Origin of the sequence: Muricoccus roseus (assembly GCF_900141905.1) — a bacterium.
GTDB classification, from domain to species: domain Bacteria; phylum Pseudomonadota; class Alphaproteobacteria; order Acetobacterales; family Acetobacteraceae; genus Roseomonas; species Roseomonas rosea.
This window is the reverse complement of record NZ_FQZF01000017.1, coordinates 1-109,954: the sequence shown is the minus strand read 5'-3', so window position 1 is coordinate 109,954 and position 109,954 is coordinate 1. Positions and strand designations below refer to the sequence as shown.

The following is a 109,954-nucleotide window of genomic DNA, read 5'->3' as shown; positions in this document are numbered from 1 at the left end:
GTTTCGATCCGCGCATCCATCAGCAGGAAGACGCGCCGAAGGGTGGGGCGGCCGCGGAGATAGTCGAACATCAGCCCCTGCCAGTCGGCCTTCACCGCCTTGCTGGCCTGGGCGAAGCCGTAGCCGGGCATGTCCACGATAGTGAGCGGGTGCTCCGTCCCCTCCCCGGCCGCGAAGAAGTTGAGCTGCCGCGTCCGGCCCGGCGTGTGGGAGACGCGGGCCAGCGCATTCTGCCCGGCGATGGCGTTGATGAGGGAGGACTTGCCGACATTGGAGCGGCCGCAGAAGGCCACCTCTGGCGCGGAGGCCGGGGGAAGGCCCTCCAGCTTCTGGGCCGCGAAGAAGAAGTTGACGGGGCGCGCGAAGAGAAGGCGCCCGGCCTCAAGCCGCCGGGCCTCCTCCTCCTGCTCGGGCGTCATCCCCGGTGCCCCGTCCTTCATGGCCGTCACGTCTTGGCCGCGGCCTTGCCGACGCGCTGCTCCGCCCGCTCATGCCGCGTGATGTAGTACTGCTGGGCCACAGAGAGCAGGTTGTTCCAGGACCAGTAGATCACCAGCCCGGCCGGGAAGCTGGCCAGCATGAAGGTGAAGATGATCGGCATGAAGCCGAACAGCTTCGCCTGGATCGGGTCCGGCGGCGTGGGGTTCAGCTTGAACTGAACATACATTGTGATGCCCATGATGATCGCCCAGGCCGGCATGTGCAGGAACAGGGGCGGATCCCAAGGGATCAGGCCGAAGAGGTTGAACAGGTTCGTCGGGTCGGGCGCCGAGAGGTCGCGGATCCAGCCGTAGAAGGGCGCGTGCCGCATCTCGATGGTGACGAAGAGTACCTTGTAGAGCGCGAAGAAGACCGGGATCTGCAGCAGGATGGGCAGGCAGCCCGAGGCGGGGTTGATCTTCTCCGCCTTGTACAGCGCCATCATCTCCTGCTGCATCTTGGCAGGGTCGTCCTTGTTGCGCTCCTTCAGCTCCTGCATCTTCGGGCCCAGCACCTTCATGCGGGCCATGGACTTGTAGGACTTGCTGGCCAGCGGGAAGAACAGGACCTTCAGCGCCACGGTGAAGATCAGGATCGCCACGCCGAAGTTGCCGACGAGCTTGAACAGCCAGTCGAGCGCGTAGAAGAACGGCTTGGTCAGGAAGTAGAACCAGCCGAAGTCGATGGCCTTGTCGAAATCGGTGATGCCGAGGTTCGAGGCATAGGCATCCAGCAGATGCACCTCCTTCGCGCCGGCGAAGAGCCGGGTGGCGAAGCCCGCAGTGGCGCCGGGGGCGGCGGAGACCGGGGCGGCGGGCGCGAAGTCCACCTGCCAGCGATCCTGGCCGTTCTCGCTCACGTGGCGGAAGGCCGCGCGGTCACGGGCGGACTGGTCGACGGGCGCGATGGCCGCCAGCCAGTACTTGTCGGTGAAGCCGGCCCAGCCGCCGGTCCCTTCCTGCTCCAGCGCCGGGCCGCCGTTGCGCCGGCCGGCCTCGGTCTTGGCGTCGGCATACTTCGTCTCACGCAGGCGGCCGTCGAGCACGCCGACGAAGCCCTCATGCAGGATGTAGTAGCCGGCCACCTGCGGCGTGTGCTCGCGGCGCACCCGGGCCCAAGGCAGCACCTGCACCGCCTCGCTGCCCGTGTTCACCACGCGCTGGTCGGCGGTGACCATGAAGTTCGGGTCCAGCGAAAGCGCGATCTCGAAGCGCTGCCCCGTCCCGTTCTCCCAGCGCAGCGTGACGGGGTTGTTCGGCGTGAGCCGGCCGCCTTCGGCGGTCCACTCGGTGTTCGCATCCGGCACGCGGGTGCGGCCATCGGCGGCGGTCCAGCCCCATTGCGCGAAATAGGGAGCGTTGTCCTCGCGCGGGGCGAGGATGCGGACATTCGGGCTGCCGGGCTGGATGGTCTCCCGATAGTCCCGCAGCACCAGGTCGTCGATCCGGGCGCCGCGGAGGTTCACGCTGCCCTGCACGCGCGCGCTCTCGATGGGAAGGCGCGGGGCGGGGGTGGTGGGCGCGCCTTCATTCGGGCCGGTGCTGGCGACGCCGGCTGGGTTCAGCGCCGTGTTGGCCTGCGGCAGCGGGACCGAGCTGGTCTGGGACTGCTGGACGTTCTGCGCCGCCTGGCGCTGCGCCTCCCGGGACGGGCGGTTCCACACGTCGAAGAGCAGCAGGATGCCGATCGAGATCGCGATCGCGGCAAGGAGTCGCTTGTTGTCCATCAGGTCCGGCGCTCAGCGCTGTGTCGGGGCGGGTACGGGGTCGTAGCCGCCCGGGTTCCAGGGATGGCAGCGGAGGATGCGGCGGGCGGCGAGCGCGCTGCCGCGCAGCGCCCCGTGCTCGCTCAGGGCCTCGATCGCATAGGCGCTGCAATGGGGATGGAAACGGCAATGCGCCCCGATGAAGGGGCGCAGGGTGAACTGGTAGGCGCGTATGCCCAGCTTCAGGGCTTCGGCGGTGGCGCTCACGGGCCCACGCCCGCCTGCTTCAGTGCCCCCCGCAGGTCACCCTGCAGCTGCGTGAAGGGGCGGCTGCGGGTCTCGTCCCGGCCGATCAGCACGATGTCCCAGCCTTCCGGCGGGGCGTTGCCCAGCACCAGGCGCGCGGCCTCACGCAGCCGCCGCTTGGTGCGGTTGCGCACCACCGCGTTGCCCACCTTCTTTGTCACGGTGAAGCCCAGGCGCATCGGCCCGCCCGTCTCCGACAGGGCCTGGATCACCAGCCCCGGCCGGGCGGCGCGCTTGCCGCGCTGCGCGGCGCGCAGGAAGTCGCGCCGCTTCTTCATCCGGGGCAGTTTCATGCTGCGGACCAGAGGTGGGGGCGCGGTAGAAGGTCGCGCCCCACTGGGTGACCTAGGCCGAGAGCTTCTTACGGCCCTTGGCGCGGCGGTTGGCGATCACCTTGCGGCCGCCGACGGTTTCCATGCGGGTACGGAAGCCGTGCCGGCGCTTCCGGACGAGCTTGGAGGGCTGATAAGTACGCTTCACGGCAAGGCGCTCCGTTCAGGTGCAGGCCGCCCGGCAGGGACGGGTCGGCGTTGAGTGGTCTGGCCCGGACAGCCCGGCCGCCCGGACCTGGCCCAAAGTTCGGGCGCAGACGCAGGCAGCCGCGGCGGGACGCCCGGCGCGGGTGGCGCTGTATAGAAAGGCGGTCCCATCCGCGTCAACCGAAGCCTCGATGGAGCCCTGCCCCCTACCCTTCCCGCGGAACCGCGTTATGCGTGGCGCGGGTCAACCGGCCGGAAGGGAGAGCATGCCTGAAACCGACATCGCCGTGATTGGCGCCGGCGCCGCCGGGCGGGGCCTGGCCTCGCTGGCCGTGGCGCTCGGCCTGCGCGTCACCCTGTTCGAGCGGGGTCCCATGGGGGGCGAGGCGCCGGATCCCGAGCTGATCCAGGCTGCCCTGCGGGCAGCCGGCGCCAGGGCCGCCCTGGCCCGGAGCGCAGCCCGCATGGGAATTGGCAGCGGCGATGTGCCGGTGGACTGGCTCGCCCTCCGCACCCATCTGGCGGCGGCCGACGCCGATGCCGCCCCGGATTCGACGGCGGCCCGCTTCGAGGCCATGGGCGTGGAGCTGGTACGGGCCACGGGCCGTTTCTCCGCTCCGGACGCCGTGGCTGCGGCCGGCCAGGAATGGCGCTTCCGCCGCGCCCTGGTCGCGACCGGCGCCGCCCCCGTCATCCCGTCGCTGGAGGGGCTGGAGACCGTTCCCTACCTGACTGAGGAGACGATCCATGCGCTGGAGGAGCGCCCAGACCACCTCCTGATCCTGGGCGGCGGCGGCTTCGGGCTGGAAATGGCCCAAGCCTTTGCCCGGCTCGGGACCCGGGCGACCGTCATCGAGGCCACCCGCATCGCGCCCGGCGCGGATCCCGTGCTGGCGGAGGGGCTCGCACGCGCCTTGCGGCGGGATGGCGTGGTTCTGATGGAGGGGCGGGAACCGGCCCGGGCCGAGCGGCGGGAGGGAGGCGTCTCGCTTCTCCTGGCCGATGGCACGCGGGTGGAAGGGTCGCATCTCCTCCTTGCTCTCGGGCGTGCCCCGCGCCTGGCAGGGTTGGACCTCGTCACCGCCGGCCTGCCCGGGCCGGGCCTGGTCGTGGACGAATCGCTCCGCGTGGAGGGCAGCCGGCGGATCTGGGCGGCCGGCGGGGTGATCGGGCATGCAGGCGCCTCCGATCTCGGCGCCCTCGCCCGCAGCATGCTTTTCCGCGTTCCCGGCATGCCCGCGACTCCGGCGCCGCTGCGCGCCATCCGGACGGAACCCGCCCTGGTGGAGCTGGGTGCGCCTGACCAGGTGGAGGCGGCGGAGACCCTTCGCTGGCCCCTGGCTGACACCACCCGCGCCTCCGCCGAGGGGATCGAGGAAGGGCTTGTTACCCTCTCCGTGGATCGGCGTGGGCGCCTGGTCGGCGCCGGGCTCCTCGCGCCCGGCGGATTGGAAATGGCGGGCATGCTCTCCCTGGCACTGGGGCGCCCGGTCGCCGAGTTGGCGGCAGCGAGCCTGCCCCAGCCCACCCTGTCAGCCGCCATCGCCCGGGCCGCGCTGGAGCACCGGGCGCCAAGCCTGACCAACCCCGGGATCCGCTGGCTGGCGGGGATTGCGAAGCGCCTGCCCTGAGCGTCTCCTCCCCCAGCCAGAACCGGAAGCTTGCGCATGACCCAGTCCCTGAAGGGCCGCACCGCCCTCGTCACCGGCTCCACCAGCGGGATCGGCCTCGCCATCGCCCTCGCCTTCGCACGCGAGGGCGCGCGGGTGATGCTGAACGGCTTCGGAACCCCGGAGGCCATCGCTGCCGCCCGCTCGGAGGTCGCATCCATCCAGGGCGGCGAGGCGCCCTATTCCGACGCTGACCTTTCCAATCCCGCGGCCGTGCGCCAGATGTGCGCCGATGCCGCGGCGGCCATGGGCCAGGTGGACATTCTGGTGAACAACGCCGGGATCCAGTTCGTCAGCCCGGTGGAGGAGTTCCCGGAGGAGAAGTGGGACGCGATCCTCGCGATCAATCTCTCCTCGAACTTCCACGCCATCAAGGCCGTGCTGCCCACGATGCGGGAGCGGGGCTGGGGGCGGATCATCAATGTCGCCTCAGCTCACGGGCTCGTCGCCTCGCCCTTCAAGTCGGCCTATGTCACGGCCAAGCACGGCGTGGTCGGTCTGACCAAGACCGTCGCCATCGAGGTCGCCCGCACGCCCATCACCTGCAACGCCATCTGCCCCGGCTTCGTCCGCACGCCGCTGGCCGAGGCCCAGGTGGCGCCGCTTGCGCAGAAGCACGGCGTCTCCGAGGAGGTGGCCCTGACCGACCTCCTGCTGGAGAAGCAGCCGAGCAAGCGTTGGGTGGAGGTCGAGGAGGTGGCCGGCATGGCCGTCTATCTCTGCGGGCCGAACAGCGGGGCCGTGAACGGCGCGGCCCTTTCGGTCGACGGCGGCTGGACTGCCTCCTGAGGCCCCTGGCATGACCGGCGAGGAGGAGGCGGGCTCGGAGGGCGTGCCGCCGATCGAGGGCATGCCCGCCGCCCCGGCGGTCGCCGGGCGTGCCGCGCCCTGCCGGATCAACCTGGCCCTGCAAGGCGGCGGCACGCATGGCGCCTTCACCTGGGGCGTGCTCCTGCGGCTGCTGGAGGAGGAGTCCATCGAGGTCGCCGCCATCTCCGGCACCTCGGCGGGTGCCATCAACGGCGCGGCCTTCGTCCAGGGCATGGCCGAGGGCGGGCGGGCCGGGGCGGCGGCGCTGCTGGACCGGCTGTGGACCGCCATCGGCACGCGCTACGCCTTCAGCCCCTTGCGGAACAGCCCGCTGAAGGAGCTGCTCTGGGGCCCCGACCTCAGCCGCGGCTTCGCCTGGCAGGCCTTCGACGCGATGACCCGGCTCTTCTCGCCCTATCAGCTCAATCCCTTTCCGCTGGACATGAACCCGCTGCGCCGGGTGCTGGAGGAGGTGCTGGACCTCGGCACCCTCTGCGGCGGCGGGCCCGCGCCGCAGCTCTTCGTCACCGCCACCAATGTCCGCACGGGCAAGCCGCGCGTCTTCACCCGACACGAGCTGACGCGCGAGACCCTGCTCGCCTCCGCCTGCCTGCCCAATGTCTTCCGCGCCATCGAGATCGACGGGGAGGCCTATTGGGATGGTGGGTTCCTGGGGAATCCGGCGCTCTGGCCGCTCTACGAGCATCCCGGCAACCCGCCGGACATCGTGCTGGTCGGGATCAACCCGATCTCCCGCCCGGACATTCCGCAGACCGTGCAGGACATCAACACGCGGGTGAATGAGATCGGCTTCAACGCCTCGCTCATGTACGAGATGAGGGCCATCGAGTTCGTGCAGCGCCTCGTGGACCAGGGCGTGCTGCAACCGCCCCGGTACCAGCGGCTTTTCGTCCATCTCGTCGAGGATGAGGAACGGATGCGGCGCCTCGGAATATCCACCAAATACAACGGGGACCGTGACTTTCTTCGCGGCTTGCGCGAGGACGGCTACGCCGCCGCGGAAGCCTGGCTGGGCGAGAACCGCGAGGCGCTCGGCCGCCGGGACAGCGTGGACCTGCGCGCTCGTTTTCTTTGATGCCGTCCAGAAGTTGGAATAGGGGACAGCCGATGCGCCTCTACGTGTTTCTCGACCGGCTCCGCGCGCCCTTTGGCTATGCGGGCAAGTTCTTTATCGTTGCCTTCGTTGCGACCCATATCCCCCTGATTTCGGTACTCCTTCTGCTGCTGAGGGACCGCCCGGCCGATTGGCAGCTCCTGGCCGTGTTGCTGGGGGCGACGCTTCTCGGCACGGGCCTGGCCCTGATGGGCATCCGGGCCCTGCTGCAGCCCGTCCGGCAGACCACCGAGGCACTGCAGACCTATGCGCGGGAGGAGGCGCTGCCCGCCCTGCCGGTGCACCACCGGGACTTGGCCGGCCGGATGATGGCCGCCACGCAGGAAACCCTGGCCGCGCTCGACACGGCCCTCCTGGCCGCGCGGGGCGCGCGGCAGGAGGCGCTGGACAGCGCGCGGCGGCGCGAACGTGCCCTGGCGGAGGTGACGCATGAGCTGCGCACGCCGCTGAACGCCGTGCTGGGCTTCGCGGAGCTGCTGCAGATGCAGCCCCACGGACCGCTCGGCCACGAGAGCTACAACGCCTTCGCCAACGACATCGCGGAGGGCGGTCAGCACATGCTCTCCCTCATCGAGGACGTGCAGCATTTCGCCGCTCTGCGAGAGGGCAAGCAGCAGCTGGAGCGGCAGCGGGTGGAACTGGCGCCCCTGGCCCAGCGCGCCGCAAGGCTGCTGCGCGCGGAGGCGGCCAGCCGGGAGATGACGCTGGACCAGCGGGTTCCGCCGGGGCTGGTGGCCATGGGCGACCCGCGGGCCCTGCTGCAGATCCTGCTCAATCTCCTCAGCAATGCGGTGAAGTATGCCGGTCCGGGCCAGCTCGCCGAGGTGACGGCCTTTCCGGAGGGCGGGATGATCGTGGTCCGCGTTTCCGACACCGGGCGCGGCATGACCGAGGCGGAGCTGACCGTGGCGCTCGAGCCCTTCGGCCGGGTGGGCGGCAGCGCCGAACGGGGTACCGGCCTGGGCCTGCCCCTGGTCCGCGCGCTGGTGGAGCTGCACGGCGGCACCTTCGTGATGGAGAGCGCGCCGGGTCGCGGCACCACCTCCCGCTTCACCCTGCCCCTCGCCCCGAAGGGCTGAGCTCAGGCGGGGGGCCGGGCCTGGCCGTGGGCCGGGGCGGCCGTGTCCACCCGCACCACGACGGACATGCCGGGGGCCAGGGCATCGGCCAGGGGTTGGCCAGGGTCGATCGCGATGCGGACCGGTAGGCGCTGGGCGACCTTGGTGAAGTTGCCGGTCGCGTTGTCTGCCCGGATGACGCTGAACTCGGAGCCGGTGGCTGGAGAGAAACGCTCGATCCGGCCGGTCAGCTCCGCGCCGCGCAGGGCGTCCACCCGGAACTGCACGGGCTGGCCCACCGCCATTCCGGGGATCTGCGTCTCCTTGTAGTTGGCCACCACCCAGCGGAGCGGCGGCACCACCGAGGTGATCTGCGTGCCCGCCGTCACATACTGGCCGAGCCGCGCCCCCACTTCGCCCAGCCGGCCGTCGCGGGGCGCCAGGATCCGGGTGTTCTGCACGTCGATCTCGGCCAGATGAACGGCCGCCTCCGCCCCCTGCACCGCGGCCTCCAGCCCGGCGCGGGTGGCCAGCGTCTCGGCGAGGGACTGCTCCGCGACGCTCTCGGAGGCGCGGGTCTGCGCGAGGCCAGCCTCGGCCTGGCGCAGGGTGGCGTGCACCGCATCGCTCTGGGCGCGGGACTGGATATTGGCGGCCACCAGCGGCTCGATGCGCCGGACATCGGCCCGCGCCTTGGTCAGCACGGCCTCGGCATTCTCCACCTGGGCCTGGGCGACCTCGACCTGGGCTTCCTTGGTCCGGCGCTGGACCTCGAGATTGGACAGCGATGCCCGGCTGGCGGCCAGCTGCGCCCGCGCCTGCGCCAGCCGCTGCTGGTAGATCCGGTCGTCGATCCGGGCGAGCAGGTCACCCTGCTTCACCTCGGCATAGTCCTGCACGCGGATGTCGACGATGTAGCCGGCCACCTGCGGGCTGACGACGGTGACGAGGCCGCGGACATAGGCGTCGTCCGTGGTCTGCACCGTGGAGGTGAAGGGCGGCAGCCGCCAGGAGAAAAGGACGAGGAGGACGCCCGCGACCCCGAGGAGGAGGGCGGGAATGGTGGCCCGCGAACGGGCGAGCTTGAAGAGAGGCATGGGGTCCTGCGTGCGGGGTCAGGCCGCGGCGCCGGGCGCCTGGGCGGCGCGCCGGCCCAGCCAGGCGGCGAATTGGTGGAGGAGGAGGCCGAGAAGGCAGAGGGCCGCGACGACGGCCACCACGAGGAAAAGGTCGTTATAGGCGAGCACCGTGGCCTCGCGGGTCGCCACCTGCCCGAGCAGCACAGAGCCCTCGGCGTTCCGGAGCGCGGGGTCGCCGAGCACCCGGGCATAGGAGGCGCCGTACTGGGCGATGCGCTGCGCCACCAGCGGATCGCCGAGGGTGAGGTTCTCGACGATCTGGTTGGAGTGGAACTTCTCCCGGACGGTCACCAGCGTGCCGAGCATCGCCGCGCCGAGCAGTCCGCCGAGATTCTGCGAAGCCAGGAAGACGGCGAAGAAGCTTGTCAGGTATTGCACGCCGGAGCGGAGCGTGTGGGCGAAGCTCCAGCCCGTGGCCGCGGGCAGGAAGATGGCGCCGCCGAAGGCGACCAGCGCCTGCGGCAGCAGGACATCCTGCGGCCGGGTCAGGCTGGTGCCGCGGCTCTCCAGCCAGGCGCCGACCGCGATGAGGGCGAGCGCCACCGCATGGATCGCCGGCCGGTTCTCCGGGCGGTTGACGAAGGCCACGCCGATGAAGCCGGCCAGCGTCGCCGCCAGGATCACCAGGAACATGCCGGTCATGTTCTCGTTCAGCAGGCCCAGATTCTGGAAGAAGCCGATCGTCCCCGTCGTCTGCTCCGAGAGGACGAAGCGGGCGACGAACATGGATCCCCCGAAGAGGATCATGTCCGTGGAGGAGAGCCAGTGCAGGTTGATGATCGGCCGCTCCCGGTTCAGCTCGATCGCGACGAGCAGCGCCAGGGCACCGAGGCCCCCGGCCAGGCAGGTGCCGAGCCAAGGGGCCTCGAACCACCAGTACCAGCGGCCCAGGCTGAGAACGATCGCGATCAGTCCCAGCCCGACCACCAGCAGCGGAAGGCTGACCGCATCCACGAGGTCGAAGGCCTGGGCGCGGGGCGGCGGCGTGATCGGGAGGAGATAGACCCAGGCCAGCGAGAGCACCGCCATGGCCAGCTCCAGCGTGTTGAGCTGGCCCCAAAGCCCGATCTCCAGCAGGCCGGGCGAGACCAGCCGAGCGATCGGCACCGCGATCTGCGCCCCGATCAGCCCGAGCGCGATCCCGACCGTCAGCTTCATCCGCTGCGGCAGCAGCTCGATCATGTAGAGGATCGCCAGTGTGTTCAGCGGCGCCCCGGCGAAGCCCGCGACCGCCCGCAGGACCACCGCCGAGCGCAGGTCGCTGACCAGGAGATGCGCGAGCGAGACGGCCAGGAAGAGCATCAGCCCCAGCTTCGCGAAGAGCCGCAGCCCGAACTGGGTGCGCAGCTTGAAAAGCAGGAGCGAGGCCGTGATGCTCGTGGAGGCATAGGCCGCCGTGAGCCAAGCCGCCTCGTTGGTGGTTGCGCCGAAGGCGGACTGGACGGCCTGGATGTTGGCGGCGAAGAGGTTGTTCCCGAGCCCCTGGGTGAGGCCGAAGGTCAGCGAGGCCAGGCCGTAGACCAGGAGACGGCCAGGACCGGCTTGCGGCGCCGGCTCGGCCGGCGGCGCTTCCGGGCTGGGGGCCGTGTTGTCGCTCACGCACTGGCCTCCTCACCGCGGCGCCCGCCCGGGGACGGCAGCGAAGGAACGGCTTCGAGCCCCTCCAGCTTCGCCGCCACCGCATGAAGGACGCGCAGCGCCGTCTCGAGGTCCTGACGCGGGATGTCGCCCAGCACCCGCTGGCGAAGGGCCTCGGAAACGGCCTCGACCGACGCCACGACGGGCTGCGCCGCCTCGGTGAGGGCGATCCGGTTCGCGCGCGCATTGCCCTGCACCGGCCCGCGGCGGATCAGCCCCTGGGCCTCCAGCGAGTCCAGGAGGCGCACCAGCGTCGGATGCTCCACCGAGAGATGGGCGGCCAGGTCCCGCTGCATGGCGCTGCCGCCTTCCTGCGAGAGGATCATCAGGGCCCGCGCGCGGCCGAGGGTCTGGCCGCTGTCGCGCAGCTCCGCATCCCAACGCGTGCGCCAGCGCTGCGTCACCCGGCGGAGGGCCGTGACAAACTGGGCGTTGAGGGTCATCACCGAGGCTTTCTCGTAGCAAGCTAACATTAGCAAGCTACATAAGGCGTCGGTGGCGGAGTTCAAGAGATGCTGGACCGCCCTTCGGCGGCCCAGCCTGGCGGATCAGGAAAGCTGCAAAGTCAGTGCCTTGAGGTACACGCTTTCAGGTAGCATCGGATGAATGGGATGGTCCGGACCAGCTCCCGTGATGGCCAGGATCCGCGCATCCCGCCGTGCTCGCTGCAGCCCCGCAAGCACCGTGTCGGTGAACTCGCCGGAGGGCACATGGTGGCTGCAGGAGGCGATGAAGAGAATGCCGCCGGGCACCACCAGTCCCGCCGCCAGCCGTGCGAGGCGCGAATAGGCGCGGATGGCCTGGGGAATGTCCTTGCGGGACTTGGCGAAGGCCGGCGGGTCCACCACCACCACACCGAAGCGTGCCCCTTCCCTCCCCATGCGCTCCAGCGCCTCCATCGCCTCGCCGCGCACGGCCTCCACCCGGTCCTCCAGCCCGTTGCGGCGGGCGGTCTCCATCGCGGTTGCCAGGGCGTGCTCGGAGCGGTCGAGCAAGGTCACGCGCGCGGCCCCGGCGGCCGCGGCCTGCAGGCCGAAGCCGCCGGTGTGGCAGAAGGCGTCCAGCACCGTCTCCCCGCGCGCGAGATTGGCTACCCGCGCCCGGTTCTCGCGCTGGTCGAAGAACCAGCCCGTCTTCTGTCCTCCGAGCGGATCGACGGAGAAGGAAACCCCTCCCTCCTCCACCGTGCCGGTTGGGTCCGAGCCATGCAGGAGCAGCGTGGCTTCGGGCAGCCCCTCCAGGCCACGGACCGAAGCCTCGTTCCGCGCCACCACGGCGCGCGGCGCGATGAGGGCGTTCAGCGCGCGAAGGATGGCCGGCGTCGCGGCCTCCATCCCGGCCGTATTCGCCTGGAGCGCGATCAGGTCTCCGTACCGGTCGAGGATGAGGCCCGGCAGGCCGTCGGCCTCCGCATGGGCCAGGCGATAATGCGGCGTGGGGAAGAGACGGCGGCGGAGCGCCAGCGCCTCCGCGAGGCGCGCCTGCCAAAAGGCATCGTCGATCACCGCTTCCGGATCGCGGGAGAGGCGCCGGGCCGCGATGAGCGAATGCGGGTTGAAATGATGAACCCCATGGCGGACGCCGTCATCCCCCTCTACCCGCACGGCGCAACCGGGCGGCAGGGCACGCGCGGCAGGGGTCATCGCCACCTCGTTGGAGAAGATCCAGGGATGGCCCGCCTTGGCCCGCCGGTCGCGGCCGGGAAGGAGACGGAGAAGGGGCAGATCAGACATGACGTGCGGCATAGGCCGGAATGCGGCCGCGCGCACGGGGTGGGCCTGTTCTGGGGTGTCGGTCTGTCCCCGGGAAGAGGAAGAAGGAATTCTTCCTCTTCCCGGACCCGTCGAAGGCAGTGCCTTCGACCCATCATCTTTTTCTTCGAGTTTGGAATCGCTCGGCTGACGGTGCGCCTGAGGTCTAGGACCTCAGGCGACTGCAAACGCAGGAAAGCCGCCCTTCAACCAGGGACCCCTTCGATCCGGGGTATCCACGGCAGTCAGATGGGGTTCCAAGGGCCTCAGGCCCTTGGCGGGTGGAGGGCGGAGCCCTCCGAGCAAATCCCAGCAGTGTCCAGGGAGTATCAGCCCCTGCCCCGGGCGGGCTCCCGGATGGCGAGCAGGATGCCGGCCAGCGTGAGCACCAGCGCCGCCCCCTGGCGTATCCCGAGCGGCTCCCCGAGCAGCAGCGCGCCGGAGATGACGCCGATCACGGGCGTCACCAGCGTGCCGATCGCGGCCACCCCGGCGGGCAGGGCGGCCAGCGCCGCGAACCAGGCGAGGTAGCAGAGGCAGAGCGGGATGGCCGCCATGTAGAGGAAGGCGGCCCAGCCGCGCATGGAGACGGCGCCGGCGTCGAAATGTTCCAGGAAGGGAGAGGCGATGGCGAGGGGCAGACAGCCCAGCCCCACCTGCCAGGCCACCGAGGCCAGTGGGTTCAGCCCCACGGGGTTCCGCTTGAACCAGACCGTGCCCAGGGCGAAGAGGATGGCGCCGGAGAGGATCATCGCCACCCCCGGCATCTTGCCCCAGTCCAGCGACGTGCCACCGGAGGTGACGAGGATGGCGACGCCGCCCATGCCGAGCAGGAGCGCCAGCAAGCGGCGGGCCGAGGGCTTCTCTCCCAGCACGGGCCAGGCCGCCAGCGCGGTCCAGGCGGGCATGGTGTAGCAGATCATCGCCCCCTCCCCTGCGCCCAGATAGAGAAGCCCCATGGTCGCGAGCCCCATCCAGGCCGTGACGTTGAGGAGCGAGGCGGCGACCAGCGGGCCCCATCGGCCCGGGGGAACGGCGAGCGGCACGCCACGGAGGGCGGCGAAGCCCGCCAGGGCCAGGGCCGCCAGCAGCCCGGCCAGGCCGCGGGCGGCCATCGGCGGCATCTCGGCGAGCAGCGCCTTGAGCACGGGCCAGTTGAGCCCCCAGCCCATGGCCGTGACCGCGAGGCAGAGCAGGCCGAAGCCCTGGCTCGGTGCCTCCCGGGCCGCGCCGGCCTGGGAAGCCTCAGTCGAGATAGTCCGGCTCCTCGCGCGACAGGATCCGCTTCACGCTCTCCAGATGCAGCCGCGCGCTCTCGGAATCCCCGGCGCGCATCTGGGCATAGGTGCGCTCCGCCACGTCCTTCGGCACCGGCTTCAACGGGCGCCCGGTGGAGAAGGCCAGGCGCTGCACCTCGGCCGCGCGCTCGAGGTAGTAGAGGTCGTCCCAGGCCTCGGCGATGGAAGGACCGACCACCATCACTCCGTGGTTCTTGAGGAAACCGATATCGGCGCCCTCCATCACCGCGGCGATGCGGTCGCCTTCGGCGGTGTCCAGCGCCAAGCCGTTATAGGCCTCGTCCACCGCGGTGCGGCCGTAGAACTTCAGGGCGGTCTGCCCGGCCCATACCAGCGGCGGGCCCTCCAACATCGAGAGTGCCGTCGCGTTCGGCATGTGCGTGTGGAAGGCGGCGGTGGCGCGGGGGTGGCGCAGGTGCAGGCGCGCATGGATGTAGAAGGCGGTGGCCTCCGGCGTGCCCTCCCCCGCCAGGACATGGCCCTCGAAGTCACAGATCAGCAGGCGCGAGGCGGTGATCTCCCCGAAGGCCCAGCCATAGGGATTCACGAGCATCAGGTCCGGCCGGCCCGGCACCAGGGCGGAGAGGTGGTTGCAGATGCCCTCCTGCAGGCCCAGCCGCGCGGCCATGCGGAAGCAGGCGGCGAGGTCCACGCGCGTCTGCCGGATCTCCGGCGTGTCGAGGTAGCTGTTGCGAAGCAGCTTGGGGGCGGAGGGGAGCGCATGCGCCATGGCGGGTTCCGGTCAGCGGGGGCTGCGCAAACTCGCGCCGACGACGGCCGACTGCAAGGCGTCCCGCGCGTGTCATCGCTCCGGCGGCCCTTGCTCCGCGCGGGCGGGCGCCGCATTCATCCGAACCGAATCACGTCGGAGCGAGCCGCCATGACCGGAACCAATCAGCGCATCGATTCCCGCCGGCTCTGGGACACGCTGATGGCGATGGCCGAGATAGGCGCCACGCCCAAAGGCGGGGTCAAGCGGCTGACGCTGACCGAGGTGGACCGGGCCGGCCGTGACCAGTTCAGCCAGTGGTGCCAGGCCGTGGGGCTGACCGTCCGGGTGGATTCCATGGGCAACATGTTCGCCCGCCGCCCCGGCCGGGACCCGAGCCGCAAGCCCGTCCTCTTCGGCAGCCATCTCGACAGCCAGCCGACCGGCGGCAAGTTCGACGGCGCGCTGGGCGTGATCGCGGGGCTGGAGGTCATGCGCACCCTGCACGACCTGAACATCGAGACCGAGGCGCCACTCGAGCTCATCAACTGGACCGATGAGGAGGGCAGCCGCTTCGGCCATTCCCTCATGGGCAGCGGCGTGTGGTCCGGTGTCTATGAGCAGGAGGCGACCTACGACTTGCGTGACCTGGAGGGGGTCTCGGTGCTCGAGGCGCTGGAGGGCATCGGCTATCGCGGCGAGCATCCCGCCCGCCCCTTCGAGGCGGATTCCTATTTCGAGCTGCATATCGAGCAGGGCCCGATCCTGGAGCGGGAGGGCAAGCGCATCGGCATCGTCACCGGCGGCCAGGCCCAGGTCTGGTACGATGCGGTGCTGACGGGGCAGGACGCGCATGCCGGCACCACTCCGCCCTCCACACGGCGCGACGCGCTGGTAGGCGCCGCGCGAATCGTCACCCTCGTGGACGAGATGATGCGCGCCCGGGGCGAGGATGGGCGGGGGACCGTGGGGCGGCTTCAGGTCTTCCCCAATTCCTGCAATGTGGTGCCGGGCGAGGTGCGCTTCTCCGTCGAGTTCCGGCATCCCTCAGGGGAAGAGATCGAGGCCCTCGCCGCCGGTTTCCCGGCGCGCGCGCAGGAGATGGCGCGGGAGGTCGGGCTTTCGCTGGAGCTGCGCGAGTTGTTCCGCATCCCCGCCCAGCCCTTCGACCCGGAATGCGTCGCCCTGGTGCGAGACGCCGCCGCCCGGCTCGGCCTCCCGGCGCGCGAGATCATCTCGGGCGCGGGGCATGACGCCGTCTATGTGGCGCGCCGGATCCCGACCGCGATGATCTTCACGCCCTGCAAGGACGGTCTCTCGCACAACGAGGCGGAGAGCATCCTCCCGGAGGAGGCCGCCGACGGGTGCCAGGTGCTGTTCGAGGCCGTTCTCGCCCGGGCCAACCGGCCCGGCTGACCGGCCCGGCTGGCCGACGCCGGAGGGGCCCCCGGTACCCTCAGCGCGCGACGAGTTCCCCCGCCGGCACCGCACGGCCGAAGAGCCAGCCCTGCATCACCGTGCAGCCCTCGGCGACGAGGGCCTCGCGCTGCGCCTCGGTCTCCACCCCCTCGGCCAGGAGGGGGATCTCCATGCCGCGTGCCAGGGTGGCCACGGCGCGGAGGATGGCACGCTCCCGCGCCCCGCCCGGCAGGCCAGCGACGATGGAACGGTCGAGCTTCACCTGGTCCACCGGCAGGCGCAGCAGATGCGCCAGGGCCGAGCTGCCGCCGCCGAAATCATCGAGCGAGAGCCGCACGCCATCGGCGATCAGCTCGTGCAGCACGGGGGCGATGGCGTCGATATCCCGCGCGGCCACGTCCTCGGGGATCTCGACCTCCAGCGCCTCGGGCGCGACGCCGTGGCGGGCGAGGCTGGCCTGGACACGGGCCGGGAACTCGATGTCGCGCAGCGTGGCCGGGGAGATGTTCACGCCGACGACCTCCGGCCCGGTCCCGGCCTTCATCCAGGCGGCCTTCTGGCGCAGCGCCTCCTCCAGCACCCAGGCATCGATGGCGGGCATCAGCCCAACCATCTCGGCCTCCGGCAGGAACTCGGCCGGGGAGATCGGGCCACCGGGGCCGCCGGGCCAGCGGAGCAGGGCCTCAGCGCCGCGCAAACTCCCGGTCCGGGCATCCACCTGTGGCTGCCAGGCAAGTTCGAAGCTGCCGGCCGCCACGGCCGCCATCAGCTTCTCGCGCAGCGCCAGCCGGCGCGCCACCCGCTCCCCCAGCACCGGGTCATAGGCGGTGACGGTGCCGTTGCCCTGCCGCTTGGCCTGGGCCAAGGCCAGGGCCGCGGCGCGATGCAGAGCATCCGCGTCCCGCGCGTCATCGGGAAGATGCGCATGGCCGATGGCGGCCCGCAGCGGCGCCGGGCCGCCGCCCAGGTCGAAGGGCGCGGCCAAGGCGCGCTGCATGCGCCCCGCCATCGCGCCCGCCGCCTGGGGGGTCCGCAGCCCGCCCGCGATCACCGCGAATTCGTCGCCCCCGAGGCGGAAGGCGGCGTCACCGGGGCGGAGTTGCTCGCACAGGCGCCGTGCCGCCTCGCGCAGCATCGAATCACCCGCCTGCTGGCCGAGCGAATCATTCACCGCGCGCACCCCGGCCAGGTCGACGAGCAGGACCGAGCCGCCATCGGGATGGGCGGCCAGCTCGGCCAGGGCCTGCTGGAAGCGAAAGCGGTTGGGCAGACCGGTGAGCGGGTCGTGCCACGCGAAATGCACGGCCTGGGCCTGCGCCGCGTGCAGCCGCGTGACGTCGAGCAGCATCAGGATGGCCTGGTTGCCGCCGCGCTCCCCGGGCAGCCAGGGCGAGGCGGTGACGATCAAGCGCCGTTCGGCGGCGCCGTCCCGCGACGGCAGGACGCCTTCCACCTCGCGCCCGGTCGGCAGGCCGAAGGGACCCTCGCCGGGCTGGCCGAGTTGCTGAAGGCCGCTTTCCATCAGGGTCGCCGGGAGCCGGCCGCCGAAGAAATCCAGGAGCCGCTGATTGGCCGCCAGGCTGCGCCCCTCGTGATCCAGGTGCCAGATGGCGGCGGGCACGCTGTCATGAATGGCGCGGGCGCGCATGTCCCTGGCCCGCGTCCCCGTGACATCCAGGGCGAAGCGCGCGACCTCCCCGCCGGAGAGGCGGCGCTTGCTCACCTGCAGCACGCGGCCATCCGGCAGGGCACGGTCATATTCGGTGCGGGAATCGTCCTCGTGCTCGGCGATCTGCTGGGCGATGGCAGCGGGATCCCGGCCATGGGCGGCCAGCAGGTCATCGAGCTTCGCCCCGGGGGGCACCGGCCGGGGGTCGATGCCCGGCAGGTCAAAGGCCGGGCTGCGGTCCAGCAGGGTGCGGTCCCGCGCGAAGGCGGCGTAGCGGACGGCGGTCCGGTCGACCGCCTCGCGCAGCAGGGCGGCGCGGCGAAGGCGTGGCCAGGAGCGATAGAGGACGCTCAGCAGTCCGGCGACGAGCAGCAGCAGCAGCCCGGCCGTGGCGGGGGCGGCCATGGCCGGCGGTGCCAGGAGGGCCAGTGCCGCCGCGGCCAGCGCCACGGCGAGAAGGCTGGATACGCCCAATGCGACCCCCCGACGGAGGCGGCGCATCGGAGCCTCTTCCGGAGGCATGAAGGATCGATTCCTGTCCGCTATCAGGATGCAATTTGCCAATTTGGTGACACCAAAGAGACAGCTGCATCCGCCGTCTCAGTTTATGGCAGGTTTCTCGTGTGCCGGCACGCGGAATTATGCACGCCCGCCGGCCGGAAGGCCCCGCCCCGCCCGCGCCGCAGGGTTGGCATCTTGCCGGGCCGCCTCTATAGCGGCGCGCAACGCGACTGGGACGCCCCGCCTCGCCGCTGCGCAGCCGGCGGGCGACGCCATGCCCGGCACTGCCGCGGGAGACACCCTTCACTTGGCCACCCTGGAACCCGACCGGCAACCCGCCACTCCGGAGCGCAGCCCCGCTCTGGTGGCGCAGGATGCGATCCTTGCCCGCCCCGCCACGCCCATCCGCCGTATGGCGGATGCAATCCGCGCCCTGGCGATCGATGGCGTCGAAGCGGCGAAATCCGGCCATCCCGGCATGCCCATGGGCATGGCCGACGCGGCGGCCGTCCTCTTCACCCGCTTCCTGAAGCATGACGCGGCCGACCCCCGCTGGCCGGACCGTGACCGCTTCGTGCTCAGCGCGGGCCATGGCTCCATGCTGCTCTATGCGTGGCTGCACCTGTCCGGCCATGCGGGAATGGGCGTGGAGGAGCTGAAGCGCTTCCGCCAGCTCCACTCCCCGGCCGCCGGCCACCCGGAGGTGGGCGAGCATCCCGGCATCGAGACGACCACGGGCCCGCTGGGCCAGGGCATCTCCACCGCGGTCGGCATGGCCATGGCCGAGCGGCACCTGGCGGCGCGCTTCGGCAAGAGCCTGGTGGACCACCGCACCTGGGTGATCGCCTCCGACGGCGACCTGCAGGAGGGGATCTCCCACGAGGCGGCCTCGCTGGCCGGGCATTTCGGCCTGGGCAAACTGACGGTCCTCTGGGACGACAACCACATCTCCATTGACGGCGACACGTCCCTTTCCGTCTCCGAGGACACGCTGGCGCGCTTCAAGGCCTATGGCTGGGCCGTGCGGCGCGTGGACGGGCACGACCACGAGGCGCTCGCGGCCGCTCTGAACGCCGCCACCAAGTCCCGCCGGCCGACGCTGATCGCCTGCCGCACCATCATCGGCTTCTCCGCGCCGAAGAAGGCGGGCACCGCCGGCAGCCATGGCGCCCCGCTGGGCCCCGAGGAGGCCGCAGCGGCGAAGGCGGCACTGGGCTGGGAGGCCGGCCCCTTCGAGGTGCCGGACGACATCCGCGAAGCCTGGGAGACCGCGGGCAAGCGTGGCGGGGGCACGCGCCGCTCCTGGCTGAAGCGGCTGGCCAAGCACCCGCAGCGCGCCGATTTCGAGCGCGCCATGGCCGGCAAGCTGCCCGAGCGCTGGGACGCCGCCATCGGCGAGTGGAAGGCCAAGGCCGTGGCCGAGAAGCCCAAGCTCGCCACCCGGGTGGCCTCGCAGAAGGCGCTGGAGGCGTTGGTGCCGGCCGTGCCCGAGATGATCGGCGGCTCCGCCGACCTCACCGGCTCGAACAACACCAACGTGAAGGGCATCCCGGCCCTTTCCGCCGAGAACTGGGGCGGGCGCTTCGTCCATTGGGGCATCCGCGAGCACGGCATGGCCGCGGCCATGAACGGCATGGCGCTGCATGGGGGCATCATCCCCTATTCCGGCACCTTCCTCGTCTTCAGCGACTACATGCGCCCGGCCATCCGCCTCGCGGCCCTGATGCGGCAGCGGGTGGTGCATGTGCTGACCCATGACAGCATCGGCCTGGGCGAGGACGGCCCGACCCACCAGCCCGTCGAGACGCTGGCGGCGCTGCGCGTCATCCCCAATCTGCATGTCTTCCGCCCGGCCGACGTGATCGAGACGGCGGAGGCCTGGGAGCTGGCGGTCAAGCGGGCGGACGGGCCGACCGTGCTCGCCCTCTCGCGCCAGAACCTGCCGACGGTGCGGAGCGATGCGGGCGAGAACCGCACGGCGCGCGGCGGCTACGTGCTGGCCGAGGCCTCGGGCGACCGCAAGGCGACGCTGATCGCCACCGGCTCCGAGGTGGAGATCGCGCTCGCGGCCCGCGACGCGCTGGAGCAGGCGGGCATCCCGACGGCGGTGGTCTCCCTGCCCTGCTGGGAGCTCTTCGCGCTGCAGGACCCGTCCTATCACGATGCGGTGCTCGGCTCCGCCCTGCGAGTGGGAATCGAGGCGGCGCTGGAGTTCGGGTGGTCGCGCTGGCTCGGTCCCGATGGCATCTTCATCGGCATGCAGGGATTCGGCGCCAGCGCGCCGGCCGGCGATCTTTACAGGCATTTCGGCATCACCGCGGATGCGGTGGTGGCGGCGGTAAAGCGCCGCGTGAACTGATCCAAGGAGAGGGATGGATATGGCGGTCAAGGTTGCGATCAACGGCTTCGGGCGCATCGGCCGCCTGGTGCTTCGGGCGGCCCTCGAGAGCGGGCGCGACGATGTCGAGTTCACGCATATCAACGACCTCGGCTCGGTCGAGGCGAATGCGCATCTGTTCCGCTATGACAGCGTCCATGGCCGCTTCCCCGGCGAGGTCCGCGTCGAGGGCGACACGATGGTCATCTCGGCCAACGGGCGCACCTACAAGCCGATCAAGGTGACGGCCGAGCGCGACCCGACCAAGCTCCAGTGGGCCGGCGTGGACGTCGCCGCCGAGTGCACCGGCATCTTCACCAGCACCGAGAAGGCCTCGCTGCTGCTGCAGTCCGGCGCGCGCAAGGTGCTGGTCTCCGCCCCCGTGACCTGGGGCGAGGCTTATGCGGACGCTTCCGCCCAGGCCACCATCGTCTATGGCGTGAACCACAAGACGCTGAAGCCCGAGCACAAGATCGTCTCCAACGCCTCCTGCACCACCAACTGCCTGGCGCCCATCGCCAAGGTGCTGCACGAGAAGTTCGGCATCCTGCGCGGCTACATGGTCACCATCCACGCCTATACCGGTGACCAGAACACGGTGGACACGCTGCACAAGGACCTGCACCGCGCCCGCGCCGCCGCGGTTTCCGCCATCCCGACCTCGACGGGCGCGGCCAAGGCCGTCGGCCTCGTGCTGCCGGAGCTGAAGGGCAAGCTGGACGGCACCGCCATCCGCATCCCCACCCCGAACGTCTCCCTCGTCAGCCTGGACTTCGTGCCCGCGAAGACCGAGGGCCTGACCAAGGAGGCGATTAACGCGGCGATGAAGGAAGCCTCCGAGAGCCCCGACCTGAAGGGCATCCTCGGCTACAACACCGAGCCGCTCGTCTCCATCGACTTCAACCACGACTCCCACTCCTCCACCTTCGACGCGACGCAGACGCAGGTGGTCGATGGCGGGCTGGTCCGCGTGATGTCCTGGTACGACAACGAGTGGGGCTTCTCGAACCGCATGAGCGACACCGCCGCCCTGCTCGGCTCGCTCTGAGACACTGATCGGGGGCGCTTCGGCGCCCCCTTTCCCTTTCAGCACTTCCTGAGCACCCCGGGGAACACGACCGATGGCCTCCTTCCGCACCCTCGACGACCTCGACGCCAAGGGGAAGCGCGTGCTGCTGCGCGCCGACCTGAACGTGCCGGTGCGTGACGGCGCCATCACCGACCGCACCCGGATCGAGCGCCTGGTGCCCACGATCAAGGAACTGTCGGAAAAGGGCGCGAAGGTGGTCGTGCTCTCCCATTTCGACCGTCCGAAGGGCAAGCGCGTGTCCGAGATGTCGCTGCGCCCGCTGGCCGAGGCGCTTTCCTCCATCCTCGGCAAGCCCGTGGCCTTCGCCGATGACTGCATCGGGCCGGAGGCCGAGGCCGCGGTCGCGAAGCTGCAGGACGGCGACGTGCTGCTGCTGGAGAACACGCGCTACCATGCCGGCGAGGAGAAGAACGACCCGGCGCTCTCCGCCGCGATGGCCAAGCTCGGCGACGCCTATGTGAACGATGCCTTCTCCGCCGCTCACCGCGCCCATTCCTCCACCGAGGGCGTGGCCCGCCTTCTTCCCGCCTATGCCGGCCGGCTGATGCAGGCCGAGCTGGAGGCGCTGGAGGCCGCGCTCGGCACCCCTTCCCGCCCCGTGGTCGCGATCGTCGGCGGCGCCAAGGTCTCCACCAAGCTCGACCTGCTCGGCAACCTGTCGCGGAAGGTGGACGTGCTGGTGATCGGCGGCGCCATGGCCAACACCTTCCTCGCCGCCCAGGGGCATGACATGGGCCGGTCGCTCCAGGAGGCGGAGATGCACCCGACCGCCCTGCGGATCCTCGACGAGGCCAAGGCGGCAAATTGCGAGATCGTCCTGCCGCGGGACCTCGTGGTGGCGGCCGAGTTCAAGGCGCATCCGGCGACCCGCACGGTGACGGTGGATGCGGTGCCCTCCGACATGATGGCGCTGGATGTGGGCCCGGAAACGGTGGGCCTGATCGAGAACCGGCTGCGCCAGGCCTCCACCCTCGTGTGGAACGGCCCGCTCGGCGCCTTCGAGACGCCGCCCTTCGATGCCGCGACCGTGGCGGTGGCGCAGAGCGTCGCGGGCCTCACCCAGTCCGCCGGGCTGAAGTCCATCGGCGGCGGCGGCGACACGGTGGCGGCCCTGCGCCATGCAGGCGTGGCCGAGCGCATGACCTATGTCTCCTCGGCCGGTGGCGCCTTCCTGGAGTGGCTGGAGGGCAAGACCCTGCCAGGCGTCGCGGCGCTCCAGCAGGGCTGAGGCGCCCGACCATCTCTCTTGCATGACCGACTCCCTGGGCAGCCGGAACACCGCCCGGGGCGTCATTCTGATGCTGCTGGGCGTGCTGCTCTTCGCGGCGAACGACACGCTCGGCAAATGGCTGGTCGGCGCCTATGCGGTCGGCCAGCTTCTTCTCTTCCGCAGCGCGGTCGGGCTGCTCGTCCTCCTTCCCTCGCTATGGCGCTCCCGCGCGGCCGTGCTGAGGGTGAGGCAGCCCGGGCTCCAGGCGCTGCGCGCCGGCCTCTCGGCGGTGGAGGCGACGCTCTTCTTCGTCTCGCTGTCCCTCCTGCCCCTGGCGGAGGTGATCACCTTCTACATGGCCTCGCCGATCTTCGTGACAGCCCTGTCCCCCCTCCTCCTCCGCGAGCGTGTGGGGTGGCGGCGCTGGACGGCGGTCGGGGTCGGCTTCCTCGGCGTGGTGCTGGCGGTGAACCCGCAGGGCAGCCTTTCGCTCGCGGCGCTGGTGCCCGTGGCGGGCAGCCTGGGCTACGCGCTCTTCGTGATCGCCACGCGACGCCTGGCGGGCACGCCGGCGCCGGTCCTGCTGGGCTGGCAGTTCCTGGTCGCCATGCTGCTGGGGCTGGTGCTGGTGTCGCAGCAGTCCTGGGTCGCGCCCGGTCCGCTCGAAACCGTGCTGCTGATCGTGCTCGGCCTCGGGTCGCTCGCCGGCAATGTGTGCGTGACGCACTCGCTCCGCCTCGCCCCGGCCTCCACCGTCATGCCGCTGCACTACACGCTGATCCCCTGGGGGATCCTCTTCGGCTACCTCTTCTTCGGCGAGATGCTGACGCTGCGGAGCCTGGTCGGCGCGGCGATCATCGTTGGCGCCGGCCTCTTCATCCTCTGGCGGGAGCAGGCGCTGGCGCGGCTCGTGCCGGGGTAGAGGAAGGGCGTCAGGCGGAAGGCGGCGCAGGCTCGGGCGCGCGAACGCCGGCGCCGGCCTGCGTGACCAGCCGTGCCGCCGCGCCGGAAGGCAGCACGGGGTCATGGGTGCAGAGGATGGTCACCTCGTCGCCATGCTCCCGCGCCAGGGCGCGCAGCATCCGCCGGCTCTGCAGCCGGGCCTCCCGGTTCACCTGCATGACATTGGCATAGGCCGCAGCCAGCGGGGGCATCCGCATCGGCGGTTCCAGCTCCGAATGCATGAACACAGTGTCGCCCGCATGGAGGACCCAGCCCTGCGGCGTTTCGAGCGCGACCCCGCAATGCCCGGCCGTGTGGCCCGGCAAGGGGACGAGGAAGATGGAGGGTGGCAGCCCCTCCAGCCCACGGATGGTGGGCAGGCCGAACCACATCGGGCCGGGCAGGCTGTATTCCTCCATCGGATGCGCCAGCTGGGCCGGGCGGTAGCGGCCGCGCGCGATCGCCCCCGCCCGCCGGCGGGAGGCGGCCAGTTCCACGGCATGCACATGCACCGTGGCCCAGGGGAAGTCGGTCAACCCGCCCGCATGGTCGAAGTCGAGATGGGTCATGACGATGTGGCGCACGTCCCGCGGGTCCAGGCCGAGCTGGCGGATGCGAGAGATGGCGGTTTCATCCGCCTCCAGATGCACCCGGTCCGCGAGGTAGAAGGCCGTGTTCAGGCGGGGCACGGGCTGGTTCACATCCTCCAGCCCGAAGCCCGTGTCGATGAGCACCAGCCCGGCCTCGGTTTCCGCCAGCAGGCAGCGGCAGGCGAGATGGGCCGGGCCGAAGCCCCGGGTCTCCCCGTCCCAGAGCCGGCCCCCGAAGGGCCGCATGGAGCCGCACTCGATCGAATGGATACGCATCCCGGCTCAACGCGGGGCCGGCGCGCCGGTTTGTCGTTCCGGAACAAGGAACCGGGTGGCGGGGCGGTTATTTGCGAACAATTTGCATTCTTGAATCGGCGGAGCCGCGGTAAAGGGAGCTCCCCTTACCGGAGATCGTTATGGGCCTGTTCACACGCCGTTTCCTCGCCGCCGGCTTCCTCGCCTTGCCCTTCTCCGCCCCCGCTCTCGCCCAGGGGGAGCTGGCCATCATCGCGCAGCGCCCCGGCTCGGCGGAGCAGGAGCCCTTCGCCCGCTTCACGCGGGAGACGGGCATCCGGCTGCATTTCGTCCCCAATGCCGGCAATGCCGCCGTCACGGCGCTGGGCGCCAGCCCGCGTGGGGCGGGGGACGTGATGCTGGGCACGGATGCCAGCGCGCTCGCGCAGCTGGAGGCCGCCGGCGTGTTCGAGCCCTATGCTTCCGCCGCCACGGCGCGGGTGCCCGCGCATCTGCGCCATCCTGCGAATCTCTGGACGGGCGTCTCGGCTCGCGCCCGCATCCTCGTGGTGCGCAAGGACGACGGGGCCGCGCCCGCCACCCTCGCCGAACTGGCCGAGCCGCGCTTCCGCGGGCGGGTCTGCCCCACCGCCCCCACCGCCTACAACCTTTCCGTCACGGCCCGCATGGTCGGGCAGCTCGGCGAGGAGGGCGCGCTGCGCTGGGCGAAGGGGGTGGCCGCCAACTTCGCCCCGGATGTCCCGCTGGCTTCCGATTTCACCCAGATCCAGCAAGTGGCTGCCGGGCGCTGCGCGGTGGCGATCAGCAACCACTACTATCTCCTCCGCCTCGGCGCTCCTTCGGCCAAGCCGGAGGAGCGTGAAGCGGCGGCGCGCCTTCGGGTGGCTTGGCCGGACCAGGCCGCCGGACAGCCCGGCGCCATGCTGAACGTCACCGCCATCGGTCTGCTCAAGGGGGCCCCGAATCGCGAGAACGCGATCCGCTTCATCGACTTCATGATGACCGAACAGGCCCAGGCGGAGTTCGGCGGCGGCATCTTCTACGCGACGCTGCCGGGCGCCCCGGTGCCGCCGGCCGTGCGGGCCCTGGGCGAGCCGCGCTTCGACACGGCGCCGGTGGCGGGCTACGGCGCGCATCGCGAGGCCGCCATGCGGATCCTCCGCGAGGCCGCCTGGCCCATGCCCGCAAGGCGCTGAGCCGCGTAGGGGCCGGGCTTCGGCCCGGCCCGGGGCTCAGTAGCCCTTGCTGGGGTCCACCCGGTTCGGCATGGGGCGGCCGTCCCGCAGGGCGCGGAGGTTGTCGAACAGGATGTCGAGCGTGCGGTCGTTGTACCGCTCGCGATCATCGGCCGAGACATGCGGCGTGACGATCATCCCGGGCGTGCGCCACAGGCGGTGATCGGCGGGGAGCGGCTCCGGCACAGCCACATCGGTAACACATCCGCCGAGATGACCGGAATCGAGTGCGTCGCAGACCGCGTCCTGATCCCAGACGGCGCCGCGGGCGATGTTCACGAGCCGCGCGCCCCGGGGCAGAAGCCCGATCCGCTCGCGCGAGAGCAGGTTGCGGGTCCGATCCGTCAGCGGGCAGGCGAGGACGAGGAAATCGGCCGTCGGTAGCAGCGCGTCCAGCGCCTCGTTGGGATGGGTCTCGTCGCAATCGGGATGCGGCTCGCTCCCGTGGCGCACGCCGACCACGGTCATGCCGAACTGCTTCGCCCGCCGGGCGACGCCGCCGCCGAGCGAGCCCAGCCCGACGATCACCACACGCCGCCCGGCCAGGGTGGAGGCGAAGAGCGGCTTCCATTCCCCGCGCCGCTGCTGGTCGGCGAAGGCGGGCATATGCGTCTGCAGCATCAGAAGCGCCATGATGGCGAACTCGCCGGCCTTTTCGGCATGGGTTCCGCGGTTGTTCAGCAGAGCGACGGAATCGGGCAGCCAATCGAAGGGCGCGGCGCTGTCCACGCCCGCGGAGGTGCAGGCGATGACCTTCAGCTTTGGCGCGACGCCGGGGAGCGCACCCACCGGGAAGCGCTGGCGCAGCGGCCGTACCCAGGTCAGCAGCACCTCGGCTTCCGGCAGGGCGGCGGCGAAACCCGGATCGTCGCTGGCGAAGGAGACCTGAAGCCCCGCCATGTCCGGGCTGCGTGCGATGGCGGCGCGCCACTGGGCCTCCGTGATGGAGAATTCCGGGTCGTTAGCGGGATTCTGGACATGGATGCGCATATCCCGGCTTTCGCATGCGCCGCCCGGGGCGTGAAGGCCCCGGGGCAACGCCACTGCCCAGCCCGCGTTGCCCCGCCATGGCCCCAACCCAGCTTCAGGAGGCCTCCCGGCTCGTCGGGGAGGATCTCGCCTTCCAGCGGCGCGTCTGGCGCTTCCAGCGGATCGGCTGGGGCGCCATGGCGCTGGTCGTCCTGCTCGGCATGGCCGGGGTGTTCGGCGGCGGGCCGCTGGCCCAGGCCAGCGCACGCAGCGCGGATGGCGCCATCGAGGCCGAATGGGAATGGATCGAACGCATCGGGCGGGACAGCCAGCTCCGCATCCGCGGCCTCGCCCCGCATCGCGGCCCGTTGGAGCTGCGCCTGGAAGGCGGGCTGGCCGGGCCGGTGGAGATCTCCGGTATCGAGCCGCAACCGGCGGGCGAGTCACGCGCGCCCGGCCGCATCTGGCTGCGTTTCGATCCGCCGCCCGAGGGCGAGCGGGCGGAGATCCTGCTGAAGCTCCGCTCCAGCCGGCCGGGGATCGTCAGCGGGCAGCTCGCCATCGGCGAGGCCGCCATTCCCCTGCGCCTGGTCGTGCTGCCGTAATGGAAAGCGTCCTCCGCGCCGTCGCGATCTATGTCGCCCTCACGCTGCTCTTCCGGATCACCGGCCGGCGCAGCATGAGCCACATCACGACCTTCGACTTCGTCCTGCTGCTCGTGGTCGGCGAGGCCACCCAGCAATCCCTTCTCGGCGAGGACTTCTCCCTCACCAACGGCCTGCTCGTCATCGCGACGCTGCTCGGCCTGGACGTGGCCATGCGCTGGCTGAAGGCGCGCCATCGCCCGGCCGACCGAATCCTTGAGGGGCTGCCCACCATCCTCGTGGTGGATGGCCAACCCCTGCAGGACCGCATGCGGGAGGCGAGGATCTGCGAGGACGAGATCCTGCAGAGCGCGCGCGAGAACCAGGGCCTGACCCGGATGGAGGAGATCCGACTGGCCGTGTTGGAGGTGAGCGGGACCATCGCCATCATCCCGCGCCGCCCGGAATAGCGCGGCGCCCGGCCTCAGTGCCTGCGCTGGTAGAAGGGCTGGGTTCCTGCCAGCAGCAGGGCGCGGTCGGTCGCGAAGAAATCCGCGTAATGGAGGATCCAGGCTTCCGGGTTGGTGCCGTGGAAGGGCTGGTTATGCGCGTGGGTCGCGACCGTGTGGACCACCCGGTGCGGAAAGCCCATCTCCCGCAGCAGCATCGCGCCCGGCACGCCATGCGGCAGTTCGCGCGAGAGTGGCGAGCCGCGCACCGTCCCGTCCTGGCGCACATACATCAGCGGCTTGTCCACGTCGTGGAGCATGAGGATGGCGCCGAGGATGTCGGGCTCCACCGCGACGCCCCAATCCGCCCCCGCACGCGCCGCGAGGTCCAGCCCGGCGCGGGTGACATGGTTCACATGGTCCATCAGCCGGTGGTCCGGCGCGAGGGTGGAATAGGGCATCTCCTCCAGCGTCGCGAAGGGGCTGGAGGTCCAGGCGCTCACCCAGGCGGTGACCACCATCTCCGCCATGGACGGGGAGAGCCGCTCCAGCCCGGCGAGCCAGTCGCGCACGGCGCGGCGCTGGGCCGAACTGCCCTCGTTGCGGGTGATGCCGGTGACCATGGCGACCTCTTTCTTCTCAGGGACCGAGGGGGTTCCACGGCCGGCGCAGCGCGTCCAGCCCCCCTACACCCTTGCGGCAGCCCCGCCGAGCAGGGCCTGCACCAGCCGAAGGCGGGGCGAGGCCCGGCCCCAGACCAGCCCCATGCGGCGCGCCGGCGCGTCGGGCAGCGGCAGCCTGGCCAACGAGAGCCCCTCCGGCCAGGGCGGCGCCCAGTCCGGCACGAGCGACACGCCGAGGCCGCGGTCCACCAGGACTGCAATGGCGTCCAGCGTGACCAGTTCCACGCCCTCGCGCGGGCGGATGCGGCGTTGGCGGAGATAGGCGCCGGCCAGCTTGCCGCCCCAGGAGGCGGAATCGTAGCGGATGAAGGGCTCGGCCGAGAGCACCGCCAGGGGATCGGCGCCGGCGAGCCGCCGTGGGACGAGGACGATCAGCGGCTCCTCCCGCAGGGCCGTCCACCCGCAGGTCTTCGGGATCTCAAAGGGGGGCTGCACGATCAGCGCGGCATCGAGCGCACCGTCCGCCACCCGCCCGTACAACTCCTCCGACCGGCCGGGCACGATGCGGGTCTCGATGCGGGGGTGACGGTCGCGCAGCGACATCATCAGGTCGGGCAGCAGGCCGGTGATGGCGGTCGGCACGGCGCCCAGGCGCAGCTCGCCCGCCAATGCATCCTCGGTCGCGAGGGCGGCGAGGTCCCGCAGGCCGTCCAGGAGAGCCGGCGCACGCTGAGCGATCCGCGCCCCGGCCCCGGTCGGCACCAGGCTCCGCCCGGCCCGCGCGAGGAGTGGCGCGCCGATCTCCGCCTCCAGCGCGCGCAGGCGCTGCGCCACGCCGGCCGGGGTCAGGTTCAGCCGCCTGGCGGCCCCCGCCACCGACCCATTCTCGACGACGGCGAGGAAGGTCTCGAGGAAGCGCGTGTCCATTCGATACAAAACCTATCGTCTGAACGTTCAATTCTCAAGATTATGTTTCCCTGCGCCGGGCGTATTCTCCTGGCCCAACGGCCGGCGCCCAAATGCCCGGCCTGCCATTCGGGAGTGACGCGGGTGCGACCAGTGCTGATGCGGAGCAAGCTGTTCGTGCCCGGCTCACGGCCGGAACTCTTCGCCAAGGCCGCGGCCTCCGCCGCGGATGCGCTGTCCTTCGACCTGGAGGACGCGGTGGCGCCGAACCGCAAGGACGAGGCGCGGGACATGCTCGCAGCCTTCCTGCGCGGCGGGGATCACGGCGGCAAGGTCATCGTCATCCGCGTGAACGGCATCGACACGCCGCATTTCGAGCGGGACATCGCGGCGGTCGCCCTGCCGGGCACACATATGATCAACCTGCCGATGATCCGCGACGCGGCAGAGGTGGCGGCCGCCGCTGACGTGCTGGAGCGCGCGGAGCGCGCGAATGGCGTCGCCGAGCCTATCGGCATCCTCTGCAACATCGAGACGCCGCGCGCCCTGCGGCTGGCCCATGAGATCGCGGGGGCGCATCCGCGCGCCTGCGGTTTGCAGATCGGCTATGCCGACCTTCTCGAACCCTATGGCTTCGACCGCATGGACCCCGCGATGCTGGCCCATCTGCGGATGGAGATCCGCCTCGCGGCCGCCGAGCACAACCAGCCCGCCTATGACGGCGCCTTCGCCAAGGTGGACCAGCCCGACGCCTACCGGGCCGAGGCCGAGGCCGCGCGCCGCATGGGCTTCGCGGGCAAGAGCTGCATCCACCCCAGCCAGATCGCCATGGCGAACCAGGCCTTCCAGCCGAGCCCGGCCGAGATCGCCCGCGCGAAGCGGGTGGTCGAGGTCGCGCGCGAGCGGATCGCCTCGGGCACCGGCGCCTTCCTTGTCGATGGCAGCATGGTGGATGCGCCCTTCGTCGCGGGCGCCGAGGCGGTGCTGGCGCTGGCGCGCAAGCTCGGCCTGCCCGGCGCTGAATGACGGACGCGGAATGAACACGGCAAAAGCGGAGGAACGCATGAACGGGATCACGAGACGCGCGCTGGGGGCAGCGGCCCTCGCCGTGCCGACGGTGGCGCGCGCGCAGGGCGGTGCGGCCGGCGGGTTGGGCGGATGGCCCTCCCGCCCCGTGCGCGTCATCGTCCCCTTCCCGCCCGGCGGCAGCAACGACGCGGTCGCGCGGCCGCTCGCCGAGCACCTGCAGGCCAAGTTCGGCCAGCCCTTCGTGGTGGAGAACCGCCCTGGCGCCGGCAGCACGATCGGCTCGGCGGAGGTGGTGCGCAGCCCTGCCGATGGGCTGACGCTGATGGTCACCTCCTCCACCTTCGCGACCAGCGCGGCGACCCAGCGGACGCCCTATGACGCGAGCGGGGATTTTGAGGCGGTGGCGATGCTCGCCGCCGCGCCGCTGGTGGTTCTCGCCGCGCCGGGCTTCGCGCCCAACACGCTCGCTGAGCTCGTGGCCTATCTCCGGGCCAATCCGGGCAAGGTGGATTACGGCTCGGCCGGGCCGGGCAGCATCAACCATCTCTCGGCCGAACTCTTCGCGCAGAAGGCGGGCGGGCTGCAGATGCAGCACGTGCCCTATCGCGGCATGGGACCGGCCACGACGGATCTCGCGGCGGGTACCATCCAGCTCATCTTCACCACCCTGCCCTCGGCGGGCGGCATCATCAGCGGCAACCGCGTGAAGGTGATCGGCTGGACCGGCGAGAACCCGCCGGCCAAGGGCCCGAAGGCCCCGACCCCGAAGGAGAGCGGCCTGCCCGATTACGCCGCGAGCATCTGGTGGGGCCTGCTCGCCCGGCGCGGGACGCCGCCGGCGATCCGCGAGGCGCTGAACGCTGCCGCGAACGAGGCCCTCTCGGGCGGCCGGCTCGCGACCTATCTGGAGGGCGAGGGCGCCACACCCACTCCCCTTTCCGCCGCCGAGGGCGACGCCTTCCTGCAACGTGACCTCAGCCAGTGGAAGCAGGTCGCCTCCACCGCGAACATCCGGATCGAATGAGCAACGCCGACAACACGCCCCGCCTTCGCCGCCGTGAATTCGACCCGGCGGCGAAGGGTGCATTGGACGGGGTACGGGTCATCGACCTCTCGCGCCTCGTCGCCGGCAACCTGCTGACCAAGGTTCTGGCCGACCACGGCGCCGAGGTGGTGAAGGTGGAGCCACCGGAAGGCGACACCCTGCGCGCCTGGAAGGTGGAGGGCATCTCCACCGCCTGGAAGACCTGGTGCCGCAACAAGAAGAGCGTGTGCCTGAACCTGAAGTCGCCCGAGGGCCAGGAGGCGGTGCGCCGCCTGGCACGGGACGCGGCGATGCTGGTGGAGAGCTTCCGCCCCGGCGTGCTGGAGGCGATGGGGCTGAGCCCCGAGGCGCTGCTGGCCATCAACCCGAAGCTGGTCATCATCCGCGTCTCGGGCTGGGGCCAGACAGGCCCCTACCGGCACAAGCCCGGCTTCGGCACGCTGGTGGAGGGGTATTCCGGCTTCGCCGCCGTCAATGGCTTCGCGGACCGCGAGCCGGTGCTGCCGCCGATGTTCATGGGCGACGCCTATGCCGGCCTCTACGGCGCCTCCGCCGCCATGATCGCGCTGCGGGCCGCAGAGGGCACGTATGGGCGCGGGCAGGTGGTGGACCTCTCCCTGTTCGACCCGATCTTCTCCGTGATGGAGCCGCAGATCGCCAACTGGCGCCTCACCGGCCGGCGCAAGCCGCGCACGGGCAGCCGCAGCACCAACACCGCCCCCAGGAATGCCTACCGCACCCGGGATGACGGCTGGGTCTGCCTTTCCTCCTCCACCCAGGGGATGACGGCGAAGCTCCTGGCCTCGATCGGCCGGCCGGAGCTGCTGCAGGACGAGCGCTATGCCACCAATGCCGCGCGGCTGCAGAACTGGGAGTCGCTCGACGCGATCATCGGCGGCTTCGTGGCCGAGCGGAGCATGGCCGAGAACCTGGCCCATTTCGACGCGGCGGGCGTCACCATCGGCCCGATCATGGACGCCCCCGCCCTGGAGAGGGACGCCTATGTGGCCGAGCATGAGAGCCTGATCGAGGTTCCGGATGCCGAAATGGGCTGGCTGCCGATGCACGGGGAGGTGCCGCGTCTTTCCGGCACCCCCGGCATCCTCGCCCGCCCCGCCCCTGGTCTTGGCGAGCATAATGACGACATCCTCGGTCCGGTCCTGGGCGCGGAGGAGCTGTCGCGGCTTCGCGCGGCGGGTGTCGTGCACGGATAGCCCCGCGTTGTCGCCGGGCTGGATGGAGGCAGGCGATGACGCGACGGATAGTTCTGCTGGGTTTGGGGGCCCTCCTCCTGGCGGGCCGCGCGCCGGCCCGGGCGCAGGGCGGCCCCCGTCGGATCCGCGGCCGGATCGAAGGCCTGGCGGACCGCCTGCTGACGGTGACGACCCGCGAGGGGCAGACCGTGGCGATCCGCCTTTCGGAAGGCGTCGGGGTTTCGGCCTTGCGCCGGTTGGAGCTGTCGGCCATTGCCCCCGGAACCTTCATCGGCACCGCCGCCGAGCCTGGGCCGGATGGCGTGTGGCGCGCGATGGAGGTGCTGGTTTTCCCCGAGGCGATGCGCGGCACGGGCGAAGGGCATTACGCCTGGGACCTGACGCCCAGCTCCTCCATGACGAATGCCACGGTGGATTCGGCGGTGCAGGGCAATGACGGGCGCAGCCTCACCCTCACCGCGCGCGGCCAGACGGTGAAGGTGCTCGTCCCGCCCGAGGTGCCGGTGGTGACGCCCATCCCGGCCGCGATGGAGGATCTGAGGCCCGGCGCGCAGGTCTTCCTCTCCGCGAGGCCCGGCCCGGACGGGGTCCTCACCGCCACCCGCGTGACGGTCGCGCGGGACGGCGTGGTGCCCCCGATGTGAGCGAGGCCGCCATCACCTCCCCCGCCCGCCCGCGCCGGCCGCGCCGGGAGGGGCCGCCGCCGCCGAAGCCCGGGCCTTGGCCCTGGCTCGACCGTGGCGGTCGCTTCTCCCCGTTCAAGGCGGCGGTGCTGCTGGGCTGCTTCCTGCCCCTGCTCCGCCTGGCTTGGCTCTGGGCGGCGGACGGGCTCGGGCCGGAGCCGCTGACCTTGGCCACCCATGAGACCGGCGACTGGTGCGTCCGGTTCCTGCTGATCAGCCTCGCCGTCACGCCGGCGCGCTGGGCGCTGGACTGGCCGAAGGCGATGCAGCTGCGCCGGATGCTGGGGCTGGCGGCGCTGGGTTACGGCCTCGTGCACCTCGCGCTCTATGTGGGGAACGAGCACCTCCGGCTCTGGCACGTGCTGCTGGAGATCGTGAAGCGGCCCTATCTCTCCACCGGCTTCACGGCGCTGATTGGGCTGGCGGTGCTGGGCTGGACCTCCACCGATGGGGCCCTGCGGCGGCTGGGGCGCGAGTGGAAGTCGCTCCACCGGCTGGTCTATCCCCTGACGGCGCTCGGCATCCTGCATTTCTACATGCAATCGAAGATCAACGTCTCCGAGCCGGTGCTGATGAGCGGCCTCTTCCTCTGGCTGATGCTCTGGCGGCTGGTGCCTGCGCGGTGGCGGAGCGTGCCCTGGGCCCTGGTGCCGGTCGCGCTGCTCGCGGCCGCCGGCGCGGCGGGGCTCGAATATCTCTGGTACGCCCTGGCCACGAACCTGCCCGCGACCGCGATCTTCCAGGCGAATTTCGACCTGGAGTTCGAGATCCGCCCGGCTGTCTGGGTCCTTCTCGCCGGGCTCGCCTTCGCCACCCTTGCGGGGCTGTGCTGGGGCATCCGGGAGGTGTTCGCGGGACGATCCGCGCTGCCCCCGCCGCCCGCCCTTCACGAATAGCTCCGGTGCGGGGGCGGGCTCAGTCCCTGAAACGGGCGGTCAGGAGCCGGCGGCGGGCGCAGCCGCCGTTGGCGGCGTGGCCTCGGCGCGGGTCTCGGGCAGGCGGCCCTCCGCGTTCCGCGCCCCCTCGGGACGGGCGGGGGCGCTGGGCGCCGCGGCAGCCGCCGGGCGGACCGGCGCCTCGCGCGCCTCGGCGGTTTCGGTGGGCGGCGCGGCCTGGGCGCTGGCCTGCCGCACCTCATCCACCTTCGGAAGGCAGCGGACGGTCCCGGGATTGGCGCGGGCCTGGGTGGCCACCGTGCCGATGGGACAGGCGATCTGCCGATGGGTGGGAGGCGGAAGATCCGCATGCCAGCCCGCGACATCCGGCGCCGCGCCGCCTCCGCCGCCACGCGCCATGCCGGCGCCGTCGCAACGGCCGGGACGGCCACGCACCGGCCTGCCCCCGTTGGGGCAAAGCCAGCGGTTGATGGCCGCGCGGTCCATCACCGTGATGCTCTGGCCGCTGGTCATGACCGGCCTGGTGTCCAGAAGGGGGGCCACCGACCGGGGCCCCGGCGTGACCTGGAAGAAGCGGCGCTCCTGCGCCTGGGCCTCCCCCGGATGGGCGGACAATCCCGCCAACAGCGCGCCAGCGCCCAACCCGATGAATCGACCGGTACGGATCATGCCCGGCAGATGGTGCCGCGCCGCGCCGTCTCCAACCCTTGAAGAAACCTTTCCCGCCCACCCCGCCTGCGCTTGACGTGCATGGCTCGCCGCGCGAAGCCCGGCATCCCCGCGCATCCCGGAGGAGACGGAATGAACCTCGATCCGAAGATCAAGACGGCGCTCGAAGGCGTCTCCACCGCGACCCTGACGACGGTCCTGCTCAAGAAGGGCCTGCGGAACGTCTGGATGCGCGGCACCAAGCCGATCCGCGAGGGCCAGCCCCGCATCGTCGGCCGGGCCTTCACTCTCCGCTTCGTTCCCGCCCGCGAGGACCTGGCGACCCCGGAAAGCTGGTCCTCGCCCATCTCCACCCGCGCCGCCATCGAGGCGATGCCGGAGGGCTGCATCGCCGTGGTCGATTCCATGGGGGTGCAGGACGCCGGCATCTTCGGGGACATCCTCTGCCAGCGCATGCAGAAGAAGGGCGTGGCCGCGCTGATCACCGATGGGGTGGTGCGGGACATCGCGGGCGTGCTGGGCACGAACCTGCCGGTCTGGTGCAACGGCGCGGCGGCCCCGCCCTCGGTCGCCGGCCTCACCTTCGTGGCCTGGGACCAGCCGATCGGCTGCGGCGGCGTGGCCGTGTTCCCGGGCGATGTGGTGGTGGTGGACCAGGATGGCGCGGTGCTGATCCCGCAGGCCCTGCTGGAGGCCGTGGTCGAGGCCGCGGTGGAGCAGGAGCGCCAGGAAACCTGGATCATGGGCGAGGTGGAGCGCGGTGCGTCCCTGCCCGGCCTCTATCCCCCCAATGCCGAGAACAAGGCCCGCTACGAGGCCTGGAAGAAGGAGCAGCAGTCGTGACCGACCTGACGCAGGCCAAGGGCGTCTATGTCATCGCCCCCACGGCCTTCCATGACGATGGCCGGGTAGACGAAGCCTCCAACGACCGGCTGACCGACTTCTTCGTCGAGAGCGGCGCGACCGGCATCACCGTGCTCGGCCAGATGGGCGAGGCCCCGAAGCTGGATCAGGAGGAGGGGATCGCCATCGCCTCCCGCATGATCAAGCGGGCGGGCATCCCCATCATCGTCGGCGTCTCCGCCCCGGGCTTCGCGGCCATGAAGTCCCTCACGGCCGCCGTGATGGATGCGGGCGCGGCGGGCGTGATGATCGCGCCGCCGAACACGCTGCGCACCGACGACCAGATCGTGAACTACTACGCCCAGGCGGTGGAGGCGATCGGGCCGGACGTGCCCTTCGTGATCCAGGACTATCCGCTGACCTTCACCGTCGTGATGACGCCCGCCGTGATCCGGCGGATCGTCCAGGCGCATGCCTCCTGCGTGATGCTGAAGCATGAGGACTGGCCCGGCCTTGAGAAGATCAGCGCGCTGCGCGGCTTCGAGAAGGACGGCTCGATGAAGCGCATCTCCATCCTCTGCGGGAATGGCGGCCTCTTCCTCGACTTCGAGTGCGAGCGCGGGGCCGATGGCGCCATGACGGGCTATGCCTTCCCCGACATGCTGGCGGACGTCGTCCGGCTGCAGGCCGAGGGCAAGCGGGACGAGGCGCATGACCTGTTCGACGCGCATCTGCCGCTGGTCCGCTACGAGCAGCAGCAGGGCGTCGGCCTGGCCGTGCGGAAGTATGTGCTGAAGCGCCGCGGCGTGCTGGCCAGCGACGCGCAGCGCCGGCCGGGCGCGGGGCTGACCGCCACGGCGAAGGCCGAGGTGGACTACCTGCTCTCCCGCGTGGCGCGTTTCGACAAGCGCGCGGATCTCGCGACGGCCAGCCGGGCCGCCTGAAAGATTCATGGCCAAGGGAAGAGGCCCCGCCTCTCCCGGCCTGCTTCCGCTGGGGAGCCTCCGGGCTCTCCAGCCCCGGCCTCGGGTGGCCAAGGCCAACGCACTCGCATTGCGGGTTCCGATGAAAACCCGTCCGGCCCCCGGCGTTTCAGTTCCTGCTGCAACGGCCAAGCGCAGGAGGCTGGCGATGGCTGACAAAGGGAAGAGCGCCTACCAGGAGCATGCCGGCAACATGCCGGATGCCGGCAACAGCAAGGGTGGCGGCAACAGCAAGCCGGGCGGCGACCCGGCTGACATCGTCGGGAATGCGCGGCTGAGAGGGGAGGACCCCTCCCCCGACAACCGGAAGCGCGGTCAGACCAGCCAGGCGGATGGGTCCTCGCCCGGGCGCCACTAAGCCGCCCCACGCCTTCCAGCGCCCTCCCCCGCTTCAGCCGAGGATTCCAGAATGGCCAATGCAGCGAAGCTCGCCGCGGGCGAGATCCAGGACCACATGCCCGTCACCGGCAGCGACGGCCAGCCCTTCGGGACCGTCGACAGTGTCCAGGGCGAATTCATCAAGCTCACGAAGAGCGATCCGGCCTCAGGCGGCAGGCATCGCTACCTTCCCCTGACCACCGTGGCGGGGCTCGATGGCGGCGTGGTGCGGCTTTCCATGCCGGCGGAGCAGGCGAAAGAGGCCTGCATCGACGAAGCGGAAATGCAGCAGCGCCTCTCCCTGGATCCTGACGCGAAGACGGCGCTCGGCCAGCCCCAGGATGGGCCGCATGGCAGCCGCGCAAAGGCCCATGGAGGCCCGAAAGGGGAGCGGGAACACGGGACCAGCGGTCAGGCCTCGGGTCCGCCGGGCCAAACCTCCTACGGCATCGACCGGCCGGCCTGAGGGCCATCGACCGGGCCGTCCGGTGGCGGAAACTCCCTCGGGCGGTGCCGGTGAACCCGCCTCGGCGTCCTGATCCCACGACGCCGGAGCAGGGGCGCGACGAGCAAAACAGGGGCGGTCAGGAGAGGCAGAATGCCGAGCCAGGCCGCCACGCCCCGGGGGGTGAGCCAGGCACTGCCTGCGGCAAGGCCCATCGCAGCCGCGTTCAGCAGGACGGCTCCGATCCACCAGCGGCGGACGAGTGCCTCCCGCGCCTCCGCGGCGCCGGGTGGATCGGGATGGATCGTGTAGGGGCGGCCGTCCCGCCCTACCTCATAGAGGCGGCCCGGATCGGGCGAGAACCCGGCGGCAGCCAAGGCAAGGCTCAGCGCCGGATGATGACGAAGCCCGGCATGCCGGCGCGACCGGCGCGCCGCATGCGCCACCAGAGCGACACGAAGCCGACCAGCCCGGCCAGGATGGCCACCGGGATGAGGAGCCCCAGGAGCAGCGCGGCCGAGGCCGCGAGCACGAGGCCGCCGGCAACCGCCGTGGCGAGGACCGCGACGCCCCCGAGGCGCAGGAGCGCACGGTCCAGCCAGGAGCCACCGCGCAGCGGGCGCGGCGGTTCGCGGAACTCCCCCTCCGGGGTCATGTCGAGAACCGGGGGCCGGTGCGGATCCTGGATCATGGGGTGGCATGTCGCCCCGCCCGGCCCCGGCTTCAAGGGGGAGGGCCGCGGCGCTATTGGGGGGCCATGACGCTGCCCCGCCTCACCTCCCTCGACGAGCTGCATCCCGGCGACCGCTACGAGCTGGGCCGGCTGACCCTGTCCCTGGACGAGATCCGCGATTTCGCGAGCCGCTACGACCCGCAGCCCTTCCACCTGGATGAGGACGCCGCCCAGGATTCGATCTTCGGGACGGTGGTGGCGGCGGGGCTGCATACCCTTTCCGCCTGCTTCGGCATGCTGATGGCCAGCCCGCTTCTGAAGGACATCAGCCTAGCCGGTTCCGCCATGGATGTGCGCTGGCCCGCCGCCTTGCGGCCCGGCGAGGAGGTGGCCGTCGCGGTGGAGGTGGTCGAGGTGAGGCCCTCCCGCGCCAGGCGGGACCGCGGCTCCGCCCGGCTGCGCTATGTGGCGACCCGGGTAGCGGATGGGGTGATCGTGCTGGATGCGACGGGGCTGCACCATCTGAGGCGTTAAGGCCGCCCCGGGTACCGCCGCCTACCCCGCCAGAAGTCGGAAGCCGGAAACGCAAACGGCGCGGGCGATCACCTCGCCCGCGCCGTCGCACATCGTCCCTCGGCCGGGGGCGAACTGGATGGTCCGCCCCCGGCCCGCAGGATCAGGCCGAAGCCTTCATGATCTCGTCCGCCACGTTGCGCGGCACCGGATCGTAGTGATGGAACTGCATGGAGAAGGAGGCGCGCCCCTTCGTCATGCCGCGCAGGTTGGAGATGTAGCCGAACATCTCCTTCAGGGGCACGTGGGCCCGGATGATGACCGAGGTCGAGGCCATGTCCTGGCTCTGGATCACGCCGCGGCGGCGGTTCAGGTCGCCCACGACGTCGCCCACATGGTCGGCGGGGGTGGTGACCTCCACGTCCATGATCGGCTCCAGGATGACCGGGCCGGCCTTCTTCATGCCCTCACGGAAGCAGGCCTTGGCGGCGATTTCGAACGCCAGGGCGCTCGAGTCGACGTCATGGTACTTGCCGTCCACCAGGCTGTACTTGAAGTCCACCGTCGGGAAGCCGGCGAGCACGCCCGTGTCGGCCTGCACCTTGATGCCCTTCTCGACGGCCGGGATGTACTCCTTCGGCACCGAGCCGCCGGCGGTGGCGTTCACGAACTCGATGCCCGTGTTCCGCTCCTTCGGCTCGAAGACGACCTTCACCTCGGCGTACTGGCCCGAGCCACCCGACTGCTTCTTGTGGGTGTAGGTCTCGGTGTGCGGCTTGGTGATCGTCTCGCGATAGGCCACCTGCGGCGCGCCGATATTGGCGTCCACGCCGTATTCGCGCTTCAGGCGGTCGATGATGATCTCGAGATGCAGCTCGCCCATGCCGGACAGGATGGTCTGGCCGGTTTCCTGGTCGGTCTTCAGGCGCAGCGAGGGGTCCTCGCCGGCCAGCTTCTGCAGGCCGAGCGTCATCTTCTCGACGCCCTCCTTGGTCTTCGGCTCCACCGAGATGTCGATCACGGGCACCGGGAAGGCCATCCGCTCGAGCACCACCGCGTCGGAGGCATCGGCCAGGGTGTCACCCGTGCCGGTGTCCTTCAGGCCCACGAAGGCGGCGATGTCGCCGGCCGTCACCTCCTTGATCTCCTCGCGCTTGTCGGCATGCATCTGGAACATGCGGCCGACGCGCTCCTTGTGGCCCTTGGTCGTGTTCAGGACCTGGTCGCCGGTCTTGAGCACGCCGCGGTACACGCGGACGAAGGTGAGGTTGCCGTACTTGTCGTTGATGATCTTGAAGGCGAGGCCGGCGAAGGGCGCGTTCTCGTCGGCGGGGATGACGCGGCGCTCGGCCGTCTCGTCCTCGCCCTCCTCCGGGGCCACCTTGATGCCCTCGATGTCCACCGGGGACGGCAGGTAGTCGATCACGCCGTCGAGCAGGGGCTGCACGCCCTTGTTCTTGAAGGCGGAGCCGCAGAAGACCGGGCGGAAGGTGCCGTCGATCGTGCCGCGCTTGATGCAGCGCTTCAGGGTCGCGACGTCCACGTCACCCTTGTCGAAATACTCCTCCATCGCCGCGTCATCGACCGAGAGCGCGGTGTCGAGGAGGATCTGGCGGTACTCGGCGGCCTTGTCCTTCAGGTCGTCCGGGATCGGGGCCTCGTGGTACTTGGCGCCGAGCTCGTCGCCTTCCCAGATCAGGGCCTTCATCTCGACCAGATCGACGATGCCCTTGAGGGTATCCTCGATCCCGATCGGCAGCTGGAGGGTGACCCAGTTGATGCCGAGCTTCTCGGTCAGGGTCGCGGCGGCGCGGTAGAAGTCGGCGCCCGTGCGGTCCAGCTTGTTGATGAAGATGATGCGCGGGACGTTGTAGCGGTCCGCGAGGCGCCAGTTCGTCTCGGACTGCGGCTGCACGCCGGCCACGCCCTCGATGATGAACACCGCGCCGTCGAGCACGCGCAGCGAGCGGTTCACCTCGATGTTGAAGTCGATGTGGCCCGGGGTGTCGATGACGTTGATGCGGTGGTCCTTCCACTCGGCCGTCACGGCCGCGGAAGTGATCGTGATGCCGCGCTCACGCTCCTGGTCCATGTAGTCGGTGGTGGTGTTGCCCTCATGGACCTCACCGATCTTATGGGACTTGCCGGTATAGTAGAGGATGCGCTCGGTCGTCGTCGTCTTGCCCGCGTCGATATGGGCGGTGATGCCGATGTTCCGGATACGCTCGAGAGGGGTGCGCGCCACTTGGGCCTCCGTCGGACGCGGCCCCCTGTCGGAAGTCCGCGCGTTTATTTCTGCGGCTAGGCCGCGAAAGGGTCTGCGGCAGCGCCACAGGTGGGTTTGCGGCAACGCCGCGGGTTCCGGCGGCCTGGCCGGGGAGCTTCCCCGGCCGCACCGCCCTGTTGCCGCACGGCGAGGCAAACCGGATGCGGGTTCGCGGGCCACCGGCGATCCTGTCGCCCCGCCCGCTTCCGTACCGGCCTGCCTGGTGCCGCCGGGCGCCGCTGCCGCGCCCCTGCTGCGGGCGCACACATGCTCTGCCGGACGGCATTTTGCAAGCATTCCCCGCGCAGGGGCCCCTGCGCGGGGCGCGGGTGTGACGCTTCGTTTCCAATCCGTGCTTGGAATCCGGCGTCGCCGGGGTGCTAGCCTGGCCCCATGATTTCGGCCGGCCACATCGCCGCGGTGCGCTTCGGCCTGGGGCCGCGCCCCGACCAGCCCCCTGTCGCCGGCGGGCCCGAGGAGGCGCGGGCCGCTCTCCTGGCGCAGCTCGCCGCCCCGCCGGACCAGGCCATGCCGCCTCGCGACTGGGAGCAGGAGCCGAGCGTGGCGGATGGTCTGGCCATCCAGCAGCTGGACACGCGGAACCCGCTGCCGCCCGGCACGCCGAATCGCCGCGTCGCCTTCTATACTGCGGAGGCGGAGGCCTACTTCGCCCGGCTGATCGGCACGCCCACCCCTTTCCGCGAGCGGCTGGTGGCCTTCTGGGCGAACCATTTCACGGTTAGCCGCCGGGAAGGCGCGGTCTTCGTCCTGGCCGGCGACTATCTCCGCAGCGCGATCCGCCCGCATGTGACCGGCCCTTTCGCGGGGCTGCTGAAGGCCGCCATCCGGCACCCGGCCATGCTGCTCTACCTCAACCAGAACTCCTCCGTCGGGCCCGACAGCGCCTTCGGCCGCAGGAGCCGGCGGGGGCTGAACGAGAATCTCGGGCGGGAGATCCTAGAGCTGCACACCCTTTCCCCCGAGGCCGGCTACAGCCAAGAGGACGTGACCGAGTTTTCCCGCCTCCTCACCGGGCTGGGCGTGGAGCAGGCGCGCGACCCGCGCGGCACCGTCTTCCGTGCCGCCAACCACCAGCCCGGGGAGAAGACGGTCCTCGGCAAGACCTTCCCGCCCGGGGAGGACTCGATCGACGCGGCGCTGGAATGGCTGGCATCCCACCCCGCCACCCACCGGCACCTCGCCCGCAAGCTCGCGCGCCATTTCGTCGCCGACGATCCGCCGCCCGAGGCAGTCGAGCGGCTCCATGGCGTGCTGCGGGATACCGGGGGCGACCTCGGCGCGGTGTCACGGGAGCTGGTCTCCATCCCCGAGGCATGGGACCCGCCGCTGGGCAAGCTGCGCGCCCCCTTCGACCTCGTCCTCGCCGCGTTCCGGGCGATGGGCGCCGGGCCGGAGCGGGCCGAGATGGCCGTGAACAGCCTGAACCCGCTCGGCCAGCCGCTCTGGTCGCCCATCGGGCCCAATGGCTGGCCGGACAGGGCGGCGGACTGGATCCATGCGGAAGGGATGATGCTGCGGATCGACCGCATGCACATGATCAGCGGCGTCTTCTCCCGGCGCGACGCGCGGGAGGCGCTCGACCTCACTCTCGGCCCCCTCGCCTCTGAGCCGACGCGGCTCGCGGTGATGCGCGCCGCCTCGAACCGCGAAGCCCTGACCCTTCTCCTCGGCAGCCCCGAGTTCCAGCGGCGATGAGCGGACATCTCCCCCGCATCGGCCGGCGCGGCCTGCTCCTCGGCCTCTCCGCCCTGGCGACGCTCGGCCGCTCGCGGCTCGCCCTCGGCGCCGGACCAGAGGGTGATTCGCGGCTTGTCGTCGTGCTGCTGCGCGGCGCGATGGACGGGATGGCGGCGGTGCAGCCCTACGGCGACCCGGAGCTGGTGGGGCTGCGCGGCCCCCTCGCCCTGCCGGAACCGGGCCAGGAAGGCGGCGTCCTCGACCTCGGCGGCTTCTTCGGCCTGCATCCCCGCCTGCCGAAGCTGCATGCGATGTTCGGCGGGGGCGAGCTGATGCCGATCCATGCCGCCTGCGGGCCCACCCGCTCCCGCAGCCATTTCGAGGCGCAGGACCTGATGGAGAGCGGCGCCGAGCAGCGCCTGGCCTCGGGCTGGCTGAACCGCGCCCTGGCCGGCCTGCCCGGCCATGAGGAAGGGGCAAATCGCCCGGGCTTCGCCATCGGCGCGGACCTTCCGCTGATCCTGCGCGGGGCGGAGCCGGTCGGCATGTATGCGCCCGCCCGGCCGGACCGCCCCTCACCTGATCTCTATGCGCGTCTCCTGGAGCTCAACCATGCCGATCCGCTGACCGGCCCGGCCGTGGCGGAGGGGCTGCGCGCCCGCGGCTTTACGGCGGGCGTGGTTCCCCCGCCGGAGCAGCGCGGCGGCTTCGTGGAGCTGGCCGCCGCCGCCGGGCGCCTGATGGCGGCGCCGGGCGGCCCCAGGGTGGCGGCGCTGGAGATCGGCGGCTGGGACACGCACAACGCGCAGCAGAATCGCCTGCGCTCGGTCCTCGCCCAGCTGGATGACGGGCTAGATGCCCTCCGCCTGCGGCTGGGCCCGGCCTGGGGGCGCACGGCAGTGCTGGTGATGACGGAGTTCGGCCGCACCGCGCGGGTGAACGGGAATGACGGCACGGACCATGGAACGGCCGGCGCGGCCTTCCTGCTGGGCGGTGCGGTGGCTGGCGGGCGCGTGCTGGCCGATTGGCCCGGCCTGGCCGAGGGGCGCCTGCATGAGAAGCGGGACCTGGCCCCGACCCTGGATCTGCGCGCCGTGGCCAAGGGGCTGCTGCGCGATCATCTGGGACTGCCCGAGGCCGCCGTGGCGGCCGCCTTTCCCGGCAGCGGGTCCATCGAGGCAAAGACGGGGCTGCTCCGCGCCTGAGGGCCACGGCCGCCCTCCCCGGCGGGGTGCCGGGGGTATCAGGACTCAGTCGTCGCGGTGCACCCGCTCCATGCGCTCATGGCGCTCCTGGGCCTCGATGGAGAGGGTGGCGATGGGCCGGGCCTCAAGCCGGCGCAGGCCGATCGGCTCGCCGGTTTCCTCGCAATAGCCGTAAGTACCGTTGTCCACCCGCTCCAGCGCCTGGTCGATCTTGCTGATCAGCTTGCGGGCCCGGTCGCGGGTCCGGAGCTCCAGGGCGCGATCGGTCTCGACGCTGGCCCGGTCGGTCAGGTCGGCCTCCACGATGCCGCCCTGGCCCATGGAGGACAGGGTCTCGCCCGCCTCCCGCAGCAGGTCCTGGCGCCACCGCAGCAGCTTCTGCCGGAAATAGGCGAGCTGCCGGGGGTTCATGAAGGCTTCGTCGTCCGAAGGCTTGTAGTCCGGCGGCAAGGTGATGAGCATGGCTTACATCCCGATGGCCTGGCCCGACCCCCCGGTCCCCCCGGCCGGTCAGGCAGCCGCGTATAGCGACGCCGCCGGGCGCAAAACAAGGGGAACTCCCTCGGCAAGCGTCTCCGAAAGGCGGCTCTTCATCTTGGTGCAACCATTATGCCACGCCGGGCTAGCTCGACTCGCGCCCGGAGGGCGATGCCGGCCAGCGCATCGGCCAGCACCGGATCAGCGGGCGACTCGCCCTCGGCCAGATCCGCGAGGCGGGCCAGGGCCTCCGGATCGGCGCGGCCGCGCAGCATCCCGGCCTGGAGGGCGGCGAGTTCCTTGAGCAGCTCCCGCGCGCGGGCGGCCCCGCGCCGGTCCCGCCCGGCGGCATCCTCGGCCTCCTGCAGAGCCATCAGCCCGACCGGGGCGGCGGCCGCCAGCCCGGCCGCCTCCGCGGCTTCGGGGGTCATCCCGGCGGGCAGGCGGAAGCCGCCCCCTGCCCGCCCGGCCGCCCGTGCCGCCGGCGCCGCCGGCGCGCGGGTGATGCCGCCCACGCCACTCATGCCTGCCATTGCCGCCTCCTTCCTCCACCACCTGTCCTGGTGCCCGATCCTGCCGCGGCATGGGCCGGAAACGCCCCCTGCCCGGCAGGCCTTGCCGCCCCCTCCCCCTCCCGCCCTGGCATGGCCGTTGCGCTGGGGAAGGCCGTTGGTGGAGGTCACATTGCCCCAGACCGGTTTCCGAAGCGCGAAGGCTGCGGCGTTCCTGGGCGCCACCCTGCTCTGCCTCCTCCTCTGGACGGGGGCGGCGGCGGCGCAGGTGCGGATCAAGGACATCGCCGATATCGAGGGCGTGCGGGACAACCAGCTCGTCGGCTACGGGCTGGTGGTGGGCCTGCCCGGCACGGGCGACCGGCTGCGCTCGGCCATCTTCACCCGCCAGTCCCTGGTCGGGATGCTGGAGCGGCTGGGCGTGAACACGCGCGACCAGGAGCGCCAGCTCGACACGCGCAACGTCGCGGCGGTCATGGTCACGGCTAACCTTCCCGCCTTCGCCCGGCCAGGCAGCCGGGTGGACATCGCGGTCTCCTCGCTCGGCGACGCCTCGAACCTCACCGGCGGCACCCTGCTCGTCACGCCGCTGCTCGGGGCGGATGGCGAGGTCTATGCGGTGGCGCAGGGCGCGGTCGCCACGGGCGCGATCGGCGCGCGCGGCCAGGCCGCCTCCATCCAGCGCGGCGTGCCCACCTCGGCGCGGATCGCCTCCGGCGCCGTGGTGGAGCGCGAGCTGCCCTTCGAGCTGGGCGGGCGCGACCGGGTTCGCCTCTCTCTCCGCAACCCCGACCTGACCACGGCGCAGCGCATGGCCACCGTCATCAACCGCGCCATCGGCGCGGGCAGCGCGACGGCGACCGACCCGCGCACCGTCGTGCTGATGACCGCCGGCCGCGACATCGCGCGCCTCCTGACCGATATCGAGCAGCTCCGCGTGGAGCCGGACCAAGCCGCCCGCGTCATCATCGAGGAAGCCTCGGGCACCATCGTGATGGGCGCGAATGTGCGCGTCTCCACCGTCGCCATCGCCCAGGGCAACCTGACCATCCGCGTCACCGAGGCGCCGCAGGTCAGCCAGCCCGGGCCGCTCTCCGGCGGGCAGACCGTGGTCGTGCCGCGCACCGGCATCGATGTGGATGACGGGCGCGAGCGGCGCCTCGGCATCCTGCCGCGTTCCGTCACGCTGGAGGAGCTGGTCCGCGGGCTCAACTCCCTCGGCGTCGGGCCGCGGGATCTGATCACCATCCTGCAATCCATCAAGGCCGCCGGCGCGCTGCAGGCCGAGCTGGAGGTGCGGTGATGGACCGCCTTTCCGCCCCCGGCGGCGCCCCGAACCAGACCGCCAGCCACGCCGCGAACCATGCCGCCAACCATGCCGCGCTGGCCCGCGTCGCGCGCCGCTTCGAGGCCCAGGCCCTCGGCGCGCTGCTGAAGCCCGTCTTCGGAGAGGCGCCAAAAGGGCTCCTCTCCGGAGGCGCGGCCGAGGCGCAGTGGCGGCCGATGCTGGTGGAGAACTATGCCCGCTCCTGGTCCGACCGGGGCGGTGTGGGCATCGCCGATGCGGTGTTCCGCGAAATGCTGCGCATGCAATCCGCCGCGCAGGGACAGGCCAATCCGGAAGGAACGACGCCATGAGCCAGGTTCCGATGATCCATGCCCTCCTCAATGCCGGGCAGCGGCTTGCGGAGGCGCTGCGGGAGGAGAACGAGGCGCTCGCGCGGCTCGACCTCTCCCGCGCCGCGACCCTCGCCACCGTCAAGGTGCAGGCCTCCGATGCCTTCGCCGCCGCCTATGGCGCCGCCACCCGCACCGGAAGCAGCGCCCAGGGTGAGCTTCGCAGCGCGGCGGAGAAGCTGGCCCTGCGGCTGAGCGACCTGTCCGACGAGAACCGGCGCCTGCTCGAGCGTGCCATCAGCCTGCAATCCCGCGTGATCGAGACCATCGCCGGGGCCGCGCTGCCGGCGAGCCGCCCGGCCACCTATGGCGGGATGGGCCAGCGCGCCATGCCGCGCCAGACGCCGGCCCTGGCGCTCGCCGCGCGGGCCTGACACGGCGCGGTGCCGTCGCCCCCCAATCCTGCTGGCGCGCATCGGCCTGCCGGCGCGCCCCGGCCTTCTGGCGCGCCCCGGCCTTCTGGCGCGCCCCGGCCTTCTGGCGCGCATCGCGCCGCTGGGGCATAGCTCGTGCCGGATGGAATGCGCCACCGACACCGCGGAAGACGCGACGAAGGCCTGGGCCGCGCTGCTGGCGCGGCGCGCCGGGCATGGCGGCTCGCTGCCCGGCCATCCGCTCGGCGCGCTGTTCGGCCCGGTGCTCGCGGGCGGTGCGGGCGAGGATGGCTGCATGGTGATCGGCCGCCTGGCACAGACGCTCGACGGGCGCATCGCGACCTCCGGGGGTTCGAGCCAGTGGATCGGCGGGCGGGGCGATATCCTGCACACCCATCGCCTGCGCGCGCTCTGCGATGCCGTCCTGGTCGGCGCCGGCACGGTGGAACAGGACGATCCGCGCCTGACCACGCGGGAGGTGGAGGGCGCGAGCCCCGTGCGCGTGGTGCTCGACCCGCGGCGCCGGCTTCCCGTCTCCCACCGCGTCTTCTCCGATGGCGGGCCGCCCACCTTGCTCGCCTGCCTGGAGGAGCATGCCGACGGCACGCATCACGGCGCGGCCGAGCTGCTGCCCCTGCCACGGGAGGGCTCGGGCGCCGATCTCACCGCCTTGCTGCGCGCGCTGCATGGGCGGGGCCTGTCCCGCCTCTTCGTCGAAGGGGGTGGGGTGACGGTGTCCGCCTTCCTGGCGGCCGGGCTGCTGGACCGGCTGCATGTCACCATCGCGCCCGTGATCCTCGGCTCGGGCCGCGCCGCCTTCACCCTGCCGGAAGCCACGCGCATCGCGGATGGGCTTCGCTTCGAATGGACATCCTATCCGCTCGAGGGCGGCGACATCCTGCTCGACATCCCGCTGCGCCGCACGCGGCCGCGCGTCTGCGAGGGCGCATGACCCCTTCCCTCACCGCCACCGCCTTCTGGACGACCGGGCCGGGCCAGGGCGCCATCCATGGCGAGACGCTGCGCGCGCCGGGGTCGGGCGAGGTGCTGGTGCGCAGCCTGGCCAGCGGCGTCAGCCGGGGGACCGAACGGCTGGTCTTCCATGGCGGCGTGCCGGAGGGGGAATGGGCGCGCATGCGCGCGCCGCTGCAAGCCGGCGACTTCCCGTTTCCCGTCAAATACGGTTACGCGGCGGTCGGCATCGTGGAGGACGGGCCGGAGGAATGGATCGGCCGCCGCGTCTTTTGCCTGCACCCGCATCAGGACCTTTTCGTCGCGCCGCTCTCGCTCTGCACCCCCGTGCCGGACCGGGTGCCGGAATGGCGTGCCGTGCTGGCCGCGAATATGGAAACCGCGCTGAACGTGATCTGGGACGCGCAGCCCCTGGCCGGCGAGCGCGGGCTGGTGATCGGCGCGGGCGTCGTCGGGCTTCTCTGCGCCTGGCTCCTCTCCCGCTTCCCCGCCGTGGAGATGGTGCTGGCCGACCCCGATCCGCAGCGCGCCGCGGTGGCGCAGCGGCTCGGGCTGCGGCTGGTCCCGCCGGAGGAGGCGCCGGCGAACCGCGACCTGATCATCCACGCCTCCGGCAATCCGGAAGGGCTCCGCACCGCGCTGCGCTGCGCCGGCTTCGAGGCGCGCATCCTCGAGGCCTCCTGGTTCGGCGCGGCCGAATGTTCCCTGCCGCTCGGAGAGGCCTTTCACGCCAACCGCGTGACCTTGCGCTCCACCCAGGTCGGTCAGATCGCCGGGCCGATGCGCGGGCGGCGGACGCATGGGGAGCGGATGGCGCTCGCCCTTTCCCTGCTCGCCGACCCGGCGCTCGATGCGCTCTGTGGGCCGATGGTGCCCTTCCGCGACCTGCCGCGCGCCATGCCCGACCTTCTCGGCCCGCCGGCCGAGGGCCGCTCCGCGCCGCTCTGCCCCGTCGTCACCTATGACAGCGAAGAATGAGACCGCCATGTACAGCCTGACCGTCGCCGATCACGTCATGATCGCGCATTCCTTCCGCGGCGAGGCCTTCGGCCCCGCCCAGCGCGTGCATGGCGCCACCTTCGTGGTGGAGGCCGAGTTCCGCGCGCCGCGGCTGGACGACGCCAACCTGCTGGTGGACATCGCCGCCGCCCGGGTGGAGCTGCGCCGCATCCTGGACAGCTTCGACTACAGCAACCTGGACACGCTGCCCGCCTTCACCGGCCAAAATACCACGACGGAGTTCCTCTGCTTCCATGTCCATGGCCTGCTCTGCGGCGCACTGGCCGAGGGCAAGCTGGGGGCCGGAGGGAAGGATGTGGTGAGCGTGAAGGTGCTGCTGCGGGAAAGCCCGCTCGCCTGGGCCGCCTATGAGGCCGAGGTGCCGAAGCGGACCGCCGCCGCGTGAGGATCGCCTTCGCCCTGCCCGCGCCGCTGGATGCGATCAGCGGCGGCTACAATTACGACCGCCGTATCCTGCACGGTCTGCGCGAACTGGGGCATGTGGTGCGCGTGGAGGAGATGGCCGGCCGCCATCCCCTGCCGGACGAGGCCGCCGAGGCCGCCGCGCGTTCGGTGGTGGGGCGCCTGGCCGAAGGCGAGGTTCTTGTGGTGGACGGACTGGGCTTGCCCGCCTTCGCCGGGTTGCCCGCCACCGCCCGTGCGGTTGGCCTAATTCATCACCCCACCGCGCTGGAGACAGGCTTCCCCGCAGCGGATCGCGAGGCGCTGCTCCAGCGGGAGCGGGCGCTTTTCCCGGCCATGGCGCGCCTCATCACCACCTCCCGCCTCACGGCGGAGCGGTTGTCAGCCGAGTTCGCGGTCGCCCCCTCGCGCATCGGAACGGTGGAGCCGGGCACGGAGGAGGCGGCGCGCGCTGCCGGTTCGGGCGGGCCGGGCTGCTCTATCCTGGCCGTCGGCACCCTCGTGCCGCGCAAGGGATACGACGTGCTGCTCCGGGCTCTGGCGCGGCTGACCGATATCGAATGGACCCTCACCATCGTCGGCGCGCCGCGCGACCCCGTGCACGCAGCCGGCCTTAAGGCGCTCGCCGAGGAGCTGGGCATCGCACAGCGCGTGACCTTCGCCGGCGAGGTGGAGGGCGAGGCGCTGGAGGCGCTCTACGCGCGCGCCGACCTCTTTGCCTCCGCCTCCCACTGGGAGGGGTATGGCATGGCCGTCGCGGAGGCCCTCGCTCGCGGATTGCCGCTCGCGGTCACCTCGGGCGGCGCTCTGGCCGATCTCGCGCCGCGCGACGCGGCCGTGATCTGCGCGCCGGGTGACGCCAACAGCCTCTCCCGCGCCATGCGCCGGCCGATCTATGATCCTGGGCTGCGGCAGGCCATGGCGGATGCCGCCTGGCGCGCCGGGCAGGCCCTGCCCCGCTGGACGGACCGCGCCGCCGCCTTCGCGCGCGAGATCGAGGCGGCCTTCGCATGACCGAGACCTTCGATGCCGACTGGCTGGAACTGCGCGAACCGCCGGATGCTCGCGCGCGCAACTTCGTCCTGGCCCAGGCGCTCGCCGCCGCGCTCCCGGCGCGCCCGCGCCTCCTGGATCTCGGCGCCGGCACCGGCAGCCTGTTCCGCTGGCTCGCGCCCATCCTGAACCGGCCCCAGGCCTGGACGCTGGTGGATGCGGACGTCACGCTGATCGAATTCGCTTTCGACACCATCGCGATGCGCGCGACCGCCGTGGGCTTCGAGGTTTCCGCGCCCAACAAGCGGACGCTGCTGGTGCACACCCCGTCCGGCGCCTGGCGCGTGGAAGGGCTGGTGCTGGACCTCGCCGATGCGCCCGACGGCCTTCCGCTCTCCCGCGCCGATGGCGTGGTGTGCACGGCGCTGTGCGATCTCGTCTCGCGCGGCTGGGTGGCGCGCATGGCGGCGGAGCTGCGCCTGCCCTTCTACTCCGCCCTGAATGTGGAGGGCGACGCGCGCTTCCTGCCGCCGCATCCCGCGGACGGGTTGGTGGCGCGCGGCTTCCGGCGCGACCAGATCCGGGACAAGGGCTTCGGCGGGCCTGCCCTCGGCGGCGGCGCCACGCGCGCGATGGCTTCCGCCTTCCGTACGCATGGTTTCCGCGTGACGACGGCTCCCTCGCCATGGCGGATCGGCGCGGCGGAGACGCGCATGTTGTCCGACCTCGCGCGGGGCCATACGGAGGCGGCGATGCGCCAGGCGCCGCGCGCGGGGGGCACGATCTCCTCCTGGTCCGCCACCCGCGCCGCGCAGGCACGGCGCGGGCGGCTGCGGGCGGTGGTCGGGCATTCCGACCTCCTGGCCCTCCCGCCCCGCCGGAGCCGCTAGGCGCATGCTGCGCCTCGGCTGCATCGCCATCGACGCGGCAGCGGCGCTGGAGTTCGGCGCGCTGCTCGCGAATGAAGGAGTCGCCACGGCTCTGGTCAGCGACCTCCAGCCCGGCACCATACCGCGGGCCGAGGCGGTGCTGGCCTTGCTGCCGGAGGAGGCAGGCGTGGCGGAGGCCCTGGCGGCCTGCGAGGCGCTGCTCGCCGCTGGCGCCGCACGCATCCTTCTCCTGACGGGCGCCCGGTTCGACGACCCTCTGACCGGCCCCATGGGGGATGCGTTGCTGCGGCGGCTGCAGGCGGGGTTCGCCCTGGCCGTGCCGGGCTTTCCCTCTCGCGGGCGCAGCACCTATCTCGGCCATCTCTTCCTCGGCACCGCCCTGGCGGGTGGCGAGCCGAGCCTGCCGCGCCGGCTCGCCGCGTGGGCCGATGCGCCTGTCGGGCTGATTCCATTCGCCATGGTCGAAAAGGGCACGGGGAGGATCCGCCGCGAGATGTCGCGCCTCGCCGAAGCAGGGCGACGCTATGGGCTGGCCGATGCGGTGACCGATGCGCATCTCGGCGCCCTGGCGGAAGCCGCCGCGTCCCAGGCCTTCGTCATCGGCGGCGCGGGTCTTGGGCTCTCCTTTCCCACGGCCCTGCGGAGCGCGGGCATCCTGGCGGCGGCGGAGCCGGAGAGTTGGCCGGAGCCCCGGGGAAGCTGGGCGGTGATCGCGGCGAGCGATGCGCGGGCGACGCTGGCTCAGATCGGCTTTGCGCGCCTGCATGGGCCCGTGCTGGACCTCAGCTCCGCTGCCGAGGTGACCGAGGCCCTGGACCATGCGACCGCTCTTCTGTCGGAAGAGCATCCGCTGATCATCAGTGCCACGCCGGAATTTGCCCGGGACGCGGCCGCGGGACCGGCGCTCGCGGACCTCGCTTCGGAACTGGCCCGGCGCGGCGTGGGGCGGCTGCTGGTGGCGGGGGAGGCCCTGTTCGGCCCCGTGCTGCGCCAGCTCGGCACCACGGCCCTGCGGATCGGGCCGGAGGCGGCGCAGGCGACGCCCTGGTGCGTGGCCGGGGAGACGGGGCTGCAGATCGCCTTCAAGCCAGATGACGTCGGGGGGCGCGACATCCTGCTCCGGGCCTTCCTGCCCATCTGAACAAAAAAAGGGGGCGCCAAGGCGCCCCCTTCTTCGTCACGCAGCGGCGTTCAGGTCGCGTCGCTGTTGTTCGTCGTCACGTTGTCCATCTCCGTCGCGGCCTCGTTGGCGGCAACGGCGGCGGCCTCGGCCTTCTTGCGGGCGCGAGTGATGGCACCCTTCTTGGCGGCCTCGCTGCGGCCCGACGTCGCGGCGCTCTTGCGGGCGCCGGTGGTGCGGGTCGCGGCAGCGCGCGTGGCGGCCGGCGCCTTGCGGGCGACGGTCGTCTTCGCGGCCCCGCGGGTCGTGGTCTTCGCCGCGCCGCGCGTGCTGGTCTTGGCGGCGGTGGCGCGCTTCGGAGCGGCCGCCTTGCGGGCCGTCGTCGCGGTGGTGCGCTTCGCGGCGGCGGTGGTGCGCTTCGCGGCCGGGCGGCGGGCCGTCGCGGTCTTCGCGGCGGTCTTGGCCGTGGTGGCGCGCTTGGCGGTCGCCGTGCTGCGGCGGGCCGGGGCGGCCTTCTTGGCGGCGGCGGGCTTGCGGGCCGTCGTCGTCCGGGTCGTCGCGGTCTTGCGGGCGGTCGCCGTCTTGCTCGCGGCGGTCTTGCGGGCAGGAGCCTTCTTCGCCGCGGTCGTCTTGCGGGCGGTGGTCGCCTTGCTCGCGGCAGTCTTGCGGGCCGGAGCCTTCTTCGCCGCAGCGGCGGTGGTCTTCTTCGCGGCAGGCTTCTTGGCCGCGGTCGCCTTCGTGGCCTTGGCGGCCGGCTTGGCGCGGCCGGCGGTGCTCGCCTTACGCGTGCCGGTGCTGCGGCGCGAGGTGCTCATGGCCATCGCGGCCGCGCGGGGGGTCGTCTCTTCGCTCACGTGCTGGGATCTCCTGATGGTTGATGCCGAGTGGGTCACGTCTTGGTCCATTGGGACCCGCCGACGCGCCCACCGGGGAGGGAGGCGTCACAGGGTCTGCATCCGCTGCACGGGGAGAAGGGCCGGCCGCGCCGAGCCGTGACGGGCCTCGCGCTCCCGAAGGGGTTCGTCTCCGAAGCCCGCCTCGTCCTCTCTCGTCCGGTTCGCGAAACCCATGATCTGGATTCCAGGAACCTTCCATCCGCACTGCGTTGCGCCGATCACCCTCCGTCCGCTCGCTGCGTCGCCATCATGCCGGGTGCATCGGACTGCACAGGTGCTTGACAGCATCGCGCGCGAATCGCGTGGGACGGTTCATGCGCGTCTCACGCTATCTGCACGCGCATCCGGCTTGTCAACGAAAAGACTTCATGCACGCGCAGATTTTCGCGTGCATCCGAATCGACGCACTGCGCGTTGCGCGCCGTCACCTTCCGTGACGCATCGCGCGAGGTGTCGCCGCGGTGGAAGCGCGCGCTGCGCGCTCCACCGCAGCTCGCTTCGTCAGGTGCGCTTGCTCATCGGCGGCACCGCGCGCTGCACGGCCCCGGTGTAGTGCGAGAGCGGGCGGATCAGGCGGTTGTCCGCCGCCTGCTCGATGACATGCGCGGCCCAGCCGGTGATGCGGGCGGCGACGAAGATGGGCGTGAAGAGCGGGATGTCAAAGCCCATCAGGTGGTAGGCGGGCCCTGCCGGGAAATCGAGGTTCGGGTGAATGTTCTTCTTCGCCAGCATCTCGGCGGCGAGCAGGCGGGACATCTCCATCCAGCGCCGGTCGCCCACCACCTCCGCCATCTTCTCGGCATATTTGGTCATCGTCGGGACGCGGCTGTCGCCGTTCTTGTAGACCCGGTGACCGAAGCCCATGACCAGCGCGCGGTGGTCGAAGCGGGACTGGAGCCACTCCACCGCCCGGCCCGGCTCACCGATCTCGGAGAGCATGTGCATCACGGCCTCGTTGGCGCCGCCATGCAGCGGCCCCTTCAGGGCCGCGATGCCGCCCACCACCGCCCCGTGCAGGTCGGCGCCCGTGGAGGTGATGGTGCGCGCGGTGAAGGTCGAGGCGTTGAAGCCATGCTCGGCGTAAAGGGTAAGGGAAACGTCAAAGGCCTTGACCACTTCCGGCTGAGGAACGCGGCCGAAGACCAGGTGGAAGAAGTTGTCGGCGAAAGGCAGGGAGGGGTCCGGGGAGATCGGTTCCAGCCCCTTCGAGGCGCGGTGGGCGGCCGCGATGGCGGTCGGGATCTTGGCGAGAAGACGCATCGCCTTCCGCCGCGTCGCGGGCTCGGAGGTGTCGGCCGTCTCGGGGTCCTCCATGCCCATGAAGGAGACGGCGGTGCGGATCGCGTCCATCGGATGCGCGTCGCGCGGGAAGGACCTGATCACGTCCAGCAGGGCCGGGGTGAGCGCCCGCTGGCCGGATTCCTCGCGCTGGAAGTCCGCGAGCTGCGTCGCATTGGGCAGCTCCCCGTTCCAGAGGAGATAGGCGACCTCCTCGAACGAGCAGTTCTCGGCCAGGTCCTGCACGGGGTAGCCGCGATAGGTCAGGCTGTTCGTCTCCGGCATCACCTTGGAGACGGCGGACACGTCGGCGATGACGCCGACAAGGCCCTTGCGGATATCGGGCTGGGTTTCGCTCATGGGGTGTTCCTCCGTTGCATGTCGCGGGGCGGGCCGGCGGGCCCCTGCCCTGTCGCGCGCCTCGGCGCGTGTGCGCCGCCGGCCCCTGGACCGGCGGCGCGGGATGCGATCAGAAGATGCCGGGCTTGCCCTGGGCCAGCCGGCCATCCGGCAGCCGCACCGTGAGCTGGTCGAGCTCGCCCGCCCCGAGCGAGGCCAGGTTCTCGGCGGCCGCGATGAAGCGGTCCGCCTCGGCCGCGTCGATGATCCCCTCGGTCAGGATGCGGAACTTGCGGATGTAGTCCGCGCGCCCGAAGGGCTTCGCCCCGAGCGGGTGGGCATTGGCCACCGCGAGCTCGTCGGTCAGCACCGTGCCGTCCTTCAGCGTGATCTCGACCCGGCCGCCGAAGGCCAGCTCGTTCGGGTCGCGGGAGTGGTAGCGGCGCGTCCACTCCGGGTCCTCCCGCGTCTCCATCTTGTGCCAGAGGCGGACGGTGTCCGGGCGGGTGGCGCGCTCGGGGGCGTAGCTGTCCACATGGTGCCAGCGCCCGTCCTGCAGGGCGACGGTGAAGATGTACATGATGGAGTGGTCCAGCGTCTCGCGGCTGGCCTTCGGGTCCATCTTCTGCGGGTCGTTCGCGCCCGTGCCGATGACGTAGTGGGTGTGGTGCGAGGTATGAAGAAGGATCTTCTCGACCTGCTCGAGGTCCTTGATCCTCTCCCGCATCCGGAAGGCCAGATCGATCAGCGCCTGGGACTGGTACTCGGCCGAGTGCTCCTTCGTGTAGCTGTCGAGGATGGCCCGCTTGCCCTCCCCCGGCCCGGGCAGCGGCACCTGGTAGTAGACGGGCTCGTAGACGTCGCCCTGGTAGCGATGGGTGCGCCCGGCCAGCACCCAGGCGATGACGGAATCCTCGCCCTCATAGATCGGGCTCGGCGCGCCCTCGCCGCGCATCGCGCGGTCCACCGCCTCGACCGCGAGCTTGCCGGCATGGGCGGGGGCGAAGGCCTTCCAGGAGGAGATCTCGCCCTTGCGGCTCTGGCGGAAGGTGATGCTCACATGCAGCGCCTGCTGCACCGCCTGGAAGATGGTCGCCTGGTCCAGCCCGAGCAGCGTGCCAATGCCGGCCGCGGCGGCGGGGCAGAGATGGGCGATGTGGTCCACCTTGTGCTCATGCAGGCAAATCGCGCGGACGAGGTCGATATGAATCTCGTAGCCCGTGGCGAGGCCGCGCAGCAGCTCGGCGCCGCTCTTCCCCATGGTCTGCGCCACCGCGAGGACGGGCGGGATGTTGTCGCCGGGATGGGAGTAGTCGGCGGCGAGGAAGGTGTCGTGCATGTCCAGCTCGCGCACCGCCGTGCCATTCGCCCAAGCCGCCCATTCCGGCGAGAAGCGCTTCGAGGGGTCGAGGCCGAAGACGGTGGCGCCCCCCTGGCGCGCATGGCCGAGGGCCATCTGGCGCGCGGAGGTGGGGGCGGAGCGGTTGATGGCGGCGATGGCCACGGCGGCGTTGTCGATCACGCGGTTGATGATCATCGCCTGGGTGTCCTCCGGCACCGCCACGGCATCGGCGGCGACGCCGGCGATCTTCCAGGCAAGCTGGTCCTCGCGCTTCAGCAGGGCCTTGGACGGATAGACCTTCACATCGTGCAGTTGCACTGGCGTTGCTCCCCTTGGGCTCTTGGCACCGCGGTTCTGCACCCGGATCGGGTGATCGTCCAATCCGATTGACGTGGCCGCGCGATAGCGTTTCCGTATCTCCCCATGGATTTCCGCCTCGTGCGACGGCTCGGCCATTTCCTCGCTGTCGCGGAGGAAGGGCATTTCGGCCGCGCGGCCGCCCGGCTCGGCCTCTCGCAGCCACCGCTGACCGCGCAGATCCAGGCGCTGGAGCGGGAGCTGGGCGTGCGCCTGCTCGAACGCGGCGGGCGCGGCACCCGGCCGACGCGGGCGGGCGAGGCCCTGCTGCCGCTCGCGCGGCGCCTGGCCGAGGATGCGGGCGCGCTGGAGGCGCTGGCGCGCGAGCTGCGCGCCGGGCGCCATGCGCCGGTCGCCATCGCCTGCGTCACCTCCGCTCTCTTCGATGAACTGCCGCCGCTCGTTCGCGCCATCTCCGCCGCGCGGCCGGAGGCAGCGGTCTCGGTGCGCGAGATGGACACGGCGGATGCGCTGGAGGCGCTGCGGCGCGGTGAGGTGGACATCGCCCTGCTGCGCGACGACCGCGCGCGTCCGCCCATCCGCATCCGCCCCCTGGGCGACGACCACCTGATGGTCGCGCTGCCGGAAGGCCATCCGCTGCTGCGCGCGCCCGATCCCCTCCCCCTCGCCCTGCTGGCGGACGAGCCGATGCTGCTCCTGCCGCGCGCCATCTCGCCGACCTATGCCGATGCGATGGTGGCCGCCTGCCGCGAGGCCGGCTTCGCGCCGCGCGCGGTGCGGGAGGTCGGCTCGGCCATGGCGCAGCTCGGCTTCGTCGCGGCCGGTCTGGGTGTCGCGCTCGTCTCCTCCGGCATGTCGCGGCTGCACCCGCCGGGCGTCGCCTTCCGCGCGCTCGCCGGGCCGATCCGCGCCGTGGGCGTCGCGCTCGCCTGGAACGCGGAGCGGGAAGGTGAGGCCGCCGCCCTCGCGCTTTCTCTCGTCGAACAGCTCTTCCCCCGGCGTGGCGGGATACCCGCGCCGGACGATCTGCCCTAACCTCCGCCAACCCGCAGCACAGCCCGGAACACCGCATGAGCCAGCCCTTCGATCGCGTCATCCTTGGCGACCTCGTCCTGCAGGACCGCGTGCTGGAGGGCGGCTATGTCGCCGTGCGCGGCGAGACCATCGCCGCGATCGGCCAGGGCGCGCCGCCGCCGGCCGCCGCCACCGAGGATCATTCGGGCCGGCTGATCTTCCCCGGCCTGGTGGATGGCCACATGCACACCGCCAGCTCCATCGGCTGGCCGGGGATCGAGGGCGCGACCACCTCGGCCGCCGCCGGCGGCGTGACCACCTGCGTGGACATGCCCTATGACATTCCCCTGCCCGTCACGGATGCGGCCATCCTGAAGGACAAGGTGGAGTGGCTCCACCGGCTGGCCCATGTGGATGTCGCGCTCTACGGCACCATCAAGAAGGATGGGGGCGTGGATGCCATCGCCGGGCTGGCCGAGGCCGGCGCCTGCTCCTTCAAATTCTCCACCTATGAGTACGACGCGGTGCGCTTCCCCCGGATCGACCCGGGGCTGATGCGCGAGGCTTTCGCCGAGATCGCCAAGACCAACCTCATGGTCGCGGTCCATAACGAGGACCAGGAGCTGGTGATGAAGCTGACGGCCGAGGCGAAGGCCGCCGGGCACACCGACCCCATCTGGCACTGCCGCACCCGCCCGCCGCTCGCCGAGAACCTGGCGAACCTCGCCATCTTCGAGATCGGGCTGGAGACCGGGGCACATGTGCACATCGCCCATTCCTCCCTGGCCCGCGGCTTCGACATCGCGGAGGATTTCCGGGCGGCCGGCGCCCGCTCCTCCGGCGAGGCCTGCCTTCACTACTTCTGCATGACCGAGGAGGACATCGTCCGCCTGGAGGGCTTCGGCAAGTGCAACCCGCCCTTCCGCACCAAGGAGGAGGTGGAGCGCATGTGGGCCTCCCTGCTGCTCGGCAAGGTCGCCTACATCTCCACCGACCATGCCCCCTGGCAGCGCGAGCGGAAGATCTACAAGGGCGACATCTTCGCCCTCGGCGCCGGGCTGACGGGCATGCAGAGCTTCGCGCCGGTGATGTTCACGCTGCTGGAGGAGCGCGGCCTGCCCCTCACCCTCATGGCGAAGTACTGCGCGGCCGAGCCCGCCCGCTATCACGGGCTTGATCCGAAGAAGGGCAGCATCGCCGTCGGCTCGGATGCCGACCTGCTGGTGATGGAGCGCGGCGACTACACCTTCGACGAGGCGAAGATCATCGACCGGCCGGAGTTCCAGCACTCCGCCTATCATGGCCGCGCCCTCCGCGGGCGCGTCGCCGCCACCTATCTGCGTGGCGAGATGATCTGGGACGGCGAGACGGTGCTGGCCCGCCCCGGCCAGGGCCGCTTCGTGCCGCGCCAGCACAACCGCGCGGTGGGTCTGGGATGAGGCAGCGCCCGCCGCTCTCGCCGGTCGTCCTTGCGGGCTTCATCATCCTGCTCGGTGTGGCGCTGTTCATCGCCTTCGTCCTCAACCAGGGCGGGCTGGGCCTCGCCCATGTTCTGGCGGGGCTGATCGTCGCGGTGGTGGGCGGGCTCTTCGCCATGATGAAGGGGCGGCGGTGAACCGGCCGCTGCTGGTCGCGGTGCCCGCCGCGCTGCTGGGCTTTGGCGGATGGGTGTGGCTCACGGGGCCGGGCACCTCCGTGCCGAATGCGCTGCTGGCACTCGCCTGCGCCATTCTTCTGGGCCGCGCGGGCTGGTGGCTCGCGGCACGGCGGGATGCGCCGGAGGAAGCACGGACTCCCGAGGCATCGCCATTTCCGGCTCCGGGTCCCGGCGCCCGGCACCCGCCGGAGAGATCCAAGTGAAGGGCGGCCTTCCCGGAATCGTACCCTTGCTCGGCGGCGTGCTGCTCGGGGCGCTGCTCGCCTGGGGATGGTTCACGACGGAGGGGATGCCGGGGCCAGCCTCCTCCCCGGCGGGCGGCATTCCGCGCCCGACTGTCTGCTTCACGCCTGGCGGCGCGTGCACGGACCGCATCGTGGATGCCATCGGCGCGGCACGGCGCGAGGTGCTGGTGCAGGCCTATTCCTTCACCTCTCCCCCGATTGCCGAAGCACTGGAGGCCGCGGGCCGGCGCGGCGTTCGCGTGCGGATCGTGGTGGACGACAGCCAGCTCACCGAGCGCTACTCGATGGCCGATGAGGCCGCCCGTGCCGGGCTCGAGGTCTGGGTGGATGATCCCTCGGGCATCGCGCACAACAAGGTCATGGTGATCGACGGCAGCGTGGTGATCACCGGCTCCTTCAACTTCAGCCGCTCCGCGCAGGAGCGGAACGTGGAGAACCTGCTGCTGCTCCGCGACCAGGATCTGGCCGCGCAATATGCGGCGAACTGGGAGAGGCGGCGCGCGGTGAGCGAGCCCTATGCCCAGGCGGCCCACCCGCCCGCCGCCAATGACAACGAGCGTGACCAGCGCAAGCGCTCCAATGCCCGCTACGGGCTGTTCTGAGCCGCACACATATATAGTGTGCGCGACACATCCCCTCCGGCCTCAACCAGGACTCATCGCATGGCCCGCCGCCTGACCGTCGCCGCCGCCCAGCTCGGCCCCATCCAGAAGGCGGAGGGCCGCGACGTCGCGGTGGGCCGCATGGTCCGGCTGATGGAGCGGGCCCACCAGCGCGGCGTTGAGGTGGTCGTCTTCCCGGAACTGGCCCTCACCACCTTCTTCCCCCGCTGGTACGAGGAAGACCGCGCCGCGGCCGACAACTGGTTCGAGGCGGCGCTCCCCTCCAACGAGACGGCCCCGCTCTTCGAGGCCGCGCGCAAGTACGGCATCGCCTTCCACCTGGGCTATGCGGAGAAGACGCCGGAGGGCCGGCACTTCAACACCGCCGTCTTCGTGCATCCCTCGGGCGAGATCGTGCTCAAGTACCGCAAGGTGCATCTCCCCGGGCATGCCGAATACGACCCGGTGCGGAAGGTGCAGCACCTGGAGAAGCGGTATTTCGAGGTGGGCGACCTCGGCTTCCCCGTCGTGCGTGCCCCCGTGGGCGGCGCGGGCCCGGTGAATGTCGGCATGCTCATCTGCAACGACCGCCGCTGGCCCGAGGCCTGGCGCGTGCTCGGCCTGCAGAGCGTGGAGCTGGTCATGCTCGGCTACAACACGCCCAGCCTGAACATGGATAACCGCGGCTTCGAGGCGCACCACCTCCGCGTGCTTCACTCGCATCTCTCGATCCAGGCGGGCTGCTACCAGAACGCCACCTTCGGCGTCGCCGCCGCCAAGGCGGGGGTGGAGGACGGGCATGAGCTGTTCGGCCACTCGATCATCGTGAACCCGCAGGGCGAGATCATGGCCCAGGCCACCTCCTGGGACGACGAGCTGATCACCGCCGATTGCGACCTGGAGATGTGCCGCCTGGGGCGGGAGACCATCTTCAACTTCGCCGCCCACCGGCGCGTGGAAGCCTATGCCCGGATCACCGCCCAGACCGGGGCGCAGCCCCCCGCCGAGTGGCAGCCCAGGGGCGCCTGACAACCGCGGGCGGGCGCGGGGCGTTGCAGGGGTGGAGGTATCCCATGCACCGCATCGCGCTCGCCCTTGCCATTCTCGCCACCCCCGCCGCCCTGGCGCCCGCCATGGCCGCCAGCCCCGCCCAGCGTGAGGCCGCGCGGCAGGTGGAGCAGGACCAGAACCAGGACCGGGTCGCCGACGTGGCGCGCGACCTGCGCACCGGCGGCGCGGGTGCCCCCGCGCTGGTGGACGACATGAACCGTCAGCGCCCGACCATGACGCCGGACCGCGCCGACACGCGCACGGTCAGCCCCTCCGCCACCGGTGCCACCGGGATCCCGCTGCTCAGCGACAACCCGCAGCGCTGACGTGCCACGGCGGGGCCATCGCCCCGCCGCAACAGCGACGCGGCCGGCGCGTTCTTTCCTCCATGGAACGGCTCCCCCTGAGCCGGCGCGCCGGAGGAACCCATGCGACGCCAAGCCCTGCTCTCCGCCACCCTGGCCCTGCTTGCCCTCGGCACGGCTCCGTCCCCCGCGCCCGCGCAGGAGATCAACCAGCTCCTGGACCAGGCCCTGCGGCAGTTCGGCGGCAATAACGACGAGGCCCGCCGCCGCGCGGAGGAGGACGACCGGCGCCGGCGCGAGGAAGTCCGCCGCGATCGCGAGGATGAGGGGCGTTGGAGCGATGACCGCGGACGCCGCCGCTCCGAGAGCGAGCGGCAGGAGTTCGAGCGGCGCCGCGAGGCCTGGGAGCGCGACCGCGAGCGCCGGGGCGAACGCATCTCGCCCGAGGAACGTGCCCGCTTCGGTCGCGACCGGGAGGAGTTCCACCGCGACCGGCAGCTCACCGAGCGCCAGCGCCAGCTGGAGGATCAGCAGCGCCGGATCGTGGAGGAGCGCCGCCGCATCGAGGACGAGCGTCGGCGCTGAGGGGCAACCATGGCGCGCGGCACACGTTCTCGCGGCAGGAGATCATCAACATGCCTCGCGCCTTTGCCGCCCTCGCCTTTGCAGGCCTCGCCCTGGCCGCCGTGCCGCAGGCCCATGCGGCGGACGGGATCTTCGGAGACCTGTTCTCGCGCTTCAGCCGCACCGAGGCGCCGACGCCCGCCGCGGCGCCGGAGGCGCGCGACCGCGACCGTGAGGCCCGCAACCTCCGGCGTGAGTACTGGGAGCGCGAGCGGGCCCGCCTGTCGTCCCAGGCCAGCCTGTCCCGCGACGTGTCGAACCGGACCGTGGCCGCGCGCTGAGAGAGGCGCGCGAGCGATGGCGGGCCCGGCCGGGAACGGCCGGGCCCGCTTTCGTTCAGGAGACAGCCAGGAGCGCCTGGGCCGCCACTGCCGCGCAGGGCTCGATGACGGGAACGCCGAGCGCCTCCTCGAGTAAGGCGCGGTGCCCGGCCATGCCCGCGCAGCCGAGAACCACCGCCCCGCTCCCCGCCTCCACCAGGCGCCGCCCAGCGGCAAGAAGCGCCGCGCGCGGCGCCTCGGAATCCGTGAGTGCGGACATGGGCAGGTTCAGGGCTTCCGTCGCAGCCATGCGGGATTCGGCGCCCAGGGCGAGAAGCACCCGGCGCTGGCGCGCCTTGCTGGCCTCCACGAAGGCGATCACGCCGAACCGGTCCGCCCGGCCCAGCGCGGCCAGAACGGCGGCCCGGAAGGGGCCGAGCACCGGCCGGTCGGTCACCTCCCGCACCGCGTCCACCCCCGGATCGGAGACGCAGGCGATCACATAGGCGTCGGCGGGCTCGGCCTGCACCAGCTCGCAGAGCGGGAGAGCCACGGAGTACCAGTCCCGCCAGCTCGCGATGGCCGGCGGCCCGTCCGCCAGGGCAAGGGTATCGAACCGCGCCAGGCCCGGCCGCGCATAGGGAGCAACGGCGGCGGCGATGCCGGCCGTGCAGGCGGCATCGCGGTTCGGGTTGATCACGAGGATGCGGCGTTCCATTTGCCGATGGTGGCCACCGCCCCTGGCCGGGGCAAGCCCGCCGGCGCTTGCCGCCGCCCGTTCCAGGGCTCATATTGCAACGCAACAAAGTCTGGCGGGGCACGTTCGGAACCCGTCCCGGGAGGACTGATTCGATGCCCACCCAGCAAGGCTCTCCAGAAGCCGGCACCATTTGGCGCCCCGATGCATCGAAGGCCACCGAGGCCCCAGAGCAGCCCTCCATGATGACCGCCATCCGGCGGGGAATCGCGAATCGCTGCCCGGTATGCGGCCAGGGTCGGGTCTTTCAGGGGTTTCTGCGGGTGGTGCCGGAATGCGAGGTCTGCCACGCGCCGCTCGGGGTGCTGCGGGCCGACGATGCGCCCCCCTACATCGTCATCTTCCTGGTCGGCCACCTGTTGATCCCGCCGATCTTCTGGATCGAGAGGGCCTATGAGCCGCCCATGTGGCTGCACATGACCGTATGGCTCCCGCTTTTCGCCATCTTGTGCACGCTCATGCTCCGCCCCGTGAAGGGCGGGGTGGTCGGCTGGATGATGCGGCTCGGCTTCGCTGACCAGGACCATCCGAATCACGGCCCCTTGCCACCCGGCCCCTCCCGCGATGCGTGATGCCGCCCTGGCCGATTCCGCGGTGACGACGCGCGATATCGTGCGGATCGAGCTGCCCGACCACGCTCCCCTGCCCTCCCGCTTCGCGGAGGCGGACCGGCAGCAGGCCGTCGCGGACCTCCTCGCGGGCAACTGCTTCACTCCGCAAGACCTGCCGCCAGGCCCCTATGTGCTGCATCTGGAGCTGCGCGACGGCCGGTTGCTGCTCGATGTCCGCGACGCCGGAAACACGCCGCTCCATGCCTATCTGCTCGCGCTCGGCCCCTTCCGGAGGTTGATCAAGGACTACCAGATGGTCATCGAGGGGCATGAGCAGGCGGTGACCGAAGGGGCCGCCGATGCCCGGATCCAGGCCATCGACATGGGCCGCCGCGGCTTGCACAACGAGGCCGCCGAGCTGCTGCGCGAACGCATGAAAGGCCGCGTCGCCCTCGATTTCGAGACGGCGCGGCGGCTCTTCACCCTCGTCTGCGCCCTGCACCAACGGATCTGAGCCCCAAGGCGGACTGATGAAGATCGACGGCAAGCCCTTCCGCAGCGTCTGGCTGGATGCTGACGGCTACTCCATCCGCATCTTCGACCAGACGAAGCTGCCCTGGGCGGTGGAGGAGCTGGTCCTCTCCGACGAGGAGCAGGTCGCCCATGCCATCCGCTCCATGCAGGTGCGCGGCGCGCCGCTGATCGGGGCGGTCGGGGCCTATGGGCTCGCCATGGCGCTGCGCCGCGACCCCTCCATCGAGAATCTCGAGCGGATGGCGGCCATGCTGAACGAGACCCGCCCCACGGCGGTGAACCTGAAATGGGCGCTGGACCGCATCTGTGCCGCCGTCCGCAACCACCCCCCGGAGCGCCGGGCCGACGCCGCCTATGCCGAGGCGGCCGCCATCTGCGACGACGATGTCGAGACCAACCGCCGCATCGGCCAGCACGGGCTGGAGCTGCTGCAGGAGATCGCCGCGCGCAAGCCGGCCGGCGAGCCGGTCCGCGTCCTCACCCACTGCAATGCGGGCTGGATCGCGACCGTTGATTTCGGCACCGCCCTCTCGCCCATCTACCAGGCCCATGACCTCGGGCTGGATGTGCATGTCTGGGTGGACGAGACCCGCCCGCGCAACCAGGGCGCGGCGCTCACCGCCTGGGAGCTGGGCGCGCATGGCGTGCCGCACACCCTCGTCGCCGACAATGCCGGCGGGCATCTGATGCAGCGCGGCCTTGTGGACATCGTGCTCGTCGGCACGGACCGCGTGACGCGCCAGGGCGACGTCGCCAACAAGATCGGCACCTATCTCAAGGCGCTTGCGGCGCGGGACAACAATGTTCCCTTCTGGGTCGCGCTCCCGCACTCCACGCTGGATATGAAGGTGCGCGACGGGCTTTCCGAAATCCCGATCGAGGAGCGCTCCGGCACCGAAGTGACCGATGCCACCGGCCGCCTGCCGGATGGCAGCGTGGTCACCGTCCGCGTTGCCGCGGAGGGCACTCCGGCCGCCAACCCCGCCTTCGACGTGACGCCGGCGCGGCTGGTGACGGGGCTAATCACGGAGCGCGGCCGCTGCGAGGCCAGCGAAGCCGGGCTGGCGGGGCTCTATCCCGAGAAGGCGTGACACCCTTTGCGGGGGAGCTGGCCTAGTCAGTCAGGCTTCGCAGGTTGAGGGCTCCGCCCTGGCCCGCCAAGGGCTGAGGCCCTTGGAACCCCGTCTGACTGCCGTGGATACTCTCGATCAGTGGGGTCCCTGGTTGGCGGGGGCCTGTTCCTGCCTTTGCAGTCGCCTCGGGCCATCGACCCGAGGCGCACCGTCAGCCCCGTAATTCCAAACATCTAAAAGAAGATGATGGTGAGGGGGCCGGGGAGAGGAAGAATTCCTTCTTCCTCTCCCCGGGACAATCCTGCGGGGTGAGTCTCTTCAGCGCGTCAGATCGAGCGCGCGGGCGAGAAGGCGCGGCGCTCCAGCATGGCGAGGCCGGTGACGATCACAGTGCCCGACAGGGCGGCCCCGAGGGCGGCATAGGTCGGGAGGGCGTCGGAGGACATGCCCCCGAGCACGGTGCCGACGATCGCGAGGATGAGGACGAGGCCCGAGGCGATGAGGGCGAGGGCGATACGGTCCATGGCGGATGCTCCGGCCCGCGCGTGAGGACACGTTGTGGCGGGCGACTTGGCTAGGGAACGCCCTCTCCTTGGCAGAGCCGCGACGAGATCGTGGCGGGATCTGGGCAAGTCCCCCTCGCCGCGCCATGGCTCACATGCAATCGTCGCGGCCCTGCCGAATCCGCCCAGAGGATCCCCGCATGCGCCGCCTCCTTCTTGCCGCCGCCCTGGCCGCCTTCCCGGCTGCTTCCATCCCCGCCCTGGCCCAGGGCGGCCCGCCGCTGCGGACCGCCGTGGACGGAACCTTTGCCCCGCATGCCTTTCCGCGGCTCGAAGGTGGCGTCCAGGGCTTCAACGTGGATCTGTTCCGCGAGGTCGCGCGCCGCATGGGCCGGGAGATCACCATCGACAGCGCCTCCTTCTCGGGCCTCGTTCCCGCCCTGAACGCGGGGCGGTACGATTTCCTCGCCGCCCCCGTCACCGTGACGCGGGAGCGGGCGGAATCCATGCTCTTCGCCGAGGGCTATCTCTATACCGAGTTCCAGTTCGGCATCCGCCGCGGCAATGCTCCGATCCGCAGCCTGGACGACCTCCGGGGCAAGGTCATCGCGGTGAACAAGGGCAGCGCCTACGATGCCTGGGCCCAGGCGAATGCGGAGCGGCTGGGCTTCACCTTCCAGACCTATGACACCAACCCCGACGCCGTGCAGGCCGTGGTCTCCAACCGGGCCTATGCCGTGCTGGCCGGGAACACGGTGGTGAAATATGCCGCCAGCCAGCAGCGCAACCTGGTGCCGGACTTCGCCATCCGCGAGACGCGCGCGCATTGGGCCGCTCCCTTCCGCCGGGACAACGAGGCCCTGCGGAACGAGGTAGAGAACGTGCTGGAATGCATGAAGAAGGACGGCTTCGTCGCCCGGCTTTCGGAGAAGTGGTTCGGCGCCGTTCCGGCCGCGGATGATGCCGAGAACACCGTCTTCCCCGGCTACGGGGTGCCCGGCCTGCCCGGCCACGATTCGACGCCGCATGAGCCGCGCTGCAGCTGACGGCGCCTAGCCTGAAATGGGGGGCCTGGACGGATTCGCCATCACCTTCCTGAATGGGAAGGTGATGGCGGAGTGGCTGCCGAAGATCGTGGAGGGTTTCGCCCTCACGGTCGCGCTGGCGGCGCTCATCGTGGTGGCGGGGCTCGCGCTCGGCCTGGGGCTGGCCGTGCTGCGGGCTTTCGGGCTGCGCGTGCTGAACTGGGCCATCATCTTCTTCGTGGACCTGTTCCGCGCCCTCCCTCCGCTGGTAATCATCGTCCTCCTCTATTTCGGGCTGCCGGGGATGGGCATCTCCCTCTCCGGCTTCTGGGCAACCTGGCTTTCGCTCACCCTCGTGCTGGCGGCCTTCTCGGAGGAGATCTTCTGGGCCGGCATCACCGCGACGCCGCGGGGGCAGTGGGATGCCGGAAAGGCGCTCGGCCTGCGTTTCCTGCCCATCCTGTTCCGGATCGTCCTGCCCCAGGCGGTCCGCATGGTGGTGCCGCCGCTCACCAACCGAACCATCGCCATCACCAAGGGCACGGCCCTCGCCTCGGTGGTGGGCGTGGCGGAAATCCTGGGCGCGGCCCAGTCGGCGATGGCCTTCTCCGGCAATCCCTCGCCGCTGACGCTCGGCGCCATCGCCTATGCCCTTCTCTTCCTGCCCGTGGTCGGGGCGGGGCGCTGGATCGAGCGCCGCGTCGCGATCCCGGGGCGCTGAGGAGCGGACCGTGCTCGAGGACTTCGTCGACTCCTTCCTGAACCTGGACATCGTGCTGCGCGCGATGCCGATCCTCTGGCGCGGGCTGGTGCAGACACTTCTGCTCGCGGCCATCGTCGTGCCGCTGGGCCTTGCCCATGGCATGGCCATCGCCCTCCTCTCCCGCGCCCGCAGCCGCTGGGTCCGCTGGCCGCTCGCCGTCTGGACGGACACCTTCCGGGCCCTGCCCCCGCTGGTGCTGCTGATCTTCCTCTATGCGGGCCTGCCCTTCCTCGGCGTGGATCTCGGCCCCTGGGGCGCGGTGGCACTCGCCTTCTTCCTGAACACCGGCTCCTATTACGGCGAGGTGCTGCGCGCCGGGCTCGACAGCGTGCCGCCCGGACAGATGGAGGCCGCGCGCGCGCTCGGCCTTCGTCCCTCGCTCGCGCTCTGGCTCGTCGTCATCCCGCAGGCCGTGCGGAACGTGCTGCCCGATCTCGTCTCCAACACGCTGGAGGTGGTGAAGCTCACCTCCATCGCCTCGGTCGTCGCCCTGCCGGAACTGCTGTTCCAGGCGCGGCAGGCGCAGAGCGTGACCTACAATGCCTCCCCGATCGTCGCGGCCGCGCTGGCCTATTTCATCATTCTCTGGCCGGTGGTGCGGCTGCTGTCGCGCCTGGAGAACCGGGCGGTGGCTTCGGGGCGGGGCTGAGCGGCAGCAGGGCCCCGGCCACCTCCTCCATCCGGTCAAAGAGGAAATCCGGGCGGCGCGAGGCCAACAGGTCGCGCGTCGCATAGCCCCAGGCCACGGCTCCCGCGGCGATACCAGCCTCGCGCGCCGCCTCGATGTCCCGCACCTCGTCGCCAAGGGCGATCGCCGCCTCCGCCGGTGCGCCGGCCCGCCGAAGCACCCGCCGCAGCCGCCGCGCCTTGTCGAAGAGCGAGGCGCCGCATTCCATCAGGGCGATCCGTCGGCAAAGAGCCGGGCCGAGGATCCGCCGCACGTTCTCCTCGGCATTGGAGGTGACGATGGAGAGGGTAGCGCCGCGATCCGCCAGCGCCTCCAGCATCCCGGCGCTGCCGGGGAAGAGCGGGATCGACCCGGCTTCCGCCGCCATGCGTCGCCGCATGTCGCGCGCGATCCCGGGCAGCTTCCAAAAGGGCAGGCCGAGGCTGCGGATGATGGCGCGGTTGTCCAGCCCGCGCAGGGCCTCCACCCCCGCCTCGTCCAGGCGGCGGTAGCCATGCCGTTCCGCGCCTTCGATCAGGGCGCGCGTGGTCCAGGCAGCGCTGTCGGCCAACGTGCCGTCGAAATCCAGGATGATGAAGCGGTAGATCACGCTGTGGTCCCGTTCCGGAGCCCTTCCTGCCGGGTCCAAGCCTTGGCGATCACCCATCGGCCGGGACGAAGGCGAAGACCCCCGCCGGCTTCGCCGCGCCGCCGGTCGCGTCGCCGAAGTCCGGCACGGGGTACTCCGCCAGCAGCCGAAGCCGCGAGCGTGGCAGGGCGCGCCGCCCGGGGTCCCCGACCAGCACCGCGATGCCCGCGCCGAGGCAGCGGTCGAGGAAGGTCGTAACCGCGGCGGCCAGGCCGGCCTCGTAGAAAAGGTCGCCCACCGCGACAAGATCCACAGGCGGTGCGTCGCCCGCCGTCAGGTCCTCCGCGACCGGCGTGATGCGGACGCGGTTCAGCGCCGCGTTCAGTTGGAGGGCCGCGATGGCATAGGGATCCACATCGGCCGCCAGGACATCACGCGCGCCGGCCCTGGCGGCGGCGATGCCGACGATGCCCGAACCCGCGCCGAGATCGAGCACCCTTCGGCCGGCGACCACCGCAGGATGGTCGAGCAGGAAACACGCGAGGGCGAGGCCCCCGGCCCAATGATGCGCCCAGTATGGCGCTCCGAAAGCCTCATCCATCCTGTCGAGCCGCCCGAGCCCGCTCCTCGGCCCGGCTTTGTGCAGGCGGATCTCGGGGATGGAGGGAACCGGCAGCACGGGAAGGTTCGCCCTGATGAAGGCCTCCGCCTCCGGATGCATGCTTCCGCCTCCTCCTTCCGCCCGGCCATGCGCGGCGGCGGCCCTGTCCTGGCCGAATCAGTGCGATGCCGCTGCCCGCGGCGCAACCGGGCGATCTCCTCCCGCTGCACCACGGCTTGACGGCTGCCGGGCCGGATGCTGTCCCTTCCGCCAGGAAACGGTGCGCCTTTCCCGGCGCGCCAGGAAAGGAACACCGATGCTCCGACGCGCCCTCATGGGAGCGGCCTGCGCCCTGGCCCTCTCTCCCCTGCCCCTCCAGGCCCAGGAGGCCTGGCCCAGCCGCTCCATCCGCATGATCGTGCCCTTTGCCGCGGGTGGCACCACGGACCTGATCGGGCGTCTGGTCGGCGCCGAGATGTCCAAGCGCCTGGGCCAGCCGATCGTGGTGGATAACCGCGCGGGCGCGGGCGGCAATATCGGCGCGGAGGCCTGCGCCAAGGCCGCGCCGGACGGCTACACGATCTGCATGGGCACGATCAGCAGCCATGCGATCAACCCGTCGATCTACCCGCGCATCCCCTTCGACAACCTGCGTGACTTCGCGCCCATCGCTCTGCTGGGCAGCCAGCCGAACATGCTGGTCGTCGCGAACAACATCCCGGCCCGCACGGTGCCGGAGCTGGTGGCGCTTATGAAGGCGCGCCCGGGCCAGATTAACTACGGCTCCTCCGGCGTCGGCACCTCCATCCACCTGGCGGGCGAGCTGTTCACGCAGCTGACCGGCACCGAGGCGGTGCATGTGCCCTATCGCGGCAGCGGGCAGATCATGACCGACATGCTGGCCGGCACCCTGCCCATGGCCTTCGACAACTTCTCCTCCGGCTGGCCGCATGCGCGGGAGGGGCGCATCCGCGCCATCGGCGTGGGCAGCCTCCAGCGCGTGCCCCAGGCGCCGGACGTGCCGACGATCGCCGAGAGCCTGCCGGGCTTCGAAAGCGTCTCCTGGCACGGCATCTTCGCCCCCGCCGCCACGCCCGCCCCGATCGTGGAGCGGCTGAACCGCGAGGCGCTCGCCGCGCTGGCGAGCCCGGATGTGAAGGCGCGCTATGAGGAGCTGGGCATCACGGCCGGCGCCTTCTCGCCCGCTCAGTTCCGCGACTTCGTCGCCGAGCAGACCAAGCGCTGGGGCGAGGTGGCCCGCCGCGCGAATATCCGGGTCGAGTAGGCCCGGAGGTGAAAGGGGGCCGCGCTCGCGGCCCCCCGGCCCGCCCCGCGATGCAGGGGCGGGCCGCTCTCCCTTCGGGGATCAGCGCTGGCGCCAGGGCAGCCCGCTCGCTTTCCAGCCGGCCATGCGGCCCCGATGCCCCTCAGCGTCCACCGGGCCCTCGAAACCGTCCGCGACGTTGAAGGCATGCGGGAAGCCCGCGGCCTGCGCCGCCTGGGCCGCCGCGAGGGAGCGCGCCCCGGAGCGGCAGAGGAAGTAGATCTTGCTCAGCGGCGTGGCGCCCGCCCGCCGGAGCCCCTCCACGAAGGCGCCGTTCACCTGCATGGACGGATAGAGCTGCCACGGGATCAGCACGGGCTGCTTGCCCGCCTCCGACAGGTCGGGGATTCCGACGAAGTTCCATTCCGCATCCGTCCGCACGTCCACGAGGAGGGAATCGGGATCGGCCTGGAGGGCCGCGTAGCTGTCCTGGGGAGAGATGTCCTCGACGGGCATCGGCGGGTCCTCGGCTTATGGTTCCGGCAGATTGGGTCCGCCGGGCAGGGGTGCCAAGGGCAGGGCGACGAAATCCCCGGCGCGGCCGGTACCCCGGCCCTGGCGCGCGGCTTGCTAGACCTCCCGCGGTAACGCGGCGCGGGGGGCGCCGGGCGGGCCGGCCCCGGCGGGGCTTGGCCGACGGAAAGGCAAGGCCGGTATGGGCGGGTTCGAGAGACCCTTCGTGGAGATCGACGACGTCTCCATGCGCTATGGCGGCGCGGAGGGCACGCTGGCGCTCCGCCACACCTCCATGCGGATCGCCAAGGGGGAGTTCGTCGCCGTGGTCGGGCCCTCGGGCTGCGGCAAGTCCACGCTGATGCGCCTGGTCACGGGCCTCTGGCCCTGCTCGGCCGGCAGCGTGATCGTCGCGGGGAAGGAGGTGGATGGCCCCCTCTCCATCGCCGGCATGGCCTTCCAGGCGCCCACCATGCTGCCCTGGCGCACCATCCTCGAGAACGTGATGCTGCCGCTGGAGGTGGTGGAGCCCCACCGGCGCCGCCTGCGGGCGGAGCGCGCGATGTATGAGGAGAAGGCGCGCAAGCTCCTCGCGCTGGTCGGGCTGAAGGGCTTCGAGCACAAGACGCCGCACCAGCTTTCCGGCGGCATGCAGCAGCGCGCCAGCCTCTGCCGGGCCCTGATCCACGATCCGCAGCTGCTGATGCTGGACGAGCCCTTCGGCGCGCTCGACGTCTTCACGCGCGAGGATCTGTGGGTGGAGCTGCAGGGGGTGTGCAACATTCTCAAGCCGACGGTCATCCTCGTCACCCACGACTTGAAGGAGGCGGTGTTCCTCGCGGACCGCGTGCTGATCATGTCCGCCCGCCCCGGCCGGATCATCGCGGAGCGCAGCGTCCCCTTCGAGCGGCCGCGCAGCCTCGACCTCACCTACACCCAGCCGTTCCAGGAGCTGGTCCATGACCTGCGCGAGCATATCAGCGCGGCGCGCCGGGGCGAGGAGGTGACGCTCCCCGCCAGCGCCGAGGAGGCCACCCATGCCGTTTGACGACCGCGCCCCCTCGGCGCCCGCCGCGCCCACGGCCGCGCAGCGCCGCATCGATGCCCTGGCGGCCGCCGCGCGTCGCCGCCGCCGCCTTCAGGCCGCGCTGCCCTGGCTCATCATCATCGGCACCTTCCTGCTCTGGGAGGTAATCTGCCGGGCCTTCGCCATCCCCCAGTTCATCCTGCCCGCGCCCTCCGCCATCGCGCAGAGTATGGTGAAGTGGTGGCTGCCGCTGCTGGACAATTCCTGGCAGACGCTGATGACCACGCTGATCGGCTTCGCCCTGGCCATCGTCTTCGGGCTGCTGCTGGGGGTGGCCATCGGCTCCTCCACCCTGCTCTATCACGGGCTCTACCCGCTGCTGATCGCCTTTAACTCGGTGCCGAAGGTGGCGGTGGTGCCCATCCTGGTGATCTGGTTCGGCATCGGCACGGTGCCCGCCGTCATCACCGCCTTCCTCATCAGCTTCTTCCCCATCGTGGTGAACGTGGCCACCGGCATCGCCACGGTGGAGCCGGAGCTGCGGGACGTGCTGCGCGCCCTCGGCGCTCGGCCGACCGACATCATCCGCAAGGTCGGCCTGCCCAGGGCCATGCCTTACTTCTTCGCCTCGCTGAAAATCGCGATCACCGTCGCCTTCGTCGGCTCCATCATCGCGGAGACGGTGGCGGCGAATAAGGGCATCGGCCACCTGATGATGCTCGCCTCGTCGCGCTTCGACGTGCCGCTCGTCTTCGCCGGGCTCATCATCACGGGCGTGATGGGCGTGGTGATGTATGTGGTGGCCGTCGCCATCGAGAACCGGACCACCGGCTGGGCGATGCGGGGGCAGGATTCCGGCCAGGTCTCGGTCGCGGGGGTCTGAACGGGCGGCGGGTTTTCGGCCCGGGGGTGCCGTGATACGGCTTCGGCACGGCATCCCCACCCGCAGCGGCCCCCGGCCGCCCCGGCAAATCTGGGGAGGGCCAGGGGAGTAGAACGGCCGGATGTTCATCGCGATCCGCGACATGTCGGTGCATGTGCAGGTGCAAGGGCCGCCCGGCGCCCCCCCCGTGCTGATGATGCACAGCCTCGGGACCGGGCTGCATGTCTGGGATCCGCAGGCCGATATCCTCTCCCGCACCCACCGGGTGATCCGTTTCGACCTGCGCGGGCACGGGCTGACGGGTGTGGTCCCGGGGGAAGCCACCATGGCGGACCTTGCCGAGGACGCCTTCGCGGTGATGGACGCGCTGGGCATTCCCGCGGCGCATCTCGCCGGCATCTCGATCGGCGGGCGCATTGCCATGGAGATGGCCGCCGCCCAGCCGGGCCGGGTGCTCTCCCTCTTCCTGCTCGACACCGCCCTGGAATTCCCGCCGCCCTCCAACTGGCAGGCGCGGATCGAGGCCGTGGGCGCGGGCGGCATGGCGGCCGTGGTGGATGGGGTGATGGCGCGCTGGGTGGTGGACCAGTCCTCCCCCTCCTCCCGCGCCCTCCGGTCGATGCTGCTGACGACGCCAGCCCAGGGCTATGCCGCCGCCTGCGCCGCGCTGCGCGACGCGCGGGCCGCCCCGCTGCAGGGCAGGCTCCAGTGCCGCGCCCGGGTGGTGGTGGGCGAGTTGGACCAGGCCTCGCCGGTTTCCGCCGCCGCGGCCATCCAGGAGGCCATCCCGGGCAGCACGCTCACGGTGCTCCCCGGCGTCTCCCATATCCCGACCTTTGAGGCCGCCGAGGCGATCACGGAGGCGCTGCAAGAGCATCTCGCCTCGCCGCCCGTCGGCGATGCCCATGCCGCCGGGATGGCGGTCCGCAAGGCCGTGCTGGGGGAGGCGCATGTCGCCCGCGCCCAGGCGAATGTCACCGCGCTCGATGCGCCCTTCCAGGACTACATCACCCGCAATGTCTGGGGGCAGATCTGGACCCGCCCGGGCCTGCCGCGCCACACGCGCTCCCTCCTCACCCTCGCCGTCACCGCGGCCCTGGCGCGGGAGGGGGAGTTCGGCCTGCATGTGCGCGCCACGCGCAACACGGGCGTGACGCCGGAGGAGATCGCGGAGGTGCTGCTGCAGGTCGGCGCCTATGCCGGCGTGCCCGTGGCTAACCATGCGCTGAAGATCGCCAAGGACATCCTGGCGCAGATGGAGGACGCCCGATGAGCGAGCCGATGAGCGAGGCCGTGCACGGCTATCGCCGCCCGGACCCGGCGACCCAGCCGCCGCTGAATTCCCCCAGCTATGGCAGCACCCGGGCGCGCCACCCGCAGCAGCCGCTGCTGGAGCTGCCGCACACGCTGACGGAGACGAGCAGCCCGGTTTTCACCCGCGCGCGCTATCCCGAGATTACGGATCTCAGCGTGCTGGAGAACGGCCGCGGCCATGCCATGGGCGAGCGCATCATCGTGGCCGGCCGCGTGATGGACGAGGATGGCCGCCCCATCCGCCAAGCCATGGTCGAGGTCTGGCAGGCCAATGCCGCCGGCCGCTACAACCATGAGGGCGATACGCATGATGCCCCGCTGGACCCGAACTTCCGGGGCATGGGCCGCGTCTTCACGGATGACGAGGGCTGGTACCGCTACGTCACCATCCGCCCCGGCGCCTATCCCTGGCGCAACCACCAGAATGCCTGGCGGCCGAACCACATCCACTACAGCCTGTTCGGCGCGGGCTTCGCGCAGCGCATGATCACCCAGATGTACTTCCCCGGCGACCCGCTGCTGCCGCTGGACCCCATCTTCAACACGGTGGCGGACGAGGCGGCGCGCAACCGCCTGGTCTCCCGCTTCGACCTCGACATCACCCAGCCCGAATGGGCGCTGGGCTACCGCTTCGACATCGTGCTGCGCGGGCGCGAGGCCACGCCGATGGAGGATGGCCACCATGGCTGAAGCCACGCCGGAACTCGCCCCCTCCGCCGCCCTCGCCGCCTCCGCCCACCAGACCGCAGGCCCCTACTGGCACCTGGTGGACTTTCCGGAATGGGCGGACACGACCCGCCACTTCGCCGATGCCCTGCCCGAGGGCGCGGAGCGGATCACGCTCACCGGCACCATTACGGATGGCACCGGCGCGCGCGTGACGGATGCGATGGTGGAGATCTGGCACGCCGACCCCGCGGGCCGCTACCCGGACCAGCATGGCGACCCGACCGCCTTCCAGGGCTATGGCCGCTGCGCCACCGACAAGGAGGGGCGCTTCCGCTTCGTCACCCTCAAGCCCGGCCCGGTTCCGGTCGGCCCCCATGCCGGCGGCAACGCGATGCAGGCGCCCCATGTGGCGCTGGCCGTCTTCGCGCGCGGCCTGCTGCAGCATCTCTGCACGCGCCTGTATTTCGAGGGCGAGGCGCTGAACGCCACGGACCCCGTGCTGAAGGCGGTGCCCGAGGCGCGGCGGGGAACCATGATCGCGAAGCCCGCCGGCAACGGCACCTGGACCCTCGACCTCCGCCTTCAGGGCGAGGGCGAGACCGTCTGGATGGCGGTCTAGCATGGCGGTCAATCCGGCGGACGGCGCCGTCTGGGGCGTCCTCTACGGCACGGATTCCATGCGCGGCGCCGTCGGGGAGATGGCCCTTCTCCAGCGCATGCTCGACGTGGAGGCGGCCCTCGCCCGCGCGCAGGCGCGGCTCGGCATCGTGCCGGAGGCCGCGGCGCGCGCCATCACGGAGGCAGCAAGGGCTGATCGGCTCGACCTGCCGAAGCTCGCCGCCGCCACGCGCAACACGGGCTATCCTGTGGTGGGGCTGGTGAAGCAGCTCGGCGCGCTGGCGGGTGAGGAGGCGGCGCGCTGGACCCATTGGGGCGCGACGACCCAGGACGTCCTCGACACGGCGCTAGTCCTCGCGCTGCGCGACGCCTTCGCGCTGATCCGCACCGATCTCGACGCGACCATCGCCGCGCTCGCCGCGCGCGCACGAGAGCACCGGGGCACGGTGATGGCCGGGCGCACCCACCTCCAGCACGCCCTGCCCGTCACCTTCGGGTACAAATGCGCCGTCTGGCTCGCCCCCCTCCTCCATGCGCGGGAGACACTGGAGGCCTTGCTGCCGCGCCTGCTGCGCGTGCAGTTCGGCGGCGCGGTGGGCACCCTCGCCTCCCTGGGCGAGCAGGGACCGGCGGTTGCCGATGGCCTGGCGCGGGAGCTGGACCTGGCCGTGCCCGAGATCCCCTGGCATGTCGCGCGCGACACCGTGACCGAGGCGGTCTGCTGGTGCGGCATCCTCTGCGGCACGCTCTCGAAGATGGCGACGGATGTGATGCTGCTGATGCAGACTGAGGTGGCCGAGGTGTTCGAGCCGCATGAGGCCGGGCGCGGCGGCTCCTCCACCATGCCGCAGAAGCGCAACCCCATCGCCTGCGAATACGTCCTCGCCCAGAGCCGCGGCGTCCACGCGCTGGTGCCTCAGGTGATGTCCGCCATGGCGCTGGACCACGAGCGCGGCACGGGGCCGTGGCAGGCCGAGCCGCTGGCCATCCCCCAGGCCCTGCTGCTGACCCATGGCGCGCTCGACCAGGCGCGGCAGATCGCCCAGGGCATGACCGTGGACTCGGCCCGGATGGGCCGGAACCTGGAGGCGACGGGCGGCGCCATCATGGCCGAGGCGGTGATGATGAGCCTGGCCCCGAGGCTCGGGCGCGGCGCGGCGCATGACGCCGTGCACCACGCCTGCGACCTGGCACTGGAGGAGCGGATCCCCCTCGCGGAGGCGCTCGCGCGCGACGAGGGGGTGGCGAAGGAGATGTCGCCCGAGGAGATCGCGCGGATCACCGATCCGTCGAGCTATCTCGGCAGCGCCGGTCTCTTCGTGGACCGGGTCGTGGCGGCGGCGGAGGGCTAGTCCCGCTCGCTGCGGGGCTTCGTTGCGTATCCGTCGGCTACCCGGCCCGGCGCCCCTGGTCGATACTGCCCGCCAAGCAGGCAAGCGATGATTCCCGGAGGATAACGGCATGGCCGACGGCACCAGCACCCCATCCCAGGCCCCCGTTCCGCCCCCGGCCCGGGGCGTCTACCGCAGCGTCAACAAGTCCCTCCCCCGCGCCCTCCGCCCGATCCTGGCGCTGGACGACTTCGAGCCCGCCGCCCGCCGCAAGCTCCCCCGGCCGCTCTTCGGCTATGTCGCCGGCGCGGCCGAGACCAACGCCTCGCTGAAGGACAACCGGGCGGTTTTCCAGGACTGGGCCTTCCGCCCGCGCTACCTGATCGACGTCTCCCGCCGGACCATCGGCACCACCCTGTTCGGGCGCGAGGTGCGCGCGCCCTTCGGCATCGCGCCCATGGGCATCAGCGCCATGATGGCCTATCGCGGCGACCTCGTCCTCGCCCGCGCGGCCCGTGACGCCGGAATCCCCATGATCATGTCCGGCTCCTCCCTCATTCCGCTGGAGGAGGTGGTCCGCGAGGCGCCGGAGAGCTGGTTCCAGGCCTATCTCCCCGGCGAACCGGCCCGCATCGCGGGGCTGGTGGAGCGCGTGGCCAAGGCGGGCTTCAAGACCCTCGTCCTCACGGTGGACACCACCACCATGGGCAACCGCGAGAACAACGTCCGCTCCGGCTTCTCCACGCCCCTGAAGCCGACGCTGCGCCTGGCCTGGGACGGCGCGATCCGCCCGCGCTGGCTGCTGGACACGATGTTCCGCACGCTTCGCCGCCATGGCATGCCGCATTTCGAGAATTCCTACGCGACGCGTGGCGCCCCGATCATCGCCCGCAACGTGGAGCGCGACTTCGGCGCGCGGGACCACCTGAACTGGTCGCATCTCGCCCAGATCCGCCGCCAATGGTCGGGCAAGCTCGTCGTGAAGGGCATCCTGCATGGGGAGGATGCCCGCCGCGCCCATGAGGAAGGCGCGGATGGCGTCATCGTCTCCAACCATGGCGGCCGCCAGCTCGACGGCGCCATCTCCGCCTTCCGCGCCCTGCCCGAGGTGAAGTCCGCCGCCGGGGACATGGTGGTGATGATGGATGGCGGCATCCGCCGCGGCTCGGACGTGCTCAAGGCCCTGGCGATGGGCGCCGATTTCGTCTTCGTGGGCCGCCCCTTCCTCTATGCGGCGGCCGTGGGCGGCGAGGCCGGCGTGCGGCACGGGATCGACATCCTCTCCACGGAGGTGGACCGCAACCTCGCGCTCCTCGGCTGCCTCGCGCCGGAGGAGGTGGGCATGCACCACCTGATGCGGGTGGGCGGCACCCCGCCGCTCTGAGGTCCCAACCACCCTTTTTGTTGCGGTCGCGTCCGGGCCGGTGACAGGCTCCCTCCCACAAGGTGCGGCAAAGCACCGGAAAGGGAGGAGTGCTCATGCGCATCCAGCGCCGCGGAATCCTGCATCTGGGCATGGCGGCCCTCGCCGCGCCGGCCATCATCCCGGCCGCTGCCCGCGCCCAGGGCGACTGGCCGCGCCAGCCCATCCGCCTGATCTGCCCCTTCGCGGCGGGCGGCCCCACCGATGTGGCCGCGCGGTTGGTGGCCGAGGGCCTTTCGGGCATGCTGCCCGAGAGGGTGGTGGTGGAGAACCGGACGGGGTCCGGCGTCGTCGTCGGGACGGAGGTCGTCGCCAAGGGGCCGAAGGACGGCTCCACCTTCCTCTACAGCACGGTCGCCCATTCCGTGCTGCGCGCGCTGTTCTCAAACCTGTCCTTCGACCCCGTGCGGGACTTCCAGCCCGTCGCCCTGCTCGGCGTCATCCCCATGCTGCTGCAGGTCAACAACGCCGTTCCGGCGCGCAGTCTCCAGGAGCTGATCGCGATGTTCCGGGAACGGCCGGGACGGTACGACTATGGCAGCTCCGGCGCGGGCGGGGCCGTGCATCTGGCAACGGAACTCTTCCTGCACCAGGCGGGGAACCTGAAGGTCAACCACGTGCCGTACCGGGGTTCCGCCCCCGCCATGCCGGACCTGCTGAACGGGAACCTGACCATGTTCCTCAACGTGGCCTCGGATGGGGTGGAGAGCGTGCGACGGGGCGCCACGCGGGGCCTGGCCATCAGCTCAGCCCGCCGCATGCCGCAGCTGCCCGACATCCCCACCTTCAGCGAGGCCGGGCTGCCAGGCTACGAGGCCTATACCTGGCACATGCTCCTCGCCCCCGCCGGCGTGCCGGAGGAGATCGTGCGCAAGCTCAACGCCGCCGCCAACGCCGTGATCCGCGACCCCAGAACCCAGCAGCGCTTCAGCGAAATGACCATCGAGCCCCGTGCTGACAGCACGCCCGAGACAGCCGCTGGGTGGCTGAAGGCGGAGATGGACAAGTGGGAGCCGTTGGTCCGGGCCATCGGGATGACGCCGGCCTGATACGGCGGGGGCGCATCTATTCTGCGCTGACGGTCTGTCCCGGGGAGAGGAAGAAGGAATTCTTCCTCTCCCCGGACCCCTCACCATCATCTTTTTCTAGAAGTTTGGAATCACGGGGCTGACGGTGCGCCTCGGGTCATCGACCCGAGGCGACTGCAAGCGCAGGGTCAATTCCATCTAACCCGAGACCCCTTTGATCGGGGTATCCACGGCAGTCAGACGGGGTTCCAAGGGCCTCAGGCCCTTGGCGGGTGGAGGGCGGAGCCCTCCCCGGGACGGCTCAATCCGCCGCCGAGGGCAGAACCGCGCCCGGCGCCGGCAGGGCCGGCGTATCGGTCAGTTCCACGGCCTCGATCGCCACGCCCCGGCGGGTGATCTTGCTGGTGGTGATCTCGATCTGCTGCACGTCGGTCTGGATGTCCACGAAGTGCTTTCGCAGCTTCCCCACGCGGTCTTCCAGCCGGACGATGTCCTTCATCAGCTCGGCCACCTGGTTCTTGATCTGCCCGGCCTCGGCGCGCATCCGCACGTCCTGCATGAGTGCCCGCATGGTGCCGAGCACCGCCCACATGGTGCTGGGCGAGACGATGTAGACGCCCATCCGCGCCGCCCGGTCCACCACCGGCGCATGGGCCGCGTGGAGGTCGGCATAGATTGCCTCGGAGGGCACGAAGATCAGCGCGCCCTCGGCCGTCTCGCCGGGGCAGATGTACTTGCCGGCGACGTCGTCCACATGGCGGGTCACGTCCGCCGCAAACCGCTTCGTGGCCGCGATCCGCGCGGTGTCGTCCGCCGCATCCCGTGCCGCCAGCCAGGATTCCAGCGGGAACTTGCTGTCCACCGCGATGGGCCCGGGTGGGTTCGGAAGCCGGATGAGCACGTCGCAGCGCGTGCGGTTCGCGAGCGTGTGCTGCCAGGAGAAGCCGTCCGGCGGCAGCCGGTCCTCCACGATCTGGCGAAGCTGCACCTCGCCGAAGGCGCCGCGGGACTGCTTGTTGCCGAGGATCTGCGCGAGGCTGCCCACCTGCGCACCCAGCGCCTCCATATTGGCCCGCGCCGCGTCAATGACGGCCAGGCGCTCATGGATCTTGCCGGCGGTCTCCTCCGCCTTCAGCGCATTCTCGTTCAGGATGCGCCCGATCCGCTCGTTCTGCGCCGCCACTGCCGCGCCGAGGGATTCCTGGGTCGCGGCCAGCCGGTCCGCCAGCGCCTTCTCCTGCGCCGCCAGCCGCTCGTTCTGGGCGGAGAGCGCGGTCGCCAGCGTCTCGGTCAGGGCGAGGCTGGAAGCGGCGAGGCGCTCGGCCAGCACCTTTTCCTGGGCAGCCAAGCGCTCGTTCTGCGCGGCGGTGCTGTTCGCCATGGCCAGGCCTTGCGCGGCCAGCGCGTCCGCCATGGCCCGGGTGGCCTCCCCCAGCCGGTCCGCCAGGGCCTGCTCGGTCGCGCCCAGCCTCTCGCGCTGCGCCGCCAGCGCCGCGTCGGTCGCTACCCGTGCCTCGGCCAGCCGGTCCGCCATGGCCCGCTCGGTCGCGGCGGCCCGGTCGGCCGCGGCGGCGGCCTGCCGGTCCTGCGCGGCGCCCATCGCGTCCAGCTTGCCGGAAAGGGCCCCGAGCGCGTCCGCCGCGCCCGCCGCGGGGCGCCGCAGCAGCAGCGCCACCATCCCCAGCAGCGCGAGGCCGGCCAGGATCAGCGGCAGATAGGCGTTCAACTCGGCCATCGCGGATGCTTTCAACTCAGGCTCTTGCGGGGCGACCCTCGCACCACGGCCAATCCATGCCATATACCCCCTGCCCATGGGAACATTGCCGGAACCCTTCGCAGGTTGGTTCGCCGCGCGCGGCTGGACCCCGCGCCCTCATCAGCTGGCCCTGTGGAAGGCCGCGCAGTCCGGGGAGAGTGCCCTCCTCATCGCCCCGACGGGTGGCGGCAAGACCCTGGCGGGCTTCCTGCCCAGCCTCATGGACCTGCATGCGAATCCGCGGGAGGGGCTGCACACCCTCTATGTCTCCCCGCTGAAGGCGCTGGCGGTGGACATCGCCCGCAACCTCACCACCCCGGTGGAGGAGATGGGCCTGCCCATCCGCATCGAGACCCGCACCGGGGACACCCCCCAGAACCGCCGCGCGCGCCAGCGGGAGACGCCGCCGCAGATCCTTCTCACCACGCCGGAAAGCCTCGCCGTGCTCCTCGCCAACCCCGAGGCGCCCGAGTTCTTCGCCGGCCTCAAGGCGGTGGTGGTGGACGAGGCCCATGCCATGGCCGGCACCAAGCGCGGGGACCAGCTCTCCCTCTGCATGGCCCGGCTCGACCTCCTCGCCCCCGGGCTCCGCCATGTGGGCCTTTCGGCCACCGTGGCGCATCCCGAGGCCCTGCGCGCCTGGCTCTCCCCCAGTGCCCGGGCGGAGGATGTGCGCCTGGTCCTCGGCAAGGGCGGCGCGGAGCCGGTGATGGACCTGATGCTCCCCGAAGGCCACCTGCCCTGGGGCGGCCATATGGGCATCGCCTCCGCGCCCGGGATACTCGCCCGGATCGAGGAGGCGGGCGTCACCATCGTCTTCGTCAACACCCGCGCCCAGGCGGAGCTGATCTTCGCCGCGCTCTGGAAGATCAACGAGCGCAATCTGCCCATCGCGCTCCATCACGGCTCCCTCCAGATCGAGCAGCGGCGGAAGGTGGAGGCCGCCATGGCCGCGGGAAAGCTTCGCGCCGTGGTCGCCACCGCCTCCCTCGATCTCGGCATCGACTGGGGCGCGGTGGACCAGATGATCCATGTCGGCGCCCCCAAGGGCGTCTCCCGCCTCCTCCAGCGGATCGGCCGCGCCAACCACCGCATGGACGAGCCCTCCCGGGCCGTGCTGGTGCCCGCCAACCGCTTCGAGGTGCTGGAATGCGTCGCCGCCACGGAAGCGGTGCGCGCGCATGAGCTGGACGGCGACGCCCCCCGCCCGGGCGGCCTGGACGTGCTCGCCCAGCACATCCTGGCCATGGCCTGCCAGGCCCCCTTCCACCCCGATGCCCTCTACGCCGAGGTCACGCGCTGCGGCGCCTATTCCACCCTCGCCCGCCGCGACTTCGACGACGTGCTGCGCTTCGTGGAGGATGGCGGCTACGCACTCCGCGCCTATGACCGCTTCCGCCGGTTGTTCCGCGACAGCGAGGACATGGTCCATATCCGCGACCTGCGCGTGGCCCGCCAGGCCCGGATGAATCTCGGCACCATCGTCGATACGCCCATGCTCAAGGTCCGCATCCGGGGCGGCCCCGTGCTGGGCGAGGTGGAGGAATGGTTCGCCTCGACGCTGGAGCCCGGGAACTCCTTCATCTTCGCGGGCCAGGTGCTGCGCTACGAGGGGATCGACGCCCTGACCATGGTCGTCACCCGCGGCGGCGACGGGGATCCGCGCGTGCCGGCCTATGCCGGCGCGCGGATGCCCCTTTCCACCAATCTCTCCTTCCGCGTGCGCTCCATCCTCGCCGACCCGCGCCGCTGGCGCGGCCTGCCGGAGCCGGTGCGGGACTGGCTGCGCCTGCAGCGCCACCGCTCCGAGCTGCCGCAGCGCGACGGGCTCCTGGTCGAGGTGTTCCCCAAGGGCGGTCGCTGGTTCATGGTCGCCTATTGCTTCGAGGGGCGCCTGGCGCACCAGACCCTCGGGATGCTGATCACCAAGCGCATGGAGCGGATGGGCTATGGCCCCATGGGCTATCTCGGCACCGATTATGTCCTCGCCACCTGGTCCGCCTTCGAGCCGACCGACCCGGAGCACCTTTTCGAGGAGGACATCCTCGGCGAGGAGCTGGAGGAGTGGATCGCGGAATCCTCCATGCTCCGCCGCACCTTCCGCAGCATTGCGACGATCGCCGGGCTGATCGAGAAGAACCACCCGGGCCAGGAAAAATCCGGCCGACAGATGACGATGAATTCCGACCTGATCTACGACGTGCTGCGCAAGCATGAGCCCGACCACATCCTCCTCCGCGCCACCCGCGCCGAGGCCGCCCGTGGGCTGACCGATGTGTCCCGCATCGCCACCCTCCTCGCTCGCGTGCAGGGCGCCATCCGCGTCCGCCGGCTGGACCGCGTCTCGCCCCTCGCCGTCCCGGCGCTGATCGAGGAGGGGCGGGAATGGGTGGCCGGAGGCGCCGAGGACGCGCTGCTGGCCGAGGCCGCCGCCCTGGTGGACGAGGCGACGGATGGCGCCGAGCATTTTGCCGATGTGCTGGCCGAGGTGACGGAGGGCGTCCGCGTGCGTTCGGGGGTGGTGGACCGACCGAGACGACAGGACCGGAAGCGCCGACCGCCGCCCCGCCGGTTCATCCGCAGCGCGAAGGGCCTGGGCGGTTGACCCCCGCCCCCCTGCACCTGGCGGGCGAGCGGCTGATGCTCGACCCGATGGGGGTCGTCTCCTGGCCCGCGCGCCGGACGCTCGCGGTGTCCGACCTCCATCTCGAGAAGGGCAGCCACTTCGCGGCGCGCGGGCATTTCGTGCCGCCCTATGACACGCGGGAGACGCTGACCAAGCTGGCCCTTGCCACGCGCCGCTACCGCCCGGCCCGGCTGGTGCTACTGGGCGACAGCTTCCATGACGCGCGCGGCTGCGAGCGCATGGCGCCCGCCGATTGCGCCGCGCTCGGCCGCATCCTCGCCTCGGTGGAGGAGGTGGTCTGGGTGCTGGGCAACCACGATCCCGTCGCGCCGGTGGGGCTGCCGGGGATCGCGGTCAGCAGCTTCGCCGATGGCCCCCTCACCTTCCGGCACGAGGCCGATCCGCGCGCGAGCGGGGAGCTGAGCGGGCATTTCCATCCGAAGGCCACGCTGGCGACGCGCGCCGGCGGGGTATGCCGCCCCTGCTTCGCCACCGATGCCCGCCGCGTGATCCTGCCCGCCTTCGGCGCCTATACCGGCGGGCTGGACGTGCGCGACCCGGCCCTGGGCTGCCTCTTCCCGCGGGGCGGCCGGGTGTTCCTGCTCGGCGCGGACCGCCTGTTCAGCGTGCCGATGGCGCCCATGCGCCGCCGGGCCGAGGCGGCGCTGTGACCGCGCCGGCCATCCTCTGGTTCCGCCAGGACCTGCGGCTGGGGGACAACCCCGCGCTGGAGGCGGCGCGGCAGCGGCCGGTGCTGCCGGTCTTCGTGCTGGATGACGCGGCGGCGGGCGATCTGGCCCCTGGCGGCGCCGCGCGGTGGTGGCTGCACCATAGCCTCGCGGCGCTCGGCCGCGACCTCGCCGCGCGCGGGGCGCCCCTGCTGCTCCTGCGGGGCGATGCCGTCTCCCTGCTGGCCGGGCTGGCGCGGGCCACGGGCGCGGCGGAGATCCATGCCGGATGGCTGGTCGAGCCCTGGGCGCGGGCGCAGGAGGCGGTGCTGTCGGAACGGCTGGCGGGCGAAGGGCGGCGGCTGGTGCTGCACCGCTCCACCCATCTCCTCCGGCCCGATGCCGTGCTGACCGGCTCCGGAAAGCCCTACACCGTCTATGCTCCCTTCGCGCGCAAGCTGCTCACGCTCGGCGACCCGCCGCCGCCGCTGGAGGCACCCAAGGCGCTGCAACCCGTTCCCGCGCCCGAGCCGGGGCTGACCCTGGCCGATCTCGCCCTGCTGCCCCGGCCGCCGGAGCCGGATTGGGCGGCGGGCTTTGGCGCGGCGTGGAAGCCGGGCGAAGCCGGGGCGAAGGAGCGCCTGGCCCGCTTCGCGGCGACGGGCCTCGCGGATTACGCGACGCGCCGCGACGAGCCCGGCATCGAGGGCTCGTCCGGCCTGTCCCCCCATCTGCGCTGGGGCGAGGTCTCGCCCCGCCAGGTCTGGCACGCGGCGCGGGAGGCGGGTGGAGCGGAGGCCCTGCCCTTCCTGAAGGAGATCCTCTGGCGGGAGTTCTCGCACCACCTTCTCTGGCACCGGCCGGAAATGCCCCATGCGGCGCTGCGTCCCGCCTTCGCCGCCTTTCCCTATGCCCCGGACCGGGACTTGCTTCGGGCCTGGCAGCGCGGGGGCAGCGGCTACCCCATCGTGGATGCCGGGATGCGCCAGCTCTGGCAGATCGGGTGGATGCACAACCGCGTGCGGATGATTGCGGCCTCGCTCCTGGTGAAGCACCTCCTCCAGCCCTGGAGGGACGGCTTTGCCTGGTTCATGGACACGCTGGTGGATGCAGACCCCGCGAACAACGCGGCCTCCTGGCAGTGGATCGCCGGCAGCGGCACCGATGCCTCGCCCTATTTCCGCGTGTTCAACCCGGTGACCCAGGGCGAGAAGTTCGACCCGGAGGGCGCCTATGTCCGCCGCTGGGTGCCGGAGCTGGCGCGCATGCCCTCCCGCTTCATCCACCGCCCCTGGGAGGCGCCGGAGGAGATCCGCCGCGCCGCCGGGCTGACGGGGGCGGCCTATCCCCGCCCGGTGGTGGAGCATGCCGCCGGCCGCGCCCGCGCCCTGGCCGCCCTGCGCGCCGCCGTGCGCGGCACGGCCGAGGAGGAGGCGGAGGCGTGAAGGACCCGCGCGGCCGCTTCGAGGGGATCCGCGTCGTGGGCGATGTCCATGGCGATGCGGAGGCCTTCCATATGGCCGTCGATGGCGCGACGGCCGAGCGGCTCTTCGTCATCCAGCTCGGCGACCTCACGGATGGCGGTTCGGACGCGCCGGGCGTGCTGCGACGGGCCTTCGCCATGCGGGCGGAGGGGCGCGGCCTTTTCATGCTGGGGAACCACGACCACAAGCTGCGCCGCGCGCTCGAGGGCGCGCCGCTGCGGATCGAGCCCAGCGGGCTGGGCCGCACGCTGGAGCAGATCGAGGCCGCGCGGGATGCCGAGGCGCTGCGCCGGCGGGCGGTGGAGGAGATCGGCCGCGCCCCGGCCTGGCTGCGGATCGACCAGCGCCTTTTCGTGCATGGCGGCTTCCATCCGCGCATGCTGCACGCCGCCCCGCCGCCCGATGCGGGCGCGCGCAAGCCCGAGGGGCTGGTGCCGCGTGCCCTGTTCGGCCAGGTGACCAGCCGCATGCGCGATGACGGCTTCCCCGAGCGGCTGCATGACTGGGTGGACCGCATCCCCCAGGGCTTCACCATCTATTGCGGGCACGAGGTCCGCAGCGGGAACGGGCGCCCCTTCATGCAGGTGGGGGCCGGCGGCGGCGCCGCCGTCTTCATGGACACCGGCGCCGGGAAGGGCGGCCACCTCTCCTGGGTGGACCTGCCCTGGTAGCCCCGGCCGCGCTGGGCGGTCAGCCCAGCCCGGCCTTGCGGTTCACGAAGTCCAGCGAGTAGCCCCGGCGGATGTCGAGCCCGGCCGGATAGACGCCGGTCTCGCGCATGATGGCGTAGAAGCGGTCCCAGCGCTCGTCGGTCATGGCGCCCACGCCCAGCGTCAGCGCCTCGTTCGACTGCACGATGCCGCGCTCCCGCATCGCGCGCAGCCCATAGGCCATCAGCTCTTCGGGCATCTCCGGGTTGTGCTGGCGGATGAGGGCGTTTGCCGCGGCCACGTCCTCGCCCTTCATGTAGTCGGCCCAGCCCTCCACCGTCGCGTCGATGAAGCGCTGCACCACGTCGCGGCGCTCCGCGATCATCTTGCGGGAGATGTCGATGGTGGTGTTGTAGGCCTCGTAGCCCGCATCCGCGAGAAGATGGACCCGCGGCTTCGCCCCGGCCTGGATGGCCGAGAAGGGCTCGGAGGAGACGAAGCCCTGGTAGATGGCGTTCCTGTCCACCATGAAGGGCTGGAGGCTGACCGCCTTGGGGCGGATCTGGCTGTCGTCGAAGCCGAAGCGGCTGCGCAGGAAGGGCCAGTGCGTCACGCGGCCGGCGGCGCTGATGGAGATGGGCCGGCCGCGCATCTTCTCGAAGCTGTCGATTCCCGCCTCCTCATGGGTCATGAGGATCACCGGGTCCTTCTGGAAGATGGCCGCGATGCAGAGGAAGGGCATGTTGTCGCGCGCGTAGTTCAGCGCCTGGAAGGGGTTGGACATGATCATGTCCGCGCGCCCGCCGACGAGCATCTGGGCCGGGTTCTGCTGCGGCCCGCCCTGGCGCAGGTCGCACTCGATGCCGTGCTTGCGGTAGATGCCCTTGGCGACGGCCTGGTAGTAGCCGCCATGCTCAGCCTGGGCGCGCCAGTCCGTCTGGAAGACCACCCTGTCCAGGCTCTGCGCCGAGACCCTTGCCCCGGCCACGGGCACGAGGGCGAAGGCGGAGCCTCCCGCCAGGAGGCTGCGCCGCTGGATGCGGTATCTGGTGCCCATGAAAACCCTCTATCGTCCTGCCGGTTCCGCACGCGGGCCCCATGCCCGCGCCGATGCGCGATCCGCGGCCTTGATGCCACGGCCGTGGCCCGGGACACCAGCCGCTCGCCGAAGGGGTATCCCCGCTCGCCCCGGCCGTTATGCTGCGCGCCCTCTCGCACCCAGCCGTTCAGGCCGCCCCGAACCCGCCCCGATGCACCGCGCCGCCCCTTCCTCCCCCGCCCCCCTGCCGAGAGCCGCGTGAGCGTCGCCCTCGATGAGATGGTGGACGGGCGCGGCCGCATCCGCCCGCATTGGAGCGGGTTGCTGGGCGCCTTCTCCAGCCTGCCGGATGGCGGCCTGGCCGAGCGCGCGCGCCTGCTGGACCGCGCCTTCGAGGAGGAGGGGTCCGCCGGGCTGCTTCCCTCGCCCGCGCGCGGCGCCGGGGCGCGCCGGCTCGACCCCGTGCCGCTGGTGCTGGAAGCCGCCGAGTTCGCCGTGCTGGCCGAAGGCCTCGCCCAGCGGGCGCGGCTGCTCGAGGCGATGCTCGCCGACCTCTACGGCCCGCAGCAGCTTCTCCGGGACGGGCTGCTCCCACCGGAGCTGGTCTTCCCCAACCCGGCCTTCCTGCGCCCCTGCCGGAACATGCCGACGGAACGCCACCTGCACGCCTATGCGGCGGAGCTGATCCGCCGGCCCGACGGGCGCTGGGCTGTCACGGGCGACAGCGTGGTGGCCATGGAGGGGCTGGCGCAGGTCTTCGTCAACCGCACCCATATGGCGCGCACCCTGCCGGAATGCGTGCGCACCGTGCCGATGCGCCCGCTGCGCCCCTTCATGGATGCGTGGCGCGAGGTGCTGCAGCGGGCCGCCGGGGCCGAGCTGGCCGGGGCGGCTACGGTGGCGCTGCTCACGCCCGGCGTCGGCCACCCGGCCTGGGCGGAACACGTAACCCTCGCGCGCGAGCTCTCCTGCGCCCTGGCCGAGGTGGGGGATCTCTCCGCCCGCGGCGGGGCGCTGTTCCTGAAGACCCTGCGCGGGCTTCAGCCCGTGCGCGTGCTGCTCTCGCGCCTGCCCGGCGCTCAGCTGGACCCGTTGGAGCTGGGCGGCCGCACCGCCGCCGGCATTTCCGGCCTCCTGGATGTCATCCGCGCGGGTTCCGTGACCCTGCACAACCATCCCGGCGCCGGGCTCGCCGAGGCGCCTGGGCTGCCCGCCTTCCTTCCGGCGCTCTGTTCCAGCCTGCTCGGCGAGGCGCTCGACTTGCCCTCCGCCGAGACGCTCTGGCTCGGCGACCCGGCCGCGCTCGCCCGCTTCCGGGCCGAGCCGGAGGCCTTCCGGGCCTTCCCCGCCGCGCGGGCGGGCGCGGCGCCCGGAGAGCCGGAGGGCGATCCGCGGCTTTGGGCCGCCGTCGCGCGCCCCACCCCTTCCCTTGCCCCGAGCCTCGCCGGCGGCGGGCTGGAGCCACGGCCCGTCACGCTCCGCCTCTTCCTCCTGCATGACGATGCGGGCTGGCGCTGCCTTCCGGGCGGGCTGGCGCGCGTGGCGGATAAGGAAGGGCAGCCGACGGAGCTCTGCAAGGACGTCTGGGTCATCTCGGAGGAGCGCGCCGAGATCCGCGGGCCGGGTGCCCTGCGCGTCCCCCCGCTCGCGATCCGCCGCACGGCGGGCGACCTGCCCTCACGCGTGGCGGACAACCTTTTCTGGCTCGGGCGCTATGTGGAGCGGCTGGACGATTCCGCCCGGCTGATGCGCGCCACCCTGGCCCGCCTGAGCCGCGCCTCCATGCTGCCGCGGGACCTCGCGGAGGTGGCCGCCCTGTCGCGCTGCCTGCTGGACGCGCGGCTGATCCAGCCTGAGGAGGTGCCGACCTCGGGCGATGACAGCGCGCTGCGCCGCGCCCTCGTCCGCGCGGGGCAGGAAGGCGGGCGGCTCCACCGCCTTTCCGGCGAGGTGGCGCGGCTTGTCGAGGCGACTCGCGACCGGCTGACCGGCGACATGCATGCCGCCTTCACCCTGCCGTTACGCGACACCCGCGCCGCGCTGCTGGAGGCGGCGAGCCCGGCGGCGCTGGGCGCCGCGCTCGGCGGTCTGGTGCGCTATGCCTCGGGCGTCGCCGGCGTCGCGGCCGAGAACATGGTGCGCGGGGGCGCCCACAGCTTTCTTGATCTCGGGCGGCGGCTGGAGCGCGGCGCGAGCGTCGCCGCCCTGCTCGGCCACCTGCTGCAGGAGCCGGCTGCGCGGGTGGAAAGCGCGCTCGTCCTCGCGCTCGAGCTGTGCGATTCCGTCATCACCTACCGCACGCGCTACCTGCATGTGCTGCAGCCCGCTCCGGCGCTGGACCTGGTGATGGCGGACCCCGCCAATCCGCGCGGGCTGGCCTTTCAGCTCGGCGCGGCCGAGGCCCTTCTGGCCGGCGTGGAGGGCGCGGGGGACCCGACCCTCTCCGCCTCCGCGAGGCGCCTCCGGCAGGATGTCGAGGCCATGGCGGCGGAGGTGGCCGGGGCGCTGGATGGCGCGGTAGCCGCGCACGGCATTTCCCCTCGGCTGCTCGCGCTGGAGGCGTCGATCGGCGCGCTCTCGGATGCGATCGGGCGGCGCTATTTCACCCTGCTCGCGGGGCCGCGCCTGCTGGGCGTGGATACGGCGGAACGGGGGGCGGCGTGATCTACCGGGTGCGGCATGTCACGGCCTATGCCTATGAGAGGCCGGTGGAGATGGCGACCCACCTCCTGCATCTCCTGCCCCGGCCGCTCACGCGCCAGCGCGTGCTGCAGGCCAGCCTCACCAGCGACCCGCTGCCCACGCGGCGCGAGGAAGGGCTGGACCATTTCGGCAACCCGACCGCCTGGTTCTACCTCGACCGCCCGCATACCCGCTTCAGCGTGACAGCCGATTCGCTGGTGGAGGTGACTGCCCCGGCCGCGATGCCGGAGAGCACCCCGCCCTGGGAGGCGATCCGCGAAGCGGCGCTTCGCGACCCGGATGTGGCGGAATTCCTCTTCCCCAGCCCCGCCCTGCCGCCCGTGCCGGCCGCGCGTGACTTCTTTGCTCCGCATTTTCCCCCCAGGCGGGCTGCCGGGGCGGCCATGGTCGAGATGATCGCGCACTTCCGAGACAACATGGCCTTTCGCGCGGGCGTCACCACCGTCTCCACCCCGGTCGAGGAGGTGCTGCGGCGCCGCGCCGGCGTGTGCCAGGATTTCGCGCATCTGATGATCACCGGGCTGCGGATGCTCGGAATCCCGGCCCGCTACGTCTCCGGCTATATCCGCACCCGGCCGCCACCGGGCGGCGTGCGGCGCGTGGGCGCCGACCAGTCCCATGCCTGGGTGGCCGCCTGGCTGGGCGCGGAGACGGGGTGGGTGGAGATGGACCCGACGAACAGCCTTTTCGTCCGGGACGAGCATGTGGTGCTGGGCTGGGGCCGCGACTTCGGGGATGTCTCGCCGCTGCTGGGCGTCATCCTCGGCGGCGGGCGGCATTCCGTCTCGGTCGGGGTGGATATGGACGAGCCGGCGGCGGTTCCGGGTTGAGTGCGCCAGGGGAGGTGACGCCTTCGGGTTGAGGCGGGCTAGGATGGCGCATGCGCCTGCTCGCGAAAGCCACGATCGTCGCCATCCCCGTCCTTGGCCTCCTGGCCGCCGCACCCGTCGCGACCATGTATCTGCGGCAGGACGAGTACCTCTTCCCCGTCCGCCACAGTGGTGAGCCGGTGCTGCCGGGCGGCATCTGGCAGCGGGAATACCTGGATCTGCCCGGTGCGGGACGGATCGCGTTCCGCTTCGCGGATGTCCGCCGGGACTCGACAGCGCCCGTGCTTCTCTTCCTCCACGGCAACGGCTCTTCGGCCCGCCTCGCCTCGGGCGACGTGCAGGCTCTGGCCGACGCCGGCATCCCCATCGTGGCGGCCGAGTATCCCGGTTATTCCGACAACCCCGGCTCGCCTTCCGAAGCCAGCCTGAACGCGACGGCCGAGGCCAGCGCGGCCTGGGCACGGGCCCGCTGGCCCGGTCGGCGCCTCGCAGTGCTGGGCGAGAGCATCGGCTCCGCCCCCGCCGTGCATCTGACGACGACCAGCCGTGCCGACCTGCTCATCCTCGACAGCGGCTTCACCTCGATGACGGACACGATCCGCCTGCACGTGCCCTGGCTGCCCGCCGTGCAGTGGCTGAACCGCCACCCGATGGACAATCTCGGCCGCCTCCGCGCCGCCCCGAAGCCGCTGCCGCCGACCCTGGTGCTGCTGTTCGCGAGCGATCCGGTGGTGCCGGTGGCGATGGGCGAGGCGCTCGCCGCCGCGATTCCGTGCAGCACGGTCTACCGCTCGGCGCTCACAGGCCATGCGGTGCTGCGCGGCGACCCGGCCTCGCGCGAGGTCCTGCGCCGGTGGCTGCTCGAGCCGCATGACCGTGCCTGCGCGGCGACTGCCTCGGCGGGGTGAGCCCGGCATCCTTCCTGCATGCCGCACCGGCCGCGCCCGATCACCGGCGCCAGGTGACCACCGGAGAACGCCGTTCATGACCCTTCCCCGCCGCTCGCTGCTGGCCGCGGGCGCGAGCCTGCCGCTCGCCCTCCCCTTCATCCGCACCGCCGCCGCACAATCGCCGGTCCGCTTCTGCCTGGACTGGGCGCTGCAGGGGAACCACGGCATGTTCGCCCTGGCCGAGGACCGGGGGGCGTTCCGCCGTGAAGGGCTGGCCGTGCGGATGGATCGCGGCTTTGGCTCCGGCGACACCGCCGTGAAGGTCGCCTCCGGCGCCTATGACATCGGCTACACCGACGTCTCCACCATGGTGAAGTTCAACGCCGAGAACCCGGACAAGAGGATCGTCTCGATCTACCAGGTGCTGGACCGGACCGCGGCGGCGCTGATCACCCTGAAGCGGACCGGCATCACCGACCCCAAGGGCGTGGCGGGCAAGCGCCTGGGCGCGCCCGAGGGCGAGGGCAGCCGGATGCTCTTCCCGGCCTTCGCGCGCGTCGCGGGCATCGAAGCCTCGGGCATCCGCTGGACGAGCATGGCCGCGAACCTGCGCGACACGATGCTGGCCCAGGGGCAGGTGGACGCCGTCACCGGCTTTCTCTTCACCACCTATTTCAACCTCGTCGGCCTCGGCACGAAGGAGGAGGACATCGTGGCCTGGCCCTATGCCGAGAACGGCCTCGACATCTATGGCAGTGCCGTGGTGGCCCGGGCCGACTGGCTGGAAAAGAACCCGCAACAGGCCGCCGGCTTCGTGAAGGCCTCCATCGAAGGGCTGAAGATGCTGATCGCGGAGCCCGATGCCGGCATGGCCGCGCTGAAGCGGCGCGAGCCGCTCTTCGACGAGGCGCTGGAGAAGCGCCGCTGGGCGATGACGCGCGACCGCTCCATTCTCACCCCCGCGGTGAAGGCGAACGGCACGGGCGCGATCGACCTGGCACGCGCCGAGACGCTGATCCGGGTGAACGCCGAAGCCTATGGCGTGAGCAACCCGCCCAAGGCCGCGGACATGTTCACGGAGCGCTTCCTGCCGCCGGCGAGCGAACGCCGGATTGGGTGAGGCTGGTTCCTGGGCTGGTGGTCTGTCCCGGGGAGAGGAAGAAGGAATTCTTCCTCTCCCCGGACCCCTCACCATCATCTTTTTCTAGAAGTTTGGAATCACGGGGCTGACGGTGCGCCTGAGGTCGATGACCTCAGGCGACTGCATCGGCAGGGTCAGCACCCCGCCCAGAGATCCCTTCGATCAGGGTATCCACGGCAGTCAGACGGGGTTCCAAGGGCCTCAGGCCCTTGGCGAGTGAGGTTCGGAGAGGGCAGCGCCCTCTCCGCCGCCGGCCATCCCCCTTCCCAGCAAGCCGGTGTCGATCTCCGCCACCAGGGGCAGGTGGTCGGAGGCCCGGCGGGACGCCGGAGTGTCGTGCACCCACACCGACCGCACCAGCCCGTGCGGGAGGCCCAGGATGCGGTCGAGGGCCAGGAGGGGGCGAAAGGACGGGAAGGTCGGAGGGTGGGCCGGCGCACCGAAGACGGGTTCGAGCAGGCCCAGCACCGAGGCGCCGGGCCGCCATTCGTTGAGGTCGCCCATCAGGAGCGTGGGCAGGGGCGGGCCGGTCCCCAGGGCTCGCAGCAGCGCCTGCCCCTGGCGCCGCCGGGTTGCGGCCCCGAGGCTGAGATGGGCCGCGGCCAGCCGGAACGGGCCCCCGCCCAGGTCCAGCTCCGCCAGGATGGCCCCGCGCGGCTCCCAGCCGCCGAGCCGCAGCCCCCGTGGTGGCGAGAGCAGCGTCGCGTGCGGGCGCAGGAGCAGGACATTGCTGCGCCAGCCCTGCTCGTCCGGCCGGCCCGTGACCGACAGCGGGCGAAGATCGGCCGACTTCTCCAACCAAGGGGCGTCGAACATCGGCTTGCCCGGGCGGAGGTAGTGCTGCGCCTCCTGCAGGGTGATCAGGTCCGGGCGGATCTCGGCGATGACCTGGGCGATCCGCTCGGGGCGGAAGCGGCCGGCGGGGCCGCGCCCGCGATGGACGTTGTAGGTGGCGACCCGCACTGCCTCACCCATCCCTGCCCTGCTGCCAGGCCGCCAGCGCGGCGGCGATGGCGGCGCCGGAGGCGGTGAGCAGCACGTCGGTCCAGGTATCGGTCCAGTCGCCGATCAGCCCCGCGGCCCATTCGAACATCTCCCAGCCGATGCCGAGGGCGAGGCCGAAGCCTGTGGCCGCCAGGACGAGGTGCGCGGTGCGCCGGGGCTTCCCGTCCGCCATGAGTAGCCCGAGGAAGAAGGCGCCGGCGAGCGCCCCGCTCAGCAGATGCACAACCTCGTCGTAAGGATTCACGCCGTAGAACCAGTTGAGCCCGTAGCCTGGGCTGGAGATGAGGGTGGCCAGCACCGGGGCGGCGTCCAGCCAGCGCGGCAGGGCGCGCAGGCGCGCGGGCAGCACCTCCATCCGTTCGCGGGGGGGCAAGATGAGGCCGAGGCATCCGAGAGTGGCGACCAGCGTGCCCATGGCGGCATTGCCCTTGCCCAGGCTCCAGAACCAGGCCGCCATGGCGAGGAGGGCGGCGAGGCACGCCCAGGCGAAGGGCGAATGGCGCCGCAGATCCTCCCGCGTCAGCAATGCCAACCGCTCTCCTCCCCGTATCCTGACCGCAGGTGGCAACGCGCGGCGCGGGCCGGGGATCGCACGGGCTGGAGGAGGCGTGATAGGCCAGCCTCTCGCCAACATTCCCATGGGAGCTGCCCGATGAAGGTCGCCGTCTTCAGCGCCAAGCGATACGACCGGGCCATGCTGGCGGAGCTGAATGCCGCGCACCGCCATGCGCTGACCTTCCAGGAGGCGCGGCTGGAGCCGGAGACGGTGGCGCTGGCGGCCGGCTTTCCCGCCGTTTCGATCTTCGTGAACGACCAGCTGGACGCGGCGGTGCTGGAGACCCTGGCGGCGGGCGGCACGCGGCTGGTGACCACGCGCTCCACGGGCTTCAACCAGATCGACCTGCGCGCCGCCGCGCGACTCGGCATCCGGGTGACACGGGTGGCGGACTATTCGCCGCATTCGGTGGCGGAGTTCGCGGTGGGCCTGCTGCTGGCGCTCAACCGGCGCATCCACAAGGCCTATGAGCGGACGCGGAACGGCAATTTCGAACTCGACGGGCTGATGGGCTTCGACCTGCACGGCCGCACCGTCGGGGTGATCGGGACCGGGAAGATCGGGCGGGTTTTCGCGCGCATCATGGCCGGCTTCGGCTGCACGGTGCTGGGCCACGACCCCTTCCCGCATCCGGATTTCGAGGCGCTCGGAGGCCGCTATGTCGGGCTGGACGTCCTGGCGCGGGACAGCGACGTGATCTCGCTGCACTGCCCGCTGATGGAGTCCACGCGCCACGTGGTGAATGACGCGTTCCTGGCGCTCACCAGGCCTGGCCTGCTGCTGGTGAACACGAGCCGTGGCGGGCTGGTGGACACCCAGGCGGTGATCGCCGCGCTCAAGAGCCGCCATCTCGGCGGGCTCGCCATCGACGTGTACGAGCAGGAAGCGAGCCTGTTCTTCGAGGACCGCTCAAGCGACATCATCGACGACGACCTGATCCAGCGCCTCGTCTCCTTTCCCAACGTCCTGCTGACCGGCCACCAGGCCTTCTTCACGCGGGAGGCCTTCGGGACGATCTGCGCGACCACGCTCGAGAGCATCACGGCCTTCGAGCGGGGCCAGGCGCTGGTGAACGAAGTGCGGGCGCCGGGCTGAGGGGCTACTGCACGCTGATCTTCTGCTCCCGGATGATGCGGGCCCAACGGTCGGATTCCGTGGCGATGCGGCTGGCGAACTGGCCCTGGGTGTTGGGCAGGTAGATCAGCCCCTGGTCGTCCAGAAGCTTCTTCACTTCCGGCGTCGCCGCCGCCTCCGTATAGGCTTCGTAGAGCCGGTCGATCACCGGGCGGGGCGTTCCGGCCGGGGTGATGACGGCGTACCAGGTGACGACATCGGCATCGGGGTAGCCGGATTCCACCATGGTCGGCACATCCGGCAGCTGCGCGATGCGCTGCGGCGTCGTGACGGCGAGAGCCTTGATGGCGCCGGCCCTCAGCTGCGGCAGCATCAGCGGCAAGGTGTCGAACATGGCATGCACGTCCCCTTGCAGCATGGCGGGCAGGGACTCGTTCGTGCCCTTGTAGGGGACGTGCTCCATCTGGATGCCGTCGCGTTCCTTGAACATCTCGAAGATGAGGTGCTGGGCGGTGCCGACGCCCACCGAGGCGGCGTTCATCCGCCCGGGGCGCGACTTCACCAGCGCGATCAGCTCCGCCACGCTGTTCACCGGCAGGTCCTTGTTCACCACCAGGACGAGCGGCGAGGCGGCGAACATGGTCACCGGCACTAGGTCGCGCCGGGGATCGTAGGGCATGTCCCGGTAGAGATGCGGGAAGATGGTCAGCGGGCCGAGATTGCCCATCCCGATCGTGTAGCCATCCGGCGCCGCGCGCGCGATCTCGGCCACGCCGATCCGCCCGCCCGCCCCCGCCTTGAAGTCGTTGACGATGGTCGCGCCCAGGCGTCTGGAGACCTGGTCGTTGTAGCCACGCGCGATCAGGTCGTTCAGCCCGCCTGGCGGCCAGGGCACGATGAAGCGGATGGGCTTGGAGGGCCAGGGCGCCTGTGCGAGGGCGGGTCTCGCCAGCGCCGAGGCGGCGAGGAGCCCAGCGAGGTTGCGGCGGCGCAGATCGGTCATGGATTCCCCTGGTCAGGCGCGAGTTCCGGCATCCTGCCGCATCCGCCCGGCGGCGCCCAAATCCGGGATGCAGGATGCCGGGCGCGGATGCAGCCGCCATGCCAGAAGCGTATTGACCGGGCCCGGCGGAGCGCGCGACGGTCGGCGCATGCAGACCGACCTCCTTCAGCCCATCGGCGGCCGCGCCGCCTGGACCGGCGCCGAGATGGCGCGTGACCCGAGCTGGGTGTTCCGCTTCGAGCCGGCGGCCATCGCCGAGATCGACGCGGCCCTCGCCGGCATCCACCAGCGGGGCCTGCCCCTGCCCCGCATCCGCGCGGCGGATTTTCCGCTGCCCTCCGCACGGCCCCTGCTGGAGGCGGTCTCGGCAGAGCTGGAGGAGGGGCGTGGCCTCGTCCGCATCTCAGGCCTGCCGGTGGAGCGCTACGCGCCCGATGACCTGAAGACCGTCTTCTGGGGGCTCTGCGCCCATCTGGGCACGCCGCTGCCGCAGAACACCGCGGGCGAGATCCTCGCCGAGGTGAAGGACGAGACCGGCGTCGGGGCCGCGGTGACGGGGCCGGATGCCTCGGGCGCCGTGCCCTCGGCGCGGGCCCGCTCCCGCTCCACCGGGCCGCTGCGCTTCCATACGGACAAGTGCGACGTGCTCGCCCTGCTCTGCGCCTCGAACGGCATCGCGGGCGGGGAAAGCCGGATCGTCTCGACGGTGGCCATCCATGACGCGCTGGCCGAACGCCGGCCGGACCTGCTGGAGGTGCTCTACGGCGACTTTCACCGCATGCGCCCGGCCGATGAGGAGGGCGAGGGGCATTCCGACCGCGTCTTCACCATGCCCGTCTTCTCGCGCGGGCCGACCGGCGCCTTCACCAGCCAGTATTCCCGCACCTATGTCGAGATGGCCCATGCCGAGCCCGGCGTGCCGCCACTGCGGCCCGAGCAGATCGAGGCCATGGACATGCTGGCCGCCATCGCGGACGAGCTGAGCCTGCAACTGCCCTTCGAGGCCGGGCAGATCCAGCTGATGAACCAGCACGTCACCTATCACGGCCGCACCGCCTATGCCGACGATGCCGCCTCCGGCACCTCCCGCGTTCTGATGCGCATCTGGCTCGCCGCCCCGAACAGCCGGGCGCTGCCCGAGGGCCATGCGGTGCAATGGGGCTCCACGGCGCCGGGTGCGGTGCGCGGCGGGGCCATGCCGGGGCGGTCCGCCCTCGCCGCCTGAGGACACAGCCTCGGGACCTCCGGGGTTCCGAGGCTGCCGCCCGTCGCGGGGGCCTATTCGGGCTGGATCTTCGCCTCGCGCACCACCCGGGTCCACTCGTCCAGCTCCCGGTTCACCCGCGCCTGGAGTTCGGCGGGCTGCAGGATGCGGATGATGGCGCCCTGCTCCTCCGCCCGGCGGCGGAACTCGGGCGTGTCCACCACGGCATTGCAGGCCTCGGTCAGCCGCTTCAGCGTGGCCTCCGGCGTGCCTGCGGGGGCGAAGACGGCGAACCAGCCAATCACCTCCAGGTCCGGCAGGCCGGATTCGGCCAGGGTGGGCACGTCGGGCAGAGCCGGGTGGCGCGTGCCGGCCGTGATGGCGATGGCCTTCAGCTTGCCCTCCCGCACGAAGGGCATGAGCGGCGGCGGGGTGGTCATCATCATCTGCACCCGGCCGGAGATCAGGTCCTGGGTGGCGGGGCCGGTGCCGCGGTAGGGGACGTGGATCATGTCCGTCCCGGTCCGCAGCTTCAGCAGCTCCGTGCCGAGGTGCTGAAGGGAGCCGGTGCCGGAGGAGGCGTAGTTCAGCTTTCCCGGATTGGCCTTCGCATAGGCCACCAGCTCCTGGACATTCGCCGCCGGGATGGAGGGGTGCAGGAAGATCACCTGCGGGGCATCCAGCAGCAGCGCGACCGGCGCGAAATCCTTCCGCACGTCATAGCCGATATTCGGCACGATGGCGGGCGAGCCGACATGGTAGCCGGAGTACTGCACCAGCAGCCGGGTGCCGTCGGGCCGGGCGCGCGCCACGTCCTGCGTGCCCAGGGCGCCGTTGGCGCCCGCCTTGTTCTCCACCACCACGGGCTGGCCGAGCTGGCGGGAGAGCGGCTCCGCGAGCAGGCGGGCCGCGAAATCCGTCGTGCCGGCGGGGGCGGTGGGCACGACCAGGGTGATGGCGTTGGACTGGGCGGCCGCTGGGCGGATAACGGCGGCACCGGCCAGGCCCGCGAGGATCCCGCGCCTGGGAAGGGGCATGATCGTTCTCTCCTTGGACATTGCGCGGAGGATAGCCGAGGGGCGTGCCCTTGCCAGCGGCGGAGATGGGGTGTGGCGCCCCCCGCGCCACGCCGGGAACGAAATCGCCGGCGCCCGCTTGCAACCTGTTCTCAGTCGCGACGAAATCCGCTACCGGGCCGCGAGCCGGAGGACCGGCAAGACCCGGAGACCCTGATGCGCCCGCCCCATTCCCATCGCGCCACCCGCCTTCTGGCCTGCCTGATGAGCGCGACCGCCCTCTCCTCGCCGGCCCTCGCGCAGGATACGGGCGCGGCCGTCGTCGTGCCTGGCGTGGACGTCACCAGCAATGCCGAACGTGCGCTGGACCCCGTGCGCGGCTTCGTCGCGCGGCAGGAGATCACCGGCACGAAGACGGACACGCCGCTGATCGAGAACCCCCAATCCATCAGCGTGGTCCCGCGCGACCAGATTGACGCGCGCCAGGCGCAGACGCTGGGCGAGGCGTTGCGCTACACGGCGGGCGTGCGGGGGGAGAATTACGGGACCGACAGCCGCACGGACTGGTTCCAGCTGCGCGGCTTCAACGCGCAGGACAACGGCATCTTCCTCAACGGCCTGCGCTACAACACGGGCTATGCGGGCAGCATGTTCGAGACCTACGGGCTCGAGCGCTACGAGATCCTGCGCGGGCCGACATCGGTGCTCTACGGGCAGATTGCGCCGGGCGGGCTGGTGAACATGGTGCAGCGCCGCCCGACCGAGATGGCGCAGGGCGAGGTGCGGCTGACCGCCGGCTCCTATGGCCGCACGCAGGTGCAGGCCACCTCCAGCGGGCCGCTCACCGCGGACGGCGTCTGGTCCTACAGCCTCACCGGCCTCGGCCGCGCCAGCCAGACGGCGGTGGACGAGGTGCATGACGACCGCGCCTTCGTCGCCCCCGCCCTCACCTGGCGTCCGGATGCGAACACCTCGCTGACCGTGCTCGGCTACTATCAGGCGGACCGGACCTCGGGGAACCAGTTCCTGCCCTATCAGGGCACGGTGAAGCCCACGCCCTACGGGCGCATCAGCCGCAGCCTCTTTACCGGCGAGACTGATTACGACCGCTTCGACCGCACGCAATACGGGCTGGGATACGAGTTCACCCATCGCTTCGACAACGTCTTCTCCTTCCAGCAGAACGCGCGCTACGGCCATACCGACATCGCCTGGAGGCAGGTCTATGGCGGCGGGCTGCAGCCGGACCAGCGGACCTTGAACCGCTACGCCTATCGCGCGGATATCGATGTCGGCACCTTCCAGATCGACAACCAGCTGCGCGCGGACTTCGCCACCGGCCCGCTGGGCCACACCGTGCTCGGCGGCTTCGACTACAGCCAGGTGAACTACCGCAACGCGCAGTACTTCGCCTTCGCCAATGGGCTGGATGTCTTCGCGCCGGCCTATGGCAGCCCTGTCCCGGCCCTCACCTCCTCCTATGACAGCGTGCGGCAGGTGAACACGCAGTACGGCCTCTACCTGCAGGACCAGATCCGCTGGGACCGCCTCGTGCTGCTCGGCGGCATCCGGCAGGACTGGGCCTATTCGGACGTGCGGAACCGCCTGAACGACAGCAACCGCTACCAGCAGGACACCGCCTTCACCTGGCGCGCGGGCGCGCTGTACCTCTTCGACAACGGCCTCGCCCCCTACGCTTCCTACGCCCGCTCCTTCCAGCCGCAGATCGGCACGGATAGCCAGGGTCGCGCCTGGGATCCGCTGGAGGGCGAGCAGTATGAGGTGGGGCTGAAGTTCCAGCCCCCCGGCATGCGCAGCTTCGTGCAGCTCAGCGCCTTCCACCTCACCCAGCAGAACACGCTGACACCCGACCCGCTGAACGTGTTCCAGCAGGTCGCCGTCGGTCAGATCCGCGTGCGCGGCCTGGAGCTGGAGGCGGTGGCCGAGCTGGGCAACGGCATCTCCCTCACCGGCTCCTACACCCTTCTCGATCCCGAGATCACCCGGAGCAACGCGGCGGGCGAGGTGGGCAACCGCCCGGCCGGCGTCGCGCGCAACAATGCGGGGCTGTACGGCGAATACACCTTCGTCCATGCGGCCGGCCCGCTTTCCGGCCTGACGCTGGGCGCGGGGGTGCGCTACCTCGGGAACACGACCACGGCCAATGTGGGCGGCAATGTCGTGCCCTCGACCACGCTGTTCGACGCCACCATCCGCTACGACCTGGAGAAGATGGCGCCGGCGCTGAAGGGGCTGCAGCTGGCCGTTCATGCAAGCAACCTGGCCGACACGCGCTATGTCAGCCGCTGCTCCGGCGATAACGGGTGCTTCTACGGCAACCGGCTCAACGTGCTGGGCAGCATCTCCTACCGCTGGTGAGGCGCCGGGCTTCGGAGGGCGCAGGCCCTCCGGAGCGACGGCTCAGGCGGCGGCGGGGTCCCCCGGCGCCGTCTCCCAGGCCAGCCCAACCAGCGCCACGATGCGCCGCCCGCCGGCCGCGGGGCGCTGCACGATCAGCCCCTGCTCCTCGATCCAGGTGAGGAGACGCCGCGCGCGGCCGGCGGAGCGGCTGCCATAGGCGCGGGCAATGGCGGCATCGGATGGGCAGGGCATTCCCTGGCGGGCGGCATGGGCCAGCAGCAGGAAGACGCCCTGCGTGTCCTCCGGCAGCCCCTCCGCCCGGGCAGCCGCCTCGGGCCAACCGGGGTCATTCGCGGCCTCGGGCGGAATGCCAGCGCGGGCCACGGCCAGCATGCGGCGGAAGGCGGGCAGCTCCGGCGGCCTTCCGCCCACGGCATGGATGCGCAACCGCACCAGCAGGTCCTGATACAGCACGCCGATGGGGCGGAAGGCGGCGTCCTCCTCGGCCAGCATCTCGTGCAGGATGGCGCGGGTGCGGGCATCGCGCTCCGCCACCTCCTCCGCCGAGGGTTCGGGCTCCACCGCGCGGGTCGCCGCCGGGCGCGGGGTGGCGGAAGCCTGGGCCAGCTGCGCCAGGATGTCCTGCGGCGGCGTGGGCGGCGCGCGGCGGGCCGGACGGGGCGCCACCGGGCCGGGGGCGGCCAGGATCAACTCCCGCGCTTCCTCCGGCGCTGTCTGCGGCAGGGGCGTGAGCGAGGGGCCGGAGCCGCGGCTCTGGGTTTCCACCGTGCCGATGCGCATGGCGAGGGGCCGGCGGGAGAGCGCGGGGCCGAGCCCGATGAAATGCCCGCGCTGGAGGTCCCGGAACTGCTCCGCCTGCCGGCGCTCCATGCCCAGGAGGTCGGCGGCACGCGCCATGTCGATATCGAGGAAGGTGCGGCCCATCAGGAAGTTCGAGGCCTCGGCCGCCACGTTCTTGGCCAGCTTCGCCAGGCGCTGCGTGGCGATGATGCCGGCCAGCCCCCGCTTGCGGCCGCGGCACATCAGGTCCGTCATCGCCGAAAGCGCGGCACGGCGGGCGTCGTCCGAGGTGTCGCCGCCGGCGGCCGGGGCGAAGAGCTGGGCCTCGTCGACCACCACCAGCATCGGGGTCCAATGGTCGCGCTCGGCGTCGAACAGCCCGCCCAGGAAGGCGGCGGCGTGGCGAAGCTGACGGTCCACCTCCAGCCCCTCCAGGTTCAGCACGACCGAGACGCGGTGGCGGCGCACCCGGTCCCCGGCGGCCGCCATGGCCTCCTCGGGATGCGCCGCGGCGTCGATGACCAGGTGGCCGAACTTGTCCGCCAGCGAGGTGAAGTCGCCCTCGGGGTCGATCACAGCCTGCTGCACCCAGGGGGCGGACTGCTCCATCAGGCGGCGCAGGAGATGCGACTTGCCGCTGCCCGAATTGCCCTGGACGAGGAGCCGGGTGGCCAGGAGCTCCTCGAGGTCCATCATCCCGGCGGCCCCCGTATTCGTCCGCCCTAACTCGATGCCGATCGTCATGGGCGGGGTATAGCGGATCGGGCGGGGCGGGGTAGGCGGCGCGGTGCATCGCTGCCCGGGGCCGGCGCGCCGGTTGCCCCCCGTGGCGCGGCGGTTGCACCCTGGGGCCCATGGAACGCCTCTTGATCACCGGCGCGCGGGTCCTCGCCCCCGATGCCCTCTCCGCCCCCTTCCTCGAGATCCTTCTGGAGGGCGAGCGCATCGCGGCCCTGCTCCCGCCCGGCACGGCGGTGGAGGATGCCGCCCGGCACGATGCCACGGGCCGCCTCGTCATCCCCGGCCTCGTCAACGGCCACACCCATGGGCATGGCGGGCTCTCCAAGGGCATGGGCGACAAGTGGGACCTGGCGCTGCTGCTGACCCATGCACCCTGGATCGGCGGCGGGCGCGGGCTGGAGGAGAAGCGCCTGGCCACCACCCTGACCGCGGTCGAGATGCTGCGGAAGGGCTGCACCGCCGGCTACGACCTCGCCTTCGAATTCCCCGGCCCCTCGGTGGAGGGGCTGCAGGCCATGGCTGAGGCCTATGAGGCCGTCGGATTGCGCGCCGTGCTGGCGCCGATGGTGGCCGACCTCACCTTCTTCCAGGCCACGCCCGGGCTCATCCAGGCGTTGCCCGAGGAGCACCAGGCGCGCGCGGCCGGCATGTCCATGGCCCGCGCCGACGACACCCTCTCCACCATCCATGCCGCCGCGAAGGCCTGGCGCGGCGGGGCCGTGCGGCTGGGCTGCGCGCCCACCATCCCCCTGCACTGCTCGGACGCTTTCCTCGAGGGCTGCCGGGACCTCTCGGCCGAGCACGGGCTGCCGATGCAGACGCATGTGGCCGAAGCGCGCTACCAGGCCGGCGGCGGCGAGCTGCGCTACGGCTCCACCCTGCTGGCGCATATGGACCGGCTGGGGCTGGTGAACGAGCGCTTCAGCGTGGCGCACGGCGTGTGGCTGACGGATGCGGACCTGGCCCTTCTGGCCGCACGCGGCGGCGGTCTGTCGCACAATCCCGGGTCGAACATGCGCCTGGCCTCCGGCATCGCCCCGGCCCGGGCCGCGATCCGCGCGGGGGTAACGGTCGGGCTGGGCACCGACGGCTCCGGCTCCTCCGACAACCAGAACATGTTCGAAGCCATGCGCCTGGCCGCCTTCGCCTCCCGCCTATGGGACGGCGCCACGGAGGAGGATTGGCTCGGCACGGCGGAATGCGTGCGCCTGGCCACCGAGGGCTCGGCCAAGCTGCTGGGGCTGGATGCGGGGGTGATCGCCCCGGGCAAGCTGGCCGACCTCGTCTTCCTCGACCTCGGCCACATCAACTGGGCCCCCTTCAACGACGCCGCCAACCAGCTCGTCTTCACCGAGGACGGTCTGGCGCTGCGCGAGGTGATGGTGGGCGGCACGTGGAAGCTGCGCGACGGCCGGGTACTCGGCATCGACGAAGCCGCCCTCGCCCGCCAGGCGCAGGAAGCGGCGGACCGGCTGGCCGCCGCCAACGCGGCAACCCGGAGCTGGTGCGAAGCCATCGCACCCCATGTCTCCTGCCACTGCCGCGCGCTGGCCGGGCGGTTCACGGCGGCACGGCGACTTCTTCGCGCGGATTGAAACCGTTCTGGGCTGCTCGGGCCCCGGAGAGGGCGCTGCCCTCTCCGGACCTCACCCGCCAAGGGCGTGAGGCCCTTGGAACTCCATCGGACTGCCGTGGATGCTCCGGATCAGTGGGGTCTCGGGTTGTTGGGCGCCTGTTCTGCCGTTGTAGTCGCCTGAGGTCCTAGACCTCAGGCGCACCGTCGGCCAAGTGATTCCAAACTTCCAAGAGAAGATGATGGTGAGGGGGCCGGGGAGAGGAAGAATTCCTTCTTCCTCTCCCCGGGACAGACCGCCACCCCAGGATCAGCCCGCCCCTAAAGCCGCCTGAGCGGGGACGCTCCGAAGCGCCCGCCAGACCTTTTCCGGCGTGAGCGGCATGTCGATATGCGCCACCCCGAGCGCGTCGCACACGGCGGAGACGATGGCGGGCGGGGCGCCGCAGGCGCCGCCCTCCCCTGCCCCCTTCACGCCCAGCTCGTTGGTGGGTGTCGGCACGATGTTCAGGGCGAGCTCGAAGTCGCAGGCATCGCCGGCGCGGGGCATGCAGTAGTCCTGGAAGGTGCTGGTGAGGAACTGGCCGCCTTCGGGGTCGTAGCGCGCCTCCTCCATCAAGGCCTGTCCGATGCCGGTCATGATGCCGCCATGCATCTGGCCGTGGACGAGAAGCGGATTGATGACGTTGCCCACGTCGTCCACGGCCGCGTAGCGCACCAGCTCCACCCGGCCCGTCTCCGGGTCCACCTCCACCTCGGCCACGTGGCAGCCATTGGGGAAGTTGCATTCGGTGTCGCGCGTATAGGTCAGCGCCTCGTCCAGCCCCAGCGTCTCGCCATCCGGCAACTGTGCCGGGTCGTGCGCGGCGGCGATGACGCGCGACCAGTCGAGGCGAAGATCGGTGCCGGCGACACGGAAGCGGCCATCCTCCAGCTCCACATCCCGCGCCGCGGCCTCAAGCAGGTGCGCCGCGATGCGCCGGGCCTTCTCCACCACCGCGTCGCTGGCGCGGAGCACAGCCACCCCACCCATCTGGGAGGAGCGGGACCCCCCGGTGCCCGTGCCTTTCTCGATCTCGTCCGTGTCACCCTGGATGAAGGTGATTTGAGCGGGGTCGAGGCCGAGGCGCTCCGCCACGATCTGGGCGAAGGCGGTCTCATGCCCCTGGCCATGGCTGAAGGTGCCGACGCGGATCTCCGCCCGCCCCTCGGGCGTGAGGCGAAGCCGCGCCCATTCGCTCGGCATACCGCCCGAGGCCTCGATGAAATAGCCGAGGCCGATCCCGCGCAAACGTCCCCGCGCGCGGGCGCCGGCGCGCCGCGCGGCAAAGCCTTCCCAATCCACCATCCGCAGCGCCATGGCCTGGGTGCCCGGGAAGTCGCCGCTGTCGATAAGGTTCCCCACCGTGTTGCGGTAGGGCATCTGCTCCGGCCGGACGAGGTTCCGCCGCCGCACCTCGTCCCGCCCGATGCCGAAGGCGAGCGCCGCCTGGTCGAAGAGGCGCTCCATGATGTAGGCCGTCTCCGGCCGCCCGGCGCCGCGGAAGCTGTCGGTCGGCACGGTGTTGGTGAAGACGCAGCGCACCTGGTTGTTGATGGCCTGCACGTCATAGACCGTGCCCATCACCCTCGCTCCGCCAGAGGTCGGAACCCTCGGCCCCATGTCCTGCAGGTAGGCGCCCATGCCCGCGGTCGTGCGGATGCGGACACCGAGGCACCGGGCCGCCTCGTCCAGCGCCATCTCCGCATGCGTCACCTGGTCCCGGCCATGCGGGTCGGACTGGAAGGTCTCGGTGCGGCCGGCCAGCCACTTCACCGGGCGTCCCAGCTTCCGGGCCGCCCAGAGCACCATGGCATTCTCCGGCACCAGCTTCCCACGCACGCCGAACCCGCCGCCCACATCGGGGGAGACGACCCGGATCTTCTCCAGCGGCACGCGGAAGGCGTGCTTGGCCAGGTTGTCGCGGATGCGATGCGCGCCCTGGCTGGGCCCATGGAAGAGGTAGCGCTCCGTCTCCGCGTCCCATTCGCCCAGCGCGGTCCGGGGCTCCATGGGATTGCCGACCATGCGGTTGTTCACCAGGTCGATGGAGACGGTGCGATAGGCCCGCGCGAAGGCGGCCTCCGTCTCCTCGAAGCGGCCGCTGTCCCAGAGCACCGCGGTGTTGTCCGGGCATGCTTCCCAGATGACCGGCGCGCCGGGCAGCGCCGCCGCCGCCGTGTCGGTGATCGAGGGCAGCGGATCATACTCCACCTCGACCAGCTCGGCGGCATCCATGGCCTGCTGGCGCGTTTCCGCGACGATCAGCGCGACGGGGTCGCCGACATAGCGCACGCGCTCGGTCTGCAGGATCTCGCGGGTGGGGTCGAAGAGCGGGCGGTCCTTCCCCGGCACGTCGAACAGGGTGGGAAGGCGGCCCAGCCCATCCGCCGCCGCGTCCCGGCCAGTGAGCACGGCAAGAACGCCGGGGGCCCGCCTCGCGGCATCGGTTCCGATCGAGAGGATGCGGGCATGGGCATGGGGCGAACGGAGAATGACGGCCTGCACGCAGCCCGGCGGGTCCATATCGTCGGTGTAGCGCCCGCGCCCTGTCAGCAGCCGGGGGTCCTCGCGCCGCCGCACCGGCTGGCCGATTCCGTACTTCTCCATGCCGCCCCTCGCCCGTTCCCTTTGCGGCCAGTATAGGCCGGGCCCGAGCGAGGGGTAGGCAGGCCGGCTAGCGGGCGATTTCCTCGGCCGAATAGCCGAAGGCGGCGATGCCTTCGGACAGGTAGTCTCCGAGCAGTTCCATGCCGGTCAGGTAATCGGCCGCGGTGCCGTCCTCGTTCCGCTCCTTGGCCAGGCGCAGCGCCTCGTCCCATTCGGAGGCGTCGTAATCGCCCCGGCCGATCCAGGTCAGCGCGATCAGTGCGGCCTGCTCGTCCTCGTTCAACTCGTTGATGAGGCCCTTCAGAGTGTCGACGATGGCATCCGGGTCGCTGTCGTCCGGATTCTCCTCGTCCTGCACATCCTCGTTGGTGGCTTCCTCCTCCAGCTCCCCAGCCCCACGGGCGGCATCGATGATGCCGACGATGGTGGTAAGGCTGACGACGAGATCCACCTCGTCATCGGGATCGGGCCGGTCGCTCATTCTGTTGCGCCTCTTCTGGTTCGCGCTGCCTGCGCCTATTCCTCGGGCCGCTCGATCATGCGGCGGCCGCGGATCGGCGAGATATCCACCGGGCCGCCCAGCGCCTGGGCCAATTCGGACCGGTCTCCGGCCTGGAACTCGCCCGGTGAAACGGGCTCGTCCGCCGTACCCGCCGCCGGGCCGTCGCCGCGCTCCGGCGCCATGCGGCCATGGGCCTGGCGGTGCGCGCGCGGATTGTCCTGGATGGGATCCACCCCGGCCGCCGTGGCGTCCCGCGCCTTCCGTTCCGATTCCTTGCTCATCTCACGCTCCAGCCCTGGTCCTGGGAAACGCGCCCTTTCTCCCGCAGTTGCCGAGCCATTCGCGGAGCCTTGCCAGCGCCGGATGCCCGACGCAGGCTCCGCGCCAGCACAGCTGGAAAGGGGGAAATGCTATGGCGGATCGCTATGCGGTCGTGACGGGCGCGGGCACGGGAATCGGGCGGGCGGCGGCCCAGGCCCTGCTGGCGGAGGGCTGGATGGTGGCCGTGCTCGGCCGCCGGCTGGAGCCGCTGGAGGAGACCATCGCGGGGCATGGCCGGGGCGTCGCGATTCCCGCCGATGTGGGCGACCGCGCCCAGGTTGAGGCCGCCTTCGCGCAGATCAAGGAGCGTTTCGGGCGGCTGGACCTGCTGTTCAACAATGCAGGCCGCGGCGCGCCGGCCGTGGACTTCGACGAGCTGCCGCTCGAGGACTGGCGCGGGGTTGTGGCGGCCAATCTGGACGGCACCTTCTACTGCGCCCAGGCCGCCTACCGCATCATGAAGCACCAGTCCCCCAAGGGCGGGCGCATCATCAACAACGGCTCGATCAGCGCCCATGCGCCGCGCCCCGGGGCCGCCGCCTATACGGCCACGAAGCACGCCGTGACGGGGCTGACGAAGCAGATCGCGCTCGACGGCCGCAAGCACGACATCACCGCGAGCCAGATCGACATCGGCAACGCGGCCACCCCGATGACCGAGCGCATGACCAAGGGCGTGCTGCAACCCGACGGGTCCATGATGGTGGAGCCGCGGATGGATGTCGCGCATGTCGGCCGGACGGTGGCGCATATGGCCTCCATGCCGCTCGACGCGAACATCCCCTTCCTCACCATCATGGCGACGAAGATGCCCTGGCTCGGGCGCGGCTGATCCGGGAAGGGCGCCCCTCCGGGGGCGCCCCCGCGTGCTACCTCGCCCGGGCGATGCAGAATTCCACGATACCGGCCAGGGCGCGCCGCTCCGGCCCGTCGGGGAAGATGGCGAGGGAATCGAGGGCGCGCGTGCCGTATTCCCGGGCGCGCTCGATGGTGGCGTCCAGCGTGCCACGCGACTGCATCAGGGCGATGGCCTTCTCGAGGTCACCCTCCGCCTGCTCCCGCTCCTCCAGCACGCGGCGCCAGAAGACCTTCTCCTCCTCCTCCGCGGAGTTGAAGGCGAGGAGCACGGGAAGGGTGATCTTCCCCTCCCGGAAGTCGTCACCGACCGTTTTGCCGAGCGCGGCCTGGCTGGCCGAGTAGTCCAGCGCATCGTCCACCAGCTGGAAGGCGACGCCGAGCGAGCGGCCATATTCGCGCAGCGCCTCGGCCTCGGCCTGGGGCCGGTCGGCCACCACGGCGCCCACCTCGGTGGCGGCGGCGAAGAGGGCGGCGGTCTTGCCCTCGATCACCTGCAGATACTGTTCCTCGGTCGTCGCCGTGTCGTTCTGAGTGACGAGCTGGAGCACCTCGCCCTCCGCGATCGTGGCCGAGGCGGTGGCCAGGATGTCCAGCACGCGGAGCGAGCCGTCCGCCACCATGATCTGGAAGGCGCGGGCGAAGAGGAAATCGCCGACGAGCACGCTGGGCTTGTTGCCGAACACCGCATTGGCGCTGGGCGCCCCGCGGCGCAGCGCGCTTTCGTCCACCACGTCGTCATGCAGCAGGGTGGCGGTGTGGATGAACTCCACGCAGGCGGCGAGAGCGATGTGGCGCTCCCCCTCGTGCCCGCACAGCTTGGCGGCCGCGAGGGTGAGCAGCGGGCGGATTCGCTTCCCCCCGGCCGCGACGAGATGCGCGGCCAGCTGCGGGATCAGGGCGACGGGGCTCTGCATCCGCTCGACGATCAGGCGGTTGCAGGCTTCCAGATCCGTCCGCACGAGGGCGGTCAGGGCTTCGAGCGCATGCTCGGGGTCGCGGGCGCCGGAGACCACTTGGCGGGGCGCGACGGAGACGGGCGCGGTGGTGGCGCTCACGCGGGCATTGACCTGTCCATGGGGGGCGGCACCATACCGGCGGGGTGGACAGGCAGCAACGGGCGCCCCTTAACAGGTCGCTGAATTACTCGGCGTTCTGGAGCGTTTTCCCGTCGGAGGGACCAGCGGCTTTGCGCGTCCGGCCCGTTCCTACGAGCGGCATGGACGCCGGATGCCGGTTTTCGGCTTCATGCTGCCAGCAGCCGGGGCAGTCGGGCCAGGTTGTTGGCGACCATCGTCAGGATGAAGCGGGATCGCACGCGTTCGATGCGACGATAGACGGTCTGGGCCATGCCGCCGACGGTCTTGGCCCAGCCGAAAGCCTCCTCGATGCGCTTGCGGTGTTTCTGGGACAGGGCATGGCTCTCGTGCCGGGTGGTGCGGCCGTCGATCGCTGAATGTCGCGATTT

The 109,954-nt window shown here is 71.4% G+C and carries 111 protein-coding genes (1 of these 111 cut by a window edge); 70 read left to right on the top strand and 41 right to left on the bottom strand.

Annotated features, from left to right (window positions below):
- The 5 genes in view from yihA to rpmH are tightly spaced (at most 52 nt apart) and all read right to left on the bottom strand, a layout consistent with a single transcriptional unit that may run on beyond the window.
- Positions 1 to 440 carry the 5' portion of a ribosome biogenesis GTP-binding protein YihA/YsxC gene (gene yihA / locus BUB97_RS15235; protein ID WP_073136259.1) on the bottom strand. The gene continues 244 nt to the left of window position 1, outside the view, so the window shows 440 of its 684 coding nt (coding positions 1-440); it begins with the start codon at positions 438 to 440; its stop codon lies beyond the left edge, outside the window.
- Positions 441 to 445: 5 nt separating this feature from the next.
- Positions 446 to 2,206 carry a membrane protein insertase YidC gene (gene yidC, locus BUB97_RS15230; protein ID WP_073136204.1) on the bottom strand — a complete coding sequence of 587 codons (1,761 nt, stop codon included), beginning with the start codon at positions 2,204 to 2,206 and terminating at the stop codon, positions 446 to 448.
- A gap of 12 nt (positions 2,207 to 2,218) precedes the next feature.
- Positions 2,219 to 2,452 (bottom strand): membrane protein insertion efficiency factor YidD, encoded by a 234-nt coding sequence (gene yidD, locus BUB97_RS15225; RefSeq protein WP_073136202.1) that lies wholly within the window; start codon positions 2,450 to 2,452, stop codon positions 2,219 to 2,221.
- Entirely contained in the window at positions 2,449 to 2,784 is a 336-nt protein-coding gene (rnpA, locus tag BUB97_RS15220) for a ribonuclease P protein component (RefSeq protein ID WP_073136200.1), read from the bottom strand. The genes yidD and rnpA overlap by 4 nt, the downstream gene beginning before the upstream one ends.
- A 52-nt stretch (positions 2,785 to 2,836) precedes the next feature.
- Complete coding sequence (rpmH, locus tag BUB97_RS15215; RefSeq protein WP_073136198.1) at positions 2,837 to 2,971, bottom strand: 50S ribosomal protein L34; 135 nt, start codon at positions 2,969 to 2,971, stop codon at positions 2,837 to 2,839.
- Positions 2,972 to 3,236: 265 nt separating this feature from the next.
- On the opposite strand from rpmH, the gene BUB97_RS15210 reads away from it, so the two are divergent.
- From BUB97_RS15210 to BUB97_RS15195, 4 genes are read left to right on the top strand one after another with little or no spacing between them, the layout of a single operon-like run.
- Positions 3,237 to 4,601: an FAD-dependent oxidoreductase gene (locus BUB97_RS15210; protein ID WP_073136196.1), complete on the top strand. Its 1,365-nt coding sequence runs from the start codon at positions 3,237 to 3,239 to the stop codon at positions 4,599 to 4,601.
- 36 nt (positions 4,602 to 4,637) lie between these two features.
- The gene (locus BUB97_RS15205; RefSeq protein ID WP_073136195.1) at positions 4,638 to 5,429 is read left to right on the top strand and encodes a 3-hydroxybutyrate dehydrogenase; all 792 of its coding nucleotides are present in this window, start codon (positions 4,638 to 4,640) and stop codon (positions 5,427 to 5,429) included.
- A 10-nt stretch (positions 5,430 to 5,439) separates the two neighbouring features.
- A complete protein-coding gene (locus BUB97_RS15200; protein WP_245818318.1) occupies positions 5,440 to 6,546 on the top strand; it encodes a patatin-like phospholipase family protein in 1,107 nt (368 codons plus the stop codon).
- Between the two features lie 32 nt (positions 6,547 to 6,578).
- On the top strand, positions 6,579 to 7,664 hold the full coding sequence (locus tag BUB97_RS15195) for a sensor histidine kinase (protein ID WP_073136193.1): 1,086 nt from the start codon (positions 6,579 to 6,581) through the stop codon (positions 7,662 to 7,664).
- Positions 7,665 to 7,666: 2 nt separating this feature from the next.
- Here BUB97_RS15195 and BUB97_RS15190 read toward each other — a convergent pair whose 3' ends face one another.
- The 6 genes from BUB97_RS15190 to BUB97_RS15165 form a co-directional block, all read right to left on the bottom strand.
- Positions 7,667 to 8,740, bottom strand: a complete 1,074-nt coding sequence (locus BUB97_RS15190) for an HlyD family secretion protein (RefSeq protein ID WP_073136191.1) — start codon at positions 8,738 to 8,740, stop codon at positions 7,667 to 7,669.
- 18 nt (positions 8,741 to 8,758) lie between these two features.
- The gene (locus tag BUB97_RS15185; protein WP_073136189.1) at positions 8,759 to 10,381 is read right to left on the bottom strand and encodes an MFS transporter; all 1,623 of its coding nucleotides are present in this window, start codon (positions 10,379 to 10,381) and stop codon (positions 8,759 to 8,761) included.
- The gene (locus BUB97_RS15180) at positions 10,378 to 10,863 is read right to left on the bottom strand and encodes a MarR family winged helix-turn-helix transcriptional regulator (protein ID WP_073136187.1); all 486 of its coding nucleotides are present in this window, start codon (positions 10,861 to 10,863) and stop codon (positions 10,378 to 10,380) included. The genes BUB97_RS15185 and BUB97_RS15180 overlap by 4 nt, the downstream gene beginning before the upstream one ends.
- Positions 10,864 to 10,968: 105 nt before the next feature.
- Complete coding sequence (locus tag BUB97_RS15175; RefSeq protein WP_073136185.1) at positions 10,969 to 12,153, bottom strand: class I SAM-dependent rRNA methyltransferase; 1,185 nt, start codon at positions 12,151 to 12,153, stop codon at positions 10,969 to 10,971.
- Between the two features lie 347 nt (positions 12,154 to 12,500).
- The gene (locus BUB97_RS15170; protein ID WP_277614034.1) at positions 12,501 to 13,367 is read right to left on the bottom strand and encodes a DMT family transporter; all 867 of its coding nucleotides are present in this window, start codon (positions 13,365 to 13,367) and stop codon (positions 12,501 to 12,503) included.
- Positions 13,368 to 13,416: 49 nt separating this feature from the next.
- A complete protein-coding gene (locus tag BUB97_RS15165) occupies positions 13,417 to 14,199 on the bottom strand; it encodes an aldolase (protein ID WP_073136254.1) in 783 nt (260 codons plus the stop codon).
- A 150-nt stretch (positions 14,200 to 14,349) separates the two neighbouring features.
- Here BUB97_RS15165 and BUB97_RS15160 point away from each other — a divergent pair, with 150 nt between their 5' ends.
- Positions 14,350 to 15,594: a Zn-dependent hydrolase gene (locus BUB97_RS15160; protein ID WP_175562641.1), complete on the top strand. Its 1,245-nt coding sequence runs from the start codon at positions 14,350 to 14,352 to the stop codon at positions 15,592 to 15,594.
- A gap of 40 nt (positions 15,595 to 15,634) precedes the next feature.
- Here BUB97_RS15160 and BUB97_RS15155 read toward each other — a convergent pair whose 3' ends face one another.
- Positions 15,635 to 17,767 (bottom strand): putative bifunctional diguanylate cyclase/phosphodiesterase, encoded by a 2,133-nt coding sequence (locus BUB97_RS15155; protein ID WP_139281356.1) that lies wholly within the window; start codon positions 17,765 to 17,767, stop codon positions 15,635 to 15,637.
- Positions 17,768 to 18,179: 412 nt separating this feature from the next.
- On the opposite strand from BUB97_RS15155, the gene tkt reads away from it, so the two are divergent.
- The 4 genes from tkt to BUB97_RS15135 all read left to right on the top strand — a co-directional run bounded on the left by tkt (position 18,180) and on the right by BUB97_RS15135 (position 23,366).
- Entirely contained in the window at positions 18,180 to 20,126 is a 1,947-nt protein-coding gene (gene tkt, locus BUB97_RS15150) for a transketolase (RefSeq protein WP_086062233.1), read from the top strand.
- A gap of 19 nt (positions 20,127 to 20,145) precedes the next feature.
- Positions 20,146 to 21,192, top strand: a complete 1,047-nt coding sequence (gene gap, locus BUB97_RS15145; protein ID WP_073136247.1) for a type I glyceraldehyde-3-phosphate dehydrogenase — start codon at positions 20,146 to 20,148, stop codon at positions 21,190 to 21,192.
- A 73-nt stretch (positions 21,193 to 21,265) separates the two neighbouring features.
- Positions 21,266 to 22,462, top strand: coding sequence for a phosphoglycerate kinase (locus BUB97_RS15140; RefSeq protein WP_073136177.1), 1,197 nt, complete (start codon positions 21,266 to 21,268; stop codon positions 22,460 to 22,462).
- Positions 22,463 to 22,484: 22 nt separating this feature from the next.
- Positions 22,485 to 23,366, top strand: coding sequence for a DMT family transporter (locus tag BUB97_RS15135; protein WP_073136175.1), 882 nt, complete (start codon positions 22,485 to 22,487; stop codon positions 23,364 to 23,366).
- A 10-nt stretch (positions 23,367 to 23,376) separates the two neighbouring features.
- Here BUB97_RS15135 and BUB97_RS15130 read toward each other — a convergent pair whose 3' ends face one another.
- The gene (locus tag BUB97_RS15130; RefSeq protein ID WP_073136173.1) at positions 23,377 to 24,252 is read right to left on the bottom strand and encodes an MBL fold metallo-hydrolase; all 876 of its coding nucleotides are present in this window, start codon (positions 24,250 to 24,252) and stop codon (positions 23,377 to 23,379) included.
- Between the two features lie 140 nt (positions 24,253 to 24,392).
- Between BUB97_RS15130 and BUB97_RS15125 the strand changes: the two genes are divergently transcribed.
- On the top strand, positions 24,393 to 25,427 hold the full coding sequence (locus BUB97_RS15125) for an extracellular solute-binding protein (RefSeq protein ID WP_073136171.1): 1,035 nt from the start codon (positions 24,393 to 24,395) through the stop codon (positions 25,425 to 25,427).
- A 36-nt stretch (positions 25,428 to 25,463) separates the two neighbouring features.
- Here the strand turns inward: BUB97_RS15125 and BUB97_RS15120 are convergent, their stop codons facing one another.
- Positions 25,464 to 26,456 (bottom strand): D-2-hydroxyacid dehydrogenase, encoded by a 993-nt coding sequence (locus tag BUB97_RS15120; RefSeq protein ID WP_073136169.1) that lies wholly within the window; start codon positions 26,454 to 26,456, stop codon positions 25,464 to 25,466.
- Between the two features lie 77 nt (positions 26,457 to 26,533).
- Between BUB97_RS15120 and BUB97_RS15115 the strand changes: the two genes are divergently transcribed.
- Positions 26,534 to 27,040 (top strand): hypothetical protein, encoded by a 507-nt coding sequence (locus tag BUB97_RS15115; protein ID WP_073136167.1) that lies wholly within the window; start codon positions 26,534 to 26,536, stop codon positions 27,038 to 27,040.
- A complete protein-coding gene (locus BUB97_RS15110) occupies positions 27,040 to 27,489 on the top strand; it encodes a DUF421 domain-containing protein (protein ID WP_073136165.1) in 450 nt (149 codons plus the stop codon). Before BUB97_RS15115 ends, BUB97_RS15110 begins: the two co-directional genes overlap by 1 nt.
- Positions 27,490 to 27,503: 14 nt before the next feature.
- On the opposite strand, the gene BUB97_RS15105 is transcribed toward BUB97_RS15110, so the two are convergent.
- A complete protein-coding gene (locus BUB97_RS15105) occupies positions 27,504 to 28,091 on the bottom strand; it encodes an HDIG domain-containing metalloprotein (protein WP_073136163.1) in 588 nt (195 codons plus the stop codon).
- A 63-nt stretch (positions 28,092 to 28,154) separates the two neighbouring features.
- Positions 28,155 to 29,018: a LysR family transcriptional regulator gene (locus tag BUB97_RS15100; protein ID WP_073136161.1), complete on the bottom strand. Its 864-nt coding sequence runs from the start codon at positions 29,016 to 29,018 to the stop codon at positions 28,155 to 28,157.
- Positions 29,019 to 29,141: 123 nt separating this feature from the next.
- Here BUB97_RS15100 and BUB97_RS15095 point away from each other — a divergent pair, with 123 nt between their 5' ends.
- Genes BUB97_RS15095 through BUB97_RS15075 form a run of 5 tightly spaced genes read left to right on the top strand, consistent with a single transcriptional unit; the run spans position 29,142 to position 33,864 of the window.
- Positions 29,142 to 30,023 carry an HpcH/HpaI aldolase/citrate lyase family protein gene (locus BUB97_RS15095; RefSeq protein ID WP_217659680.1) on the top strand — a complete coding sequence of 294 codons (882 nt, stop codon included), beginning with the start codon at positions 29,142 to 29,144 and terminating at the stop codon, positions 30,021 to 30,023.
- Between the two features lie 37 nt (positions 30,024 to 30,060).
- Entirely contained in the window at positions 30,061 to 31,050 is a 990-nt protein-coding gene (locus BUB97_RS15090) for a Bug family tripartite tricarboxylate transporter substrate binding protein (RefSeq protein ID WP_073136159.1), read from the top strand.
- The gene (locus BUB97_RS15085) at positions 31,047 to 32,285 is read left to right on the top strand and encodes a CaiB/BaiF CoA transferase family protein (RefSeq protein ID WP_073136157.1); all 1,239 of its coding nucleotides are present in this window, start codon (positions 31,047 to 31,049) and stop codon (positions 32,283 to 32,285) included. Before BUB97_RS15090 ends, BUB97_RS15085 begins: the two co-directional genes overlap by 4 nt.
- Positions 32,286 to 32,320: 35 nt before the next feature.
- Positions 32,321 to 32,929, top strand: a complete 609-nt coding sequence (locus BUB97_RS15080; protein WP_073136155.1) for a DUF5666 domain-containing protein — start codon at positions 32,321 to 32,323, stop codon at positions 32,927 to 32,929.
- Positions 32,926 to 33,864, top strand: a complete 939-nt coding sequence (locus BUB97_RS15075) for a protein-methionine-sulfoxide reductase heme-binding subunit MsrQ (RefSeq protein WP_245818317.1) — start codon at positions 32,926 to 32,928, stop codon at positions 33,862 to 33,864. The genes BUB97_RS15080 and BUB97_RS15075 overlap by 4 nt, the downstream gene beginning before the upstream one ends.
- Before the next feature lie 39 nt (positions 33,865 to 33,903).
- On the opposite strand, the gene BUB97_RS15070 is transcribed toward BUB97_RS15075, so the two are convergent.
- Positions 33,904 to 34,377, bottom strand: a complete 474-nt coding sequence (locus tag BUB97_RS15070) for a hypothetical protein (protein ID WP_139281354.1) — start codon at positions 34,375 to 34,377, stop codon at positions 33,904 to 33,906.
- A gap of 288 nt (positions 34,378 to 34,665) precedes the next feature.
- Between BUB97_RS15070 and BUB97_RS15065 the strand changes: the two genes are divergently transcribed.
- From BUB97_RS15065 to BUB97_RS15050, 4 genes are all read left to right on the top strand, one after another.
- Positions 34,666 to 35,376: a ribonuclease activity regulator RraA gene (locus BUB97_RS15065; RefSeq protein WP_073136151.1), complete on the top strand. Its 711-nt coding sequence runs from the start codon at positions 34,666 to 34,668 to the stop codon at positions 35,374 to 35,376.
- A complete protein-coding gene (locus tag BUB97_RS15060; RefSeq protein ID WP_086062219.1) occupies positions 35,373 to 36,320 on the top strand; it encodes a dihydrodipicolinate synthase family protein in 948 nt (315 codons plus the stop codon). The genes BUB97_RS15065 and BUB97_RS15060 overlap by 4 nt, the downstream gene beginning before the upstream one ends.
- Positions 36,321 to 36,507: 187 nt before the next feature.
- Positions 36,508 to 36,717: a hypothetical protein gene (locus tag BUB97_RS15055; protein WP_073136149.1), complete on the top strand. Its 210-nt coding sequence runs from the start codon at positions 36,508 to 36,510 to the stop codon at positions 36,715 to 36,717.
- A 51-nt stretch (positions 36,718 to 36,768) separates the two neighbouring features.
- Positions 36,769 to 37,203: a DUF2171 domain-containing protein gene (locus BUB97_RS15050; RefSeq protein ID WP_073136147.1), complete on the top strand. Its 435-nt coding sequence runs from the start codon at positions 36,769 to 36,771 to the stop codon at positions 37,201 to 37,203.
- A gap of 364 nt (positions 37,204 to 37,567) precedes the next feature.
- On the opposite strand, the gene BUB97_RS15045 is transcribed toward BUB97_RS15050, so the two are convergent.
- Positions 37,568 to 37,873 (bottom strand): hypothetical protein, encoded by a 306-nt coding sequence (locus tag BUB97_RS15045; RefSeq protein ID WP_073136145.1) that lies wholly within the window; start codon positions 37,871 to 37,873, stop codon positions 37,568 to 37,570.
- A gap of 66 nt (positions 37,874 to 37,939) precedes the next feature.
- On the opposite strand from BUB97_RS15045, the gene BUB97_RS15040 reads away from it, so the two are divergent.
- A complete protein-coding gene (locus tag BUB97_RS15040; protein ID WP_073136142.1) occupies positions 37,940 to 38,389 on the top strand; it encodes a MaoC/PaaZ C-terminal domain-containing protein in 450 nt (149 codons plus the stop codon).
- Between the two features lie 142 nt (positions 38,390 to 38,531).
- Here the strand turns inward: BUB97_RS15040 and fusA are convergent, their stop codons facing one another.
- Positions 38,532 to 40,613 (bottom strand): elongation factor G, encoded by a 2,082-nt coding sequence (fusA, locus tag BUB97_RS15035; RefSeq protein WP_073136140.1) that lies wholly within the window; start codon positions 40,611 to 40,613, stop codon positions 38,532 to 38,534.
- A gap of 414 nt (positions 40,614 to 41,027) precedes the next feature.
- Here fusA and BUB97_RS15030 point away from each other — a divergent pair, with 414 nt between their 5' ends.
- Both BUB97_RS15030 and BUB97_RS15025 read left to right on the top strand, forming a co-directional pair.
- The gene (locus BUB97_RS15030) at positions 41,028 to 42,350 is read left to right on the top strand and encodes a DUF1800 domain-containing protein (protein WP_073136139.1); all 1,323 of its coding nucleotides are present in this window, start codon (positions 41,028 to 41,030) and stop codon (positions 42,348 to 42,350) included.
- Complete coding sequence (locus BUB97_RS15025; RefSeq protein ID WP_073136138.1) at positions 42,347 to 43,537, top strand: DUF1501 domain-containing protein; 1,191 nt, start codon at positions 42,347 to 42,349, stop codon at positions 43,535 to 43,537. The genes BUB97_RS15030 and BUB97_RS15025 overlap by 4 nt, the downstream gene beginning before the upstream one ends.
- A 45-nt stretch (positions 43,538 to 43,582) precedes the next feature.
- Here the strand turns inward: BUB97_RS15025 and dksA are convergent, their stop codons facing one another.
- Positions 43,583 to 43,999, bottom strand: a complete 417-nt coding sequence (gene dksA, locus BUB97_RS15020; RefSeq protein ID WP_073136137.1) for an RNA polymerase-binding protein DksA — start codon at positions 43,997 to 43,999, stop codon at positions 43,583 to 43,585.
- Between the two features lie 128 nt (positions 44,000 to 44,127).
- Positions 44,128 to 44,547 carry a flagellar assembly protein FliX gene (locus BUB97_RS15015; protein ID WP_073136135.1) on the bottom strand — a complete coding sequence of 140 codons (420 nt, stop codon included), beginning with the start codon at positions 44,545 to 44,547 and terminating at the stop codon, positions 44,128 to 44,130.
- A gap of 151 nt (positions 44,548 to 44,698) precedes the next feature.
- Here BUB97_RS15015 and BUB97_RS15010 point away from each other — a divergent pair, with 151 nt between their 5' ends.
- From BUB97_RS15010 to BUB97_RS14970, 9 genes are all read left to right on the top strand, one after another.
- The gene (locus BUB97_RS15010; protein WP_073136132.1) at positions 44,699 to 45,829 is read left to right on the top strand and encodes a flagellar basal body P-ring protein FlgI; all 1,131 of its coding nucleotides are present in this window, start codon (positions 44,699 to 44,701) and stop codon (positions 45,827 to 45,829) included.
- A complete protein-coding gene (locus BUB97_RS15005) occupies positions 45,829 to 46,164 on the top strand; it encodes a rod-binding protein (protein WP_073136130.1) in 336 nt (111 codons plus the stop codon). Before BUB97_RS15010 ends, BUB97_RS15005 begins: the two co-directional genes overlap by 1 nt.
- Positions 46,161 to 46,577 carry a hypothetical protein gene (locus tag BUB97_RS15000; protein ID WP_073136128.1) on the top strand — a complete coding sequence of 139 codons (417 nt, stop codon included), beginning with the start codon at positions 46,161 to 46,163 and terminating at the stop codon, positions 46,575 to 46,577. The genes BUB97_RS15005 and BUB97_RS15000 overlap by 4 nt, the downstream gene beginning before the upstream one ends.
- A gap of 142 nt (positions 46,578 to 46,719) precedes the next feature.
- The gene (locus BUB97_RS14995; RefSeq protein ID WP_073136244.1) at positions 46,720 to 47,529 is read left to right on the top strand and encodes a RibD family protein; all 810 of its coding nucleotides are present in this window, start codon (positions 46,720 to 46,722) and stop codon (positions 47,527 to 47,529) included.
- A complete protein-coding gene (locus tag BUB97_RS14990; RefSeq protein ID WP_073136126.1) occupies positions 47,526 to 48,527 on the top strand; it encodes a zinc-dependent alcohol dehydrogenase in 1,002 nt (333 codons plus the stop codon). Before BUB97_RS14995 ends, BUB97_RS14990 begins: the two co-directional genes overlap by 4 nt.
- A gap of 7 nt (positions 48,528 to 48,534) precedes the next feature.
- Entirely contained in the window at positions 48,535 to 48,954 is a 420-nt protein-coding gene (locus BUB97_RS14985) for a 6-pyruvoyl trahydropterin synthase family protein (RefSeq protein ID WP_073136124.1), read from the top strand.
- On the top strand, positions 48,951 to 49,985 hold the full coding sequence (locus BUB97_RS14980) for a glycosyltransferase family 4 protein (protein WP_073136122.1): 1,035 nt from the start codon (positions 48,951 to 48,953) through the stop codon (positions 49,983 to 49,985). Before BUB97_RS14985 ends, BUB97_RS14980 begins: the two co-directional genes overlap by 4 nt.
- Entirely contained in the window at positions 49,982 to 50,854 is an 873-nt protein-coding gene (locus BUB97_RS14975; RefSeq protein ID WP_073136120.1) for a hypothetical protein, read from the top strand. Before BUB97_RS14980 ends, BUB97_RS14975 begins: the two co-directional genes overlap by 4 nt.
- A gap of 4 nt (positions 50,855 to 50,858) precedes the next feature.
- Positions 50,859 to 51,995 (top strand): four-carbon acid sugar kinase family protein, encoded by a 1,137-nt coding sequence (locus BUB97_RS14970; RefSeq protein ID WP_073136118.1) that lies wholly within the window; start codon positions 50,859 to 50,861, stop codon positions 51,993 to 51,995.
- Positions 51,996 to 52,045: 50 nt separating this feature from the next.
- Here BUB97_RS14970 and BUB97_RS14965 read toward each other — a convergent pair whose 3' ends face one another.
- From BUB97_RS14965 to BUB97_RS14955, 3 genes are all read right to left on the bottom strand, one after another.
- Positions 52,046 to 52,828, bottom strand: a complete 783-nt coding sequence (locus BUB97_RS14965; protein ID WP_073136116.1) for a hypothetical protein — start codon at positions 52,826 to 52,828, stop codon at positions 52,046 to 52,048.
- 543 nt (positions 52,829 to 53,371) lie between these two features.
- The gene (locus tag BUB97_RS14960; RefSeq protein ID WP_073136114.1) at positions 53,372 to 54,508 is read right to left on the bottom strand and encodes a bifunctional 2-methylcitrate synthase/citrate synthase; all 1,137 of its coding nucleotides are present in this window, start codon (positions 54,506 to 54,508) and stop codon (positions 53,372 to 53,374) included.
- A 109-nt stretch (positions 54,509 to 54,617) separates the two neighbouring features.
- Entirely contained in the window at positions 54,618 to 56,147 is a 1,530-nt protein-coding gene (locus BUB97_RS14955; RefSeq protein WP_073136112.1) for an MmgE/PrpD family protein, read from the bottom strand.
- A gap of 105 nt (positions 56,148 to 56,252) precedes the next feature.
- On the opposite strand from BUB97_RS14955, the gene BUB97_RS14950 reads away from it, so the two are divergent.
- The 9 genes from BUB97_RS14950 to BUB97_RS14910 all read left to right on the top strand — a co-directional run bounded on the left by BUB97_RS14950 (position 56,253) and on the right by BUB97_RS14910 (position 61,925).
- Entirely contained in the window at positions 56,253 to 57,182 is a 930-nt protein-coding gene (locus tag BUB97_RS14950; RefSeq protein ID WP_073136110.1) for a LysR substrate-binding domain-containing protein, read from the top strand.
- Between the two features lie 35 nt (positions 57,183 to 57,217).
- A complete protein-coding gene (locus BUB97_RS14945) occupies positions 57,218 to 58,600 on the top strand; it encodes a dihydroorotase (protein WP_073136107.1) in 1,383 nt (460 codons plus the stop codon).
- The gene (locus BUB97_RS14940) at positions 58,597 to 58,776 is read left to right on the top strand and encodes a hypothetical protein (protein ID WP_073136105.1); all 180 of its coding nucleotides are present in this window, start codon (positions 58,597 to 58,599) and stop codon (positions 58,774 to 58,776) included. Before BUB97_RS14945 ends, BUB97_RS14940 begins: the two co-directional genes overlap by 4 nt.
- Positions 58,773 to 59,021 carry a hypothetical protein gene (locus BUB97_RS14935; protein WP_073136102.1) on the top strand — a complete coding sequence of 83 codons (249 nt, stop codon included), beginning with the start codon at positions 58,773 to 58,775 and terminating at the stop codon, positions 59,019 to 59,021. The genes BUB97_RS14940 and BUB97_RS14935 overlap by 4 nt, the downstream gene beginning before the upstream one ends.
- On the top strand, positions 59,018 to 59,665 hold the full coding sequence (locus BUB97_RS14930; protein ID WP_073136100.1) for a phospholipase D family nuclease: 648 nt from the start codon (positions 59,018 to 59,020) through the stop codon (positions 59,663 to 59,665). The genes BUB97_RS14935 and BUB97_RS14930 overlap by 4 nt, the downstream gene beginning before the upstream one ends.
- Positions 59,666 to 59,725: 60 nt before the next feature.
- Positions 59,726 to 60,694, top strand: a complete 969-nt coding sequence (locus BUB97_RS14925) for an N-carbamoyl-D-amino-acid hydrolase (protein ID WP_073136099.1) — start codon at positions 59,726 to 59,728, stop codon at positions 60,692 to 60,694.
- Positions 60,695 to 60,738: 44 nt separating this feature from the next.
- Positions 60,739 to 61,041 (top strand): hypothetical protein, encoded by a 303-nt coding sequence (locus tag BUB97_RS14920; RefSeq protein ID WP_073136097.1) that lies wholly within the window; start codon positions 60,739 to 60,741, stop codon positions 61,039 to 61,041.
- Positions 61,042 to 61,143: 102 nt separating this feature from the next.
- Complete coding sequence (locus BUB97_RS14915; protein WP_073136095.1) at positions 61,144 to 61,605, top strand: hypothetical protein; 462 nt, start codon at positions 61,144 to 61,146, stop codon at positions 61,603 to 61,605.
- 50 nt (positions 61,606 to 61,655) lie between these two features.
- Positions 61,656 to 61,925: a hypothetical protein gene (locus tag BUB97_RS14910; RefSeq protein WP_073136093.1), complete on the top strand. Its 270-nt coding sequence runs from the start codon at positions 61,656 to 61,658 to the stop codon at positions 61,923 to 61,925.
- A 55-nt stretch (positions 61,926 to 61,980) separates the two neighbouring features.
- On the opposite strand, the gene BUB97_RS14905 is transcribed toward BUB97_RS14910, so the two are convergent.
- Positions 61,981 to 62,622, bottom strand: coding sequence for an aspartate/glutamate racemase family protein (locus tag BUB97_RS14905; RefSeq protein ID WP_073136091.1), 642 nt, complete (start codon positions 62,620 to 62,622; stop codon positions 61,981 to 61,983).
- 221 nt (positions 62,623 to 62,843) lie between these two features.
- Here BUB97_RS14905 and BUB97_RS14900 point away from each other — a divergent pair, with 221 nt between their 5' ends.
- From BUB97_RS14900 to mtnA, 3 genes are read left to right on the top strand one after another with little or no spacing between them, the layout of a single operon-like run.
- Complete coding sequence (locus tag BUB97_RS14900) at positions 62,844 to 63,233, top strand: DUF983 domain-containing protein (protein WP_073136243.1); 390 nt, start codon at positions 62,844 to 62,846, stop codon at positions 63,231 to 63,233.
- A 7-nt stretch (positions 63,234 to 63,240) separates the two neighbouring features.
- Positions 63,241 to 63,726, top strand: a complete 486-nt coding sequence (locus BUB97_RS14895) for a UPF0262 family protein (protein WP_408906137.1) — start codon at positions 63,241 to 63,243, stop codon at positions 63,724 to 63,726.
- A gap of 16 nt (positions 63,727 to 63,742) precedes the next feature.
- Positions 63,743 to 64,837, top strand: a complete 1,095-nt coding sequence (mtnA, locus tag BUB97_RS14890) for an S-methyl-5-thioribose-1-phosphate isomerase (protein WP_073136087.1) — start codon at positions 63,743 to 63,745, stop codon at positions 64,835 to 64,837.
- Between the two features lie 308 nt (positions 64,838 to 65,145).
- On the opposite strand, the gene BUB97_RS14885 is transcribed toward mtnA, so the two are convergent.
- A complete protein-coding gene (locus BUB97_RS14885) occupies positions 65,146 to 65,343 on the bottom strand; it encodes a hypothetical protein (RefSeq protein WP_073136085.1) in 198 nt (65 codons plus the stop codon).
- 179 nt (positions 65,344 to 65,522) lie between these two features.
- Here BUB97_RS14885 and BUB97_RS14880 point away from each other — a divergent pair, with 179 nt between their 5' ends.
- From BUB97_RS14880 to BUB97_RS14870, 3 genes are read left to right on the top strand one after another with little or no spacing between them, the layout of a single operon-like run.
- Positions 65,523 to 66,368: a transporter substrate-binding domain-containing protein gene (locus BUB97_RS14880; protein ID WP_073136083.1), complete on the top strand. Its 846-nt coding sequence runs from the start codon at positions 65,523 to 65,525 to the stop codon at positions 66,366 to 66,368.
- A 16-nt stretch (positions 66,369 to 66,384) separates the two neighbouring features.
- On the top strand, positions 66,385 to 67,068 hold the full coding sequence (locus tag BUB97_RS14875) for an amino acid ABC transporter permease (RefSeq protein WP_073136081.1): 684 nt from the start codon (positions 66,385 to 66,387) through the stop codon (positions 67,066 to 67,068).
- 10 nt (positions 67,069 to 67,078) lie between these two features.
- The gene (locus BUB97_RS14870; protein ID WP_245818316.1) at positions 67,079 to 67,759 is read left to right on the top strand and encodes an amino acid ABC transporter permease; all 681 of its coding nucleotides are present in this window, start codon (positions 67,079 to 67,081) and stop codon (positions 67,757 to 67,759) included.
- Here the strand turns inward: BUB97_RS14870 and BUB97_RS14865 are convergent.
- Entirely contained in the window at positions 67,689 to 68,387 is a 699-nt protein-coding gene (locus tag BUB97_RS14865; RefSeq protein ID WP_073136079.1) for an HAD hydrolase-like protein, read from the bottom strand. The genes BUB97_RS14870 and BUB97_RS14865 overlap by 71 nt on opposite strands.
- Positions 68,388 to 68,436: 49 nt before the next feature.
- Entirely contained in the window at positions 68,437 to 69,087 is a 651-nt protein-coding gene (locus BUB97_RS14860; RefSeq protein WP_073136077.1) for a class I SAM-dependent methyltransferase, read from the bottom strand.
- Between the two features lie 196 nt (positions 69,088 to 69,283).
- Between BUB97_RS14860 and BUB97_RS14855 the strand changes: the two genes are divergently transcribed.
- Positions 69,284 to 70,252: a Bug family tripartite tricarboxylate transporter substrate binding protein gene (locus BUB97_RS14855; RefSeq protein ID WP_073136075.1), complete on the top strand. Its 969-nt coding sequence runs from the start codon at positions 69,284 to 69,286 to the stop codon at positions 70,250 to 70,252.
- A gap of 81 nt (positions 70,253 to 70,333) precedes the next feature.
- On the opposite strand, the gene BUB97_RS14850 is transcribed toward BUB97_RS14855, so the two are convergent.
- Positions 70,334 to 70,747 carry a rhodanese-like domain-containing protein gene (locus BUB97_RS14850; RefSeq protein WP_073136073.1) on the bottom strand — a complete coding sequence of 138 codons (414 nt, stop codon included), beginning with the start codon at positions 70,745 to 70,747 and terminating at the stop codon, positions 70,334 to 70,336.
- A 223-nt stretch (positions 70,748 to 70,970) separates the two neighbouring features.
- Between BUB97_RS14850 and BUB97_RS14845 the strand changes: the two genes are divergently transcribed.
- The 8 genes from BUB97_RS14845 to BUB97_RS14810 all read left to right on the top strand — a co-directional run bounded on the left by BUB97_RS14845 (position 70,971) and on the right by BUB97_RS14810 (position 79,058).
- Positions 70,971 to 71,792 (top strand): ABC transporter ATP-binding protein, encoded by an 822-nt coding sequence (locus BUB97_RS14845; RefSeq protein ID WP_338141785.1) that lies wholly within the window; start codon positions 70,971 to 70,973, stop codon positions 71,790 to 71,792.
- The gene (locus tag BUB97_RS14840; RefSeq protein ID WP_086062216.1) at positions 71,782 to 72,654 is read left to right on the top strand and encodes an ABC transporter permease; all 873 of its coding nucleotides are present in this window, start codon (positions 71,782 to 71,784) and stop codon (positions 72,652 to 72,654) included. The genes BUB97_RS14845 and BUB97_RS14840 overlap by 11 nt, the downstream gene beginning before the upstream one ends.
- Positions 72,655 to 72,775: 121 nt before the next feature.
- Entirely contained in the window at positions 72,776 to 73,927 is a 1,152-nt protein-coding gene (pcaDC, locus tag BUB97_RS14835; protein ID WP_073136069.1) for a bifunctional 3-oxoadipate enol-lactonase/4-carboxymuconolactone decarboxylase PcaDC, read from the top strand.
- Complete coding sequence (gene pcaH, locus BUB97_RS14830) at positions 73,924 to 74,658, top strand: protocatechuate 3,4-dioxygenase subunit beta (RefSeq protein ID WP_245818315.1); 735 nt, start codon at positions 73,924 to 73,926, stop codon at positions 74,656 to 74,658. Before pcaDC ends, pcaH begins: the two co-directional genes overlap by 4 nt.
- Positions 74,651 to 75,256: a protocatechuate 3,4-dioxygenase subunit alpha gene (pcaG, locus tag BUB97_RS14825; RefSeq protein WP_073136067.1), complete on the top strand. Its 606-nt coding sequence runs from the start codon at positions 74,651 to 74,653 to the stop codon at positions 75,254 to 75,256. The genes pcaH and pcaG overlap by 8 nt, the downstream gene beginning before the upstream one ends.
- Before the next feature lies 1 nt (position 75,257).
- Positions 75,258 to 76,607: a 3-carboxy-cis,cis-muconate cycloisomerase gene (gene pcaB, locus BUB97_RS14820; RefSeq protein ID WP_073136065.1), complete on the top strand. Its 1,350-nt coding sequence runs from the start codon at positions 75,258 to 75,260 to the stop codon at positions 76,605 to 76,607.
- A 109-nt stretch (positions 76,608 to 76,716) separates the two neighbouring features.
- Complete coding sequence (locus BUB97_RS14815) at positions 76,717 to 77,970, top strand: alpha-hydroxy acid oxidase (RefSeq protein WP_073136063.1); 1,254 nt, start codon at positions 76,717 to 76,719, stop codon at positions 77,968 to 77,970.
- A 95-nt stretch (positions 77,971 to 78,065) separates the two neighbouring features.
- On the top strand, positions 78,066 to 79,058 hold the full coding sequence (locus BUB97_RS14810) for a Bug family tripartite tricarboxylate transporter substrate binding protein (RefSeq protein ID WP_073136234.1): 993 nt from the start codon (positions 78,066 to 78,068) through the stop codon (positions 79,056 to 79,058).
- Positions 79,059 to 79,338: 280 nt separating this feature from the next.
- On the opposite strand, the gene BUB97_RS14805 is transcribed toward BUB97_RS14810, so the two are convergent.
- The gene (locus BUB97_RS14805) at positions 79,339 to 80,772 is read right to left on the bottom strand and encodes a DNA recombination protein RmuC (RefSeq protein ID WP_073136061.1); all 1,434 of its coding nucleotides are present in this window, start codon (positions 80,770 to 80,772) and stop codon (positions 79,339 to 79,341) included.
- A gap of 76 nt (positions 80,773 to 80,848) precedes the next feature.
- Between BUB97_RS14805 and BUB97_RS14800 the strand changes: the two genes are divergently transcribed.
- The 4 genes from BUB97_RS14800 to BUB97_RS14785 are packed head-to-tail and all read left to right on the top strand — an operon-like array spanning position 80,849 to position 86,242.
- Positions 80,849 to 83,398, top strand: coding sequence for a ligase-associated DNA damage response DEXH box helicase (locus tag BUB97_RS14800; RefSeq protein WP_086062215.1), 2,550 nt, complete (start codon positions 80,849 to 80,851; stop codon positions 83,396 to 83,398).
- A complete protein-coding gene (gene pdeM, locus BUB97_RS14795; RefSeq protein WP_073136057.1) occupies positions 83,395 to 84,090 on the top strand; it encodes a ligase-associated DNA damage response endonuclease PdeM in 696 nt (231 codons plus the stop codon). The genes BUB97_RS14800 and pdeM overlap by 4 nt, the downstream gene beginning before the upstream one ends.
- Positions 84,087 to 85,532 carry a cryptochrome/photolyase family protein gene (locus BUB97_RS14790; RefSeq protein WP_073136055.1) on the top strand — a complete coding sequence of 482 codons (1,446 nt, stop codon included), beginning with the start codon at positions 84,087 to 84,089 and terminating at the stop codon, positions 85,530 to 85,532. Before pdeM ends, BUB97_RS14790 begins: the two co-directional genes overlap by 4 nt.
- A complete protein-coding gene (locus BUB97_RS14785) occupies positions 85,529 to 86,242 on the top strand; it encodes a metallophosphoesterase (RefSeq protein WP_073136053.1) in 714 nt (237 codons plus the stop codon). Before BUB97_RS14790 ends, BUB97_RS14785 begins: the two co-directional genes overlap by 4 nt.
- 19 nt (positions 86,243 to 86,261) lie before the next feature.
- Here BUB97_RS14785 and BUB97_RS14780 read toward each other — a convergent pair whose 3' ends face one another.
- A complete protein-coding gene (locus BUB97_RS14780) occupies positions 86,262 to 87,278 on the bottom strand; it encodes an ABC transporter substrate-binding protein (RefSeq protein WP_073136051.1) in 1,017 nt (338 codons plus the stop codon).
- Between the two features lie 240 nt (positions 87,279 to 87,518).
- Here BUB97_RS14780 and BUB97_RS14775 point away from each other — a divergent pair, with 240 nt between their 5' ends.
- The 4 genes from BUB97_RS14775 (at position 87,519) to BUB97_RS14760 (ending at position 92,803) form a co-directional block, all read left to right on the top strand.
- Positions 87,519 to 89,924, top strand: coding sequence for a circularly permuted type 2 ATP-grasp protein (locus BUB97_RS14775; protein ID WP_086062214.1), 2,406 nt, complete (start codon positions 87,519 to 87,521; stop codon positions 89,922 to 89,924).
- Positions 89,921 to 90,793: a transglutaminase family protein gene (locus BUB97_RS14770; protein WP_073136049.1), complete on the top strand. Its 873-nt coding sequence runs from the start codon at positions 89,921 to 89,923 to the stop codon at positions 90,791 to 90,793. The genes BUB97_RS14775 and BUB97_RS14770 overlap by 4 nt, the downstream gene beginning before the upstream one ends.
- A gap of 50 nt (positions 90,794 to 90,843) precedes the next feature.
- The gene (locus BUB97_RS14765) at positions 90,844 to 91,701 is read left to right on the top strand and encodes an alpha/beta hydrolase (protein ID WP_073136047.1); all 858 of its coding nucleotides are present in this window, start codon (positions 90,844 to 90,846) and stop codon (positions 91,699 to 91,701) included.
- Between the two features lie 76 nt (positions 91,702 to 91,777).
- Entirely contained in the window at positions 91,778 to 92,803 is a 1,026-nt protein-coding gene (locus BUB97_RS14760; protein WP_086062213.1) for an ABC transporter substrate-binding protein, read from the top strand.
- Between the two features lie 222 nt (positions 92,804 to 93,025).
- On the opposite strand, the gene BUB97_RS14755 is transcribed toward BUB97_RS14760, so the two are convergent.
- Both BUB97_RS14755 and BUB97_RS14750 read right to left on the bottom strand, forming a co-directional pair.
- A complete protein-coding gene (locus tag BUB97_RS14755) occupies positions 93,026 to 93,799 on the bottom strand; it encodes an endonuclease/exonuclease/phosphatase family protein (protein WP_073136045.1) in 774 nt (257 codons plus the stop codon).
- On the bottom strand, positions 93,792 to 94,361 hold the full coding sequence (locus tag BUB97_RS14750; protein WP_139281353.1) for a DUF2238 domain-containing protein: 570 nt from the start codon (positions 94,359 to 94,361) through the stop codon (positions 93,792 to 93,794). Before BUB97_RS14750 ends, BUB97_RS14755 begins: the two co-directional genes overlap by 8 nt.
- A gap of 120 nt (positions 94,362 to 94,481) precedes the next feature.
- On the opposite strand from BUB97_RS14750, the gene BUB97_RS14745 reads away from it, so the two are divergent.
- Positions 94,482 to 95,480 (top strand): 2-hydroxyacid dehydrogenase, encoded by a 999-nt coding sequence (locus BUB97_RS14745; RefSeq protein ID WP_073136041.1) that lies wholly within the window; start codon positions 94,482 to 94,484, stop codon positions 95,478 to 95,480.
- Positions 95,481 to 95,484: 4 nt separating this feature from the next.
- Here BUB97_RS14745 and BUB97_RS14740 read toward each other — a convergent pair whose 3' ends face one another.
- Complete coding sequence (locus tag BUB97_RS14740) at positions 95,485 to 96,462, bottom strand: Bug family tripartite tricarboxylate transporter substrate binding protein (RefSeq protein WP_073136039.1); 978 nt, start codon at positions 96,460 to 96,462, stop codon at positions 95,485 to 95,487.
- A gap of 148 nt (positions 96,463 to 96,610) precedes the next feature.
- Here BUB97_RS14740 and BUB97_RS14735 point away from each other — a divergent pair, with 148 nt between their 5' ends.
- Complete coding sequence (locus BUB97_RS14735; RefSeq protein ID WP_073136037.1) at positions 96,611 to 97,687, top strand: TauD/TfdA family dioxygenase; 1,077 nt, start codon at positions 96,611 to 96,613, stop codon at positions 97,685 to 97,687.
- Between the two features lie 53 nt (positions 97,688 to 97,740).
- On the opposite strand, the gene BUB97_RS14730 is transcribed toward BUB97_RS14735, so the two are convergent.
- Positions 97,741 to 98,703: a Bug family tripartite tricarboxylate transporter substrate binding protein gene (locus tag BUB97_RS14730; RefSeq protein WP_073136035.1), complete on the bottom strand. Its 963-nt coding sequence runs from the start codon at positions 98,701 to 98,703 to the stop codon at positions 97,741 to 97,743.
- A gap of 195 nt (positions 98,704 to 98,898) precedes the next feature.
- Between BUB97_RS14730 and BUB97_RS14720 the strand changes: the two genes are divergently transcribed.
- Positions 98,899 to 101,061 (top strand): TonB-dependent siderophore receptor, encoded by a 2,163-nt coding sequence (locus BUB97_RS14720; RefSeq protein WP_073136031.1) that lies wholly within the window; start codon positions 98,899 to 98,901, stop codon positions 101,059 to 101,061.
- Between the two features lie 42 nt (positions 101,062 to 101,103).
- Here the strand turns inward: BUB97_RS14720 and BUB97_RS14715 are convergent, their stop codons facing one another.
- Positions 101,104 to 102,588 (bottom strand): AAA family ATPase, encoded by a 1,485-nt coding sequence (locus tag BUB97_RS14715; protein WP_073136029.1) that lies wholly within the window; start codon positions 102,586 to 102,588, stop codon positions 101,104 to 101,106.
- Positions 102,589 to 102,698: 110 nt separating this feature from the next.
- Here BUB97_RS14715 and BUB97_RS14710 point away from each other — a divergent pair, with 110 nt between their 5' ends.
- Positions 102,699 to 104,180, top strand: a complete 1,482-nt coding sequence (locus BUB97_RS14710; RefSeq protein ID WP_073136026.1) for an amidohydrolase family protein — start codon at positions 102,699 to 102,701, stop codon at positions 104,178 to 104,180.
- A 288-nt stretch (positions 104,181 to 104,468) separates the two neighbouring features.
- Here BUB97_RS14710 and BUB97_RS14705 read toward each other — a convergent pair whose 3' ends face one another.
- The 3 genes from BUB97_RS14705 to BUB97_RS14695 form a co-directional block, all read right to left on the bottom strand.
- Entirely contained in the window at positions 104,469 to 106,808 is a 2,340-nt protein-coding gene (locus BUB97_RS14705; protein WP_073136024.1) for a xanthine dehydrogenase family protein molybdopterin-binding subunit, read from the bottom strand.
- Between the two features lie 67 nt (positions 106,809 to 106,875).
- Complete coding sequence (locus BUB97_RS14700) at positions 106,876 to 107,289, bottom strand: DUF3775 domain-containing protein (protein WP_073136022.1); 414 nt, start codon at positions 107,287 to 107,289, stop codon at positions 106,876 to 106,878.
- Positions 107,290 to 107,324: 35 nt separating this feature from the next.
- Positions 107,325 to 107,591: a hypothetical protein gene (locus BUB97_RS14695; RefSeq protein WP_073136020.1), complete on the bottom strand. Its 267-nt coding sequence runs from the start codon at positions 107,589 to 107,591 to the stop codon at positions 107,325 to 107,327.
- Positions 107,592 to 107,722: 131 nt separating this feature from the next.
- Here BUB97_RS14695 and BUB97_RS14690 point away from each other — a divergent pair, with 131 nt between their 5' ends.
- Positions 107,723 to 108,463: an SDR family oxidoreductase gene (locus tag BUB97_RS14690; protein WP_073136018.1), complete on the top strand. Its 741-nt coding sequence runs from the start codon at positions 107,723 to 107,725 to the stop codon at positions 108,461 to 108,463.
- 37 nt (positions 108,464 to 108,500) lie between these two features.
- Here BUB97_RS14690 and BUB97_RS14685 read toward each other — a convergent pair whose 3' ends face one another.
- A complete protein-coding gene (locus BUB97_RS14685; RefSeq protein WP_073136228.1) occupies positions 108,501 to 109,502 on the bottom strand; it encodes a polyprenyl synthetase family protein in 1,002 nt (333 codons plus the stop codon).
- A 230-nt stretch (positions 109,503 to 109,732) separates the two neighbouring features.
- Positions 109,733 to 109,954: transposase (locus BUB97_RS14680; RefSeq protein ID WP_175562640.1), on the bottom strand; the 222-nt coding region annotated here is incomplete at its 5' end.

Coding starts and splice junctions, on each gene's coding strand:
- yidC (WP_073136204.1), bottom strand. CDS start 2,206: ATGGACAACAAGCGACTCCTTGCCGCGATCGCGATCTCGATCGGCATC.
- rnpA (WP_073136200.1), bottom strand. CDS start 2,784: ATGAAACTGCCCCGGATGAAGAAGCGGCGCGACTTCCTGCGCGCCGCG.
- BUB97_RS15210 (WP_073136196.1), top strand. CDS start 3,237: ATGCCTGAAACCGACATCGCCGTGATTGGCGCCGGCGCCGCCGGGCGG.
- BUB97_RS15205 (WP_073136195.1), top strand. CDS start 4,638: ATGACCCAGTCCCTGAAGGGCCGCACCGCCCTCGTCACCGGCTCCACC.
- BUB97_RS15200 (WP_245818318.1), top strand. CDS start 5,440: ATGACCGGCGAGGAGGAGGCGGGCTCGGAGGGCGTGCCGCCGATCGAG.
- BUB97_RS15195 (WP_073136193.1), top strand. CDS start 6,579: ATGCGCCTCTACGTGTTTCTCGACCGGCTCCGCGCGCCCTTTGGCTAT.
- BUB97_RS15190 (WP_073136191.1), bottom strand. CDS start 8,740: ATGCCTCTCTTCAAGCTCGCCCGTTCGCGGGCCACCATTCCCGCCCTC.
- BUB97_RS15180 (WP_073136187.1), bottom strand. CDS start 10,863: ATGACCCTCAACGCCCAGTTTGTCACGGCCCTCCGCCGGGTGACGCAG.
- BUB97_RS15175 (WP_073136185.1), bottom strand. CDS start 12,153: ATGTCTGATCTGCCCCTTCTCCGTCTCCTTCCCGGCCGCGACCGGCGG.
- BUB97_RS15165 (WP_073136254.1), bottom strand. CDS start 14,199: ATGGCGCATGCGCTCCCCTCCGCCCCCAAGCTGCTTCGCAACAGCTAC.
- BUB97_RS15160 (WP_175562641.1), top strand. CDS start 14,350: ATGACCGGAACCAATCAGCGCATCGATTCCCGCCGGCTCTGGGACACG.
- BUB97_RS15155 (WP_139281356.1), bottom strand. CDS start 17,767: ATGCGCCGCCTCCGTCGGGGGGTCGCATTGGGCGTATCCAGCCTTCTC.
- tkt (WP_086062233.1), top strand. CDS start 18,180: ATGGCGGATGCAATCCGCGCCCTGGCGATCGATGGCGTCGAAGCGGCG.
- gap (WP_073136247.1), top strand. CDS start 20,146: ATGGCGGTCAAGGTTGCGATCAACGGCTTCGGGCGCATCGGCCGCCTG.
- BUB97_RS15140 (WP_073136177.1), top strand. CDS start 21,266: ATGGCCTCCTTCCGCACCCTCGACGACCTCGACGCCAAGGGGAAGCGC.
- BUB97_RS15135 (WP_073136175.1), top strand. CDS start 22,485: ATGACCGACTCCCTGGGCAGCCGGAACACCGCCCGGGGCGTCATTCTG.
- BUB97_RS15130 (WP_073136173.1), bottom strand. CDS start 24,252: ATGCGTATCCATTCGATCGAGTGCGGCTCCATGCGGCCCTTCGGGGGC.
- BUB97_RS15125 (WP_073136171.1), top strand. CDS start 24,393: ATGGGCCTGTTCACACGCCGTTTCCTCGCCGCCGGCTTCCTCGCCTTG.
- BUB97_RS15120 (WP_073136169.1), bottom strand. CDS start 26,456: ATGCGCATCCATGTCCAGAATCCCGCTAACGACCCGGAATTCTCCATC.
- BUB97_RS15115 (WP_073136167.1), top strand. CDS start 26,534: ATGGCCCCAACCCAGCTTCAGGAGGCCTCCCGGCTCGTCGGGGAGGAT.
- BUB97_RS15110 (WP_073136165.1), top strand. CDS start 27,040: ATGGAAAGCGTCCTCCGCGCCGTCGCGATCTATGTCGCCCTCACGCTG.
- BUB97_RS15105 (WP_073136163.1), bottom strand. CDS start 28,091: ATGGTCACCGGCATCACCCGCAACGAGGGCAGTTCGGCCCAGCGCCGC.
- BUB97_RS15100 (WP_073136161.1), bottom strand. CDS start 29,018: ATGGACACGCGCTTCCTCGAGACCTTCCTCGCCGTCGTCGAGAATGGG.
- BUB97_RS15090 (WP_073136159.1), top strand. CDS start 30,061: ATGAACGGGATCACGAGACGCGCGCTGGGGGCAGCGGCCCTCGCCGTG.
- BUB97_RS15085 (WP_073136157.1), top strand. CDS start 31,047: ATGAGCAACGCCGACAACACGCCCCGCCTTCGCCGCCGTGAATTCGAC.
- BUB97_RS15080 (WP_073136155.1), top strand. CDS start 32,321: ATGACGCGACGGATAGTTCTGCTGGGTTTGGGGGCCCTCCTCCTGGCG.
- BUB97_RS15070 (WP_139281354.1), bottom strand. CDS start 34,377: ATGACCAGCGGCCAGAGCATCACGGTGATGGACCGCGCGGCCATCAAC.
- BUB97_RS15065 (WP_073136151.1), top strand. CDS start 34,666: ATGAACCTCGATCCGAAGATCAAGACGGCGCTCGAAGGCGTCTCCACC.
- BUB97_RS15055 (WP_073136149.1), top strand. CDS start 36,508: ATGGCTGACAAAGGGAAGAGCGCCTACCAGGAGCATGCCGGCAACATG.
- BUB97_RS15050 (WP_073136147.1), top strand. CDS start 36,769: ATGGCCAATGCAGCGAAGCTCGCCGCGGGCGAGATCCAGGACCACATG.
- BUB97_RS15045 (WP_073136145.1), bottom strand. CDS start 37,873: ATGATCCAGGATCCGCACCGGCCCCCGGTTCTCGACATGACCCCGGAG.
- BUB97_RS15040 (WP_073136142.1), top strand. CDS start 37,940: ATGACGCTGCCCCGCCTCACCTCCCTCGACGAGCTGCATCCCGGCGAC.
- BUB97_RS15030 (WP_073136139.1), top strand. CDS start 41,028: ATGATTTCGGCCGGCCACATCGCCGCGGTGCGCTTCGGCCTGGGGCCG.
- BUB97_RS15025 (WP_073136138.1), top strand. CDS start 42,347: ATGAGCGGACATCTCCCCCGCATCGGCCGGCGCGGCCTGCTCCTCGGC.
- dksA (WP_073136137.1), bottom strand. CDS start 43,999: ATGCTCATCACCTTGCCGCCGGACTACAAGCCTTCGGACGACGAAGCC.
- BUB97_RS15015 (WP_073136135.1), bottom strand. CDS start 44,547: ATGGCAGGCATGAGTGGCGTGGGCGGCATCACCCGCGCGCCGGCGGCG.
- BUB97_RS15005 (WP_073136130.1), top strand. CDS start 45,829: ATGGACCGCCTTTCCGCCCCCGGCGGCGCCCCGAACCAGACCGCCAGC.
- BUB97_RS15000 (WP_073136128.1), top strand. CDS start 46,161: ATGAGCCAGGTTCCGATGATCCATGCCCTCCTCAATGCCGGGCAGCGG.
- BUB97_RS14995 (WP_073136244.1), top strand. CDS start 46,720: ATGGAATGCGCCACCGACACCGCGGAAGACGCGACGAAGGCCTGGGCC.
- BUB97_RS14990 (WP_073136126.1), top strand. CDS start 47,526: ATGACCCCTTCCCTCACCGCCACCGCCTTCTGGACGACCGGGCCGGGC.
- BUB97_RS14985 (WP_073136124.1), top strand. CDS start 48,535: ATGTACAGCCTGACCGTCGCCGATCACGTCATGATCGCGCATTCCTTC.
- BUB97_RS14975 (WP_073136120.1), top strand. CDS start 49,982: ATGACCGAGACCTTCGATGCCGACTGGCTGGAACTGCGCGAACCGCCG.
- BUB97_RS14970 (WP_073136118.1), top strand. CDS start 50,859: ATGCTGCGCCTCGGCTGCATCGCCATCGACGCGGCAGCGGCGCTGGAG.
- BUB97_RS14960 (WP_073136114.1), bottom strand. CDS start 54,508: ATGAGCGAAACCCAGCCCGATATCCGCAAGGGCCTTGTCGGCGTCATC.
- BUB97_RS14950 (WP_073136110.1), top strand. CDS start 56,253: ATGGATTTCCGCCTCGTGCGACGGCTCGGCCATTTCCTCGCTGTCGCG.
- BUB97_RS14945 (WP_073136107.1), top strand. CDS start 57,218: ATGAGCCAGCCCTTCGATCGCGTCATCCTTGGCGACCTCGTCCTGCAG.
- BUB97_RS14940 (WP_073136105.1), top strand. CDS start 58,597: ATGAGGCAGCGCCCGCCGCTCTCGCCGGTCGTCCTTGCGGGCTTCATC.
- BUB97_RS14925 (WP_073136099.1), top strand. CDS start 59,726: ATGGCCCGCCGCCTGACCGTCGCCGCCGCCCAGCTCGGCCCCATCCAG.
- BUB97_RS14920 (WP_073136097.1), top strand. CDS start 60,739: ATGCACCGCATCGCGCTCGCCCTTGCCATTCTCGCCACCCCCGCCGCC.
- BUB97_RS14915 (WP_073136095.1), top strand. CDS start 61,144: ATGCGACGCCAAGCCCTGCTCTCCGCCACCCTGGCCCTGCTTGCCCTC.
- BUB97_RS14910 (WP_073136093.1), top strand. CDS start 61,656: ATGCCTCGCGCCTTTGCCGCCCTCGCCTTTGCAGGCCTCGCCCTGGCC.
- BUB97_RS14905 (WP_073136091.1), bottom strand. CDS start 62,622: ATGGAACGCCGCATCCTCGTGATCAACCCGAACCGCGATGCCGCCTGC.
- BUB97_RS14900 (WP_073136243.1), top strand. CDS start 62,844: ATGATGACCGCCATCCGGCGGGGAATCGCGAATCGCTGCCCGGTATGC.
- mtnA (WP_073136087.1), top strand. CDS start 63,743: ATGAAGATCGACGGCAAGCCCTTCCGCAGCGTCTGGCTGGATGCTGAC.
- BUB97_RS14885 (WP_073136085.1), bottom strand. CDS start 65,343: ATGGACCGTATCGCCCTCGCCCTCATCGCCTCGGGCCTCGTCCTCATC.
- BUB97_RS14880 (WP_073136083.1), top strand. CDS start 65,523: ATGCGCCGCCTCCTTCTTGCCGCCGCCCTGGCCGCCTTCCCGGCTGCT.
- BUB97_RS14875 (WP_073136081.1), top strand. CDS start 66,385: ATGGGGGGCCTGGACGGATTCGCCATCACCTTCCTGAATGGGAAGGTG.
- BUB97_RS14860 (WP_073136077.1), bottom strand. CDS start 69,087: ATGCATCCGGAGGCGGAGGCCTTCATCAGGGCGAACCTTCCCGTGCTG.
- BUB97_RS14855 (WP_073136075.1), top strand. CDS start 69,284: ATGCTCCGACGCGCCCTCATGGGAGCGGCCTGCGCCCTGGCCCTCTCT.
- BUB97_RS14850 (WP_073136073.1), bottom strand. CDS start 70,747: ATGCCCGTCGAGGACATCTCTCCCCAGGACAGCTACGCGGCCCTCCAG.
- BUB97_RS14840 (WP_086062216.1), top strand. CDS start 71,782: ATGCCGTTTGACGACCGCGCCCCCTCGGCGCCCGCCGCGCCCACGGCC.
- pcaDC (WP_073136069.1), top strand. CDS start 72,776: ATGTTCATCGCGATCCGCGACATGTCGGTGCATGTGCAGGTGCAAGGG.
- pcaH (WP_245818315.1), top strand. CDS start 73,924: ATGAGCGAGCCGATGAGCGAGGCCGTGCACGGCTATCGCCGCCCGGAC.
- pcaG (WP_073136067.1), top strand. CDS start 74,651: ATGGCTGAAGCCACGCCGGAACTCGCCCCCTCCGCCGCCCTCGCCGCC.
- pcaB (WP_073136065.1), top strand. CDS start 75,258: ATGGCGGTCAATCCGGCGGACGGCGCCGTCTGGGGCGTCCTCTACGGC.
- BUB97_RS14815 (WP_073136063.1), top strand. CDS start 76,717: ATGGCCGACGGCACCAGCACCCCATCCCAGGCCCCCGTTCCGCCCCCG.
- BUB97_RS14810 (WP_073136234.1), top strand. CDS start 78,066: ATGCGCATCCAGCGCCGCGGAATCCTGCATCTGGGCATGGCGGCCCTC.
- BUB97_RS14805 (WP_073136061.1), bottom strand. CDS start 80,772: ATGGCCGAGTTGAACGCCTATCTGCCGCTGATCCTGGCCGGCCTCGCG.
- BUB97_RS14800 (WP_086062215.1), top strand. CDS start 80,849: ATGGGAACATTGCCGGAACCCTTCGCAGGTTGGTTCGCCGCGCGCGGC.
- BUB97_RS14780 (WP_073136051.1), bottom strand. CDS start 87,278: ATGGGCACCAGATACCGCATCCAGCGGCGCAGCCTCCTGGCGGGAGGC.
- BUB97_RS14765 (WP_073136047.1), top strand. CDS start 90,844: ATGCGCCTGCTCGCGAAAGCCACGATCGTCGCCATCCCCGTCCTTGGC.
- BUB97_RS14760 (WP_086062213.1), top strand. CDS start 91,778: ATGACCCTTCCCCGCCGCTCGCTGCTGGCCGCGGGCGCGAGCCTGCCG.
- BUB97_RS14755 (WP_073136045.1), bottom strand. CDS start 93,799: ATGGGTGAGGCAGTGCGGGTCGCCACCTACAACGTCCATCGCGGGCGC.
- BUB97_RS14745 (WP_073136041.1), top strand. CDS start 94,482: ATGAAGGTCGCCGTCTTCAGCGCCAAGCGATACGACCGGGCCATGCTG.
- BUB97_RS14740 (WP_073136039.1), bottom strand. CDS start 96,462: ATGACCGATCTGCGCCGCCGCAACCTCGCTGGGCTCCTCGCCGCCTCG.
- BUB97_RS14735 (WP_073136037.1), top strand. CDS start 96,611: ATGCAGACCGACCTCCTTCAGCCCATCGGCGGCCGCGCCGCCTGGACC.
- BUB97_RS14730 (WP_073136035.1), bottom strand. CDS start 98,703: ATGCCCCTTCCCAGGCGCGGGATCCTCGCGGGCCTGGCCGGTGCCGCC.
- BUB97_RS14720 (WP_073136031.1), top strand. CDS start 98,899: ATGCGCCCGCCCCATTCCCATCGCGCCACCCGCCTTCTGGCCTGCCTG.
- BUB97_RS14715 (WP_073136029.1), bottom strand. CDS start 102,588: ATGACGATCGGCATCGAGTTAGGGCGGACGAATACGGGGGCCGCCGGG.
- BUB97_RS14710 (WP_073136026.1), top strand. CDS start 102,699: ATGGAACGCCTCTTGATCACCGGCGCGCGGGTCCTCGCCCCCGATGCC.
- BUB97_RS14705 (WP_073136024.1), bottom strand. CDS start 106,808: ATGGAGAAGTACGGAATCGGCCAGCCGGTGCGGCGGCGCGAGGACCCC.
- BUB97_RS14700 (WP_073136022.1), bottom strand. CDS start 107,289: ATGAGCGACCGGCCCGATCCCGATGACGAGGTGGATCTCGTCGTCAGC.
- BUB97_RS14695 (WP_073136020.1), bottom strand. CDS start 107,591: ATGAGCAAGGAATCGGAACGGAAGGCGCGGGACGCCACGGCGGCCGGG.
- BUB97_RS14690 (WP_073136018.1), top strand. CDS start 107,723: ATGGCGGATCGCTATGCGGTCGTGACGGGCGCGGGCACGGGAATCGGG.